This is a genomic window from Spirosoma radiotolerans (assembly GCF_000974425.1).
GTDB classification, from domain to species: Bacteria; Bacteroidota; Bacteroidia; order Cytophagales; family Spirosomataceae; genus Spirosoma; species Spirosoma radiotolerans.
The window spans coordinates 3114260-3229602 of record NZ_CP010429.1 but is presented as its reverse complement, the minus strand read 5'-3'; the positions used below and the strand labels follow the sequence as shown (position 1 = coordinate 3229602).

General features: G+C 48.8%; 95 protein-coding genes, 2 tRNA genes and 1 other RNA gene (1 of these 98 cut by a window edge). 52 read left to right on the top strand and 46 right to left on the bottom strand.

Going from position 1 to position 115343, the window contains the following annotated elements; all coding sequences use genetic code 11:
* Window positions 1-231: 231 nt before the first annotated feature.
* Complete coding sequence (locus SD10_RS13100) at window positions 232-684, top strand: FKBP-type peptidyl-prolyl cis-trans isomerase (RefSeq protein ID WP_046574196.1); 453 nt, start codon at window positions 232-234, stop codon at window positions 682-684.
* Between the two features lie 74 nt (window positions 685-758).
* Here SD10_RS13100 and SD10_RS13095 read toward each other — a convergent pair whose 3' ends face one another.
* Window positions 759-1151 (bottom strand): hypothetical protein, encoded by a 393-nt coding sequence (locus SD10_RS13095; protein WP_046574195.1) that lies wholly within the window; start codon window positions 1149-1151, stop codon window positions 759-761.
* Window positions 1152-1305: 154 nt separating this feature from the next.
* Between SD10_RS13095 and uvsE the strand changes: the two genes are divergently transcribed.
* The gene (uvsE, locus tag SD10_RS13090; protein ID WP_046574194.1) at window positions 1306-2205 is read left to right on the top strand and encodes a UV DNA damage repair endonuclease UvsE; all 900 of its coding nucleotides are present in this window, start codon (window positions 1306-1308) and stop codon (window positions 2203-2205) included.
* An 882-nt stretch (window positions 2206-3087) separates the two neighbouring features.
* Here uvsE and SD10_RS13080 read toward each other — a convergent pair.
* On the bottom strand, window positions 3088-3693 hold the full coding sequence (locus SD10_RS13080) for a DUF3244 domain-containing protein (RefSeq protein WP_046574192.1): 606 nt from the start codon (window positions 3691-3693) through the stop codon (window positions 3088-3090).
* 455 nt (window positions 3694-4148) lie between these two features.
* Between SD10_RS13080 and SD10_RS13075 the strand changes: the two genes are divergently transcribed.
* Together SD10_RS13075 and SD10_RS13070 are read left to right on the top strand one after the other, a co-directional pair.
* Window positions 4149-4958, top strand: coding sequence for an SDR family oxidoreductase (locus tag SD10_RS13075; RefSeq protein WP_046574191.1), 810 nt, complete (start codon window positions 4149-4151; stop codon window positions 4956-4958).
* A 129-nt stretch (window positions 4959-5087) separates the two neighbouring features.
* On the top strand, window positions 5088-7730 hold the full coding sequence (locus SD10_RS13070; protein ID WP_046574190.1) for an MGH1-like glycoside hydrolase domain-containing protein: 2643 nt from the start codon (window positions 5088-5090) through the stop codon (window positions 7728-7730).
* Between the two features lie 75 nt (window positions 7731-7805).
* Here the strand turns inward: SD10_RS13070 and SD10_RS13065 are convergent, their stop codons facing one another.
* Window positions 7806-8363, bottom strand: coding sequence for a DUF6580 family putative transport protein (locus SD10_RS13065; RefSeq protein WP_046574189.1), 558 nt, complete (start codon window positions 8361-8363; stop codon window positions 7806-7808).
* Between the two features lie 186 nt (window positions 8364-8549).
* Between SD10_RS13065 and SD10_RS13060 the strand changes: the two genes are divergently transcribed.
* Window positions 8550-9533, top strand: coding sequence for an alpha/beta hydrolase family protein (locus SD10_RS13060; protein WP_046574188.1), 984 nt, complete (start codon window positions 8550-8552; stop codon window positions 9531-9533).
* A 118-nt stretch (window positions 9534-9651) separates the two neighbouring features.
* Here SD10_RS13060 and SD10_RS13055 read toward each other — a convergent pair whose 3' ends face one another.
* Window positions 9652-10293, bottom strand: a complete 642-nt coding sequence (locus SD10_RS13055; protein ID WP_046574187.1) for a hypothetical protein — start codon at window positions 10291-10293, stop codon at window positions 9652-9654.
* 175 nt (window positions 10294-10468) lie between these two features.
* Here SD10_RS13055 and ssrA point away from each other — a divergent pair.
* Together ssrA and SD10_RS13050 are read left to right on the top strand one after the other, a co-directional pair.
* Window positions 10469-10842, top strand: a transfer-messenger RNA (tmRNA) gene (ssrA, locus tag SD10_RS29120).
* A 141-nt stretch (window positions 10843-10983) separates the two neighbouring features.
* Window positions 10984-13836: an NACHT domain-containing protein gene (locus SD10_RS13050; RefSeq protein WP_148562441.1), complete on the top strand. Its 2853-nt coding sequence runs from the start codon at window positions 10984-10986 to the stop codon at window positions 13834-13836.
* A 100-nt stretch (window positions 13837-13936) separates the two neighbouring features.
* Here SD10_RS13050 and SD10_RS29675 read toward each other — a convergent pair whose 3' ends face one another.
* The 5 genes from SD10_RS29675 to SD10_RS13030 are packed head-to-tail and all read right to left on the bottom strand — an operon-like array spanning window position 13937 to window position 17434.
* Window positions 13937-14095, bottom strand: a complete 159-nt coding sequence (locus tag SD10_RS29675) for a hypothetical protein (protein WP_158500567.1) — start codon at window positions 14093-14095, stop codon at window positions 13937-13939.
* 22 nt (window positions 14096-14117) lie between these two features.
* Window positions 14118-14588 (bottom strand): ATP-grasp domain-containing protein, encoded by a 471-nt coding sequence (locus tag SD10_RS13045; protein WP_082111591.1) that lies wholly within the window; start codon window positions 14586-14588, stop codon window positions 14118-14120.
* Window positions 14579-15796: a hypothetical protein gene (locus SD10_RS13040; RefSeq protein WP_046574184.1), complete on the bottom strand. Its 1218-nt coding sequence runs from the start codon at window positions 15794-15796 to the stop codon at window positions 14579-14581. Before SD10_RS13040 ends, SD10_RS13045 begins: the two co-directional genes overlap by 10 nt.
* Entirely contained in the window at window positions 15777-16352 is a 576-nt protein-coding gene (locus SD10_RS13035) for an RNA polymerase sigma factor (protein ID WP_052731177.1), read from the bottom strand. Before SD10_RS13035 ends, SD10_RS13040 begins: the two co-directional genes overlap by 20 nt.
* Window positions 16353-16360: 8 nt before the next feature.
* Window positions 16361-17434 carry a DUF2963 domain-containing protein gene (locus tag SD10_RS13030; protein WP_046574182.1) on the bottom strand — a complete coding sequence of 358 codons (1074 nt, stop codon included), beginning with the start codon at window positions 17432-17434 and terminating at the stop codon, window positions 16361-16363.
* Between the two features lie 239 nt (window positions 17435-17673).
* On the opposite strand from SD10_RS13030, the gene SD10_RS13025 reads away from it, so the two are divergent.
* The 8 genes from SD10_RS13025 (at window position 17674) to SD10_RS12990 (ending at window position 30322) form a co-directional block, all read left to right on the top strand.
* The gene (locus SD10_RS13025) at window positions 17674-18354 is read left to right on the top strand and encodes an RNA polymerase sigma-70 factor (RefSeq protein WP_046574181.1); all 681 of its coding nucleotides are present in this window, start codon (window positions 17674-17676) and stop codon (window positions 18352-18354) included.
* Window positions 18355-18378: 24 nt separating this feature from the next.
* Entirely contained in the window at window positions 18379-19398 is a 1020-nt protein-coding gene (locus SD10_RS13020; protein ID WP_046574180.1) for a FecR family protein, read from the top strand.
* A complete protein-coding gene (locus tag SD10_RS13015; protein WP_046574179.1) occupies window positions 19395-22880 on the top strand; it encodes a SusC/RagA family TonB-linked outer membrane protein in 3486 nt (1161 codons plus the stop codon). The genes SD10_RS13020 and SD10_RS13015 overlap by 4 nt, the downstream gene beginning before the upstream one ends.
* A gap of 83 nt (window positions 22881-22963) precedes the next feature.
* Complete coding sequence (locus SD10_RS13010) at window positions 22964-24394, top strand: RagB/SusD family nutrient uptake outer membrane protein (RefSeq protein ID WP_046574178.1); 1431 nt, start codon at window positions 22964-22966, stop codon at window positions 24392-24394.
* Window positions 24395-24432: 38 nt separating this feature from the next.
* Window positions 24433-26445 (top strand): FAD-dependent oxidoreductase, encoded by a 2013-nt coding sequence (locus SD10_RS13005; RefSeq protein WP_046574177.1) that lies wholly within the window; start codon window positions 24433-24435, stop codon window positions 26443-26445.
* Window positions 26446-26759: 314 nt separating this feature from the next.
* On the top strand, window positions 26760-27641 hold the full coding sequence (locus SD10_RS13000; RefSeq protein ID WP_046574176.1) for an SDR family NAD(P)-dependent oxidoreductase: 882 nt from the start codon (window positions 26760-26762) through the stop codon (window positions 27639-27641).
* 89 nt (window positions 27642-27730) lie between these two features.
* Window positions 27731-28651 carry a helix-turn-helix domain-containing protein gene (locus SD10_RS12995; RefSeq protein WP_046574175.1) on the top strand — a complete coding sequence of 307 codons (921 nt, stop codon included), beginning with the start codon at window positions 27731-27733 and terminating at the stop codon, window positions 28649-28651.
* 87 nt (window positions 28652-28738) lie between these two features.
* Window positions 28739-30322 (top strand): Na+/H+ antiporter, encoded by a 1584-nt coding sequence (locus tag SD10_RS12990; protein WP_046574174.1) that lies wholly within the window; start codon window positions 28739-28741, stop codon window positions 30320-30322.
* Window positions 30323-30706: 384 nt separating this feature from the next.
* On the opposite strand, the gene SD10_RS29670 is transcribed toward SD10_RS12990, so the two are convergent.
* Both SD10_RS29670 and SD10_RS30265 read right to left on the bottom strand, forming a co-directional pair.
* Complete coding sequence (locus SD10_RS29670) at window positions 30707-30856, bottom strand: hypothetical protein (protein WP_158500566.1); 150 nt, start codon at window positions 30854-30856, stop codon at window positions 30707-30709.
* 38 nt (window positions 30857-30894) lie between these two features.
* Window positions 30895-31020, bottom strand: a complete 126-nt coding sequence (locus SD10_RS30265; protein WP_262507414.1) for a hypothetical protein — start codon at window positions 31018-31020, stop codon at window positions 30895-30897.
* A 251-nt stretch (window positions 31021-31271) separates the two neighbouring features.
* On the opposite strand from SD10_RS30265, the gene rbsK reads away from it, so the two are divergent.
* The 3 genes from rbsK to SD10_RS12970 all read left to right on the top strand — a co-directional run bounded on the left by rbsK (window position 31272) and on the right by SD10_RS12970 (window position 34333).
* Window positions 31272-32207: a ribokinase gene (gene rbsK / locus SD10_RS12980; RefSeq protein WP_046574172.1), complete on the top strand. Its 936-nt coding sequence runs from the start codon at window positions 31272-31274 to the stop codon at window positions 32205-32207.
* 34 nt (window positions 32208-32241) lie between these two features.
* The gene (locus SD10_RS12975; protein WP_046574171.1) at window positions 32242-33798 is read left to right on the top strand and encodes an ADP-ribosylglycohydrolase family protein; all 1557 of its coding nucleotides are present in this window, start codon (window positions 32242-32244) and stop codon (window positions 33796-33798) included.
* A 346-nt stretch (window positions 33799-34144) separates the two neighbouring features.
* Window positions 34145-34333 carry a hypothetical protein gene (locus tag SD10_RS12970; RefSeq protein WP_046574170.1) on the top strand — a complete coding sequence of 63 codons (189 nt, stop codon included), beginning with the start codon at window positions 34145-34147 and terminating at the stop codon, window positions 34331-34333.
* Window positions 34334-34457: 124 nt separating this feature from the next.
* Here the strand turns inward: SD10_RS12970 and SD10_RS12965 are convergent, their stop codons facing one another.
* The 3 genes from SD10_RS12965 to SD10_RS12955 form a co-directional block, all read right to left on the bottom strand.
* Window positions 34458-34724 carry a hypothetical protein gene (locus SD10_RS12965; protein ID WP_046574169.1) on the bottom strand — a complete coding sequence of 89 codons (267 nt, stop codon included), beginning with the start codon at window positions 34722-34724 and terminating at the stop codon, window positions 34458-34460.
* A 189-nt stretch (window positions 34725-34913) separates the two neighbouring features.
* Window positions 34914-35996 (bottom strand): glutaminyl-peptide cyclotransferase, encoded by a 1083-nt coding sequence (locus SD10_RS12960; protein ID WP_046574168.1) that lies wholly within the window; start codon window positions 35994-35996, stop codon window positions 34914-34916.
* 55 nt (window positions 35997-36051) lie between these two features.
* Complete coding sequence (locus tag SD10_RS12955; RefSeq protein WP_046574167.1) at window positions 36052-39423, bottom strand: methylmalonyl-CoA mutase family protein; 3372 nt, start codon at window positions 39421-39423, stop codon at window positions 36052-36054.
* A 251-nt stretch (window positions 39424-39674) separates the two neighbouring features.
* Here SD10_RS12955 and SD10_RS12950 point away from each other — a divergent pair, with 251 nt between their 5' ends.
* A complete protein-coding gene (locus SD10_RS12950) occupies window positions 39675-40550 on the top strand; it encodes a TraB/GumN family protein (protein ID WP_046579473.1) in 876 nt (291 codons plus the stop codon).
* Between the two features lie 147 nt (window positions 40551-40697).
* On the top strand, window positions 40698-42014 hold the full coding sequence (locus tag SD10_RS12945) for a PQQ-dependent sugar dehydrogenase (RefSeq protein WP_046574166.1): 1317 nt from the start codon (window positions 40698-40700) through the stop codon (window positions 42012-42014).
* 283 nt (window positions 42015-42297) lie between these two features.
* Here SD10_RS12945 and SD10_RS12940 read toward each other — a convergent pair whose 3' ends face one another.
* The 3 genes from SD10_RS12940 to SD10_RS12930 all read right to left on the bottom strand — a co-directional run bounded on the left by SD10_RS12940 (window position 42298) and on the right by SD10_RS12930 (window position 46060).
* The gene (locus SD10_RS12940) at window positions 42298-44490 is read right to left on the bottom strand and encodes an alpha-galactosidase (RefSeq protein WP_046574165.1); all 2193 of its coding nucleotides are present in this window, start codon (window positions 44488-44490) and stop codon (window positions 42298-42300) included.
* A 32-nt stretch (window positions 44491-44522) separates the two neighbouring features.
* Window positions 44523-45140: a cysteine hydrolase family protein gene (locus SD10_RS12935; RefSeq protein ID WP_046574164.1), complete on the bottom strand. Its 618-nt coding sequence runs from the start codon at window positions 45138-45140 to the stop codon at window positions 44523-44525.
* A gap of 89 nt (window positions 45141-45229) precedes the next feature.
* Complete coding sequence (locus SD10_RS12930; protein WP_046574163.1) at window positions 45230-46060, bottom strand: hypothetical protein; 831 nt, start codon at window positions 46058-46060, stop codon at window positions 45230-45232.
* 247 nt (window positions 46061-46307) lie between these two features.
* Here SD10_RS12930 and SD10_RS12925 point away from each other — a divergent pair, with 247 nt between their 5' ends.
* The 3 genes from SD10_RS12925 (at window position 46308) to SD10_RS12915 (ending at window position 50316) form a co-directional block, all read left to right on the top strand.
* Window positions 46308-47846, top strand: coding sequence for a TolB family protein (locus tag SD10_RS12925; protein ID WP_046574162.1), 1539 nt, complete (start codon window positions 46308-46310; stop codon window positions 47844-47846).
* 166 nt (window positions 47847-48012) lie between these two features.
* The gene (locus tag SD10_RS12920; protein WP_046579470.1) at window positions 48013-49224 is read left to right on the top strand and encodes a pyridoxal phosphate-dependent aminotransferase; all 1212 of its coding nucleotides are present in this window, start codon (window positions 48013-48015) and stop codon (window positions 49222-49224) included.
* Window positions 49225-49515: 291 nt separating this feature from the next.
* The gene (locus SD10_RS12915; RefSeq protein WP_046574161.1) at window positions 49516-50316 is read left to right on the top strand and encodes an LOG family protein; all 801 of its coding nucleotides are present in this window, start codon (window positions 49516-49518) and stop codon (window positions 50314-50316) included.
* Window positions 50317-50411: 95 nt separating this feature from the next.
* Here SD10_RS12915 and dnaB read toward each other — a convergent pair whose 3' ends face one another.
* Window positions 50412-51998 carry a replicative DNA helicase gene (dnaB, locus tag SD10_RS12910; RefSeq protein WP_046574160.1) on the bottom strand — a complete coding sequence of 529 codons (1587 nt, stop codon included), beginning with the start codon at window positions 51996-51998 and terminating at the stop codon, window positions 50412-50414.
* 360 nt (window positions 51999-52358) lie between these two features.
* Between dnaB and SD10_RS12900 the strand changes: the two genes are divergently transcribed.
* From SD10_RS12900 to SD10_RS12885, 4 genes are all read left to right on the top strand, one after another.
* On the top strand, window positions 52359-53324 hold the full coding sequence (locus SD10_RS12900; RefSeq protein WP_046574158.1) for a PhoH family protein: 966 nt from the start codon (window positions 52359-52361) through the stop codon (window positions 53322-53324).
* Window positions 53305-54669 (top strand): M43 family zinc metalloprotease, encoded by a 1365-nt coding sequence (locus SD10_RS12895; protein WP_046574157.1) that lies wholly within the window; start codon window positions 53305-53307, stop codon window positions 54667-54669. Before SD10_RS12900 ends, SD10_RS12895 begins: the two co-directional genes overlap by 20 nt.
* 128 nt (window positions 54670-54797) lie before the next feature.
* Window positions 54798-55250, top strand: coding sequence for a GNAT family N-acetyltransferase (locus SD10_RS12890; RefSeq protein WP_046574156.1), 453 nt, complete (start codon window positions 54798-54800; stop codon window positions 55248-55250).
* Window positions 55247-57379, top strand: a complete 2133-nt coding sequence (locus tag SD10_RS12885; protein WP_046574155.1) for a ComEC/Rec2 family competence protein — start codon at window positions 55247-55249, stop codon at window positions 57377-57379. The genes SD10_RS12890 and SD10_RS12885 overlap by 4 nt, the downstream gene beginning before the upstream one ends.
* 95 nt (window positions 57380-57474) lie before the next feature.
* On the opposite strand, the gene SD10_RS12880 is transcribed toward SD10_RS12885, so the two are convergent.
* Entirely contained in the window at window positions 57475-58923 is a 1449-nt protein-coding gene (locus tag SD10_RS12880; protein WP_046574154.1) for a tetratricopeptide repeat protein, read from the bottom strand.
* A 121-nt stretch (window positions 58924-59044) separates the two neighbouring features.
* On the bottom strand, window positions 59045-59566 hold the full coding sequence (locus SD10_RS12875; RefSeq protein ID WP_046574153.1) for a hypothetical protein: 522 nt from the start codon (window positions 59564-59566) through the stop codon (window positions 59045-59047).
* A gap of 145 nt (window positions 59567-59711) precedes the next feature.
* Here SD10_RS12875 and SD10_RS12870 point away from each other — a divergent pair, with 145 nt between their 5' ends.
* Together SD10_RS12870 and SD10_RS12865 are read left to right on the top strand one after the other, a co-directional pair.
* Window positions 59712-60368 carry a TetR/AcrR family transcriptional regulator gene (locus tag SD10_RS12870; RefSeq protein WP_046574152.1) on the top strand — a complete coding sequence of 219 codons (657 nt, stop codon included), beginning with the start codon at window positions 59712-59714 and terminating at the stop codon, window positions 60366-60368.
* Window positions 60369-60446: 78 nt separating this feature from the next.
* Window positions 60447-61772 carry an ABC1 kinase family protein gene (locus SD10_RS12865; protein WP_046574151.1) on the top strand — a complete coding sequence of 442 codons (1326 nt, stop codon included), beginning with the start codon at window positions 60447-60449 and terminating at the stop codon, window positions 61770-61772.
* A gap of 232 nt (window positions 61773-62004) precedes the next feature.
* On the opposite strand, the gene SD10_RS12860 is transcribed toward SD10_RS12865, so the two are convergent.
* The gene (locus SD10_RS12860) at window positions 62005-63030 is read right to left on the bottom strand and encodes a Gfo/Idh/MocA family protein (RefSeq protein WP_046579469.1); all 1026 of its coding nucleotides are present in this window, start codon (window positions 63028-63030) and stop codon (window positions 62005-62007) included.
* 144 nt (window positions 63031-63174) lie between these two features.
* Here SD10_RS12860 and SD10_RS12855 point away from each other — a divergent pair, with 144 nt between their 5' ends.
* The 5 genes from SD10_RS12855 (at window position 63175) to SD10_RS12835 (ending at window position 68203) form a co-directional block, all read left to right on the top strand.
* A complete protein-coding gene (locus SD10_RS12855; RefSeq protein ID WP_046574150.1) occupies window positions 63175-65067 on the top strand; it encodes a YgiQ family radical SAM protein in 1893 nt (630 codons plus the stop codon).
* A gap of 228 nt (window positions 65068-65295) precedes the next feature.
* On the top strand, window positions 65296-65772 hold the full coding sequence (locus tag SD10_RS12850) for a deoxycytidylate deaminase (RefSeq protein WP_046579467.1): 477 nt from the start codon (window positions 65296-65298) through the stop codon (window positions 65770-65772).
* A complete protein-coding gene (locus SD10_RS12845; RefSeq protein WP_046574149.1) occupies window positions 65769-66371 on the top strand; it encodes an acyl carrier protein phosphodiesterase in 603 nt (200 codons plus the stop codon). The genes SD10_RS12850 and SD10_RS12845 overlap by 4 nt, the downstream gene beginning before the upstream one ends.
* Window positions 66368-66820: a rhodanese-like domain-containing protein gene (locus tag SD10_RS12840; RefSeq protein ID WP_227699211.1), complete on the top strand. Its 453-nt coding sequence runs from the start codon at window positions 66368-66370 to the stop codon at window positions 66818-66820. The genes SD10_RS12845 and SD10_RS12840 overlap by 4 nt, the downstream gene beginning before the upstream one ends.
* Window positions 66821-66943: 123 nt before the next feature.
* Complete coding sequence (locus SD10_RS12835; protein WP_046574148.1) at window positions 66944-68203, top strand: neutral/alkaline non-lysosomal ceramidase N-terminal domain-containing protein; 1260 nt, start codon at window positions 66944-66946, stop codon at window positions 68201-68203.
* Window positions 68204-68250: 47 nt separating this feature from the next.
* Here SD10_RS12835 and SD10_RS12830 read toward each other — a convergent pair whose 3' ends face one another.
* The 5 genes from SD10_RS12830 to SD10_RS12805 all read right to left on the bottom strand — a co-directional run bounded on the left by SD10_RS12830 (window position 68251) and on the right by SD10_RS12805 (window position 73657).
* Window positions 68251-69528 (bottom strand): acetyl-CoA hydrolase/transferase family protein, encoded by a 1278-nt coding sequence (locus SD10_RS12830; protein WP_046574147.1) that lies wholly within the window; start codon window positions 69526-69528, stop codon window positions 68251-68253.
* 90 nt (window positions 69529-69618) lie between these two features.
* Window positions 69619-70992, bottom strand: coding sequence for a GH1 family beta-glucosidase (locus SD10_RS12825; RefSeq protein ID WP_046574146.1), 1374 nt, complete (start codon window positions 70990-70992; stop codon window positions 69619-69621).
* Window positions 70993-71532: 540 nt separating this feature from the next.
* Window positions 71533-71934: a hypothetical protein gene (locus SD10_RS12815; RefSeq protein ID WP_046574144.1), complete on the bottom strand. Its 402-nt coding sequence runs from the start codon at window positions 71932-71934 to the stop codon at window positions 71533-71535.
* Between the two features lie 119 nt (window positions 71935-72053).
* The gene (locus SD10_RS12810; protein ID WP_046574143.1) at window positions 72054-73070 is read right to left on the bottom strand and encodes a bile acid:sodium symporter family protein; all 1017 of its coding nucleotides are present in this window, start codon (window positions 73068-73070) and stop codon (window positions 72054-72056) included.
* A gap of 47 nt (window positions 73071-73117) precedes the next feature.
* Window positions 73118-73657: a hypothetical protein gene (locus SD10_RS12805; protein ID WP_046574142.1), complete on the bottom strand. Its 540-nt coding sequence runs from the start codon at window positions 73655-73657 to the stop codon at window positions 73118-73120.
* A 968-nt stretch (window positions 73658-74625) separates the two neighbouring features.
* Between SD10_RS12805 and SD10_RS12800 the strand changes: the two genes are divergently transcribed.
* Window positions 74626-77103 (top strand): glycoside hydrolase family 95 protein, encoded by a 2478-nt coding sequence (locus tag SD10_RS12800; protein WP_046574141.1) that lies wholly within the window; start codon window positions 74626-74628, stop codon window positions 77101-77103.
* 117 nt (window positions 77104-77220) lie between these two features.
* Here the strand turns inward: SD10_RS12800 and SD10_RS12795 are convergent, their stop codons facing one another.
* The 4 genes from SD10_RS12795 to SD10_RS12780 all read right to left on the bottom strand — a co-directional run bounded on the left by SD10_RS12795 (window position 77221) and on the right by SD10_RS12780 (window position 81772).
* A complete protein-coding gene (locus tag SD10_RS12795; RefSeq protein ID WP_046574140.1) occupies window positions 77221-78552 on the bottom strand; it encodes a DUF4270 family protein in 1332 nt (443 codons plus the stop codon).
* An 11-nt stretch (window positions 78553-78563) separates the two neighbouring features.
* Window positions 78564-78902 carry a DUF4907 domain-containing protein gene (locus tag SD10_RS12790; protein ID WP_046579463.1) on the bottom strand — a complete coding sequence of 113 codons (339 nt, stop codon included), beginning with the start codon at window positions 78900-78902 and terminating at the stop codon, window positions 78564-78566.
* Between the two features lie 22 nt (window positions 78903-78924).
* A complete protein-coding gene (locus SD10_RS12785) occupies window positions 78925-79995 on the bottom strand; it encodes a Kelch repeat-containing protein (protein ID WP_052731176.1) in 1071 nt (356 codons plus the stop codon).
* A 331-nt stretch (window positions 79996-80326) separates the two neighbouring features.
* Window positions 80327-81772 carry a S41 family peptidase gene (locus SD10_RS12780; protein ID WP_046579458.1) on the bottom strand — a complete coding sequence of 482 codons (1446 nt, stop codon included), beginning with the start codon at window positions 81770-81772 and terminating at the stop codon, window positions 80327-80329.
* Between the two features lie 438 nt (window positions 81773-82210).
* On the opposite strand from SD10_RS12780, the gene SD10_RS12775 reads away from it, so the two are divergent.
* From SD10_RS12775 to SD10_RS12765, 3 genes are all read left to right on the top strand, one after another.
* On the top strand, window positions 82211-82726 hold the full coding sequence (locus tag SD10_RS12775; protein ID WP_046574139.1) for a gluconate 2-dehydrogenase subunit 3 family protein: 516 nt from the start codon (window positions 82211-82213) through the stop codon (window positions 82724-82726).
* 123 nt (window positions 82727-82849) lie between these two features.
* Window positions 82850-84562: a GMC oxidoreductase gene (locus SD10_RS12770; RefSeq protein WP_046574138.1), complete on the top strand. Its 1713-nt coding sequence runs from the start codon at window positions 82850-82852 to the stop codon at window positions 84560-84562.
* Window positions 84563-84723: 161 nt separating this feature from the next.
* The gene (locus SD10_RS12765; protein WP_046574137.1) at window positions 84724-85614 is read left to right on the top strand and encodes a sugar phosphate isomerase/epimerase family protein; all 891 of its coding nucleotides are present in this window, start codon (window positions 84724-84726) and stop codon (window positions 85612-85614) included.
* A gap of 204 nt (window positions 85615-85818) precedes the next feature.
* Here the strand turns inward: SD10_RS12765 and SD10_RS30260 are convergent, their stop codons facing one another.
* A complete protein-coding gene (locus tag SD10_RS30260) occupies window positions 85819-85941 on the bottom strand; it encodes a hypothetical protein (RefSeq protein ID WP_262507413.1) in 123 nt (40 codons plus the stop codon).
* A gap of 587 nt (window positions 85942-86528) precedes the next feature.
* Here SD10_RS30260 and SD10_RS29445 point away from each other — a divergent pair.
* On the top strand, window positions 86529-86741 hold the full coding sequence (locus SD10_RS29445; protein WP_148562440.1) for a hypothetical protein: 213 nt from the start codon (window positions 86529-86531) through the stop codon (window positions 86739-86741).
* Window positions 86742-86956: 215 nt separating this feature from the next.
* A complete protein-coding gene (locus SD10_RS12760; RefSeq protein WP_046574136.1) occupies window positions 86957-87421 on the top strand; it encodes a response regulator in 465 nt (154 codons plus the stop codon).
* Window positions 87422-87644: 223 nt separating this feature from the next.
* On the opposite strand, the gene SD10_RS12755 is transcribed toward SD10_RS12760, so the two are convergent.
* Window positions 87645-88550 carry a LysR family transcriptional regulator gene (locus SD10_RS12755; RefSeq protein WP_046574135.1) on the bottom strand — a complete coding sequence of 302 codons (906 nt, stop codon included), beginning with the start codon at window positions 88548-88550 and terminating at the stop codon, window positions 87645-87647.
* A gap of 106 nt (window positions 88551-88656) precedes the next feature.
* Here SD10_RS12755 and SD10_RS12750 point away from each other — a divergent pair, with 106 nt between their 5' ends.
* On the top strand, window positions 88657-89094 hold the full coding sequence (locus tag SD10_RS12750; RefSeq protein ID WP_046574134.1) for a hypothetical protein: 438 nt from the start codon (window positions 88657-88659) through the stop codon (window positions 89092-89094).
* Window positions 89095-89158: 64 nt separating this feature from the next.
* Here SD10_RS12750 and SD10_RS12745 read toward each other — a convergent pair whose 3' ends face one another.
* The gene (locus SD10_RS12745; protein WP_046574133.1) at window positions 89159-89956 is read right to left on the bottom strand and encodes a DUF5958 family protein; all 798 of its coding nucleotides are present in this window, start codon (window positions 89954-89956) and stop codon (window positions 89159-89161) included.
* Window positions 89957-90031: 75 nt separating this feature from the next.
* Between SD10_RS12745 and SD10_RS12740 the strand changes: the two genes are divergently transcribed.
* The gene (locus tag SD10_RS12740) at window positions 90032-90424 is read left to right on the top strand and encodes a hypothetical protein (protein ID WP_046574132.1); all 393 of its coding nucleotides are present in this window, start codon (window positions 90032-90034) and stop codon (window positions 90422-90424) included.
* Window positions 90425-91027: 603 nt separating this feature from the next.
* Here SD10_RS12740 and SD10_RS12730 read toward each other — a convergent pair.
* Together SD10_RS12730 and SD10_RS12725 are read right to left on the bottom strand one after the other, a co-directional pair.
* Window positions 91028-92617, bottom strand: a complete 1590-nt coding sequence (locus SD10_RS12730) for an ATP-dependent nuclease (RefSeq protein ID WP_046574130.1) — start codon at window positions 92615-92617, stop codon at window positions 91028-91030.
* Between the two features lie 180 nt (window positions 92618-92797).
* Window positions 92798-92882: transfer RNA gene (locus SD10_RS12725), tRNA-Ser, on the bottom strand.
* 178 nt (window positions 92883-93060) lie between these two features.
* On the opposite strand from SD10_RS12725, the gene purL reads away from it, so the two are divergent.
* The 5 genes from purL to SD10_RS12705 all read left to right on the top strand — a co-directional run bounded on the left by purL (window position 93061) and on the right by SD10_RS12705 (window position 98757).
* Complete coding sequence (purL, locus tag SD10_RS12720) at window positions 93061-95325, top strand: phosphoribosylformylglycinamidine synthase subunit PurL (protein WP_046574129.1); 2265 nt, start codon at window positions 93061-93063, stop codon at window positions 95323-95325.
* 109 nt (window positions 95326-95434) lie between these two features.
* Window positions 95435-96235, top strand: coding sequence for an inositol monophosphatase family protein (locus tag SD10_RS12715; protein WP_046574128.1), 801 nt, complete (start codon window positions 95435-95437; stop codon window positions 96233-96235).
* Window positions 96236-96517: 282 nt separating this feature from the next.
* Window positions 96518-97066: a YfiT family bacillithiol transferase gene (locus SD10_RS12710; RefSeq protein WP_046574127.1), complete on the top strand. Its 549-nt coding sequence runs from the start codon at window positions 96518-96520 to the stop codon at window positions 97064-97066.
* Window positions 97067-97155: 89 nt separating this feature from the next.
* Window positions 97156-97311 carry a FeoB-associated Cys-rich membrane protein gene (locus tag SD10_RS29115; protein WP_082111589.1) on the top strand — a complete coding sequence of 52 codons (156 nt, stop codon included), beginning with the start codon at window positions 97156-97158 and terminating at the stop codon, window positions 97309-97311.
* A gap of 51 nt (window positions 97312-97362) precedes the next feature.
* Window positions 97363-98757 carry a DUF4403 family protein gene (locus tag SD10_RS12705; protein WP_046574126.1) on the top strand — a complete coding sequence of 465 codons (1395 nt, stop codon included), beginning with the start codon at window positions 97363-97365 and terminating at the stop codon, window positions 98755-98757.
* Window positions 98758-98762: 5 nt separating this feature from the next.
* Here SD10_RS12705 and SD10_RS12700 read toward each other — a convergent pair whose 3' ends face one another.
* Together SD10_RS12700 and SD10_RS12695 are read right to left on the bottom strand one after the other, a co-directional pair.
* Window positions 98763-99383, bottom strand: coding sequence for a DNA-3-methyladenine glycosylase family protein (locus SD10_RS12700; protein WP_046574125.1), 621 nt, complete (start codon window positions 99381-99383; stop codon window positions 98763-98765).
* 82 nt (window positions 99384-99465) lie between these two features.
* Window positions 99466-100605, bottom strand: coding sequence for a glycoside hydrolase family 18 protein (locus SD10_RS12695; RefSeq protein WP_082111588.1), 1140 nt, complete (start codon window positions 100603-100605; stop codon window positions 99466-99468).
* A 293-nt stretch (window positions 100606-100898) separates the two neighbouring features.
* Here SD10_RS12695 and corA point away from each other — a divergent pair, with 293 nt between their 5' ends.
* Together corA and SD10_RS12685 are read left to right on the top strand one after the other, a co-directional pair.
* Entirely contained in the window at window positions 100899-101981 is a 1083-nt protein-coding gene (corA, locus tag SD10_RS12690) for a magnesium/cobalt transporter CorA (protein WP_046574124.1), read from the top strand.
* 78 nt (window positions 101982-102059) lie between these two features.
* Window positions 102060-104603 carry a bifunctional UDP-N-acetylmuramoyl-tripeptide:D-alanyl-D-alanine ligase/alanine racemase gene (locus SD10_RS12685; protein WP_046574123.1) on the top strand — a complete coding sequence of 848 codons (2544 nt, stop codon included), beginning with the start codon at window positions 102060-102062 and terminating at the stop codon, window positions 104601-104603.
* Window positions 104604-105014: 411 nt separating this feature from the next.
* Here SD10_RS12685 and SD10_RS12675 read toward each other — a convergent pair whose 3' ends face one another.
* The 4 genes from SD10_RS12675 to SD10_RS12660 form a co-directional block, all read right to left on the bottom strand.
* Window positions 105015-105413, bottom strand: a complete 399-nt coding sequence (locus SD10_RS12675; RefSeq protein ID WP_046574121.1) for a hypothetical protein — start codon at window positions 105411-105413, stop codon at window positions 105015-105017.
* 383 nt (window positions 105414-105796) lie between these two features.
* Complete coding sequence (locus tag SD10_RS12670) at window positions 105797-106348, bottom strand: RNA polymerase sigma factor (protein ID WP_046574120.1); 552 nt, start codon at window positions 106346-106348, stop codon at window positions 105797-105799.
* A gap of 439 nt (window positions 106349-106787) precedes the next feature.
* On the bottom strand, window positions 106788-107471 hold the full coding sequence (locus SD10_RS12665) for a hypothetical protein (RefSeq protein WP_046574119.1): 684 nt from the start codon (window positions 107469-107471) through the stop codon (window positions 106788-106790).
* A 48-nt stretch (window positions 107472-107519) separates the two neighbouring features.
* Window positions 107520-108734 (bottom strand): THUMP-like domain-containing protein, encoded by a 1215-nt coding sequence (locus SD10_RS12660; RefSeq protein WP_046574118.1) that lies wholly within the window; start codon window positions 108732-108734, stop codon window positions 107520-107522.
* A 120-nt stretch (window positions 108735-108854) separates the two neighbouring features.
* Here SD10_RS12660 and SD10_RS12655 point away from each other — a divergent pair, with 120 nt between their 5' ends.
* The 3 genes from SD10_RS12655 to SD10_RS12645 all read left to right on the top strand — a co-directional run bounded on the left by SD10_RS12655 (window position 108855) and on the right by SD10_RS12645 (window position 111731).
* Complete coding sequence (locus tag SD10_RS12655; protein ID WP_046574117.1) at window positions 108855-109175, top strand: SulP family inorganic anion transporter; 321 nt, start codon at window positions 108855-108857, stop codon at window positions 109173-109175.
* 120 nt (window positions 109176-109295) lie between these two features.
* The gene (locus SD10_RS12650) at window positions 109296-110759 is read left to right on the top strand and encodes a glycoside hydrolase family 30 protein (protein WP_082111587.1); all 1464 of its coding nucleotides are present in this window, start codon (window positions 109296-109298) and stop codon (window positions 110757-110759) included.
* A gap of 18 nt (window positions 110760-110777) precedes the next feature.
* Window positions 110778-111731: a glycoside hydrolase family protein gene (locus SD10_RS12645; protein WP_227699210.1), complete on the top strand. Its 954-nt coding sequence runs from the start codon at window positions 110778-110780 to the stop codon at window positions 111729-111731.
* 24 nt (window positions 111732-111755) lie between these two features.
* Here the strand turns inward: SD10_RS12645 and SD10_RS12640 are convergent, their stop codons facing one another.
* The 5 genes from SD10_RS12640 to SD10_RS12620 all read right to left on the bottom strand — a co-directional run.
* The gene (locus tag SD10_RS12640; RefSeq protein WP_046574115.1) at window positions 111756-112643 is read right to left on the bottom strand and encodes an oxygenase MpaB family protein; all 888 of its coding nucleotides are present in this window, start codon (window positions 112641-112643) and stop codon (window positions 111756-111758) included.
* A 52-nt stretch (window positions 112644-112695) separates the two neighbouring features.
* Window positions 112696-113040 (bottom strand): hypothetical protein, encoded by a 345-nt coding sequence (locus SD10_RS29440; RefSeq protein WP_148562439.1) that lies wholly within the window; start codon window positions 113038-113040, stop codon window positions 112696-112698.
* Between the two features lie 49 nt (window positions 113041-113089).
* Window positions 113090-113347, bottom strand: a complete 258-nt coding sequence (locus tag SD10_RS12630; protein WP_046574113.1) for a hypothetical protein — start codon at window positions 113345-113347, stop codon at window positions 113090-113092.
* A 540-nt stretch (window positions 113348-113887) separates the two neighbouring features.
* Window positions 113888-113965: transfer RNA gene (locus tag SD10_RS12625), tRNA-Val, on the bottom strand.
* Window positions 113966-114038: 73 nt separating this feature from the next.
* On the bottom strand, window positions 114039-115343 hold the 3' portion of the coding sequence (locus SD10_RS12620) for an MFS transporter (protein ID WP_046574112.1). Its footprint extends 9 nt past the window's final position; 1305 of the gene's 1314 nt are visible here — the last part of the coding sequence; its start codon lies beyond the right edge, outside the window; the stop codon is at window positions 114039-114041.

Genomic DNA, 115343 nt, shown 5'->3' with positions numbered 1-115343 from the left:
CCTGTAACTTCCTGGAAATGGGTCGTATTTCACCAACTATAGAGTCGAAAACAGCGCTACGGGGCATTCGCTAGGTGGTGATTCGAGGGGGCGGACGTTCAGGGCTGATGCATAAAATTTGAACTTTTGCCCTTGGTCGGTAGTTCGTCAAAAGTTAGCGTATAGCCCAACCTTTGCCGGAAGTTCCGGTATTTTTATGGCAACGTCTTTTACCACAAACAACATAACAATATGGCACAAGCAAAATCTGGCGATACCGTTCAAGTCCACTATACCGGAACCCTGAGCGACGGAACCATATTCGATTCATCAGAAGGCCGATCGCCCCTGGAGTTCACTGTTGGCAGTGGTCAGGTTATTAAAGGGTTCGATGATGGCATAACGGGCATGAACCAGGGCGAAAAGAAAACCATCAATATCCCCGTGGAAGATGCCTATGGGCCAGCCAATGAAGATATGATTTTTACTCTGGAACGTTCAGATATTCCAGCCGATATTCCGCTTGAATTGGGCATGACACTCAACATGCACGAAGATGGCAATCCACGACCTATTCCGGTGATTATCCGTTCATTAACCGATACACATGTTACGTTGGATGCCAATCATCCGCTGGCCGGACAGGATCTGACGTTTGCTATTGAATTAGTGGGCGTGAAATCGCCGTCAGGTTTGATTTTGTAGAGCAACAGCGCTTCAATAAAAAAGGCGGGGAAACATAGTTATGTTTCCCCGCCTTTTTTATTGGTAGCCTTTTCTTAGGCCTTGGTTAAATCATCAAGTTCGCGGAGGGCTATTTCAATACCCCGGGCGTTGGCGCGGGCGGCATAGGCAGCAAGCGCCACGGTAATAGCCCCGACGTTGATCGCAACCGGCAGATCGTCCAGCTGTTGCAGGCTCGTTCTGGCTTTGTGGGTTCCTTCCAGAATACGCCCCGTCATCTGATGCGCATTCGTAAACGCGGGGCGAGTCGTTCGCATCTGAATCGCCTGGGCACGGTCCAATAAACTGTTTTGATAGGCATTCAGGTCCAACTGTTGTTCATGCGTTAGTTGTGACCAATGGACAACCTGAAACTCGTTTAACGAACGAGCCATGTCACAATAAGCGGAGGCAAGCTCATTGATTTGTTCAAGGGTAAGGTCTTCCATACGCTCTTCTGACTTTAATCAGCTTTTACTATTGGCACTGTGACTCGACCATTGAAGGTAAGTCACTTCCCGCTATTTTTATTTCGGATAAGCTGACTTTTGAACAAACGGTAAAAAACTAAAACCGGTGGATAGGCATTTCAGTTAAGTCTTCATGGACGAACTACCACTAAACGCCGGATATGCTTGTATTAATCTGAGTCTACAGGCTGAAAAAATTACCAGCAATCGGGGCATGATTAAGAAGACGTTTACCGAGAGAGGGACAGCATATGCGTCGGAACTGGCGTTGAAAAATGTTCAGGATTTGCTAAAAATTGTTGACTGGAATCTGGAAAATGGATTTCGTATATTTCGCATATCTTCCGACTTATTCCCCTGGTCGTCGGAGTATCGATTTACGGATTTACCTGACTATGTCGACATCCGGGAGACGCTGGAGGAAATTGGCAGCCGACCCATTCGGTTAACGGCTCATCCGGGTCCTTTTAATCAGCTGGCCGGGCAAGGGAAGGTGTTGGACAATACGATTAAAGATCTCGAAACTCAATCGGAAGTGTTCGATTTGATGGGTCTCAAACCGTCGCACTGGAATAAAATCAATTTTCACGTGGGCGGAACCTATGGCGACAAACCCGCGACACTGGCACGGTTCGCCAGCAACTTTGCTTTATTATCCGAAAATCTCCGGGCACGTCTGACCATTGAAAACGATGATCGGGTAACTCTGTATGCTGTTGAGGATCTGGTTTATCTGCATGAGACGATTGGTATACCCATCGTTTTTGATTACTTCCATCACGCGCTCAATCCGGGGCAATTGACTGAAGAGGAAGCGTTTATGGTCGCCTACAATACCTGGGATGTCAGACCTGTTTTTCATTTCTCCAATTCTCGTCGGGAGTATGAAGACCCAACAGCCCGCCGGGAAGCGCATGCCGACTGGATTTACACACCCGTGAATACGTACGGTAAAGAGCTGGATATTGTTTTTGAAAGTAAAATGAAGGAACTGGCTGTATTGCGAATGAAAAGCAATAGTCTGGCTGCATAGCCCTGGGTCAGGCATGAGCGGCAAGGCAAAAAAATGCCCCACTCTTTCCAGGTGGGGCATGTATAAAAAGGAATGGCTTTAGTTTGGGAGTCACTGTCCATCGGACTTCACTTGCCTGTTGATGGACGAGTGGGCCTGACGCCCGCGGAGTTGTCGAGCAGTGGAACTGGCCTTGCCGGGGTCTCGTAAAGGAGGTCCTTCTCCCCGTAACAAATACTCCGCAGAAATTCTGGGTTCGGCTTGGCAAAGCCTTTCTAATATCTCTAAACCGGGTTTAGTTCTCCCACCAACTATGTTGTAAATCGTCATTCGATTAAACTGGTGGTCAATTAGAAATTTATGGGGAGTTGTATTTAGTGCAATGAAAATTGCTTTAAGTTTTTCATTTATGGGTATCATGGGTGTTCTGTTTATAGAATTTCTCAAATATACATTCCTACAAGAGGTATGGAATACTTTAGGGCGAAAAAAGTGTATAATATTTGCTTAAGTGTATATATATGTATTATTTAAATCTATAAAGTTTTCGAAAAGGAAAATTTGTAAATAAACTAAGTCCCTACTATGTATATAGATTGATACGTTTAATTATTATTTAATAGATAAGGTGAATCGTTAGACTAAGAACTGTTCAATATGATCGACAGGTAAATAAAGAATAAAGTAATAGAGCGGTACGTGAACATGCTTGAATAGTCGTTTGAGTGGTTCTATGCAATGTGTGTAAAAGCCAATGGCGTACACAAAAAAGCCCGCTGCATTTCCTACGAAAGCAGCGGGCCGGAATGTAGTGGTGACTAGCTTGTCCGAAAAGACTAGTCACGTGTGTTGAGAAAGTGTACTGAACAACCCGAAGGCGAATACCTTTACACCGCAGAACCCTTAGTGTTGAATAGCAACACGAGAGATGAACTTCTTCTCGTTGGGGCCAACAACAAATGTGTAGGCACCATCAGGAAGACCTGACAAATCGAACCGGCGAACCGAGCCTTTGAACGTGTCCGTCTGCACCAGAACATTCTGTGCATCGTAGATCGCTACGTTTGCTTCTTTAATGTTTTTTGCGGGCAGAACTACTTCAATTTTATTTTTTTCGTAAGCCGTCAGGGTTGGTTCGGTCATTTGTTGCAGGCTGCGTTCGTCTACATTAAGCGCGTTTGCTTTGATCGTTAATCCCTGCGACATCCACCAGGCGTTGTTGCTGGCAGTCAGGTAGTACTGACCATCCGGCAGATTGTTCAGGTTGAACGAGGTAGCCCGTTTGGCATTTTTAGAAATCAATCCCCGATAGAGAATGTTGCCGTCTGCGTCCATGATCGCCACGTCAACCGATGCTCCCGGCTGTGTATAAATGCGTACTTTCTTTTGTTCGGACTTCTCAACTTTCACACCACTCATTCCTGATCCTGTGTCAGCTTTAGCATCTCCCATGCCTGCCAGACTGATTGCTGATAAAAGAACAGCTACTGTTAAACGGAATTTTTTCATTGGTTTGAAATTTTTGTTTTACCGGGACAAAGGTGTGGGTCTAACCCTATTTAATGCAATAGGGCCCTAGCTGAAAACCAGTGTTTTACGAAACATTCATTTTTTAATTATATTCCTTCTGAGCAAATTAGGGCGTTTATTGGAAAAGTACAACAAGTCCATATTTTTTACTTATGAATTGTATTTTTCTAATAATTCTAAATTTTAGGACTCTATACGTTTGTGAACCTAGTTTGTCTTCTTAAAATACAATTTGTTCAAAATAGTACAAATTTGAAGTAGAGGATGTCAGGCGTTTTTTCGGGCGTTTAATAGATTAACAGTTGATTAATTTGTTGGACGACCGCTGTCCCTGCTGTACGTTTACAACCTAAATCGTGGAAGCGATGACTTGTTGATTGACCTTAACAAAATCAGGTGAAAGGGGCTTATAGACTAAACCTATAAAGAAATTCATGGAGCAGGTATTAAAAGGGCAGGTCGCCATAATCACCGGAGCAAGTAGTGGCATAGGCGCAGGCGTAGCAAAATCGCTGGCCCTTGCCGGGGCAACGGTAGTTGTCAATTACCCGGGCGAGAGCAGTAAGGATGCGGCCGATGCCGTATTAAGTGAGCTAACAAATGAGGGCGGTACGGGTATCGTTGCTCAGTGCGATGTTACGAAGGAAGATCAGGTGATTAAACTGTTTGCGGATGTTGTCGCCCAGTTTGGAACGGTCGATATTTTGATCAATAACGCGGGTTTACAGCGGGATGCAAAATTTGACGAAATGACCCTGGAACAGTGGAACACTGTAATTAGCGTTAACCTGACAGGGCAGTTCCTATGTGCCCGCGAGGCCATTCGCGAATTTTTGCGTCGTGGGCCGCGCCCCGAGGTGTCCGCAGCAACCGGAAAAATCATTTGCATGAGCTCCGTACACGAACTCATCCCCTGGGGCGGTCACGTCAATTACGCGACGTCGAAGGGTGGCGTTAAAATGCTGATGCAATCGCTGGCGCAGGAATACGGTGATCGTCGGATTCGGGTGAACAGTATTTGTCCAGGTGCGATTCAGACGCCTATCAACAAGTCGGCCTGGGAAACGCCCCAGGCGCTGAATAGCCTGATGACCCTGATTCCATACAATCGGATTGGGCAGCCTGCCGACATCGGTAACCTGGCTGTTTTTCTGGCTTCGGATCAATCGGACTACATTACGGGCGCCAGCATCTTTATCGATGGTGGCATGACCGTTTTTGAAGGCTTCGCATCAAATGGATAGGAGTAAGGGATATAGGGTGTATGATGTAGGATATATGGTGTATGAATTCTGGCAATCATATATCCTACATCCTACATCTTATACCATACATCCTACACCCTACATCACACACTGTACACCGTATCGCACTTGACTACCGAACACCATCGTTTAGAAGATCCAGCCTGGCGGCAGTGGGGCCCTTATGTCTCCGACCGACAATGGGGAACTGTGCGCGAGGATTACAGCGCGAACGGAGATGCCTGGAATTACACAACCCACGACATGGCCCGCAGTTACACCTTCCGGTGGGGCGAGGAGGGCATCGCGGGTATTTCCGACGACATGCAGCAGCTTTGTCTGGGGCTCGTACTTTGGAATGGAAAAGACCCGATTCTGAAAGAGCGCTATTTCGGGCTGACCAATGCCGAAGGAAACCACGGGGAAGATGTAAAAGAGCTTTATTATTACCTGGATAACACCCCGTCGCATTCCTACCAGCGAATGCTTTATAAATACCCGCAGGCGGCTTATCCGTATGAACAGCTGTTAAGCGAAAACCGACGCCGGAGCAGACTGGACCCTGAGTTTGAATTGCTTGACACGGGTATATTTGATGCCGACCGCTATTTCGATGTCTTTGTCGAGTATGCCAAAGCCGGCCCGCAGGATATCCTGATGACCATAACGGTGCATAACCGCGGACCCGAAGCGGCAGCGTTGCATGTGCTGCCAACCCTCTGGTTTCGAAACACCTGGGTATTTGGCGACGATTCGGATGGGGTGCCAAACTACCGGCCGTCGCTCATTCTGCAGCCTGACAAAACCGTCTCCGTTGAAGACTCCGCTTTGGGGCGTTACGTCTTACACGCCGAAGGTAATCCGGAGTGGCTGTTTTGCGAAAACGAAACCAACATGGCCCGGCTGTATGATACGCATACGGGTTCCCGTTATCCCAAAGATGGCATCCACGATCATGTTGTATACGGAACCGATACTGTCAATCCGGCGCACACGGGTACCAAGGCTGCCGCGCATTATCAGGTGACGATAGAGCCCGGCAGCTCGGCGGTTGTTCGCCTTCGGCTCGAAGCAACGGGTCAGACGGGTACGGGCCTGACGGCACCATTTGCCAATTTTGATACAATTTTCAACAAGCGAAAAGAAGAAGCGGACGAATTCTACGCCCAGATTCACCCAGGCGAAGCTACCCCGGATGAGCGACTGGTGCAGCGGCAGGCGTTTGCCGGTATGCTGTGGAGCAAGCAGTATTATTATTATGACGTGTCGCGCTGGCTTGCCGGCGATGAGAATAGCCCACCGCCACCGCCTGAGCGGTTGCACGGCCGCAATCATACCTGGCTTCAACTGATCAATGCCGGGGTTATCTCCATGCCCGATAAGTGGGAATACCCCTGGTATGCGGCCTGGGATTGGGCCTTTCATTGTGTAACCCTCTCGCTAATTGACCCTGGTCTGGCCAAACAGCAATTGATGATGCTCACCAATGAGTGGTTTATGCATCCTAACGGCCAACTACCTGCCTATGAGTGGAATTTTTCGGATGTAAACCCGCCCGTACAGGCCTGGGCGGCCTGGCGTATCTACCACCTGGAGCTGGAACGCAAGCCACCGGGCGACGAGGACTTAACGTTTCTGCGGGGCATTTTTCACAAATTGATGCTCAACTTTACCTGGTGGGTGAATCGGAAAGATGAATCAGGAAACAACATTTTTGAGGGGGGCTTTTTAGGCCTCGACAACATCGGTGTTTTCGACCGGAATACGATCTTTCCCGGTAATAGTCATCTGGAGCAGGCCGACGGCACCAGCTGGATGGCAATGTATGCCCTCAACATGATGCGGATCGCCCTTGAACTGGCCCGCCACGACTCCGTCTACGATGAAATGGCGACCAAGTTCTTTGACCATTTCCTCTATATAGCCGGGGCCATCACGAACATTGGCAACAGCAACGTAGGGCTTTGGGATGAAGAGGACGCCTTCTTTTACGACCAGTTGCGCCTGGACGATGGCAGTGTGCAACGCATGCGGGTTCGAACATTGGTGGGCCTGATTCCGATGTTTGCAGTCGAGGTGCTGGATGATGAACTGTTACAGGCAAACCCGGCCTTTGCCCAGCGAATGGCCTGGTTTCAGGGCCACCGACCTGATTTGTATAATCAGGTGTCGCGTTATACGGAAAAAGGGGTCGACGAAAAACGATTACTTAGCCTGTTGCGTGGATTTCGCCTGAAAGCACTGCTGTCGAAAGCATTGGACGAGCGGGAGTTTCTAAGCCCGCATGGCATTCGGGCTGTATCGAAGGTGTACAAGGATAACCCCTATGAATTTACCCTGAATGGTACGACCTTCCGACTGACGTATACGCCAGCCGAAAGTGACAGTGGTATGTTTGGCGGCAACAGCAACTGGCGAGGTCCGGTCTGGATGCCCGTAAACTACCTGCTGGTCGAGAGTCTGGATCGGTTCTACCACTATTTTGGGGATAGTTTTACGGTTGAATATCCGGTTGGGTCCGGGCAACAGATTACGCTTACCCAGGTTGCTCATGAGTTGAGTAACCGACTCATTAGCCTGTTTACCCTCGATGCCAATGGAAAACGCCCGGTCTTTGGGCAGCATGCCAAATACCAGGACCCCCACTTCCGCGACCATGTTCTGTTCTACGAATATTTCGACGGCGACAACGGGCGTGGGGTAGGTGCCAGCCATCAAACCGGCTGGACGGGTCTGGTAGCTGAGTTGATCAACCGGAAGTATAGAAAATAAACGTGCCACGGTTCCTGAATAAACCGTGGCACTTGTGTAATCTAGGAAAAGCAGTGAACCTGTGGTGTAACAGAACTACCGGCGGGCAGGCCGAAGCACCATAAACCGCTGCTGAAGCAGGTAATAACTGCCGAACAGCAGGCCGCTAAAGAATAAATCGCCAACCAGGCCATTCAGGAAAAAGTTGGAGCCATTGTAAAAGGCCAGCCCAGCGGCATAAGAGGTCATCAGCCCGGCGGCCGTCTGTGGGTAATACGTACTGCCGTACCAGACCGCAAAATTCGTGATCAGAAAAAACAGGATTGACGACGCAATCGAAGCGGCTGCAATGCGCCCGGCCGAGGGCCGCTGCAACGCTGTCCGGCGGACTGCCCACAGGCCCAGGAGCCAGGTCAGGGCAAAACTAAAGTAGACCGCACCCATGCTGCCATGAAAACCAATAAGCGCATCGCTCAGCAGCATGGCTGCCATTGGAACCGCCAACCCCAGCCATTTCCGCTCAAACGTTGCTGCGCCAAATAAGGCCAGAGCCGCAATGGGCGTGAAGTTCGGCCAGTGAGGCACCAGACGAAACAAAGCAGTTGCAAGAACAAGGACGGTCAGTGTGGTTAAGCGAATTTGAAGGGGCTTCATATAAAATCAGCAGTTATTGTATTAACTAGTGTCCAGTATCCAACTCAGAACAAGGTTCGGAAACTTCTGTAAAATCAGGTAAGTTGTTAACCGGTTAACAAAGGTAACGCCATAAATAGACACAGCAAAGCCAAATTTGTGGCCTGTCTGCCAGTCACTGTAATTCAGCTCTTTTTATTCCCCACTATGAAACGTCTTTCCTGTCTCATCTTTCTTCTGGTATCCATCTGTCTACAATCGCTCGCCCAGACGGAAGAACCCATGCATTATCGCGTAACGGTGCCCGCCGGGACCGAATTAACCCTCGATGGCACGCTGACACTGCCCGGTAATCATAAAAAAGCCGTGCCAGTGGTGTTGCTCATTGCCGGGTCCGGGCCAACAGACCGGGATTGTAATAATCCATACGGCCTGAAAACGAATGCGTTCAAGATGCTGGCCGATAGCCTTGCCAGCAGGGGAATTGCCGTAGCCCGTTATGACAAACGGGGCTCCGGTACAAACCTGAAAGCCGCCCAGATGGTCATCAAGCCGGAGGAGTTCGTTTTCGGGCACTATGTATCAGATGCCGTCGGTTTTATCCGGCAGCTACAGGCCGACAAACGATTCTCGAAAGTTGTTGTGGCCGGGCATTCAGAAGGCGCTTTGGTCGGCATGCTCGCTGCCGAGGAAACAAAGGCTAACGGGTTCGTGTCAATAGCCGGGGCGGGGCGTAATATTGTCGATGTGATGAAAGAGCAGGGACGCATGGCAGGCAACCCCAACGAACTTCAGGCTGAGGTGGATGGCGCACTGGATTCGTTGCGGAATGGCCAGATGGTGCATCCTAAAAATCCGATTTTAAAAGCCCAGCTGTCGGCAAAAGCACAGCCCGGACTGATCTCGATGATGAAATACGATCCGGCAGTTGTGATCAAAGCTTACAATGGCCCGGTCCTGATTATTCAGGGCAAAAAAGACTTGCAGGTGGCCGTCACCGATGCCGAATTACTGAAAGCCGCCCGACCCGATGCGACCCTGATGCTGTTCGACGCGATGAATCACATCCTTAAAAACGTGGAAGGAACAGATAAAACAGAGAACGTTAAAACCTACAGCAAGCCCGACCTACCGATCACACCCGGCCTGGCCACAGCCATTGAGCAGTTTGTGATCCGAAAGCGTTCGTGAAGTTGATGTAAATAATGAATAGCTTTATAGTTAATTGATTACAATGAGTATTTGTCATCCCGACGCAGGAGGGATGACAAATCAGGAATCCACTATTTACTGTAAAATAAGCCTCCGGCTAATTGGCGGAATAGTGTTGGAGAAAGGCGATCAACCGTTCGAAGCGAATTTGCTCGTAGGAGTTTTGTGTCTGTTGAACAAAAACATGCCGATACGTATCGACCAGGTCTTTGAAGTGCCGGTTGTGATTCAGGCTGGCCGCGATGAGTCCTTTGTAGCACCGGTGCATCTGATTGGGAACATACGGACAGAGCTGTTCGGGTTGCCCGTTCAGCAGTCGGTCAATGGCGGGCAGTGCACAGGACGCGGTCAGGAAATCAAAGCCGACGGAAACAAAAAACTGCTCGATCTGATCGCAGACAGCGAGAAGCTCTTTCTCCGAGTGAATGCTGAATCGAGCCGACGAGTAATCCGCAAATTGAGTGATGAAAGCGGTAAGCGTATTGGCATCCGGGCGGCTGATGGCCTGACTGGTCTGAAACTGTTGGGCGATTTGCTCTACCTGATCATTCCGACAGCCAAGCTGAACATCCAGTATCGTTTCGTGATCGTAAAACGTTGGAAACAGCATGACGGTCTGAAACCCTGCATCGGTTAGGTTTCGATATTGCCGCTTTTCAGGCAGCAGCACAAACTGGTGCCGTTGGAATAAAGGCGTCAGATGCTGATACAGAAGGGTTTCGAACGAGGTAGACGTCATGAACGTATCGCCATAACGGCATATTGATTACATTCGCTGCCTTAATAACTGTTTTGGCGTGGATATGTTTGTCTGATCGGGTTAAAAAAATGTGTGATTAATGGGCTTAATCGGCGAACCAAAGGTCCATGAAACAAGTTAGGTTAATGCAGAAACGCAAAAGCGCTTCAGTTTTGGGGACGACCGGAATTGACAGCTTGCTGAGGTCGCGTGTAAGCATGCCGGGAGTTGACGGTATTTCCCGCCCAAACAAATCGTCAAAACAATAACTGGCGAATATAACTACGCCATGGCTGCCTAATCCGGAGGATTAAGCAATAGCCATTGTCTCCCCGGCCTACGTGCTGCTGGCTGGATCAGGAGGCATCGACTCGCAGCGCTGGCTCGGTTTATGGTGTTAACGGCCGAGTAAGACACAAGCACCTACGGATGAAGCTTGGTTTGGTACACACCGGGCCGATTCCCGACAATCCTAAGTGTACCTAAGCATGTAGAAGGCACGACGGGTTCCTTGACTGGACGAGAGTTCGAATCTCTCCGTCTCCACAAAAACCGAAAAAACCCCGAAATCAGACTGATTTCGGGGTTTTTTATTGGGTACAAATGGGGGTACAAATATTTTTCGTAGAATTACATCAACTAGACCGTTCATACAAGTTCGAATTTCCACACTTTAATCTATTAATGTATATGCCACTAATTACTTCAAGCGCTTTAACAGGTTTTGGTTCTTGGTTATTAAAAAAAGGAGGAGATACATTTATAAAAGGTTTTTCAAAAGATGAAGTTAATAAAAGATTTGAAAAATGTTTGTTAAAAGCTTCCTCCGAGCTAAATAAAAAATATCCAAATGCTTTTGGCGAAGATATTAAAAATTATTTACAAAATGATGATATTAAGAATGAATTATTTAAGATGCTATTTACTGAATCTAATATCGAAATAGACGTACTCAAACAATATATTGATTTTGATACCCTACCCGATGGATTTCTAATTGATTTGATTGCCAATATCAAATCAAGTTTAAGTACTGATACGAAAATTAATTTAATAATTTCGAATAAAAAAATATATGATATTGTAAAGGATTCTAGCGATAGTATGAGCCAATTAATAAATGAGTCTAAAAGAGTTAATGAGGGAGTAGTAGATATAAGAGAGAAGCTTAATACATTATTTAAAAATAAGTTTTCTTACGATAATTTTTTGATAAACTATTTTGGTAGTCTCAAAACATCAATAATTGATGTTAATTTTTTTGGCTTAGGTATAGAACAAACTTATAAAAAACCAAGAGTTAATTTAAAAGAGATTTTTGTAAAGCCGCTTTTTAAATATAAAAAACAAGGAAACAGTGATGATGCAGTGATAGTTGAAAACTCTGTAAAGATAACTAAAGATTCATTTTGTATAATTGAAGCTGATTTCTTAACAAGAATACCGAATAACATTGTTGTGTTGGGCAATCCTGGAGCAGGAAAATCTCTGTTAATAAGAGCTATAATATATGCCATCATTAATAAAGATGATAGCGTTATTTCGGCAGAAAATATTTTCAGTTATTTGCCGATAAGAATTGAATTAAGAAAGTATCTTATTTACAAGAAAACAAATAGTAAAAATTTGCTCAATTATATACCCCACTTGTTTGAGCTAGAGTATGGGCTAAATTTTATAAATACTGACGATTTGAAAGAAATTTTATTGAACGAAAAAGTTATAGTATTTTTTGATGGATTAGATGAAATATTTGATTTGAATGAAAAATATAACGTTAAAAATGATATAGTAAATTTCACAAATACCTATAAAAATAAAGCCATAGTTACATCTAGAATTGTCGGATACGAGGATGCAAAACTTGATAATAGTTATTTGGAGTTTGAAATGGAAGATTTTAATGATGACCAAATAACTGAGTATGTTGATAAGTGGTATAAATTTGAAGAAACTGATGAAGATAAGAGAAATATAGAGATAAAGGAGTTTTCTCAAGTGAAAGATGAATTGTCTAATCTGATAAAAAACCCTTTGTTGTTATCGTTGATAGTAATCTTGTATAGAAATAATTTAAAAATTCCAGAATCTAAGTTGGAGATTTACCAAAGTTGCACTAAAACACTTGTTCATAAATGGGATTCAATAAAGCAGTTAGACTTCTCAGTAAATAAAGAAATATTAGATAGTAAAGAAGTATTATTGGCTGATTTAGCGTTTTGGCAGTATAAAATTCAGAGTGAAACTCCTGATAAATTGACAAACGCCACCGCCTTAGCAACTGTTACAAATTCTATTATGCTAAGGCTTAAGATAAGTGAATGGGCAACCGCAAGGACAATAGCGGAGTCTTTTCTTACATACGCAGAAAAAAGATCAATATATTTTGATAATAATTTTACTCATAAAACATTTCTAGAATACTATACAGCTTTCTGGATATATTCTAATTGTGATAAAAAATACGCAGTTCAAAAAAGAGATATGATTGTTGATCAGTATATCTCTAATCCTTACTGGTATATCGTATTTGAGCTTTTACTCAATATGATCGACAATGAACAATCAGACGACGAAATTATAGATGGAATTTACCAAAGGCAAATTGATAGGGATTGGAGAAGCCTCCAATTCTTAATAGGAGCATTGCCTTCTATTAAGAACATATCTCAGGAGCAAACAGTGCAACTTTTTGCCAATACATTTTCTTTTCTTTTAACTTCTGAGTCGAACGAAATTAACTCAAGTAGAAGTAAGGAAACTAATAAATCAGAAGCGTCTGTAATGGGAACTTATGACGCATTAGATTCAATTGCAAATAGCAAAGACTATAGAAGTTTGTTTATAGATACTGTTGTGAAATTGTATGATAAAGGAGGAGATAATAAACCAAAGATTTTCTCTTTGGTTTATGAAATAATTGCTCTTCGAGATGTTGATATATTCGGTGTTTTTAGAGATCACGATATTGAATTTATAAATACCATTAAAACTGACCCTAATACTTATATGTTATATTTTTATAATATAAAAGACATTGATGAACTATTTTCTGAGTTAATAGTATATATAAAAAAGTTTGGGAAAGATGACTTTTTTACTTCTCCTTACACTAAGTTTGCTGGCTGGACACACATATCATTAGCGCAAAACTTTTTTACCGTTTGGCTAAGCAAGCCTATAACAGATATTAATTATTATTTAGATGAATTATCAAAATGTGGGATAGATAGACAGACGATACTTAGTAACTCAGAAAGTATTGAAATTGTATTTTATAGTAATACAAGCAGGATGAAAGAAGTTTTACTTGCTTTGGACAATGAAAAAGATTTTTTTACAAAATCAATTTTATTGTCAATGTTTTTTTCAATGTATAGTTTTAGGAATAGTTACGATAATGTAGGTGTAAGTTTAGATAGTATATTAGATATTGATATATCTACATCACTAAAAAAAGCAGTAAAAAGTGTAATGAGTAAAAAGTTCAGTCACGCAAAAACTATGGTTGATTACGTTATGAATAAAATTTCAATAAATTGAAGTCATCAACTAATAGAGCTCTAAACAATGTAAGCTTTAGAGTTCTATTAGTTGATGACTTCAATTTCGTCAGTAAGAGCTGTGAAAGATCAAAATTAATTTATTTACTTGTGCTTGCTCTCGCTCTTAATTCTAGTTTTTTGCTTTTCTTTAAAGTTTCATCAAAGAATGCACGTTCATCTGACGTCATTGAGCCTCCTTCTTTTTTAACTCGATTAAGTCGCTTCATTGTACTCATTAAATCTTGCTCTTGTTTCATTGTTAGTTAATATTTGAATTAGTTAAATATTCCCAAATTTCTTTTTGAAAAAAGATAGTAAAGCAGATTCATTATAATCTAATCTACTTTTCTCCTGTTTAACCGATAACTCTTTGTATCTCTTTAGTGATGCTTCTTCTTCATTCTCTTGGTGTTGCTTATCGTCTTTGTCAGCGTCTGGCAAAGGCACTGGAGCCGGAATATTTTCTTTCTTCTTGGACTTAGTTTCGATGAACTTAATTAAGTCAGCGAAGTGATTCTTTTTGGTGATGTCGATGATGCCCGTGCCTGGATTTCCATTGACTTCTGTGACGTAGGTTTTGCCCATCTTCTCCCGAATTAGATCTACCCCTGAAAACTCAAGCCCAACTGCTTTAGATGCTTTGATACACATGGCAGTTTCCTCGTCACTCAATGTGATGGAACGACCGCTGCCACCTTTAGATAGATTGGCTCTAAAATCGCCCTGGCTAGCTGTTCGCTCTAAAGCCAGACAAACTTTAAAAACCGTCTAGGGCGATGGTCGTAGGGGGTGAGTTTGAATTGCTTTCGGCGAGGACTGTATCGATAATAGCGGGTACCTACGCGTACCGTTTGGGTCGGGGAAACGGTGGCCGGATTCAGATCGTCTTCCAGCGTATGGATACTACCGTGCGTCTGCTCGGCAAGCTGGTAGTAGTCGGGTTGGTACGCCCGCGCCGTATCGCTGCCGGTCGTGCCGCAAAGCACCACATGAACCGGCTTGGTTAGCCGATTCAGTAAGGGCATGTCTTTAACCTGGCTCAGGTTGTCGGCCACCAGAATGAGATGCCGGGCCTGTGGGAATTCAGTCTGCGCCCGGATCAGGGCTTCCACCGTATTTTCTGCGTCATCCTTATTGTTGACCGTATTGCGGGCCGCTTCCAGCAAGAGGGGTAAGGTGTTGGCCGGGCGAACATCCCGACTAACGTACATCCGGCCGGGCAACCCACCGGGGCGGGTTTGTTGCCCCAGACTATCGCAGTCGGTGAAAAAGACGAATCCCTGTGGAGCAATGGCGGCCGTGTTTTTCCTGAACCAGGTAAGCAGTTGCGTGGTGTAGGGATACATGCTCGTGGTCATATCGCAGACGATCACAGCGGCTGGCCACTGGCGTAGGTTTCGGTCTAAAACCCGGTACGCCGTGGAATCGCTGCCAAAGTCGCCGGTTTTTACCTGGCGAATGATGGCCGTTTCTTCGGGGCTGATGGCCACAGGTTGCCCCTGGTGAATTCGCTCGGTCAACGCGGTTGGCAATGCGGTGGGTATCCGTAGCGCCGGTATCGATTCGGTCGGGTATCGGAGCAGGAACGGGTCGACCTGTGGCGAAGGAAGTACAGCCGCTCGGGAGCGGCTAACCCTGCTCACTGCTGCAGTAGGTGCGGGTGTTTTCGGGCGGATCGTTGGGCGAGGCTCGGGACTTTCTGTTGGCGGCAGCTCCGTTGGCTGAACCGTTGTCAGTGCAGAGGGCACCCGCCGACCGGTGCGGGTTTGCCTCCATAACCAGCCCAGCATACCGATCAGCACTATTCCCACACTGATCCACAGCGCCCCCCGCCACCTGCGCCGACGTTGGCGCTGGCGTTTCAGGCGTTCCCAATCAGCGGGGATGTAGGCGGGCTGATGGGCTGCCAGCGACTGGCGTACCCAATCGTGGAGACGCTTATCGTTTTGTTCGCTCATGGGTGGGAATGGTTTGGGCGCTCAAGGCCTGGCGTAACCGCCGGTTGGCTTCACTTAGGTGAGATCGCGATGTGCTTTCGGCAATGGCCAGCCGCTGGGCAATTTCGCCATGGCTGTACCCCTCCAGCACATAGAGGCTAAACACAAGCCGATACGGGACGGGCAATTGATGCAGAACCGTCAGAATGTGCTCGGCCGAAAGCTGGGCAAAAATAGCGTCTTCGTTGAGATAAGGCTCTACTAACTCATAATCAACTCCTTGCAGTGGAATATCGGCGGCCCGCTGGCGGTTTTTTCGGTAATAATCCAAGGCGGTATTGACCAGTATCCGTCGGAGCCAGGGCAGCAGTGCGTCCTCCTGCTTGAGTGAACCCAAATGCCTGAAGGCTTTTAAAAAGCTGTCATTCAGGATTTCACGAGCATCTTCGGGGTTACTGGCATAGGCTAGGCAAACCGACAGGGCATAGCTATAGTAACGTTCGTAAAACGCTTGCTGGGCGGGTTCCTCACCCCGACGACAGCCTTGCAGCAAGGCCTGAAGTGACTGGTCGATCAAGCCGTCAATTAGTTACAGTTCGTATAGGTGAACACCGTTTTTAAGGTATCGGATTGAGGTGGCGCGTCGGGATACGTGCTGGTGCCGATAGCGGTTGTCTGCGTAACGAATCCCTGGCTATTCAACTGATTGACGTACGTATGTTTCGTTAATTGAACGACACCATGGCCGGGATAGTCGGCAAAATAGGTATAACTTTTCGGAACAGTTGGAGCACCGAAGCCCAGAAACCCAATGGCGACATCCAGGTTCGTTTCCAGACCTGTAACGGACTTGATTGTAGGAAAGCCTTTAAACGCCGGCACCGTTTCGCGCCAGGCTTTCCCCTGATCGTATTCGGTAATGGCGTACGAATTCAGGTTGTCCTGCTGGTAAACGATGGCTTTCACCAAACGGCCCTGGCTATCGTATTCATAGGCGGGTTTAGCATTGATTTGCGTAATCCGCCCGTCGACAATTGTATAGGGATGCGTCATGGCTCCCGATTCACTTGGTCGATACGTGTAATCAACCAACTGATTCTGGCGGTACGTCCAGGTTTGTTGACTTCCGTCAATCAATCCATTATTCTCGGGAGATAACTTTGGGTCGGATGTGTAACGGAACGTAGCTGTTTCGGACAGCAGTTGCCCATTCGGGTCGTAGTCGAAGGTGCCGGTAATTTTATTGCCGGGCGACGAACCGGGACTACTTTCACTGACGTAGCCCGTTAAGCGGCCATTGCTGTAGCTATAGGTTCGCGTGGTGGTCATTTGCCGGGCTGGCTGACCACTTTTGACATACCACCGGTCCGTGCGGACCAGCGTCGATGCCGTTAGATAGCCATTCTGATCATAGGTGTACGTGCTTTTCAGCGTCTGATCGCCATTGGTCAGGTTAAATTCCCAGTCGAGGAGCTTTCCCTCGGGATCATAGGCGTAGGTCGTCCGATCTGCTGGGGTTGAGTAGGTCTGAATGCGGCAGTTGGCCTGTGGCGTTGTTGTATCCTGGGCATCGGGTCGACAACTCGTGTCAACCCCAGCCAACAGGGCTGCTGTCACGATTATCCGCCACTGGCGCGTCAGAAAAGGTCGATTTGTCATGGGTGGTCGCTCTGGTTTAGTCCTGTAACCCAGACGAAGCCTAGAGCGAAAACGCTGGTAAGACAACTAAAAAAATTTGATCAAAGACTGGAATCTGTATGCTTGATAAAAATGGTCAGGCTGGCAGGTGGCTGCAAACAGCTCGAAAAGCCTTTTTTGGATTTTATAGATAAAAAATAAAAATTGATTGGGGGATTTTTCACGCTGGCTTGTCTTATGGCTACTAGCCCCCGCGATTAATGGCCACCAACTCGTTTCTTTTTCGGCGCTCCACCAATTCCATACCCCTCGGGCCATCACCTGTGTTGCGGAGCGATGCCGAAGCCTTGCCTTCGGCATCGGTTGATGGCGAGTTGTTCATTCGCAATGCGTTTGCTACCGACCCAAAACTTGGGTGCGAACTCCTGTTCAGGCAGTATTTCGCCCCGTTATGCAGCCATGCCATTCGCTTTATGTATGACCGGCAGGCGGCCGAAGACGTTGTAGCGGACTTGTTCTACACCTTCTATCAGAAGGAGTTATACAAGCAAATCCGGGGGTCATACCGGGCTTACCTCTATCAGGCCGTCCGGAACAGGGCCTACAATAGCCTGCGCTGGGAATTAAGTCGGCAGGAATCCTTGCCGGATGATCTGGATCGGGCCGACCTCGATGCGACCCAACCCGACCGGCTTCTCCAGCAGGATGAGCTCTACCGGGCGCTGGAGCAGGCTGTTCAGCAATTATCGCCCCAGCGGCAACGGGTATTTCTGTTGAGCCGATTTGAAGGAAAGTCCTACAAAGAGATTGCCGCTGAGATGAACCTGTCGCCCAAAACCGTCGAAAATCACCTGCTGCGGTCTATTTCTACCGTTCGCCAATTTCTTCGGCAACAAAAGCTGATTAGCTGGACGCTGCTTGTACTGGTCACTTTTTCCTGACGCTCAACGACACACGATCTCCTCATGAAACCTACCAAAGAACTGTTGTTTACCTACTTTGCCGGACAGGCCACGTCTGTTCAGCAAAAAGTGATTGGTGAATGGCTGACCGATGCCGGGAGCCGGGAAACGTATTTTCAGTGGCTCGATGAATGGGAACGCAGTTTTCCCCAATATGTGCCCGATGTAGCCCGCCATCTCGACGAGTTTCGTCAACGACTCGATACACCCCTGCATGAACAGGTACCTCTGGTTCGGCAACTGCCCGCCGAACCCCGCCCATTCCTGACTAGCGGAGGCTGGCTAGTGGCCGCTTCGGTGGCCCTGTTACTCCTGGCCGGTGGCTGGCTGTTCCGGGAGCCACTGTTGTACAAAACCGTCACGACGGGCGCTCGTCAGCTTCGTTCGCTGAGGTTGCCCGATGGCTCAACGGTTGCCCTCAACAGTAACTCGTCTTTCCGGATGCCGCGGCTTGGTTACGGCTGGCTTTCCCGACGGGTAACGCTAACGGGCGATGCTGTTTTTGACATCAAACACCTCACCAACAACCAACCCTTTGTGGTGCAGACCGCCGATGGCTTAGCGGTGGAAGTCCTCGGGACCGAGTTCTCGGTGCGCAGCCGGTCGGCACGGGCCGAGGTGGTTCTGAAACGGGGAAAGGTCAACCTGCAGTATACCCCGGCCAACCAACCCACCCAAAATGTACTCATGAAGCCCGGCGACCGGGTGACGCTCGATGGTAAAGGCGCGTTGCGCTTGCAGGCCCGAGCCGATACCACCCAATTTGCCCACTGGCGATATCGCCTGTTCAGCTTCAACGACACATCGCTGCGGGAGGTGGCCTCTCAAATCCAGTCTGTGTTTGGCGTAACGGTTCAGCTCTCCGACCCGGCACTGGCCCGGCGAACGCTGACGGGTACCATCCGGGCCGGATCATCCGATGAACTCGCCGACGCGCTGGCTGAGCTGCTCAATCTCCGGGTTAGCCACCGTGATCAATACATTATGTTGTCAACTCCTTCCGAAACCCAGATTAATCAATGAAAAAATCGCTACCCTTATTGCTCACAACCAGCTGGTTGATTAGCGTGGGTTATGGCCATACTGTAGCCCAAACGCTGGCCTTTGCCCGTCCGACACAGCAAACCGATACCAGACAACCCGGCAAAGGAACGGCCGGTGTGGGCGTTGGTCAGCCGCTCAGGCAAACGCTCCTGCAATTGAAAGAACACTATGGTGTCGATATCCTGTTTGAAGAGTCGGTTATTTCGCGGCACCTGAGCCCGCTCGAACCCCTCAATCTGAATGCCCGGCTGGAAACAAACCTCGAGGTACTCCTGAAACCGTATGGACTTCGATTCAAGAAACTGCGCTCGGGGGCCTATTTAATTTTACCGCCCAAAAATAGCAGCCGTACGAGTATCAGTTCGCCCCCGCCAATACCCCTGACGACTGCCGGGACAGGCCCCCTCTCGCTGGCGGGCCTGGCGAATCTGGCAACGGTCCAGCCCATGGAAACAACACCCACCGATGTTCGGATAATCGGGCGGGTAACGGGCGAAGCGGGGGAGGAGTTGCCCGGTGTGAGTGTCGTGGTGAAAGGATCGTCGCGCGGCACAACGACGGATGCACAGGGCCGTTATCAGTTGAGTATCCCGACCGATGCATCGGGCGTTACGCTGGTGTTCAGCTTTGTCGGGTATATTAGTCAGGAGCGTGCCGTGCGCAACCAAACAATTATGGATGTTCAGTTAGTACCCGACACCAAGTCGCTGAACGAAGTGGTGGTTGTAGGTTATGGTCAAGTGAAGAAAAGTGACCTGACGGGTGCCGTAGCCACCGTGCCCGTCGAGGAGATTCGCAAGGTAGCCGTCACCTCCCTCGATCAGGCGTTGCAGGGCCGGGCGGCCGGCGTACAGATTACCCAGAACTCGGGCGCACCGGGTGGCACCACAAGCATCCGGATTCGGGGAGGCAATTCCATCCAGGGCGATAATGAGCCATTGTACGTTGTTGACGGCATCCCATTTAAAAATGATGGGGCGGGCAGCGGCTCAAGTTTTAACGTGTTGAGCACTCTCAATCCCAGCGACATCGAGTCGATTTCGGTCCTGAAGGATGCTTCGTCGACGGCCATTTATGGGTCGCGGGGATCGAATGGCGTGGTGATCATTACGACCAAACGCGGAAAAGCGGGCAAATCGACCATCAATCTGGATACCTATTACGGCATTCAGACGGTGCGCCGGAAATACCCCGTACTGAACGGACGGGAATATGCCCAGTTTGTGAACGATGCCAATACCAATGAAGGGCGTCCGGCGGTATATACCCCAGAGCAGGTCAACGCCTATGGCGAAGGCACCGACTGGCAGAATGAGATCTTCCGGCAGGCTCCCATGGCCAACTACCAGCTTTCGATGAGTGGTGGCGACGAGAAAACGCAGTACGCCATTGCCGGAGGCTACTTCAAACAGGGTGGTATCATCGTCAATTCTGATTTTGACCGGTATTCCTTCCGAATCAATCTGGACCGCAAGCTGACCAACAAGCTGAAAATCGGCAATAGCCTGACGGTCAACCGGACGATCACCAATCAGGCACGTTCAGATGGGGATTTAGGGAGCGCGGGCCTGGTGACCATTGCCGCGCTACAATTTCCGCCCATTCTGCCGGTGACCAATGCCGATGGCTCCTACTTACTGACCAGCCCGGCCCTGGCCTTCACCGCCGATAACCCGGTGGCCCTGGCCCGTGAAAATAAGAACCAGAATACGGCCTACCGCATCTTTGGCAATGTCTTCGGCGACTACCAGATTATCGACGGGCTCAGCCTGCGGGTGTTGATGGGCATCGATGGTGTTTTACAGAAGCAGGATTCATACCTGCCCCGCTCCGTTTCCAGCGGACTGGCCCAGGGCGGAGCCGCTTCTATTTATAATAGCCAATCCATAACCTGGCTGAACGAAAACCTGCTGACGTACACGCGTACGTTCAATACGGTGCATAACATAACGGCTTTGCTTGGGTACACCCAGCAGGCCAACCGTACCGAAACCAGTCAGGCACAGGCCCGTAACTTCGTAAACGACAACCTGGGGTCGAGCAACCTGGGGTCCGGGTCGGTGCCCCTGACGCCCTCGTCGGGCATAGGTACCTGGGGCTTGCAATCCTATCTGGCCCGGATCAATTATGGCTACAAAGACAAGTACCTGCTGACGGCCTCCTTCCGAAGTGATGGCTCCTCGCGCTTCGGGACCAATAAGCAGTACGGCTATTTCCCCTCGGCCGCTATCGCCTGGCGGATTTCGGAAGAAGCCTTCCTGAAAAATAACCAGGTGATCAATGACCTCAAATTCCGGTTGACGTATGGCGCAACGGGTAATCAGGATGGCGTGGGCAACTACCCGGCGTACTCGCTGCTGGGTACGCAGAACTATGTCTTCGGCAACACGGTGTCGACGGGACTAGGGCCCAACCAGATCGCCAACCCGGATCTGTCGTGGGAAACGACCACTCAGGCTGATATGGGTGTAGATGTCGGTTTCCTGAATAACCGCATCACCCTGACAGCCGACCTGTACCTGAAACGAACAAAGGATTTGCTGCTGAACGTAACCGTGCCCAGCACATCCGGCTTTTCCAGCGCCTTCAAAAACCTTGGTAAAGTAGAGAACAAAGGGCTTGAACTCAGTATTTCCTCGCGAAACATAGACGGGGCTTTCAAGTGGAGCACCGACCTGAATTTTGCCCTCAACCGAAACAAGGTACTCGATATTGGCGGCACCCCGCAGATATTTGCCGGTAGCGTTGCCAACATTGGGCAGGGGCTGAACTCGGGCATCATCCGGGTTGGTGAGCCGCTGGGGTCATTCTTTGGGTACGTCACCAACGGCCTCTATCAGACCACTGATGAACTAGCCGCTTTAGCCGACCCGCAGGCCCGCAAACCCGGTGACCGGAAGTACCTGGACCTCAATGGGGATAAGAAAATCGACGATAACGACCGGACCATCATTGGTCGGGCGCAACCCAAATTTCTGGGAGGACTAAGCAACACCTTCTCCTATAAGGGTGTTGAACTGACCGCTTTCCTGCAGGGTGTGTACGGGAATAACATCCTGAACGCCAATCGGTATGAGCTGGAATACCTCAACGCAACGACCAACCAGGACCGTGACGTGTTAAACCGCTGGACGCCCACCAATACCAATACGGACATCCCGCGCGCGTCAACGACTCGTCCGGCCAACCGGGTATCGACCCGTCAAATCGAAGACGGTTCGTACCTGCGGCTGAAGACGATTCAGCTGGCCTATAACCTGCCTGGATCCGTACTCAAAACCCTGAAGATCCAGTCACTTCGTGTGTACGCGACGGCCCAGAACTACCTGACCTGGACGAGTTATTCGGGCTATGATCCGGAGGTAAACCGGTTCGGGCAGGATAGCCGGAGCCAGGGCTTCGATTATGCCAGCTACCCAGCAGCCAAAACCATCCTGTTCGGTCTAAACGTAGGATTTTGATAAGATATATGATGTACTACTTTATCGGGTCTCCAGATACATCCTACATCCTACATCTTGTATCCTTTACTAATCTCTGAGCCATGAAAAAAAATATAGTTCTTCTTTGCCTGATTGGGGTGCTGACATCCTGCGATGTGCTGGATCAGAAACCCGAATCCAGTTTCACCCCGACTAACTTTTACAAAAATGCCGACGATGCCAAAGCTGCCGTCAGCGCGGTTTATGATCCGCTAAATAACGCCAACCTATATGGGCAGGTCATGTGGATTTTGCAGGACCAGGCGACCGACGACGCCGAATGGGGGAACGGCCGCTCGACCGCTAACCAGCCTAAAAATGACCTCGACAAGTACACGTTTACCCCCGCCACCAACACTTTTCAGTCCATCTGGTCGACGGTCTATTCGGCCATCAACCGGGCCAATGCGGTTATTGCCCGGGTGCCCGGTATCCCAATGGATGGCGACCTGAAAGCCCGGTACATTGCCGAAGCGAAATTTATGCGTGGATTTTATTACTTCACCCTCGTCCGCCTGTTTGGTGGTGTGCCGATCATCACCGTTGAAACCACATCGTTGAATGACCTTTCTGTGGCGAGGGCATCGGCCGATGATGTGTATAAACTCGTTATTCAGGATTTTACCGAAGCCGAAGCCGTACTGCCAACAACATACTCGACCGCCGACAAAGGTCGGGCGACGAAAGGTGCTGCAAAAGCGTTTCTGGCAAAGGTGTATCTGACTCGACAGGACTGGCCGAAGGCATCGGCGAAAGCGAAAGAAGTTATTGACCTGGCCACGTATGATTTATGGGCCAACTTCGCTGATGCGTTTCTGATTGCCAACAAGAACGGGAAAGAAGCCGTCTTTGAGATGCAGGCCCTGAGTGGCGGGTTTAATGAGGGAAGCCTGATGCAGGGCTACATGCGGCCGAACTTCGACCGAGTCAATGGCGTGGCCGGGTTTGGAGATGATCCCGCTACCGAAAACCTGTACAGAGCCTACCGCGCCGACGACAAACGCCGGAACGTCACGCTGAAACTCTATAGCGCCACCAGTACCCCAGCTGCCCCGGCCAGCGTGTTGTTCCCCTGCTACGTGAACAAATACCTGGACCCAACGGCTACGGGCAACGGCGATGGCGGCAATAACTACCCCATTATACGCTATCCCGATGTGCTGCTGATGTACGCCGAAGCCCTCAACGAGCAATCAGCCAACAGTGCTGATGCTTACACAACCATCAATCGGGTTCGTAACCGGGCGGGGTTACCGAACCTGACCGCTAACCTGAGTCAGGCGCAGTTTCGGGATAGCCTGCTGCTGGAGCGTCGGCTGGAACTGGCGTTCGAGGGACATCGCTGGTATGATCTGGTTCGGACTAAACGGCTTGTTAGCGCCTTAAAAGCGCAGAACCCAACCATACCCGTCGATGACCACCATTACCTCTTCCCAATTCCCCAGACCGAACGCGATGTAAACCCTAAACTGGACCAGAATCCGGGGTATTAAGCCAATAGGAAGGGAAAGTCACAACTTGATAATCAATCATGCATAACTCCATTCGTTTACTGTTTCTAAGCTTTTTTCTAACGAATCAATCAATCGCTCAGCCTGCCCCCGTCACGGTCGATATATGCGTGTATGGTGGTTCGTCGGCGGGGGTGATGGCGGCTTATACCGCTAAAAAGATGGGTAAGTCCGTTATCCTGATCGAGCCGGGGCGCCACCTCGGCGGACTCACGACGGGCGGACTGGGGTATACCGACATCGGCAACAAATACGCCATCTCTGGTATCGCCCGCGATTACTACCGCCAGATTGGCAAGCATTACGGGAAGTTTGAACAGTGGATTTTTGAGCCCCACGTAGCGGAAGACCTCTTTAAGTCGTATGTCAAACGGGCCAATGTCAATGTTCTCTATGCCTACCGGCTCCGGTCGGTGAAGAAGCAGGGCACGTCTATTCAGAGCATCACGCTGGAGCCATCGTCGGCTGGAAATGCCACTCGGACGGTTAATGCCAAGGTCTTTTTGGATTGCACCTACGAAGGTGATCTGATGGCTAAAGCAGGTGTCAGCTATACCGTTGGCCGTGAAGACAACAAGACCTACGGCGAAACGTATAACGGCTTTCAACTACTGGACAAACATCAGTTTGCCGATGGCGTTGACCCGTACAAAGTGCCCGGCAAGCCCGAAAGCGGTCTTTTGTGGGGCATCAGCACGGCGAGTGCGCTGCCTGTCGGTACGGGAAATAAAGACGTGCAGGCTTATAACTTTCGGATTTGCCTGAGCAGCGACCCGGCCAACAGTATACCCATCACTCGCCCCGAAGGCTATGACTCAACCCGGTATGAACTGCTGTTGCGGGCCATCGAAAAGAATCCCAAGCTGGCGTTCAACACCATTCTCAAACCCGACCGGATGCCAAACCAGAAAACAGATATCAACAACAACGGCCCGTTTTCGACCGATATGATTGGCATGAACTACGACTTCCCCGAAGCCAGTTACGAGCGTCGGGCTGCTATTCAGCGCGAGCACGAACTGTACAACAAAGGGTTGCTCTACTTCATCGGGCATGACCCGCGGATGCGCAAAGACATACAGACCGAGATGCTCAAGTTCGGTTATCCGAAAGACGAATACACCGATTCGGGCAACTGGTCGACACAAATGTATGTTCGGGAGGCCCGGCGCATGGTGGGTGCTCATGTGATGACGCAGGCAAACTGCCAGGGTCGCGAAGTGGTGCCGGATGGCGTAGGCATGGCCGCGTATACCATGGATTCACACAATTGCCAGCGGCTGGTGGTCGAGAAGAATGGCGTAAAAATGGTCAAGAATGAAGGCGACGTACAGGTTGGCGGTTTCCCGCCGTACCCGATTTCGTACCGCTGCCTGACTCCTAAAGCGACTGAGTGTACCAACCTGATGATGCCCGTTTGCCTGTCGGCGAGCCACATCGCCTACGGGTCTATCCGTATGGAGCCGGTCTTTATGGTACTGGCACAGTCGTCGGCGGTGGCTGCCAGTATGGCCATCGACGGGAAAACATCGGTACAGACCATTGATGTAAAAAAACTACAGAACCTACTGAAGACCAATCCACTGGCTGATGGCCGCGCCCCCGAAATTCTGGTCGATAACGATGATCCTACGCAGGTAACTCGCACGGGTGAGTGGACACGGGATAATAACCCGAAAGGAGCGTATGGACCCAGTTATTTCACTGCATCAGGTTCGGGTTCGGAGGTGAAGAGCGTACGGTTCAGTCCATCCATTACCAAAGCGGGTAATTACCAGGTGTACATCTACATCCCGAAACTTACAGGGGCGTCTCACACGCTGAATTTGGCTGTATCGGATGGAAGTCAGACCAAAGCCGTTCCCGTTCGGGAGTCCGATATTCGGGTGGAAGGGCAGACTTCCGGCGAATGGGTGTCCTTGGGATCGTATGCTTTGTCTCCGGGAAAAAAATGCTTTGTGGACGTATCGACAAAAGACGCCGATGGGGTTGTGGTAGCCGATGCCGTTTTGTTCGTACCCGGGTCCAAGTAGGTTATCAGGTAAGTATTGGCCATAGTCTATGACTATGCCGAGCATCACAGTCCCGGTTTGCTGACGGCTGATGAAGTGAATTGGGACTGCTGGTTGAACAACAGAGACAGCGGTTCATGGTAATCAGCGACGCCCTTGATGATTATAGTATCCATACGATGCGGGGAACGACTAGAACAGTGTCGTTACCCAGGTGGCAACGACACTGGAACTGGGTTTTTCTCATTTTGACTACAAATCTCCTTAATTAGACTACAGGCACCGAATCCTACAGCCTGACCTTTGATGTATCATTAATCTTTAAGGTATACATCATGGTACATCAGAATGAAAAGGCAAGCAGTCAACCGGCGTCAACGCCTGTAACGTCAACTAAAATTTGGTTCATCACGGGCGCTTCCCGCGGTTTTGGCCGCGTTTGGGCCGATGCCGCGCTTAAGCGGGGTGACAAAGTAGCGGCTACCGCCCGCAAGCTGGAAAGTATTGCCGACCTAAAAGAAAAATACGGCGAAAACGTACTCCTGCTGGAGCTGGACGTTACCCGGCCCGAGCAAGTAAAAGCCGCCCTGGAGCAAGCACACGCTCATTTCGGCCGACTGGATATTGTCTTTAATAATGCCGGTTATTCATTGGTTGGCACCATTGAGGAAGCCAGCGCGGATGATATTCGTGCTCTTTACGAAACGAATATTATTGGTCCCGTTTCTGTTATTCAGGCAGCTTTGCCGTTATTGAGAAAGCAGGGTGGCGGTCATATCCTCGGTACATCCAGCAATCTTGGTCATGTAACCTTACCCGTGATCGGCTACTATTGTTCGTCAAAATGGGCATTTGAAGCCATCCACGAAAGCCTGGCCGCGGAGGTTAAACCCTTTGGCATCAACGTGACCATTATTGAACCAGGGGCCTATGCTACCGAGTTTGGAAGTCAGGAATCCCTGAAGTTTGCACAAGGCCTCGATATTTACACCAATTTTAAGGCGCAGTTTGTCGATGGTTTAAAAACGATGGAAAGAGGTGATCCGGAAGCAACGCCTGAGGCACTCTTTACAATTGTGGATGCAGAAAATCCACCACTTCGGTTCTTTTTAGGCAGCCATTGTCTACCTTGGGTGCGCGCAGCCTATGCTGAACGCCTGGCAACCTGGGAAGCCTGGGAAGATGTATCCAACTCCGCTCAAGGTCAAGCTATGTAAGGAACCCACAAACAGGAAACTTTTTGATAAAGCATCCGTGATAACCGATCCTATTTTTAAGGATCGGTTATCACTTTATCTACTGAAGGATGAAAAAAGAAGAAAATCACCCGTACAAAATTGAATCGCTAACCGATGCGCATCGGGCCTTTGGTTTGCCTAAGCCTCGACATCCGTTGGTTAGTCTGATCAACGGTGCACACGTACAGGCTGACATGACCGGACTTCCCCAATATCATGTGCTGGGCTTTTATAAACTATCGTACAAACCAAAACTGAACGGCAAATTAAAGTACGGCCAGAGTTACTATGATTTTGATGAAGGTGGTTTGTTATTCGCTTCGCCAGGCCAGCTTATTGGCAGCAATGACAACGATGCTAGCGTGTGCTCCGAGTATACGTTGCTCATTCATCCAGATTTTCTTTTAGGATATCCCCTGGCCAAAACCATTAAACAGTATGGCTTTTTCTCGTATTCAACCAACGAAACGTTGCATCTTTCGGAAGATGAAAAAGAAACAATTTTTGAGATTTTTAAAATGATCGAAAAGGAATTGTCCAGCCGGATTGATGATTTCAGTCAGGACGTTGTTATTTCACAACTTGATTTGTTGCTCAATTACGCGAACCGGTTTTACAAACGTCAGTTTCTTACCCGCAAAGCCGTTAACAATGACCTGTTACAACGGTTGGAAGACCTGTTAGACAATTATTTTAACGATGAACTGTCCTTAAACCAGGGTTTACCGACCGTCGGCTATCTGGCCGAACACGTGAATCTGTCGCCAAGTTATTTAAGTGATATGTTGCGGTCCCTGATCGGACAAAATGCACAACACTATATACATGACAAACTGATTGAAAAAGCAAAAGAAAAATTGTCCACCACCACGTTATCGGTCAGTGAAGTGGCTTACGTGTTGGGATTTGAACATTCTCAATCGTTTAGTAAACTCTTTAAAACAAAAACGAATCTTTCGCCATTAGCCTTCAGACGATCGTTCAATTAATTAGAAATCCAATAAGTATTTTCGTCCGGTGAGCTAATTGTATTGAGTAACTATTTCGTAAAGAAACATCCATACATCCTTAGATTAATGCACGCCCTATTACCTTTTCTGCTCGCCATGATTGTGGCCATCGTGTTGCTAAACATGTGGGCAAATCAACTAAAAATTGCGTATCCGATTTTGCTGGTCGTGGCCGGGCTGTTCATTAGTTTTATTCCGGGGCTGCCAAGGGTACGAATCAATCCTGATCTTATTTTCTTTATTTTTTTGCCGCCACTTTTATTTGAGGCTTCCTGGTCGATCTCATTTAAAGAAATGAAAAAATGGTGGCGCATTATTGGCAGTTTTGCGTTTCTGGTTGTGTTTTTTACCGCCTTATCTGTAGCGGTGGCAGCTAACCATTTCATCCCAGGATTTACGATTGCTTTAGGTTTTTTATTGGGCGGAATCACATCGCCACCGGATGCGGTCAGCACCGGAGCCATTACCAAATTTGTTAAAATTCCTAAATCCACTTCGGCTATTCTGGAAGGGGAAAGCCTGCTCAACGATGCGTCGTCGCTGATTATTTTTCAGTTCGCTTTAGTCGCTATTGGTACAGGGCAGTTTATCTGGCAGCAGGCAGCGCTGAGTTTTTTATGGACCGTACTAGGGGGCGTGGGTGTCGGTTTGTTACTGGCCTGGGTTTTTATTCAGGTCCATAAACGACTTCCGCTCGATCCTTCATCAAACATAGCGCTGACGCTGATTGAACCTTATTTTATGTATTGGGTGGCGGAGCAGTTTCATTGCTCGGGTGTGCTGGCTGTCGTAAGCGGTGGCTTGTTTATGTCGGCCCGGCGACTTGTTTTTCTCAACAGCGCCAGCCGTATTCAAAGCTTTAGTGTGTGGGAAAGTTTTGTGTTTATTCTAAACGGTATTGTTTTTCTGATCATCGGTCTGGAACTTCCCGAAATTATCGAAGGTCTACGTGAAAAAGGTATTCCCTTACAGACCGCCATTGGTTCAGGCATGTTGGTAACCGGCGTGTTAATTGTTGCCAGAGTCATTAGTTCGTATGCGGCCTTGCTGGCAACATTTATTTTTCGTCCTAACGTAATGCCTCGTTCCGGATTTACCAGAAGGCGCTGGCTGATGCCTTTACTGCTGGGCTGGACGGGTATGCGGGGTGTAGTGTCGCTGGCTGCGGCTTTAGCTATCCCCATCACGCTGGATAATGGCACGGCTTTTCCTCAAAGGAACCTCATTTTATTTATCACCTTTGTTGTCATTCTACTCACTCTCCTGGTGCAGGGACTTACGCTGCCTTATTTGATAAAACGGTCACGATTGTTTGACAGTATAATCGAGGAGGAACCGGAAGAATTGACCAGGCAGAGAATGAAACAGGGCCTGAAACAACATGTCTATGAGTTTCTGAAAAATAAATATGAAACAGAACCGAATGGGTATGCCGGCATGGAGAAATTCCTGAAGCAGTGGGAAGAGCGGGCAAAAGCCACCGATGATAGCTGGATGACTGAAAGAACAAAGGTAATTTTTGTGGAATTGCTCGAGTGCCAGCGGCAGTATTTAACCGAACTCAATAAAGATCCGAAAATTGATGAAGTAATTATCCGTCGGCAGCTATATCAAATCGATCTGGAAGAAGAACGGTTGAAGATTATTTAATTTTAACGGCGGATTATGCCTTTTTTTTGCTGAGCTGCGGGCTAAAACTTGTAAAAAAAATTATAATTCGCGTTGATTTTATTCTTTAAGTCGATGATTATTGGGTTTGTGGAGAATGGGAACAATAGGAAAGAAATTGGCTTCATTCACTTATTTGTTTTAAAATTAAGCCTGGTCGTATAGTCACTAATTTTCGTTTCGATTAACGGAAGAATTTGATCGATAGTCAGTAAAAAGCTGCCAGCATATGGTAAGCATAAGCGAATGTGGAGCCGATTACAGGCGAACTACAAGCCACATCCGCAAATCCAGATTGCGGAGCAGTTGATGGCCGGCGAGGCTACCGCTAAACGAATCTAAGGTATGCAAAACACTAGCCTTTAATCAGCCATTGAGCCACTGACGGAAAACAGTCAGCGAGAAGCGTTCTCCTGCCGACGATCGTTCGGCGACTTCAAACTTCCGTTCAGCCGGGCGTAGAGCGTAACTGAGGTAGTCTACATTACCCAAACGGGCATGTAACAGTAGATTCATGAGCCCAGGCGCAAATCGGCTAAAATTCCGTCGGGCAACTAAACGTAATAAAGCGGTTGCTCCGCCCATAATGTCGGGTTGTTTTCAAACAGATCCTTTAGTTTGCGGTAGACCCGCTGGCTCCCGGTACCATCGCCGATCATGCGAAAGTGAGTCGATTGCACAGGCAGGTTTTGCTGCTGCCTAGCAAATGATGCGTCCGATACCGCAGAAACAGAGTTTTATAGAGCGTGGCAGGGTGTACATCGACTGTCATGTATGAATAGCCAGGAATTTTTAAAAATAGAAGGGTATTGAGTTCAATTGTATGACTTTTTAGCCTTATTGGGTTACCGGAAATAGCTAAAGTCATGAAAAAATGGCTTTGATGGGTACAATTATTACATAGGTTTGTTCAAAAATTTGATCTCTGGTTATGTCTTCTGTTGTTTGTGTTATTGGCAGTTCGAACACCGATATGGTGATCAAGGGAGACAAGCTCCCGGCCCCTGGAGAAACCGTCCTTGGCGGTACGTTTCTCATGAATCCCGGCGGGAAAGGCGCCAACCAGGCGGTAGCCGCTGCCCGGCTCGGAGCTGGTAGCCAGCCTACCAGGGTATCTTTTGTAGCCAATGTGGGCAATGATATATTTGGTCGGCAGGCGCTCCAGCAGTTTGAACGGGAGGGAATTCAAACCGACTATGTTACGACAGACGCTGATGAACCATCGGGTGTGGCCCTGATCGGGGTGGATAGCCGGGGCGAGAACTGCATCATGGTGGCGTCGGGCGCCAATGCCAGGCTAGGGCAGGCGCAGGTGGCACAAGCCCTAAAGGCCCAAACCAACCCTGCTGCCACGGTCGTGCTGCTGCAATTGGAAACCCCCATTCCAACCGTGGCCTACGCTATTCAGCAGAGCTACGAGCGCGGGATGCGGGTGATGCTGAATCCGGCCCCGGCGCAGGTTCTCGACTCGGCGGTGCTGGCTTGTCTGCACGTTATTACGCCCAACGAAAGCGAAGCCGAATGGCTCACGGGTGTCCGGGTAACCGACGAAGCTTCTGCTCAGCAAGCTGCTCAGCGCCTTCACGAAGCGGGGGTGCCGAATGTAGTGATCACCCTTGGCGCACGGGGAGCCTACCTGTCAACGTCGGACGGAGCTTCCCTGATTGCTGCTCCGCCCGTCACGGCGGTTGATACAACAGCGGCTGGCGACTGTTTCAACGGGGCGCTGGCGGTAGCCATCGCCGAAGGGCACGACCTACCCAAAGCGGTGGCGTTTGCCTGTAAAGCTGCATCGATCTCGGTTACCCGCATGGGCGCACAGGCCTCGTTGCCTCACCGTCACGAAGTCGATGCACTCCCTTACTGACTGGTTGATTCTCCTTAAATCCTGACTATTCCTCATGAGAAAAATGTGTTTGCTCCTGATTGTATTGGCTTTGGCGGCTTTTGGCCCTGCACCATCCCCTAAAAAACGAACGCCTGGCTCTGTAACGATGTCGAAAGCGACGTTGCAGGATAAGATCAAAGGTGGCTGGGCTGGTCAGGTGATTGGCTGCACCTTCGGTGGGCCAACGGAATTTAAATTCAATGGGACCATGATGAATGAATACCAGCCTATTCCGTGGTACGATGGTTACATTAAGAAAACAATGATCGAAAATGTGGGTCTGTACGATGACCTGTATATGGACCTGACGTTTGTGGATGTATTCGAGAAGAAAGGGCTCGATGCCCCTGTCAGCGAACACGCCAAGGCTTTTGCCAATGCCGGATACATGCTCTGGCACGCCAACCAGGCGGGACGATACAATGTTCTTAATGGCCTGAAAGCACCAGCCTCGGGTCATTGGCTCAATAACCCCCATGCCGACGATATTGATTTTCAGATCGAGGCCGATTTTTCGGGACTCATGTCGCCGGGTATGCCCAACACCGCCGTGCAGATCGGTGATTCCATCGGGCATATCATGAACTATGGGGATGGCTGGTATGGGGGTGTATATGTAGGAGCCATGTATGCGCTGGCATTTGTTAATAACGATGTAAACTACGTAGTCCGGGAGGGGCTCAAAGCCGTTCCGGCCCAGAGCACCTTTTACCAGTGCATTGCCGATGTCATCAAATGGCACGACCAGTACCCGAATGACTGGAAACGGACCTGGCTGGAAATTCAGCGCAAGTGGGCCGACGAGGTCGGTTGTCCCGATGGGATATTTGCCCCCTTCGATATCGACGCCAAAGTAAACTCCGCCTACATCGTGCTCGGGTTACTGTATGGGCAGGGCGACTACACCAAAACCATGCAGATCAGCACCCGCGCCGGGCAGGATTCGGATTGTAATCCATCGTCGGCCGGGGGCATTCTGGGAACGATACTGGGGTATAATAAAATACCCGCTTATTGGAAACAGGGCCTTAAAGAAGCTGAAGACATCGACTTTAAATACACTACCAGGTCGCTCAATGATGTGTACACCATTGGCATGAAGCACGCGCTTCAGGTCATTGAACGCAATGGTGGTAAAGTAGCAGGCGACCAGGTGACAATGGCCGTCCAGACGCCCAAAGCGGTACGGTTGGAGCAGAGTTTTCCGGGCCATTTCCCCACCGAAAAACGGGCGATAAATAAAGACCTGACCAGCGAGTATACGGCTAACTTTGAGGGGAACGGTTTCATCGTTGTTGGCGATACCCGGCCAAAAGCGCAAATGGGAAGCTATGAGTATGAAAGTAATTATGTCGGTAAGCTGGAAGTGTATGTGGATGAAAAACTAGTAGAAACGGCCAGCCAACCGGCTAGCTTCACCCGCCGTCGCTACGACCTGACCTGGTCGTATAAACTGCCTTCCGGCAAGCACACGGTGCGACTGAAGCTTCTCAACCCTGACAGCGAGCATACTGTCCGCCTGCGAAATTTGATTGTTTTTGGCGATAAGCCTATTCTGGCTCGTTATTAACTGGCTCGTTAGCAAATAGCCTCTCGTACTATCGAATTCTAAGCTCCACCCACGTTTGCCATTGAATTATTTAGTGCCGGATGCGGATGCTTACCCGTTACGTGTTTAGTCACTCACAGCCCTCATTTACAGAAGGATCTCTGCGCATAGTCAATTTAGCTACAGGCCGTTAAACGGCCTTTGCTTCATGAATTGTCTTCTTGAGCATACGGTCTGTAGCTGCCCTGCTGTCAGGCTGGTCCTATTGCCAAATTCATGTTCGCGCATTGACCAAATTCTATCTTTTTTAAACCTCCTCCTTTTTTATGGGTTTTCTGGACAATACTTTGCAAAAAACGAAACAGCTATGAAGACGGTTAGATGGTATTCGCCAGGGGGCGATGGAGATCAGGGAGGAAACAGTGCAAATGACCGCGAGTCAATTCTGCGTCAGGAAGGCCCCCACGAGCCTGGGGATACACCTTTAGAGGATCAGGAAGAATTACCCGGCGGGTTTATTCATGGGCACGTCGACCAGGGTGAGGACGACGAATAAGCCTGTACGTTTGGCCAAAAGCCATTCGTAAAGTCCATTTCTAGAGATTTAAACATACAGCCTGGTCTGCTTCAGTAGGCCGGGCTGTATGTTTAGATACGGTATTTTGCTGATTGTCTGCCGATCAGGCTATGTGTCGTTTCTGCAACTGGAGGTTAATGGCTTTACGCTTTTTGGTATAATCGTCTACAGCGGGAATCAGGCCCCACCCCGCAACCGCTACCAAATAGGATTCGAGCACGAAGGCCATGCCTACCGTTAACACAATTAGCATCAGTATAAAAAAACCAACTTGTTGATTTCTGGCTCGCCTGGCCAGTAGCTTCTGATCAGATAGTTGCTCCAACGAAAGTTGATCGTAGGGACAGGAAGTGAGTAAAGTTGGCATCATTTCAGTTGTTTATGCCCAAAATTATTTCTTTTAAAGGGAGCCAAAAGAGTAAAAGGATAAAAGGGACTAAACATGGTTAATTGGTCAGATCCAGTCAATATGGCTAAACATCCAGGGCGTACTTGAAACATTACTGAGTAAAATAGAGTCGTGTCCAGGATATAAACTTTCGCGAGCCCAAAAACTACATTATCGGAAAGCAATTACGTCTTTGGCCCTTTCTTTTTCGGCGGGTTTTATACGAAGTTTAAAGAGGGTAGGCCACTTTTTCCCGGTAATATAAAATGCGTTTTCGGTTGGTTGAAAGGCAATCCCATTTAATACGTTTTCTTTGGTGTCGATGGACGTCGGTAAAATGGATTCCATGTTCAGGTTTCCGACCACTTTTCCCGTTTTGAGGTCAATCTGTACAATGCGATTCGTTTGCCAGACATTGGCGAAAACATAGCCATTTACATACTCCAGCTCATTCAAATTCATAATGGGCCCTTTGTTGTCATACACGTTCACCTCACCCAGAGATTGAAAATCGGGCGACAGAAAAAAGAGTTTGTTGGAGCCGTCACTTAAAATGAGGGTTGTGTCACGGTGGGTTAGCCCCCAGCCCTGGGTATGGTATGTAAACGTCTTGTCCAGGCTGAAATCCAGGTTGTACCGGAAGCATATGCCCGATGTCCAGGTTAGCTGGTAAATTTTGTTGTTGACAATCGTTATGCCTTCCCCGAAATACTGGTTTGCCAGCGGTACGGATTTACGAACAGAGCCGGTCTGCACATCAATCTGCATGACATTGGACTGTCCGTTCAGGCCCGTGCTCTCATACAAAACACCTTTATAAAACTCCAGCCCCTGCGTAAAACTGGTTTCGCGGTGCGGATACGTTTTAAGGACTGTATAGGCAACGTTCACCGGCACTACATCCGACCACATCTCCACGTTGAGCGTATCGGAAAATGATGCACTGCCAGAGGTAAGGCCACTCACCACAAGTTGATGCAGCCCCGTTTTTCCATCCGAATACCCAACGGCTAATGACTTTTCTGATTGCTGGAAAATAGGAGAATCCGCTCCATCGACCGTAACCTTCGGCCGTGTGATTGACCGACTAAGTTGGACTAAAATGGTGTCGCCCAGATTGTATGTCGTTTTGGCCAGCGAAGCAACGGGCGTAGGCTGGTCGGCAGTGGATTGGGCGGGCTTCTTTTCCTGACAGGCCATGTGCATAAGACCTGTCAGAACGAGCAAAAGAATTGAGCAAAAGCGGATGTTCATGTATACGAAAGCAGTAACTAGTATTGCGCTGGTTTTTAGTAAATAAGTATTGGATTTACATATTTCGCCGGTAACGACCGCCCACGGCATAGAGCGCATTGGAGAGTTGCCCCAGTGAACAGACTTTGGTAGCTTCCATCAACTGCTCGAAAATATTTTCGTTGGCCAGGGCCGCAGCTTGTAGATTAGCCAGCGCCCGTTCGGCTTCGAAGCGGTGTTGCTCCTGAAACTGCTGGCACGAGTCAACGGCATACCGCTTTTCGTCGTCGGTGGAGCGAATCACTTCTGTGGGAACAATGGTTGGCGAACCGGCTGGGTCCAGAAACGTATTGACGCCCACGATAGGCAGGTCGCCGTTGTGCTTTACCGTTTCGTAATACATCGACTCTTCCTGGATTTTGCTGCGCTGGTACATGCGTTCCATGGCCCCCAGTACACCCCCGCGCTCGTTGAGCGACAGAAACTCCTGATAGACAGCCTCTTCGACCAGATCAGTCAGTTCCTCAACAACAAAGGCGCCCTGGAGCGGATTCTCGTTTTTTGTCAGCCCAAACTCGCGGTTGATAATCAGCTGAATCGCCATGGCCCGCCGAACGGATTCTTCGGTGGGGGTTGTAATGGCTTCGTCGTAGGCATTGGTATGCAGCGAATTGCAGTTATCGTAAACCGCCAGCAGGGCCTGTAAGGTGGTGCGAATGTCGTTGAAGCCGATTTCCTGGGCGTGTAAACTGCGCCCGGATGTCTGGATATGGTATTTTAGCTTCTGGGACCGGTCGTTGGCCTTGTATTTATGGCGCATCGCCTTGGCCCAGATCCGGCGGGCCACCCGCCCCAGCACCGTATATTCGGGGTCCATGCCGTTTGAGAAAAAGAACGACAGGTTAGGGGCAAAGTCATCAATTGCCATACCCCGGCTCAGGTAATATTCGACAAACGTAAAGCCGTTGGACAGCGTAAACGCCAGCTGCGTAATCGGATTGGCCCCGGCTTCGGCAATATGATAGCCCGAAATCGACACTGAGTAAAAATTCTGAACGCGGTGATCGGTAAAATACTGCTGAATATCCCCCATCATTTTCAGGGCAAATTCGGTCGAAAAAATGCAGGTATTTTGCGCCTGATCTTCTTTCAGAATATCCGCCTGCACCGTTCCGCGCACCTTTCGCAGCGTATCGGCTTTTATTTGCTCGTATACCTCGCGGGGCAATACTTTGTCACCCGTAGTGCCAAGCAGCATCAGGCCAAGTCCGTTGTTGCCATCGGGAAGGGGACCGTTGTAGCTCAGTTGGAAACCTGCCTGCTCGATCTTTGGCTGTGTGCCGACCCGGGCCAGGTATTTCTCACACTGCTGGTCGATGGCTGCGTTGAGGAAGAAGCCGAGTAACATCGGAGCCGGGCCATTGATCGTCATAGAAACGGACGTTGCCGGATCGCAGAGGTCAAAGCCGGAGTAGAGTTTCTTGGCATCGTCGAGAGTGCAGATGCTTACGCCCGAATTACCAACTTTCCCAAAAATATCGGGGCGCATGGCCGGGTCTTCGCCGTATAACGTTACGGAATCGAAGGCCGTCGATAGTCGTTTGGCCGGGAGCCCATTCGAGACATAATGGAACCGGCGGTTGGTTCGCTCGGGGCCACCCTCACCCGCAAACATCCGCGTGGGGTCTTCGCCTTCGCGCTTGAGGGGAAACACGCCCGCTGCGTATGGAAACTCACCGGGTACGTTTTCGGTCAGCAGCCAATGCAAAACGTCGCCCCAGTCGTGGTATTTTGGTAGGCTGACTTTCGGTATTTTCAGGTGGGAAAGGGTTTCGGAATACAACGGCTGCCGAATGACTTTGTCGCGCACGGTGAATTCATACAATTCGGCGGTGTAGCGTTGCTGCATCGCGGGCCATTGCTGCAACAGAGCCCGGCAATCGGGATGCAGGCGGGCTTCGAGTTCGGTGTAAATCGTCTGTAACGCATCCTGCAAAGGCCCATCGTCAATCAGCTTACGCGTTCCATCCAGTTGATATAGTTTGCGGGCTAGGGTCGTCTGGTCCTGCACAAAAGCATCGTACCGGCGGCTTTCTTCGACAATTTCGGCCAGATACCGCACACGATCCGGCGGGATAATAGTTTGTGTGGTTTCTGGTTTCAGGTTACCCGATTCCTCTCTGGAAGAAAAAGAATCGGGCGCAGCTGTTGCCGCGAACGGAACCTCAAGAGCAGCCATAAGTTTATCGAACAGCCTGTTCATGCCAGCGTCATTGAACTGCGAGGCCATGGTGCCCAGAATCGGTAGTTCCTCGTCTGGGACGTCCCACAAGTTATGGTTGCGCCGATACTGTTTCCGGACGTCGCGCAGGGCATCCAGCGAGCCCCGTTTATCAAACTTATTGATGGCAATCATGTTTGCGAAATCGAGCATGTCGATTTTTTCCAGTTGCGTGGCGGCCCCATACTCGGCTGTCATCACATACAGGGTCTTATCGGCATGTTCCGTAATTTCGGTATCGGATTGTCCAATGCCGGAGGTTTCAACAATAATCAGGTCAAATGGAACCGCTTTGCACACATCGATGGCGTCCTGCACGTGGCGACTCAACGCTAAGTTCGACTGTCGGGTTGCCAGCGACCGCATGTAAACTCTGGGTGAATGAATCGCGTTCATCCGGATTCGGTCGCCGAGAAGCGCACCGCCCGTTTTTCGTTTCGACGGATCGACCGAAATAATGGCCAGTGTTTTATCGGGATACGTCCGCAAGAAACGAAGCACCAGTTCATCGATCAACGACGATTTTCCGGCGCCCCCCGTACCGGTAATGCCAAGAACGGGGGTTGAAAGAGCGATCGAGCGAGAGAGGGAAAGAGCGGTTTGCCGGTAGTGGTCGGGCAGGTTTTCGGCGGTGGTAATGAGCCGGGCAACTGCGTTGGTGTTTTCATGCAGCGATGCCGAAATCTGGGTTTCAGTCGCTGGCGGCAGCGCAAAATCACACTGCCGTAGCAAGTCGTCGATCATCCCTTGTAGCCCCATGGATCGGCCATCGTCGGGCGAGTAAATACGGGCGATCCCATAGGCGTGTAATTCGGCAATTTCGGTGGGAAGAATCGTGCCGCCCCCGCCCCCGAAGAGTTTGATGTGACCCGCCCCCCGTTCGTGAAGCAGGTCATACATGTACTTGAAAAACTCCAGATGGCCGCCCTGGTAGCTGGTCACGGCTATGCCCTGCACATCTTCCTGAATAGCGCAGTCAACGATTTCAGCCACTGAGCGGTTGTGCCCCAGGTGAATCACTTCGGCCCCCGACGCCTGCATGAGCCGACGCATCAGGTTAATGGCCGCGTCGTGCCCATCGAACAGCGAAGCCGCCGTCACAATGCGAATCTTATGCCTGAACGCTGGCGTGTCCGATGGATCGAGTTTACTTTTCTGTGCAGTCATGGGGTAAGGCGTAAAGGGAGTTAGACGAAAGGAACCTGACCGATCAATACCAACACAAGTGTTGGTAAGGCCGAACTGTCGACAACGTTTTGTCCGTTTTCTCAAAGATACGAACGAAGCGTAAATGCCGTTTCATTCGGGCCGGGCAACCGTTCATCCAGCTCAATGGTACAGTCAACTTATTTTCAGCAGCTGGATTGGCTAAACGAATAGCTTTGCTTGATCAACCGTTTGACATGACTAAAATCAGTATGAAAACTAAACTACTTGCCCGGTTGTCTGTAGCGGGCGTTTTACTGGCCGGTTCGCTGATTCATACCGCCAAGGCGCAGGATAAGGCGCTTCTCTACGAAGTAACCGGTCCCGGACTGGCCAAGCCGTCGTACCTCTACGGGACGTTTCACCTCGTTTGCCCAAATGATCTGACCATCACGGATGCTATGAAAAAGGCCGTTGGTGCCGCCAGTCAGGTTTATCTGGAGCTTGATCTGGATGATCCGAACATGATGGGAAGTATGCAGAAAGCCATGATCATGACCGGCGGCAAAACTATAAAAGACCTGCTTTTGCCCGACGATTACACCTTGCTGGATACGTACCTGAAGCAGAAAATGAACATGGGCCTGGCGCAGGTGGGTATGTTAAAACCCATCGGGCTGATGTCGCTAATGTACATGACGCTGCTACCTTGCCAGCCAGCCTCTTACGACATGACATTTGCCGAGATGGCTTCGAAGGAAAAGAAAGAGGTGTTGGGCCTGGAAAGCGTCGATGCCCAGTTGGCGGCACTGGACAAGATTCCGATGCAGGAGCAGTTGAAAGGGCTGGTCGACATGGCGAAGAAGCCCGATGAAGCGAAAAAAGAGTTTGCCGATTTGCTGGCCGCTTACAAAGCCAACGACATGGCCAAACTAACGGCCTTGATGAAAAACAGCAAGTTTGGCGACATGGCCGAATATGAAGATAGCCTGCTTGGTGAGCGTAACGCCAACTGGATTCCCGTCATTGAAAAAGCTGCGAAAGAAAAGCCTACCTTTTTCGCTTTTGGTGCCGGTCATCTGGGCAATGAAAAGGGGGTAGTGAACCTGCTCCGCAAGAAAGGGTATTCGGTCAAACCGATTCAGTAGGGGTGTATTCCCTTTTACGCCTGGTCTTTCCTGAATCATTATTTTTAATCAGACGGTTAGACCGGCCGCGCTTCCTGCTTTGCTTGACGTACAGGTTTCACGAACCGCAAATGTCCAGATAAGTAGTAAGAACGATTACCTTAATCCATGAACAAACCTTTTTTTTCGATTACCTGCCTCGTTACTTCCCTGTTTGTGATGAATACCGTGTGGGGAAATACCAAAACTATTCCGCCCACCAAACCGGCTCGCGCTGCTCAGGCAAGCATTACTGCAGCGGAGGTTAAACTACCAACGGGCTTTTCGGCCAGCATCGTTGCGGAGGATTTGGGCTCCGCCCGCCATATCGTCGTCAGCAAAACGGGCGACATTTACGTGAAACTGGCCAAACTGAAAGATGGGAAAGGCATTTATCGGTTACGCGACACGAATAAAGATGGCGTGGTCGATGAGCGGGTTGGTTTCGGAGACTATCCCGGCACGGGGATCTTCATCCGCGACGGGTATTTGTACACCTCGTCGAACAACAGCATCTATCGGTACAAGCTGAACGAGAACCAGGAGGTTGTCAATCCAGATCAACCCGAAAAGCTGGTGTCTGGCTTACGGGAAAAAGACCGGGATAAATCGAAGTCGATTGCCGTTGATAACCAGGGTAATGTCTATGTCAATATAGCTTCCGATAACGACGCCTGCCGGGTAGCAGGTACGGGTAAAGGCATGATGCCCTGCCCACTGTTGGATTCGGCTGCGGGCATCTGGAAGTTTAAAGCGAATGTTCCCGATCAAATGTTCTCCAGTGGTGTTCGCTATGCGACCGGACTGAAAAACGTTGTCGGGCTGGACTGGAACAGTAAGACCAATTCCCTGTTTGTCGCGCAGCACGGCCGGGGCAAGTTCGATGACTTCTATCCTCAGTACTACACGCCGAAACAAAGCGCTGAGTTACCCGCCGAAACCATGTTTGAGGTTCATCAGGGCGATGATGCGGGTTGGCCTTACGTGTATTATGACCATTTTCAGAAAAAGAAAATCCTGGCGCCCGAGTATGGGGGCGATGGGAAGAAGACCGGTACGGCTAAAACCATCAATCCCGTAGCGGCCTTCCCGGCGCACATGGGGCCCAATGCGCTTTTGTTTTATACGGGCACTGCTTTCCCGGAACGGTACCGAAATGGCGCCTTTATTGCCTTTCATGCCCAGTCGCAGGAGATTCATAAAGGCTACCTGATTGGGTTTGTGCCCTTCAAGAACGGAAAGCCGTCGGGGCCGTGGGAGATCTTCGCAGATAATTTCGCCGGAACGGACCTGGTTAAACCCACAGGCCCGGTTCAGCACCGGCCATGTGGTCTGGCACAAGGCCCCGACGGGTCGTTGTACGTTAGTGACGACCTGAACGGAACCCTCTTCAAAATCAGTTATCAGGCCTCGGCTAAAAAAGCGACGGCTTCGTCATCGAAGTAAAATTACTGTTCCCACGGTCCGTGAGGACACGGACCGTGGGAACAGAGACTTACTTGGGTGTTGTCAGTTTCTTAAAACTGACACGATAGGTTTCTTAAAACCTATCGGATAGGCTAAAGGCTATTAACTTTTAGGGAGTTTTGAGAAACCTCGCTTGTCAGTTTTAAGAAACTGACAACACGGTACAAAGTACGCTTACCTGAAGGCTACATTTTCTTGATAATCACGTTTTACACAAGCAGGCCAGCATCGCCCGATGCTGGCCTGCTTGTGTAAAATCTTCTTACTTCGCTTCTGCCAGCTCCAGCACAACACTGGTTCGGCGGGTATCTACCTGAGGATTGAAGCCGATTGTCATCAGGTAATTGCCGGAATAGGTTACAGTGTCTTTGCTAATGGTCGAGTTGGTACCCGGATATACATTCAGTTCCTGAATCCGGTACGATTTGGCCGGATCGAGGCCGCTCAGTTTGATTGGGGCCATACTGCCCGCTTTGTAGCGATTCTTTACCAGATACGTAAACCACACAGACCGATCCTTTGCCTCATTGACATACATGGCCGAGGCCACATCGTTGGTGTAAGGCGACGCCAGCCGGAACAGATCGCCTTTCCAGATGACATCTTTGACGCGGTCGTAGGTTTTAAGGGCCTCCTGGCTAAATGTCAATTCGGGCTCCGTTAATTTGCTGACCACAATGTCGTAGCCGATTTTGCCCATCATAGCCACGTCTGTCCGAAATTTGATGGGCTGTTTTCCCCAGTCGGTGATGTGGTTGCAACTGGCAATGGACGGGAAGAAATACGAGTAGTTCCACTGAATAAAGATCCGTTCGAGAGCGTCGGTATTGTCGCTGGGCCAGTATTCGGTGAAGTAGTTCAGGGCGCCATAATCCACCCGGCCACCGCCCCCCGAGCAAAGCATCATGGGCAGGGTAGGGTACTTGGCCCGCACCCGTTCCAGCACGTTGTAGAGCCCCTGCACATAATCGACGTAGAGGTTCGATTGGTTTTGAATCGTTGCCGAATAGGCATTGTAAATGACCGCGTTACAGTCCCATTTGATGAAGCCCAGGGTTGGGTTTTTGGTCATCAGATCGTTGACCACGTTGTAGACGAAATCCTGAACTTTGCGGTTCGATAAATCCAGCACCAACTGATTCCGAAAGTAATACTCCGACCGGTTGGGCAGCTTAATGACCCAATCCGGGTGTTTCTCGTACAGTTCGCTCTTGGGACTCACCATTTCGGGTTCCAGCCAGATACCAAATTTGATTCCGGAGCTCTCGGCCTCTTTCACTAAATAGCCCAGGCCGTGGGGGAGCTTCTTCACGTTTTCCTGCCAGTCGCCCAGGCCCGTCTTATCATTGTTACGCGGGTATTTGTTGCCAAACCAACCATCATCCAGCAAAAACAGATCAACACCAAGCTTCTTGCCGTCTTTAAAAAGAGCCGATAGCTTTTCTTCGTTGAAATCGAAGTAGGTAGCCTCCCAGTTATTCAGGAGAGTCAGGCGGTTGCCTTCGCCTTGCGGAATCCGGTGTTTGCGCGCCCAGCGGTGCAGACTGCGGCTAGCCCCACCTTTGCCCTGATTGGAATAGGTAAACAGAAAAGCAGGTGTTTTGAACTCGGTGTTGGGGGCTAAGGAATACGCCGATGCATATGGGTTGATGCCAGGAATGATGCGCAGGTTGTGCAGCGGATCGACTTCAAAAGCCAGCTGGAAATTGCCCGACCACGAAAGCGTACCGGCAATGACTTCGCCCTGATTTTCATCGGCGGGCTGGTTGATCGCGACCAGAAAGGAGGGAGGCTGAAATAAATCGGCCCGCGTACCGAGCTTGGAATCCAGAATTTTTATGCCTTCAGTGAGCGGTATTTCGCTGGGATTCATTTCATTGGCCCAGTCGCCGTGGAAGTGCGTCAGGTAATAATTCTGCGCCGGAATGTAGAGGTTGGCCGAGGCATATTTGTGGAGGGTAACGGACTTCTTTTCCGTGTGCCGAATCGAACTCCATTGCTCGATAACATCTTCCTTCTGGTACGCTTTATAATACAGCGTCACCTCAAAAGGGTACTGAGGATCTTTCAGATATACTTTAGTTAACACAATGCCATCGGCAACCGCTTGGGTTTCGTGCCGAACATACTTAAGGTCGAGGGAAGGGTTCCCGTCGGCGTGGGTCACCTGAATTGCGGGTTCCAGCAAGTTTCGGCTGCCAGCGGGGGTATAAACCGAATTGTAGATATTCGTATAATCTTCACCGCGTTTTCCGTTGCCGGGAATAGCTGCATACTCAGCTATATTTCGGAGCTTGGGTCCCAGGTGAACCAGGGTAGGCGTCTGGTCTTTATCGATGCGAATAACCAGCGCCGTTTGTTGAGTTTCGATCGTGATATGGGTGTCGCCCGATGCTCCGTTGGCAGTAAACGACAGCAGGAAACAAAGAAATAATGACAGACAAAGCTGTTTCATCAGGAGGTAATTATGTAGTGAAAAAGGTGAAATTAATGCGCATCAGACAACTCCTGGCACATGGCTGCCAGATCGAGTTGGGTGGATGGCGTCGTATCGGCCCGCAGCACCCGCTTCATGTAGGCCAGGGCGTCGTGCGTGTGGGTTGCTTTGATGGCAGCTACACAGTCGATCGGAATGGAAAGTTTTAAGTCGCGCATAAATGCGTCATTCGCCGAAAAAAGCACACAAGAATCGGTACTAAGGCCCGTCAGAATCAGGTGTTTGACATCCAGGTAGGTCAGCAGCATATCGAGCGTAGTCTCGTAAAATGCTGAATTCTTGGGTTTAAGCACAAAATAATCATCCGGATCAGGTTTAAGTACGTCTGCCAGATATTGTCCCCGAACCCCGTCGGCCAGGACATGCTCGACAACGTCATTGAAATTGGACCGCCAGCGGCCAAAATTATCGTTGGCATAAATAACCGGAATGTGTTCGGCCTGGGCCCTTTTCTTTAAGTCGGCAATGGCCTCGGCAACGCGGCTGGCGGGTTCCAGTAGTTCGTCTCCACCCGGAAATTCCAAATCATTGATCATGTCGATAATCAACAGGGCCACGGGCGACGAATCAGGCGCATTCCCGTGTAAATCTTCATTTTTAGTTTCCATTTGATGCGTTGAGGAGATAATGGTCATAGTAAAACAAGTGACACCTAAACAATTTCTCCTCCTGTACTTCCCGCTTTTCCGGCTACTTATTAGTTGCTGGGCTTTGTCGTAAACTCCATAAACCGGTACACCTCCTGCCGGGTGATATCGAATACTTGCGCCGTCTGGCTGCGAAGTTGCTTGTAAGCCTGCGCGGAGAGAATGGGCGTCGGTGTATCCGCCAGAATCGGGTTCCCAATGGCGCCCAAACTTGTAACATAGTGGGCAATACTGAATTCATAGCCCTTTTCACTGCCATTCGGAATCACTAAAGTTGAGAAATCCCAGCCGAGCAAATTCCCCCGTTTGATGCGCTCTTCGCTCAGCTTCTTCAACTGACCAACAAGATTGTCATAATCGGCCCCTGGGTTTCGGCGACGAATCCGATCGACAACCATGAATTGCGTGCCGTCGGGCGCAAATTTTGGCGCAAACGTGCCGTCGGTGATTTCCCATATTTCGATTTTTACAACCGGTGCCGTCGCCCGATCCCGTCGTTGCAGGTCGGCCATTTTCGCTTGTACGCTGTCACCATAAATTCGGGCCATGGCTTCGGGCGATGCCCCTTTAATGGCCATCTCGTGCGTAACGATTCGGGTGACGTAGTCGTACTCGGTTTGGTTTGGGTTTGACGTAAATTGTTTGACGGTCATGTACCAGCCTTCCAGCTTTCCTTCATCGACTGCCGCCTGGTTTATCTTTCGCCATTCGCGCTCAACGGGAAGGGCATCCTGAATGGTGAGGCCAGGCGACAACTTATGGTAAATCAGGTACATGTATGTTTTTTGGGGCGCTTTGGCCTGTGCATGAACATTGGTCAGGGTGGTAAAGAAAATGCTTATAAACAGGGTAAGGCGACTCAGAAAAGTAAGCGGGCTCATGGAATAGGGCTGGTTATGGTAGGAAGTTCAGGCGTTAGGAAATGTAGGGTGCTTGCCATTTTCGAGGGGCAAGCTAGCAAAAATCGGATTTTCGGACCAGCAGTTGGCGCATACACTTTGTAAAAAAATACCATATAGACTCCTTTTATAGCTACGCAATCGGTAGAATGTCAATATCTGATCTTTCGTAGGTAGTAGCCAGTCTTTCGTAGCTACTAACTTGATTGTAAGTAGATTAATAACCTTGATGAAAAACCTAAAACAAACTCTGCTGGCCTGCCTGACCAGTTTATCTCTGACAACCAGTCTGCCGGTGATGGCCCAAAAAGCCAATTTGGGCCTATTCGAAGGCCATGGCGATATTGGCGCCGTGCTTAAACCTGGTTCAGCAGCCTACAATCCCCAGACGCGTACGTACGATCTTTCCGGATCAGGTTACAATGTCTGGTTTGATCATGACGAATTCCATTTTATGTGGAAGCGCATGAAAGGCGATTTTATACTCTATACGCGCGCTGCTCTGGTCGGGAAGGGCGTCGATCCGCACCGAAAAGTGGGCTGGATGGTTCGAACCAGCCTCGACGGTAAATCGCCCCACATCAACGCTGTTGAACACGGCGATGGCCTGACGTCTTTGCAGTTCCGGCGAACCGAAGGCGCAAATACCGAAGAAGTTAAGGCTAAACTAACCGGGGCCGATGTGATTCAGCTCGAACGAAAAGGGAATACCTATACCATGCGTGTCGCTAAGTTTGGCGAGCCGTTTGTCACCGAACAGGTTACCGACCTGCCGCTTGGTGATGAGGTATATGTCGGGTTGTTTATTGGGTCGCACAATAAAGATGTGCTGGAACGGGGTGTTTTTCGGGACGTGCGCATCAGCGTCCCTGCCTTCGAGGGGCTGGTGCCGTACAAAGATTATCTGGGTAGTAACCTCGAAATCCTGGATATAGCAAGTGGAAACCGTCAGGTGATCTTTAATTCACCTAAGTCGTTGCAAGCCCCGAACTGGACGCCAGATGGTAAAACGTTGTTGTATAACAGCGATGGCCTGATGTATACCTTTAACCTGGCCAGCCGCAAGCCTTCCATCCTGAACACCGGCGATGTGAAAAATAATAACAACGACCATGTGCTGTCGTTCGATGGGAAAATGCTGGGCCTGAGCAGTGGCGTGAAAGAACTGGGGGGGTCCATTATTTACACCGTTCCAGCAAAGGGTGGATCGCCCAAACAGATTACGCCCCAAGGACCATCGTATCTGCATGGCTGGTCGCCGGATAAGAAGACGCTTGTATTCACGGCCTCGCGCAATAATGAGTACGATATTTACACCGTGCCCGCTGCCGGTGGCCCTGAGCTGCGGATAACTGATGCGAAAGGCCTTGACGATGGCCCTGAATATACGCCCGACGGGAAGTACATTTACTTTAACTCTGCCCGTACCGGAACCATGCAGATTTACCGAATGAAGGCTGATGGCTCTGAGCAGCAGGCGATTACGAATGGTGAATTTAACGATTGGTTTCCGCACATCTCGCCGGATGGCAAATGGTTGCTGTTCATTTCGTTCCTGAAAGAAGAAGTGAAGGCCGATGATCACCCGTTTTATAAACACGTTTATCTGCGTATGCTGCCCATATCGGGCACTGGGCAACCCAAGGTGCTGGCCTACATTTACGGTGGCCAGGGCACAATCAACACGCCTTCCTGGTCGCCGGATAGCAAACGGGTCGCTTTCATCAGTAATTCGGCCGAGACGGCACTCAGCCCGGTCGAGAAATAGAGCATTGACGTTTATTGGAAAGGATTGGGGTTTGTAGTGTGTGGTTTGTCGTTTGTTATTCGTGAGTGAGCACTAAGCGCGCCAGCCAACCACAAACGACAAACAACACACCGTAAACCTCAAACCCCATTCTTTTCCGTACTTTTGCGGGATGGAATTACCGGGTATGGAAATACTGAAAAGCGATCGGCTTACACATCTTAAATATGACATTCGGGGGCCGATCTATGAGAAGTCTCTTGAATTGGAAAGTCAGGGATACAAAATTATCAGCCTGAATATTGGGAATCCAGCTACATTTGGCTTCGACGCTCCCGACGAAATTGTTCATGATATTATTCTGAATATTCGCAATGCGCAGGGGTATTCAGACTCTCGCGGGTTGTTTGCGGCCCGCAAAGCGGTGATGCACCATACTCAGAACATTGGCTTGCCGGGCATTGCCATCAACGACATTTACATCGGTAACGGGGTGAGCGAGCTAATTATGCTTTCCATGCAGGCATTGCTCAACGAAGGCGATGAAGTGCTGGTGCCCTCACCCGATTACCCACTCTGGACGGCTTCTGTTGCCTTTTGTGGCGGCAAGCCTGTGCATTATATCTGCGATGAAGCGGCCGACTGGAATCCTGACCTGGCGGATCTGGAACGTAAAATCACGCCCCGCACACGGGCCATTGTCGTTATTAACCCCAACAACCCAACCGGTGCTGTGTATGACAAAGCGGTGTTGGAAGGTCTGGCCCGGATTGCTGAACGACATAAGCTCATTGTTTTTGCCGATGAAATTTATGACCGGATTCTGTATGATGGTAGTGTTCATAATCCGATCGCTAAGCTGATCAACGACACCCTGTGTATCACCATGGGCGGCTTATCGAAAAACTACCGGGCGGCTGGCTTTCGGGGCGGGTGGATGATTCTGAGCGGTGCCCGACAACGGGCCAAATCGTATATAGAGGGCCTGACACTACTGGCTAGTATGCGGCTTTGTGCCAACGTACCCACCCAATACGCAATTCAAACGGCGCTGGGCGGTTATCAGAGTATCAATGACTTGGTGATGCCTATGGGAAGGCTGTATAAGCAAATGATGCTGGCTTACGAACGCATGGTTGCCATTCCGGGTATCACCTGCGTGAAACCGAAAGGGGCACTCTATATCTTCCCAAAAATTGATTTGACGCAGTTTCGCCTGGCGAATGATGATGATTTTGTGCTTAATCTGCTTATTGAGCAGAAAGTGCTGGTGGTGGCGGGCAATGGGTTCAACTACATTCATAACGACCATTTCCGAATCGTTTGCCTGCCAACGGTTGATGAGTTAACCGTTGCGCTGGATCGGATCGAAAACTTTTTGGAGAGCCGACGGTTATAGAAAACTGGAAACTATGCTACACACCTAAAATGGCCCGAAATTCCGGGCCATTTTGTTTAAAAATACTTTCATCGGGATGAAGCATTCAAGGCGTATAAGGAGGTTCGTAATCGCTAAAACATGCATCAAATGATATGAAACGTTTCCCGGAAATTGATTGTTAATAGATTCCCCCATCCGTAATAGATTTTGTCGGTATGGCTGCCAGCAAAATTTTTAAGAAGTTTAATGGAGTTTAATTCAAGTATATAGTGAGTACGTTTCGCGCCCACTGCCTTTTTTAGTACGTAAATGGAAGAAACAAAAGAAAATGTTCATCGCTCTGAAACGCAGAGCACCGAACGCATTGCCAATGACTTACCCAAGCGCGACGAGTTACTGCTGACGCCCGACGAACAACGCATCAAAGAAGCTTTTCAGGATCATGACTGGAACGAAATAAAAACAGCCGATTCATGGGTCATTTTTAAGGTGATGGCTGAGTTCGTGGAGGGCTTCGACAAACTGGCCAAAATAGGGCCGTGTGTATCCATCTTTGGTTCGGCCCGTACCAAGCCGGACAACCCCTATTACAAGATGACCGAAGAAATAGCGGCCAAATTAGTCCGGCATGGCTATGGCGTCATCACTGGCGGAGGTCCCGGCATTATGGAAGCTGGGAATAAAGGTGCGTTTGAGCAGGGCGGTAAATCTGTTGGCCTGAATATAAAGTTGCCGTTTGAGCAGCACAGCAATATTTACATCGACCCCGACAAGAGCATCAACTTCGACTTCTTCTTTGTCCGGAAAGTAATGTTCGTTAAGTACGCTCAGGGCTTTGTCGTGATGCCTGGTGGTATGGGAACCCTTGACGAATTGTTTGAAGCCTTGACCCTTATTCAGACCCGTAAAATTGCCCGTTTCCCGATTGTGCTCGTGGGCAAAACCTACTGGCAGGGGCTAATTGACTGGATAACCGATGTCATGCTGGGTGAACAACAGAACATCAACGCAGAAGACATGAAGCTCATCAGTATCGTTGACACACCGACCGAGGCTGTCAAAGTGATCGACGAGTTCTATAACAAATATTTGCTGAAGCCTAACTTTTAAGTGAAGCAGACCGCCCTGATCCTGCTCGTTACGCCAAAGACTAACCTTGTTTAGCTTAACGCGATACGGGCAGGGGCGGAGCGGTCCGCGCTAGGTTAAAAGGGTGTCTCCTGACTTGGATCGGCGTTACCGAAATTCGACATCGTATTCGCCTTACTCTTGAAGACGCTACCCGCCGATGGGGGCGTTTCGAAGCTACTCAATCCATTGACCTCCGGTGCAAAACCCTGCGCCTGTACGGGCTCAAAATACGAATCAAGATCACAGAACTTGGTAAACTTACCAATAAATTTAAGCTGCACCGTATCCAGGGAACCACTCCGATTTTTGGCAATGATTACCTCTCCAATACCAACAGTCGAGTTCCCGTTTTCGTCGGCTGTTATGTTATAATATTCAGGACGATACAGGAAGCAGACCATGTCGGCATCCTGCTCGATGGATCCCGATTCACGAAGGTCAGAAAGCTGTGGTTTTTTGTCGCCCCCACGGGTTTCCACCGCCCGGCTCAACTGCGAAAGGGCAATGACCGGCACATTCAGTTCTTTCGCCAGGTTCTTGAGCGCCCGCGAAATCGACGCGATTTCCTGTTCGCGGTTACCGCCCCGGCCACCGGATGTATCACCCGACATCAGTTGGAGGTAGTCAATGACGACCATCTGAATATCGTGCTGGGCTTTCAACCGTCGGCACTTGGCCCGGAGTTCGAGAATGGATAGGGCAGGGGTATCGTCGATGAAAATAGGCGCTTCGGTCAGCCGCTGAATTTTGTGGTGCAATTGCGTCCATTCGTGCGGAGCCAGCGTTCCTTTTCTAATTTTCTCCGAATCAATTTCCGCTTCGGCCGAGATCAGACGATTCACTAGCTGTACGGACGACATCTCAAGGGAGAAAATCGCGACGGGTTTTCCGTGATCGACGGCCGCGTTCCGCAGGGCGCTAACGACAAATGCAGTTTTCCCCATGGCTGGCCTGGCCGCCAGAATAATTAGTTCGGTGGGTTGCCAACCCGAGGTAACCCGGTCGAGGTTGGTAAAGCCGGATGGCACACCGGTTAAGCCTTCCTGGTTTTTCTTGGTCTCGAGTTCATTGAGGGCCATCCGGACGATGGTACTCATGTCGGCGTAATTCTTCTTGATGTTCGATTCCGAAATCTTGAAGAGCGACTGCTCCGTTCGGTCGAGGAGTTCAAAAACGTCCGTCGTGTCCTCGTAGGCATCGCGCAGAATCGTAGATGACATGGCGATGAGCGCCCGTTTGAGAGCCTGCTCCGACACGATACGGGCGTGGTACTCGATGTTGGCCGCCGAGTTGACCCGAAAGGTAAGTTCGGAAACGTAACCACCACCACCGACCAATTCGATCTCACCAGTCTTCCGCAATTGCTGCGTAACCGTCAACAGATCGATGGGGTCTGAATTACCAAACAGCGTCAGGATGGCCTGATAAATCCGCTGATGAGCTTCCTTGTAAAATGTCTCTGGCTTGAGAATATCAACAACCGACGACAGGGCGTCTTTTTCAATCATCAACGCACCCAGCACGGCTTCTTCGAGGTCAAGGGCCTGCGGGGGCAGTTTGCCAAGGCCCGTGTCGAGCCAATGGTTTCCGGCTTGTTGACGCCCTCCGGCAAAGGCCGAAGGCTTACGAAGGTGTTGGTTGGGGCGTGCGTTATTCTCCATCTGTTAGTGCAAGTTTACGCAATCTATCACCCTCAAGGCAAGCCCGGACTGTTCAACGTATAGACACGGCCATCGCCAAATTGGCCGTAACATTCTGGTAATGTTGACACTACCCTGCTGAAAAAAAAACTGATTATTTGAGCAACGGTAGCCGTATAGCTTTGCGTACATAATACAGAAGTGGAGTAGTGGTCTGTACATCAGCAAGATAGCCATTATTTAGTGCAAAATACTTGTTTTGTGCAAAAAAATAACGGAAAATAAGAAATGTATCCAGATGAATAATTTTTCGATAAAACGCGTTGTACACGTAAAGAAATCGCTTACTTTTCGGAATCACACTTTAACGTAATTCATCGTTTGGTCGAAAAAGTCATCACCCTCGACAATGTATCGCTCATCGACTTTCTGGGCGTGGAAAACCACAATATCAAAGAAGTGGCCGCTGCCTTTCCCATGAGCAAAATTATCTCGCGTGGCAACGAGATTCGTATTAAGGGCACAACGCCCGAGATTAGCCGCATCAGTGATATTCTGGACTCACTGTTGGAACATTATCAGAGGTATGGGAAAATTACCCACGAAAATGTCCAGAGCTACCTGAGTCATAGTGGGCTGCCCACGAACGGTGCCGGAATGGCGCCACCTGTGCCGCCTGATGATGACGAAGTACTGGTCTATGGAACACGCGGTGTCGTCGTCCGCGCGAAGACAGATAACCAGAAAAGGCTCGTCGAAGCCGCCGAAAAATACGACCTGGTATTTGCCATTGGACCGGCGGGTACCGGAAAAACCTACACGGCTGTTGCAATTGCCGTGAGGGCGTTGAAAAATAAAGAAGTTAAGAAGATCATTATAACCCGACCGGCGGTAGAAGCAGGGGAAAACCTGGGCTTTCTGCCGGGCGATTTGAAAGAGAAGATCGATCCTTATTTGCGCCCGATTTACGACGCGCTTGATGATATGATTCCGGCCGAAAAGCTGAAATTTTATACCGAGAATCGAATCATTGAGATTGCGCCCCTGGCGTACATGCGGGGGCGGACGCTGAACAATGCGTTTATTCTACTCGATGAAGCGCAGAACACGACCCCGATGCAGATGAAAATGTTTCTGACGCGAATGGGGCCAACATCGAAGGCAATTATTACCGGTGACCGTTCCCAAATTGACCTACCCAACCGGCAAAAATCAGGGTTGATCGAGTCGGTCGATATTCTGAAAAACATCAAGGGAATTTCGTTCGTAGAACTGGATGGCCGCGATGTTGTCCGCCACCGGCTCGTTCGCGAAATTATTACAGCGTATGAAAAAGCAGGTCAATAACAACCTGATCAAGAAAAAACAAACCGGCTGGCGTTGGCTGGCCGGTTTGTTTTTGTATGTAACAGCCTCGGCAGGCTGGGCACAGACGACTCAAGAGGAACTGATTAACCGCTGTGGTGTGGTTGACCATGAGCGTATTCTACAACAACGCGACCCTAACCGTCTGGGTCAGCTCAACCAACTAAACCACCTGGTTCAGCAGGCTGAAGCCAAAACGCAATCACTCAGGCAAGCGGATGATGAAACCGTTTATCGGATACCGGTTGTGGTTCATGTCGTGCATAGTAATGCAACGAATACCATTGGTGGTGCCAACAATGTCAATATTTCGGACGAACAGATTTTGTCCCAAATTCAGGTGCTGAACGAGGATTATCGCCGAAAGGAGGGGACAAACGGGTATAATACAAGCCCGATAGGGGCCGATGCTCGTATAGAGTTTTATCTGGCCACTACGGATCCTGAAGGGAAAGCAACCAATGGCATTACCCGGCATTACTACGCGCAAAAATCATCGTTTAATGTATTCAATGACGATGTGTTACTCTCGCAAATTGCGTACTGGCCCAGTAACCGGTATCTGAATATCTGGGTTACTAAAATTGATTCTTACATTGGCTATACGCAATTTCCAACGGCAGCGGATACGCTGAAAGGGCTACCGACTTCAGCTAACGAATTTACGGATGGTACGATAATCGACTACCGGTATTTTGGTAAGCGAATTGGGACGGTCAGTACAGCCTCCTTATATGCGTTGGGGCGCACAGCCACGCATGAAATTGGCCATTGGCTGGGCCTGATTCACACCTGGGGGGATGGAAATGGATGTGCCGAAGATTATGTAGCGGATACGCCACCAACCGAAGACCGATCAGACGTGTCCAAATTGCTCACCTGTAATCAGACTTATTCCACCTGCTTCAATGGCCAGCAAACCCGTGATCTGGTAGAAGATTATATGAACTACTGGCCCGATGCCTGTATGAATCTGTTTACGGCCGGTCAGGTGGCCCGCATGCGTCTGGTCATGACATTGAGCCCTCGGCGGGCGCAGTTGTTGAAGGCCGTATCGTCGCCCCTGACAGAAACGGAAGCACTGACGGTCAACTTATATCCCAACCCAACAACAAGCGATCCATCAGTTGACGTACAGCTAAAGGGTTTTCAAACATTTAGTGTCGATCTTTTCGATGCCACCGGGCGTCAGCTACGATCGTATTCGTACGCCAACTCGCCTAGTACACGGGTCAATCTTTCGGTGCAGGGATTGGCTTCGGGTATGTATATTGTCCGGGTCAAAACCGGCAGCGAAATGGCCAGCAAGCGCTTGCTGGTGCAATGATTTTGGTTTAGGGTTTGTGGATTACGAATTACGGTTGGCTGACACCTGCTTTCATTCGCGTCAGCCAACCGTAATCCGTAATCCGTAATCCATAAACCCTAAACCCCAACCCTTATACCACCTATTCTATGATTGACGTTTTACCCATTTCAAATCCATCTGACCTCCAAGCAGCTTTTGCCATCCGTCGTCAAGTGTTTGTTGAGGAACAGCATGTCGATGCACGGGAAGAATACGATGAATTTGAGGAAAGTAGCACTCATTTTCTGGCTCGTGTCGATGGTACACCATGCGGAACGGCCCGCTGGCGCCGTACCTCGAACGGCGTGAAGCTGGAACGATTTGCCGTACTGGCCGATTTTCGGGGGATGGGCGTCGGGAAGGCCCTGGTGAAGGCAGTTCTGGACGATGTATTTAGCCAGCAACCCGAACCCATTGAACGAATTTATCTTCACGCGCAGGTAACCGCCATGCCTCTCTACGCTGGTTTCGGTTTCGTGTCGGTTGGACCTATGTTCGAAGAGGCTGGTATACAGCATTATAAAATGGTCTTGCCAGGGTCTGCCTACGCCAAAGAATGAAAGGAAATCCTTTTGTGCGCTACGTAGGCGCGCTGATTGCAGGGATCGTACTGTATGGGCAATTGCCAGACTGGCCGCAACTTCCGTTAATGGCCTTGTTTGTGGGCGTTTGCCTGCTGGGCTGGGGTTTTTACCAGCAGGTGAATGAACGCGTCAAACCCATTCAGACGGCATCTGGCATGGGCGGATTGTTGATTCTTTTGGCGCTTGGCTGGGGCATCACTTACCAACATACGGCGAGCAATGAGTCGACGAATATCATTCATCTGACCGATACGCTTACGGCCTATGAAGGTGTCGTCGCTGCGCAACCCGAAGAACGAGCCAAAACTTTCCGCGTCGAGTTAGCCATCCGCCGGGGAAACTGGCGCGATCAATGGCAACCGCTTAGTGGTCGGGTGATAGTCTATTTGGACAAGGTAAATGGAGCGTCGATCCGGCAAGCCATGCCCCGATATGGAGAAGTCTGGTTGGTATCGGGAGCGCCCCGCCCCATTGATCCGCCCTTGAATCCGGGTGAGTTTGACTATAAACGGTACCTCAGCTACCGAAATATATACCACCAGCAATACCTGCGCACCTTCGAGCGAGCAATTTTGGGTCTTGAACCACCCAGCCAAATCACGAAGCTGGCAACCATCGTGAATCGATGGGCCGACAGCGTTTTTACCCATCAGGTGGGTAGCCGGTCCGAATACGGCATCGTGAACGCCATGATCCTGGGTGTGCGCGACGATCTGGACACTGAGTTGTACCGTGCGTACTCGGCGGCTGGGGCCGTGCATATTTTGTCTGTATCGGGGCTTCATGTGGGCATCCTGTTCGCCGTGTTGACGTACCTGTTAAGCTTCCTGATCAAGCGGCCACGGGGTAAACTGATGATGGCTTTTCTGCAGCTAACCATTTTGTGGTTTTATGCTCTGGTTACTGGCTTCTCACCACCGGTACTTCGATCCGCAGCCATGTTTTCGCTTCTCATTGTCGCCAATGCAATGGGGCGTCAACAGCAGTTGGCCAATACGCTGGGCGCATCCGCTTTTTTCATTCTTTGTTTCGACCCATACGCCGTGTTCTCGGCAGGGTTTCAATTGTCTTACCTGGCAGTGGGCGGCATAAGTGGGTGGCAGTCGCCCCTTTATCAGTCCATAACCTTTCGCTACACCTGGGCGAACCGACTTTGGGAGTTAACGGCGGTAGCTCTGGTGGCTCAATTAATTACTTTTCCGCTGGGCGTATTCTATTTCCATCAGTTTCCTACGTATTTCCTCCTGGCCAATCCACTTGTGATTGTGCTGTCAGAAATTCTGTTGCCACTAGCCATGGCTATGCTGGCTTTTAGCTGGGTACCCTATCTGAATGACGTGCTGGGCTGGTTGTTGCATAAAGTTGCCTGGATTCTGAATTACGCCGTGACGCAAACGGGCCAGTTACCTGGAGCGGCCTGGGATGGGCTCTGGCTTTCACAAACGGCTATGGGGCTGATCTATGCCGTTATTTTTGCCGGAGCGGCTCTGATCCTCACCCGAAACCGAGCATATCTGTGGGTTACCTGCGTTGCCGCTTTATTGCTGGCAGGCGTCACGATCTGGGGTGATTATCAGCAGGCTCATCAACAACGGCTGGCCGTCCATTTTCTTCCGCACCGGACGGCGGTAAGTCTGACGGCTGGACACCGAAGTCAGTTGGTAACCGATCTGGATCGTACCGATACGCGTTCATTCGATTTTTACCTCAAAAATACCTTTGGGCAATGGGGCGTTTCGGCCCTGACCATTGTCAATACCAGCCGAAAGGAAACGGACCGGCACTCACTCGGCAATATCCCCGGCTATTACCAAGCCCGCGAGTATGGTTTGTGGGTCTGGCAGGGAAAAACGCTCTTGCTGGTCAACAAATTGACGGGTAGAAACCGGTGGCGGTTACCCGCAGCAGTCGATTACCTGATTATTCGCCGAAATGCGTTACAGGACTGGAATCAGCTCACCGGGCGCGTGGTGGCGGAACATATTATCTTCGATGATTCGAACAAAACACCGCTGACGGACAGGCTTTTATCCGAAGCGAAAGTTCGTAACATTGCCTGTTATTCGGTGCGACAGATGGGCGCGTACGTCGCTGATTTGAGGTGACGCGTAGCCATTGGCAAAAAATAACTGGAAAAAGAATGAGGCCATCAGTTAAAGATTTAACTGATGGCCTCATTCTTTTTCCAGTTAGACACGATCTACCGGGTATACAAAGCCCCTTTAGCGATGGTTGACTCGTATTCGAAATTGATCGTTTCCAGAAATTTGCCGGTTACCCAGCCTACATCGGCATTGCGAACGAAGACGAAACGCTTTGGTTCGCCATTCATAGCTGAGTACGATTTCATGATGGATTCCAGCCACAAAGCACCGGCAATGAGTTGTTTTTCATCGAGTTGGTTTTGAATAGTATTCACGTTGCTTTCCGCCTGGGCTCTGATTTCCGGATCAACAATTCCATTCAGGTTCGGTTTTGTCAACTCCTTATAGTCGTTTAGTGCCAGTCGTTTAAAGCGTTCGACATCGTCCAGCGTGACGGCCACGGCGGTCACGCCCGCAGTTTCCGGATGTAAATACGTAATAAGTGCCCAAACGATGTCGCCGCCAACCCCCACTGTTTTCCGATTTTGTAATCCTTGATTACTGGCATTCAGACGGGGTGCCAGTTCCCTGTCTGCGATGGATTTGACAACCCGTTGCGCTTCCTTTTTATAGGCGTCCATGTTCATCGACCGTTTTGTATCGATTTGGCTAACGAGTGAGTTGATGCCGACGGGGACATTGATGCCATGAAACGTTTTGTTGTTGGGCCCGGCCGCCTGCTCGAAGTAGCCCCCCAAAGTACTGTTGCTGCCTATATCCAGCGCGGAGGTAGTTGGCCATACTTTGCGGGGAATGGCGCCGGTCGTAAATAATTCGGCCTCCCGACTGGCTGTGAGTGAGGTGTCTATTTTCAGGCTGCTGTTGGGCAGCACCCGCGACAGTTGCTCGTAAAGTTTCGTTCGAGTTCGGGGGTTCCGGACTAGTTCTTCCCGGACATCGTTACTCAGAACGATGAACACCCGTTCGTTGGGAATATTGTAGTGTTGAATCGAATCCAGACACACTTTCAGGGCATCCTGCGTCGGGCGGTAGCTGCCGGAGGCATCGGCAAAAAGCGTAACCGATGGATTGGGTATATCGATGGTCGATTTGATTTCCTTTTCGTAGAAATCAGTCTCGTACTTCGTTTTGAGAATCGCCAGCTTAATCGTCGACGTGCCAATCTGAATACCAGCGTACAGGTTCTTGTTTGATAGATTTCGGACCACCTCATTTACGCCCCAGGCACTGGCTACATATTTGAGTTTCAGGTACTGGGCGCGCGCTTTCTCCAGGTAGCGGATAGCGGTGGTACTATCCCGCAAATCCATATACGACAAACCCAGTAGCTCGTTGGCAACGGCTTCCCAGTAAAAATTGGTTTTCTGAACGGCTGGTATTGCTCGTTTGATCAGGCTGATGGCTTCGTCCGATTTTTCGACCGCACGGAGGGTATTGGCTAACTTAATGTATCGAATAGCCTGGGTAGTACTTTGGGCTGGCTGAGTTAGTCCAGCCGTATACCAAAAACAGAATAAAAAGAGTAACGTGGAGAAGCGTTTCATAAGTCGGGCGAATTAAAAGGGTATATCGCCACACTTACGTAATAACGTACTCCTTAGACTTACGGATTGGTCGGGAAAATGCCTTCTTTTTTGTAAAACAATTAACCGGTCTGCGTTAGTCCTATCCTTGATTGGCCGCCCGGCTCGTCGAGTCTTTCTTAGGAGCCGCCGGCCGCCAGCCACCAATTTCCTTTTGCATGGCCTCTTTCTTGGATTGATAGAGCGTCCATTGCTCCGGCGTCAGAATTGGCTTTAGCTTTTCTTCCTTTTCTTCATTGAACATCAGCATCACATCTTTCACCTGCTTGATTGTTTCCGGCGAAGGACGACCGCCACCCGTGCCAATGATGTCTTTGATGGCATCCTGTTGTTGGCTGGCGTATTCATTATTGAGTTGTTTGACAGATTTGGCCTGCTCTTTAGTCAACTCAAGGTTTTCTTTCAACCATTTAGTTTCCTTCTGAGCCATATCGCCGGCAATGTTCGGGACAGAAGCTCTGGGTGGGCTGCTGGGCATACTTTGCCCCATGCCTCCGCCATAACCCCCTCGGCCGTACCCCCCGCCGTATCCACCATACTGACCAAAGCTATGCAGGCTGATGAACAGCGCCAGGCAACACAACCACATTGTTACTTTATTCATGACAGTTATAGGAAATTGATTCGTTAGCGTCAGTTTATCGATTTGATTTGTTCGGTAAAGCAGGACAAAAATACAGGAAGTTATTGGGCTTTCAGATGCAGAAAACCACTAAACTTTTTTTGTAAACGGGCCGTTGTCCTGTTGTATGGAAATGCTAGAAAAAATCCGCAAAGCGTACACGGAGTACGTACTCGAAAATGGCAAGCAACCTACCTCCGTTTTTCAGTTTGCCAAGAAACTAAAAATAGCTGAGGCTGATTTTTACAACCACTACACCTCCTTCGATGCCATTGAAGCCGACATCTGGCTGGCCTTTTTTACCGATGCCAAGACAACCGTAGAAGCCGATGAAACGTATCAGGGCTATTCGGTTCGCGAAAAGCTGCTGGCTTTCTATTACACCTGGATCGAGTTACTGAAAGCGCAGCGCAGCTTTGTTGTGTATAGCTTTGGTCGGTTAAAGGACCAGAGCAAAGGCAAAGGAATCCGGAGCCTGACGCCTAAAGTGCCTATTTTAAATCCATTTAAAGACGAGTTTTTCGACTATGCCCGCGATCTGTTGGCCGAAGGCCGGGAAAGCAAGGAGGTTGAACCACGTCCGTTTGTGACTGACCGTTACCCGGATGCCCTTTGGGGACAAACACTTTACCTGCTTGATTTCTGGATACGCGACGTAAGTAAGAATTTCGAGAAGACCGACTCCGCTATTGAAAAGTCAGTCAATACCGCCTTCGATCTCATTGGCCGTTCGCCGTTAGATACCCTGTTCGATTTTGCTAAGTTCATGTACCAGAATAAATGAGTGAAAGATAGAAAGAGCGAGAACGCTAATGCCAGCCATTTTCACTCTTTCCATCTTTCGCTCTTTCACTCATAAAAAATGAAAATCCAGACATCCGTTCCAACGAGTAAGGTTGCGCGTGCCAGCCAGTTCATGAAAGCTGGTGTAAAGGTTGGCGGTAACTATATAAAGCATTATAGTAAGAAACTGCTTGATCCCGATTTGTCGAAAGATGAATTGCACAAGGATAATGCGGCCGACATCTATGATGCCCTGAGTGAATTGAAGGGTTCGGCCCTGAAAATGGCCCAGATGCTGAGCATGGACCGGGGATTGCTGCCGGTGGCCTACTCCGACAAGTTCACGATGGCTCAGTATTCGGCACCACCCCTGTCGGGTCCGCTGGTTGTCAAGACGTTTAAAACGTATTTTGGCAAAACGCCCGCGCAACTGTTCGACAAGTTCAGCATTGAGGCCGTCAATGCGGCCAGCATTGGGCAGGTGCATCAGGCCTGGAAGGATGGAAAAAAACTAGCCGTTAAAGTCCAGTATCCGGGGGTAGCCGATGCCGTCAGTTCAGACCTGAAAATTGCTAAACCGCTCGCTGTTCGACTCCTGAACCTAAATGAGCGGGATATCGACCGGTACATGGGCGAAGTGGAATCGAAACTGCTGGAAGAGACAGACTACGAGCTTGAGTTGAAGCGGTCTATTGAGATTTCAGAAGCCTGTGCTCACATTCCGGGTCTGGTATTCCCCAAATACTACCCCGAATTATCATCGAAACGTATTCTGACTATGGACTGGCTCGAAGGAATGCACCTGAAAGAGTTCATGAAAACGAATCCGTCGCAGGAGGTTCGGGACAGGATTGGGCAGGCGCTCTGGGATTTTTATGATTTTCAGATTCATACCCTGCGTCAGGTTCATGCCGACCCGCATCCGGGCAATTTCCTGATGCGGGCCGATGGGACCATGGGCGTCATTGATTTCGGTTGTGTGAAAGTTATCCCTGATTTTTATTACGATAATTATTTCCGGTTGGTTAATCCGGATACCATCGATGACGCTCAGTTAACGGAAGAGATTTTTGAAAATCTGGAGTTCCTCACATCTGAAGATTCACCTAAAGAGCGGGCTTTTTTCTCCGATTTATTTAAGCAGATGACCCGCATGCTGGCTGAACCCTTTGCGGTTGAGTCCTTTGATTTTGGGGATGATGCTTACTTTAATCGGGTTTATGCGTTTGCCGAAGGATTGGCTAATGTAGACGAATTGAAAAACTCGAAAGTGGCCCGCGGATCGCAGGATGGCTTGTATGTGAACCGTACCTACTACGGTCTCTACGCCATGTTGAATGAACTAAAAGCCCGTGTAACAACTACGAAGCCCGAGTGGCTGCGTTCGACCAAGGCGTTGGTCTGATTATACAACATTAGCACATATATAGACGCACAAAGAGGGGGGATTTCTCAACGCTTTATGCGTCTGTTTTTATACTACTAAAGCTGTTTGAATTTTCGTTTCTGAATTTGTCATTCCGCCGAAGGAGGAATCTTCAGTAGGAGTAGACATTTAGGCATTTTACCGAAGATTCTTCCTTCGGCGGAATGACAAAAAACTTATTGTTAACGCTTTTCTGGACGTCAAAACAGCTTCACTTTTTCTCCGCGGAGTGATAGATGCGCTCGACAATCTCTTGTAAAATGACTCCCTGCTCAGCCGTGCAAACCGTTGAGGGTTTACCTTCACAGGCATCCAGAAACGCGATGGTATTTTTGAGTTGAATGTCCGTTTCGTCCAAGTACGGAAACTGGATATCGGCCAACTCACCGGCTACTTCGGTATAGAGCGAAAAGGGGAAGAGCTTTACGCCACCTTTACTGCCGAAGATTTCCAGGTTTCGATCTTTATCGGTCTGGGTGTTCAGAGCAAAAGACGCCGACAGCATGATTGATACGTTGTTGGGAAACGAAAGATAGGCCATGGCAGCATCTTCAACCTCAAACGCGTTTGGATTCCAGTCGCCCATCAACCCTTTGCCGCCCGCTTTACCGATCAAATCATAAGTGTTGCCGAGCACCTGATCGGGCGTTGGATGGCCCAGTGCAAAGAGAGCTAAGTCGAGGACGTGCACCCCAAGATCCATCAACGCACCTCCGCCCTGCATCGCTTTGTTGGTAAAATGCCCCCAGCCTGGAATACCCCGTCGCCGTAGAAAATGGGCTTTAATGTGGTAAATGTCGCCGAGCAGTCCATTGGCCCGGCAACGCATCAGTAACGCACATTCACTCGTTTGCCTGAGTTGAAAGTTATACGCCAGTGTTAGGCCTTTCTGAACCGCGAGATTGGCCATGTCCCTGGCTTGCTGGGCCGAAGTGGCGGGTGGTTTCTCGCAGAAAACATGGCAATTACGCGCCAGCGCTTCCATCGTTTGCGGATGATGCAGGTTATTCGGTGTGCAAATGACGACCAGATCGGGCGCACACTGATCATACAGTGAGCCCGTGTTATCGAAGGCGTGGGCAATGTTGTGTTTATCAGCCAGGGCGCGGGCTTTTCCGAGGTCACGACCGCACACAGCAACAAGCTCTACCCGGTCGGCCAGTTGCTTAAGGGCCGGAATATGGTTGTTGTCGGCAATATTGCCACCGCCAATAATGGCTGCTTTCAGTAAGGGCATAAGAAAACTAGGTTTGGCCTGGGCGAAATTGAGCAAAATAGCGGAACATACAGCCGCCGATCCCTTCAGAACGAATGATTCATGGCCATTCAATGAATTATTTCGTAATTTCGATGTTTTTCAGGTAGATAATTACACGTACTCATGATTGAAAGACCCATTACAGATTGGCTGCCTCTAACAATGAAAGAGGTCGAAAAGAGAGGTTGGGACGAGGTCGACATTGTTCTGGTTTCAGGCGATGCGTACGTAGACCACCCCGCTTTCGGGACCGCTGTGATTGGCCGTATCATGGAAAGCGAGGGTTTTCGGGTAGCGATTGTGGCGCAGCCCAACTGGAAAGACGATCTACGTGATTTCAAGAAATTTGGCAAGCCTAAATATTTCTTTGGGGTAACGGCAGGTTGCATGGATTCCATGGTCAATCACTACACCGCCAACAAACGGCTGCGCTCCAACGACTCCTACACCCCCGGCGGTGAAGCGGGCTTTCGGCCTGACTACGCGACGACGGTGTACTCCAAAATTTTAAAAGAATTGTATCCTGATGTTCCGGTGCTCCTCGGTGGTATCGAGGCCTCGCTGCGCCGGGTAACCCATTACGATTACTGGCAGGATAAACTAATGCCGTCCATTCTGGTCGATGCCGGGGCCGATATGCTGGTGTATGGCATGGGCGAGCAACCCCTCCGCGAAATCCTGAAACTGGCGCGGCAGGGCGTACCGTTTTCATCGATGCGGAATATCAACCAGGTGGCGTTCATGCACGATGCCCGCACGCCGTTGGCTGACTATAACGACTGGAGTACGGTTGAGCTAGCGAGCCATGAGACCTGCCTGAAAGACAAGATCAAGTATGCGGCCAACTTTAAAATTGTTGAGGTTGAGTCCAATAAGTGGCAGGCCAACCGGATAACCCAGCAGGTGGGCAATCAGGTATTGGTCATCAATCCCCCCTTCAAAACGATGGAGGAGGCTGAAATTGACAAGTCATTTGATTTGCCTTATACTCGCCTTCCTCACCCTAAATACAAGAAGCGGGGTCCGATTCCAGCCTATGACATGATCAAATTCTCGGTAAACATGCACCGGGGTTGTTTTGGCGGTTGTAGCTTCTGTACCATTTCGGCCCACCAGGGTAAATTTATCGCTTCGCGCAGTGAGAAGTCCGTACTGAAAGAGGTAGACGAAATCACGAAGCACCCGGAGTTCAAAGGGTATATTTCAGACCTGGGTGGCCCGTCGGCCAACATGTATAAGATGAAGGGCAAAGACGAGTCGATCTGCGCCCGTTGCCAGAGCCCGAGCTGTATTCACCCGGTTATCTGCTCCAATCTGGACACCTCGCACAAGCCGTTGACGGAACTGTACCGCAAAGTCGATGCAAACCCGGCCATTAAAAAAGCGTTTGTTGGCTCCGGGGTGCGGTACGATTTGCTGGTCGATGATTTTAACAAAAATAATAACGATGGAAACCACGACGAGTACATGGAGCAGCTTGTTACGCGCCATGTGTCGGGTCGACTGAAAGTGGCCCCCGAGCACACCGCCGATGATACATTGCGGATCATGCGGAAGCCGTCGTTTAAGTATTTTAAGTTATTCAAGAAGAAATACGACCAGATTCAGGAGAAGCACAACTTAAAGCAACCCCTGATTCCGTACTTCATCTCGTCGCACCCCGGCTGTGAGGAGCAGGATATGGCCAATCTGGCCGCCGAGACTAAAGACCTAGGCTTCCAGCTTGAGCAGGTGCAGGATTTTACACCCACGCCCATGACGGTGGCCGAAGTGATCTATTATTCGGGTGTTCATCCATATACATTAAAGCCCGTCAAAACGGCTAAAACACGGGACGAAAAACAGGCGCAGAATCGGTATTTCTTCTGGTATAAGCCCGAATACAAGGACTGGATTCGCAACCGCTTGAATAAGCTTAACCGGCCGGATCTGGTCGAACGATTATTGGGTAGTAAAACAGGAAATTCGGGTAAGACCACCTCATCGGGCAATTATTCGGGTAGAAAAAAGCGATAGGAGAGGCTACCTGTTTTCTATTATTCCTAACTCGTTCACTGGGAAGTCTGGCGCCTTAAAAACACAGCTTTCATCGTGAACGAATTTTTTTAGACTGATCTTTGCCACATGGTACCTTCCACCAACACATCCACTTCTCCTGACAATTTGGCCGTCATTCAGTCGAACACATCTACCAAAAAAAACCAGGGCGGACCCGTTCCTAAGCCCCGGTTTGATGATATTTTTATGGATCTGGCCGTTAATCTGGCCAAGCGTTCACATTGCATCAAAGCGCAGGTTGGGGCCGTCCTGACCCGCGACACACGAATCATTTCGATCGGGTATAACGGCCCACCCGCGGGTACGCACAACTGCGACGAGGAGTTTTCGGATGTGGGATGCCCCCGGGATTCGAAAGGGTCGTGTTCCCTGGCGCTCCATGCCGAGCAAAATGCCATTCTGTATGCGGCAAAAAACGGCTCCGAAATTGAAGGCTCCACCATTTACGTGACGCTGTCGCCCTGCATTGCCTGCGCCCGAATTATTTACAGCATGAAAATTGCCCGCGTCGTATTCCTGCATTCGTACGCCGAATACAAAGGCATTGGATCCGATGAAGGCGTAGATTTTCTTCGTCGGTTTGGTGTCGCTGTTGAGCGGTATGCGCCGGGCGAGGGGGGTTTGTTGGTATCGGAGCCACCTATAGCCAAAAAGACGGTATGAACATACTGGCGCATGGCTATCTGTCGAATCGAAATACAGGCTTACTCATCGGGAATTTTATCGGCGATTTCATAAAAGGAGATCCGGCCAACCCTCGCCATCACCTGTCGCCAGAAGAGGTAATAGGCGTTCGCGTACACCGGGCCATTGATTTCTTCACAGATGCCCACCCCGATGTGGCCGCTGTGCGTGATCTACTGCATCCACGTTGTCATAAGTATGCCGGGGCTGCCGTCGATATTTTTTTCGACCATTTCCTGGCGCTCAATTTCAAACAGCTAACGGGTGAAGCCCTGCCCGATTTTATCCGCTATTTTTACCAGACCCTGCTCGATAATCAGGCTCGTTTACCAAGTGATGCGTCCCGAATGGCCGATTATATGATTCGGCAGGATTGGCTAACGAATTACCAATTTATCGAAGGGGTTGACCGGTCACTCAAAGGCGTTTCCCGACGAACGGCTTTCCCTTCGGGATTGGAAACGGCCATTCTGGATTTGGAGCGATATTATGAGCTAATTGCCCGCCATTTCACGTATTTTTGGCCTACCTTAGTTGAACACGTACAACAGACGCGCACCGCGTTGACACACTCATGATGAAAGCAAAAACAAATTTCGTTCCACTCGCCTTGGTAGCCATTCTGCTATCTATTTTAATTGGTCAGGCTGGCTGGAAAAAAGCCGAACCCTGGAGCCCCGAACAACTGCTGGAACCCGCTGACTTAGCCCAGACAATTAATGACGCAAAGGCAGAGAAACCCCTCATTATCAGTATCGGACCAGCGGCTACCATCAAAGGATCAGTTGGCGTTGGACCGGGCAGTGAAGCCGATAATCTGGCGAAACTGGAGAAACTGCTTAGCAAAGAACCTAAAGACCGGGCCATTGTGATTTACTGCGGCTGTTGCCCTTTCAAAAACTGTCCGAATGTGCGCCCAGCGTTCACAAAACTAAATGAGCTGGGTTTCAAGAACCACAAGTTGTTGAATCTGGCCAAAAACCTCAAGACCGACTGGCTCGATAAAGGATATCCGGTTGCGGAGTAGAGTGCCAATGATGTCCTTTTGGCACGACAGGTATGCTCAATGGCCAGCGCAGGCCTGATCACTCACTAATTTTATCAGCCCACCCTTTTTAAGCGAATGCGCTGGAGAATCGGGCTATAGTCAATGAAGCCCAAATACCGTCTTGTCGCCTTTGTGCTGGCGCTTATTATTATTAACGGTTTAGCGTTCAGCATCGCTTTGGTCGATAAAACCAGCTACAAAAACGCGCTGTATTACCGATTTACGCGGCAACGATTTGCCTGGATCGTATCGAGTCCACCGCCACAACATGCGATCCATGCGGGATGGGCCAAGGTTAGTTTAAACTCTGCTTTTTCGACGACGAACGCTACTACCGGAAGGTCGTTACCTGCCGATTCAATTTTTACGCGGGCCATTGTGTTCGATAATGGAACGACCAAAGCCGTTGTCGTGAGCATTGACCTGCTTATGATGCCACCGCTGGTAGCCGCTGAACTACAAAAGCGATTACCTAAACTTGGCCTCGACTGGAAAAACGTGTACCTGGGTGCCACGAATTCGCATCCGAATCTGGGCGGATGGGCAAATGATTACGTGAGCAGGAAGAGCCTGGGCGACTATGACGAAAAGCTGGTTGATAACCTCACGAATGCGGTTCTGCAAGCTGTGTCGAGCGCTCAAAAAAATAGCGCTCCTGTTCAAACGGGATATGCGCAGCTTGAGGATGCTCATTTCCTGAAACTGCAAAAACGATCTGGCGAATCGGCTGTTATCTACTCGGCCAATGCGCCACAACTGGTGGCCGATCTGGCTACTTCATCTTCGGCCGGTAGCGTTGGAAGTTTAATGACAACCCAACTGGAGAAAGATACGGGAAGCTTTTTACTATATATGGCTGGTGCGGTTGATCGTCCTACCGAAAACGTAGAGGCCGCTGCCGGGCAGGCCAATGGCCTTGTAGCACGTGTTGTACTGATTCTTAAAGGCCTGCCGCTGCACACAGACAGTACACTGGTTGCCCAAACGGTGCCGCTCATTCAAAGTGACCCACAGGTTCGGATTAGTAAAAGCTGGCGGATCAAACCCTGGCTTGTGAAGGCGATTTACGGCGATTATGGCGCGGACATGAAAGCGTTACGGATTGGTAGAACCGTTTTTGTCGGCAATCCAGGTGCCTTCTCCGCGGAGCTGGCGTCGGCCATACAGGCAACGCCTACCGGGGAGAGGAACAACCTGGTGATCACCAGTTACAATGGCGGTAACATTGGCCAGATCGTCCCGGACAGCTACTACTACGACCCAAAAAGTCCGTACGACATGCGTGACATGAACCGTTTTGGGCCGCATACCAGCGCCTTTATCACCGAAATGGTCCAGAATCTGGTCAGTAGCCTCAAGTAAAGCATAGCATAAGCTACGTTATAATCACGAAAAAGGCCTCTACTACATCAAATTGGACCAAATCGGGCAAAGGCCTGCCGGTCCAGCTCTTCCCGATGATCGGGATGGGCAATGTTGATGAGCGCCCGTGCCCGCTGCCGGAGATTCTGTCCATACAGGTCGGCGATGCCAAATTCAGTGACGATGTAGTGAACATGAGCTCGGGTAGTGGTCACACCGGCACCTTCTTTTAAGAATGGCACAATTTTACTTAACCCTTTGCTGGTCGTTGAGGGCAGGGCAATAATGGGTTTGCCACCTTCTGATAAAGACGCTCCCCGGACAAAGTCCATTTGGCCACCCACTCCTGAATACTGGTACGTGCCGATGGTATCGGCGCAAACCTGGCCTGTCATATCAATTTCGATGGCTGAATTGATGGCGGTTACCTTTGGGTTTCGGCGGATAACGGTTGTATCGTTGGTAAAACTGGCCTGTTTCATGGCGACGCCGGGGTTATCGTCGATAAAATCATAGACCCGCTGGCTGCCCATGACAAACGCCGACACAACACGGTAGGGTAATACCGTTTTATGTTCGCCAGTAATGACCCCCCGCTCGACCAAATCAATGACCCCGTCAGAAAACATTTCGGTGTGGATGCCCAGTCCTTTGTGGTGAATCAACTCCGCCAGTGTGGCATTAGGAATTCCACCAATACCCAGTTGAAGGGTAGCGCCATCCTCTACCAGGCTGGCCACATATTGCCCGATTTTACGGTCTTCAGCACTGATTTCGCCGGGCAGCACTTCGTATACCGGTTCGTCGACCTCAACGGCGGCATGAAGCATCGACGCTGGAATCAGGCCATCGCCGAGCGTCCGGGGGACACGCGGGTTGATTTGAGCAATGATGTATTTCGCCGAATGAATAGCCGCCAGTGAAATATCGACCGACGGTCCCAGCGAGCAATAGCCGTGCGCATCGGGTGGTGATACCTGAATAAGCGCCACATCGATCGGGAGGATATTTCGGCGGAATAAGAGGTGGATTTCACTCAAAAAAATGGGAACGTAATCGCCAATGCCCTGATTGAGTTGCTTTCGCATATTGGCCCCGATAAAAAATGAGTTGGGCCGAAACGAATCCTGGTACTTTTTGTCAAGGTAGGGAAGGGGCCCCTCCGTGTGCATGTGGCAGATTTCCACATTTTTTAACTCATCGGCCCGCGCAACCATAGCATTGATGAGCACATGCGGAGTCTGGGCAACACTATGAATAAATACACGGTTACCGGATTGAATGGCCGTAACGGCTTGTGCAGGAGTCGTAATTGGAAGAGGCATAGTTAAAACGAACAGGGTATCGGTTGAAGCGTTAAGATGATGTTTAGTAATGATTTGTCGACTAGTGGAACAATTACACGCTACCAGGTATTAACGCGCAACCACAGGTTGAGGACGTGTGTTTGATAATAGCTGCTGGAACCAGCGTCCGGACGCCTTGACGATTCGCTGCTGCGTCCGGAAATTTACATAGACCAGCCCGAATCGGGGGCGATACCCTTCGGCCCATTCAAAATTATCCAGGAATGTCCAGGCGAAATAGCCTTCAACCGGTATGCCGTTTTGCTTTGCCCGCAACACTTCACGTATGTAATTCTGATGGTATTCGACCCGGGCCGTATCGAAGACCTGGCCCTTTTCCACGGTGTCGTAGAAGGCTGCTCCACTTTCCGTAATGTATATTTTTCGAACCCCTTCATACTGGCTGAACTGGTTGATAATCCGATACATACTTTCTGGATACACCTCCCAGCCCATTTCGGTAATCGTCTGAACGTTTCGCCGTAAGGGCGATACATCTTTAGCCCACAGATAAGGCATAAAATAGGATTGTTCAACAACCGCCCGGAAGTAGTGCTGCAAACCGATGAAGTCAAAATCGAAGGCCAGCCGGTCCATGTCACCTGGTTTCGCCACTTTTTTGGCAATACCACCCAGAAAGGGAAGTTCCTGAACGGGGTAGCCCAGGCCCAGGGCTGGTTCGATATAAAGCCGGTTCAGGAGTGCATCCACGCGGGTAGCCGCAGCCTGATCGCGGGGGGTAAACGGGTCGATGGGTGAGCAGGAAAACGTCGTGCCCACCTGGGCGTCGGGGACGTTTTGCCGGACAATGCGCCCCCCTTCGGCCTGTGCCAGCGCGGTGTGGTGAATGGCGGGCAGGAGGTTTCGAAAACTACGTCGACCGGGTGCGTGCTGCCCCGTAAAGTACCCCAGAATGGACGAAGCCAGGGGCTCATTCAGGATAATCCAGTGCTTAACCTTATGCCCGAATGCTTTCGTGGCGACATCCACAAAATCGCCGAACCAATCCACGATCTGGCGGTTAGGCCAGCCGCCTTTGTTCTCAAGCGCCTGCGGTAAGTCCCAGTGATACAGCGTAATCCAGGGAGTAATGCCAAGGGCGAGGCAGTGGTCAATAAGCTGATTGTAGAAGGCGATTCCGGCCTGATTGATGCGCCCGCCCTGGCGTGGACCCGTGCCTTCGGGCAGAATACGTGACCAGGATAACGAAAACCGAAACGCATCGAATCCCAGTTCTTTATGAAGTTTCAGGTCAGATGCATAGCGGTCGTAAAATTCGCAGGCAATATCGCCATGTTCACCGGTTTTGATTTTACCTTTCTGATGGCTAAACGTATCCCAAATGGATGGCCCTCGTCCGTCACGGTCAACCGCCCCTTCAATCTGGTAAGCTGCCGTGGCCGTTCCCCAAATAAAATTGGGGCCAAAATCGTGTTTAGTCATGCGGAAAAATTTGGCTTCTGAACGCGAAGCAATTGCCAAATTACGTCATCATCAGGAATAGCCTGTCCGGCTAAGCCTGTCTGAAGCATGGGTAGGACATCGCGGCTGAGATGGGTCAGTTTGATGAAATGCTCATAGGTCAAATATACTCTTTTATGTGTTTCGCAGGCGCGTGCCGTTTCCGACGAAACACTGTTGGTTGCATCTACATCAAGAATGCGGATGCAGCACGCGTATACAGACTGGAACCAGACCATATTCTATCGCCCAATCGGATTGGGTAACTAACCAGTGAAAGTGCCCTATTTGAGGAACACGTTGCGGAATTTCGGTCGATATGTTCTTCGAGTAGCCGAGGCTGGACCCCGATCGAAGCCCGGTTCGGCTCTGTAAAGAATTTGTTAAGTTTAATAAGCGCTGCTTTTTCTGGCTTCTGAGCGATAGACTCTCCAGTAGTTTAGTTGCCTCCGCATGCTCACCCTCGGTTGAATATACCAACCGAGGGAAGCCCGTTAAGTGCAGTGAATGAGTGAGGTATGCTTAGCCTCTACGGCCGTAAGGAGTAGGGCGGTTGTAGTTACGGTTCGGTTGCTGAGCGGCAAACAAACGGTCGCGTTGGGCGGAGGTTAATACCGCCAGCACATCCTGACGTTTGCGGAGTTGGAGCTGGCGATAGCCATCGGGCGTCATGCGGCTGCGGGCCATTAGTTGATCGTAATTGTTTTCGATCTTGCGAAGCTGCTTTTCCTGACGACGGCTTAAGCCGACAATGGCGTCGATACGGTCAATTTTTAACTCGTCCTGATATTGGTCGTTGTTATATTGAGGACCTTGCGCGGGTACTGGACGATTGTCGAAAGGCCTTGAATAAACGCCCTGAGCGAAGGTGGCACCAGAAGCGAGGGCAACTAAAGTAAGGGCGGCTGCGATTGTCTTTTTCATGATCAAGTGGTTGTTTTATGTGTTACTTGATCGTTAGAAGTAAATTGCAGGGCTGCGTTTAACGGGGAGGTAGGGGGAAGTGGCTGAGTGCCCGATTTGGCTTTCCGAACAGGCTCAATCTACTCCCGAAGGGCCTTTTCTTTTTCCAACTGCCGATGCGCCATGGACTGTGCCAGAATACTGGCCACAATAAGTTGAAGTGCGTGATACATCATTATGGGCAGCAGAACGACCCCCGCCACCGACCCTGGAAATAGAACATTCGCCATGACGCTGCCCTGAACCAGTGATTTCTTGGACCCGCAAAACAGGGCTGTAATCCGATCTTCGCGGCTGAATTTTAGCAGACGGCTAAGGACATGCACAAGCCCGTAAATAAAGAAAAACAAGGCCAGCATCATACCGGCCAGTTCGACCAGATCGGCCGCCGTATAGCGGGAAAATAAGTTGAGTGAAAATGACTCACAAAAGGCGGTATAGACAATAAGCAGAATAGTGAATTGATCAAAATAGCGGAGATACGCCTTGTACCGTTCCGCGAACCAGCCCAGCTTCCGATTCAGCAACAGTCCCAGCACCACGGGCATAATGACCTGTAGCGTTAGTTTGCCGATCACACTGGACAAGTCATAGTGCCCGTTTGAACTGGACAGTAGAAAACTCATCCAGAGGGGTGTAATGAATACGCCGATCAGGCTGGAAATGCTGGCGTTGAAAATAGCTGCCGGGATGTTTCCGTTCGCAATGGAGACCATCACTACCGACGACGACACGGTAGATGGCAGGGCGGCCACGTAAAAAATGCCCAGCCAGAGTAAGTCCGTATCGGGAGTGAAGAGCAACGAGCGGGCAGCCAGCACCACTGCTGGAAAAATAATGAACGTAGTAATATGGATAACCAGGTGCAACCGGTAATTCCGCAACCCAGCCCTTAACTGGTCGAAATTCAGGCGCAGACCGTAGAAAAAGAAGATGAACGATACCCCGTAGTTTGCCAGAGCCGAAAGCGACAACGGTCCCTCCTGAATGCCGGGTCCGGGCCATAGCTTGGCGAATCCAATCATACCCAGCAAGGCCAGAATAAACCAATCGAGACCGACACGGGCCAGTAGAGAGCCTAACGACGATTTTGCCATAGAAAGAATAACCGCGCTGGGCTCAATTCCGTTTTAGTTTAGATTGCTTACCTGACTTTAATGACTTCCCCAAAATAATTCATCGTCACCAGGTAATCTGACGTCTTTTTGCTCTCGGGCGCAACGAGTCGCATCGAAACGGTGATGTACCGCTGGCTGTTGAACGTTGGCTTGTAGGTAACACGCTGGAGAATGGCCTGTTCAATAGGCGTATCATTTTTGGTAAAATACAGCAGGTCATCTTTCAGGAGTGTCCGCTTGAATACCTGACTCCCTGTTTTTTTTGCCGCGCGGATCGTTACCGTATTATTGAAGTAGCATCCATTTGCCACCTGCATCGAGCTGGTGTCCTGATCAACCGTTATCGAAACGGTTAACGCTTTCGCCGACTCCTGGTAAACATCGGCTTTGCCCAGTTTATCCGCCGTCACGACTGCCTGACAATTCTTAGTTTTAGGCGGTGGTGAGGTCGCCGATGAGTCAGCAGAACCTTGGGCTGTTTGCGTTGTATTTTCCTGTTTTTTTTCTGTTTGCCCACAGGCCTGTAACAAACAAACGCCAAGTAGTGCTATAGCTAAGTCTTTCATGCCGCAAATTTCTTATTTATCCCCTAACAAAATAGCATCGGGGCTGCATCATTTTAGCGGTCAATAGTCAAAACAGGCAAGTGAACTACTCAGTTGATGACTTCAGAAAAGCTAAGTAGCCTATTTGAGTGAGTCATGGGAGTAGTTAATGAGTCATTCGACCTATAGGTTAAACACAAGTCGGTCTAAAATTTACAGACCTTAGTTACTTTACACTTTACTATTAGTCAAAACTCCTGACTTGAGTGTAAGGACTATTTGTAAGTCGTTGGATTAAATAATTTATACACTCAAAACAAAAATTATTCATTTGAGAGAAATCTAAATGCCTTTGGATTTCGTTTATTGAACAATATTGATTTTAATTTGCACTGCTATGAAACGGTTCCGCTCAATTTCGCTTGATCCTGTTAATACCATTGCCTGGGTAGGTATTCTAGTATTATCAGTCTTATTTGCTTTTGGCCTTGCTGCAATCTTATTCTAGGTCACAGACAACTAGTTTTCCTTACGAACATGCCTTAATGACTGATTCAACAATTAGTCGTGTACCTTATTGCCAAAACCAGCTTCATTCAACACTAAATCAGACCAGTTTTTTAGATAGGTAAAGGTCCAGATAGCGGCCTGTTGCATAATATACGTAAAGGAGAAAAGTTTATCTCTTATGAGTCAGTGCCCATGTTTCATGGGTTAAAAGGTTACGTAGAGTTTTTACAGCGTGCCAATTCGGTTGGGAATACTGACGTTTGCCTTAGACAATTGCCTTGCTCTGTAAGGTATCCCCCAGGTAACGCGCAAATGCAATCAGGTATATATAGTTGTTGTCGGGTCGTACGGAGTTCAGCCCTTGTTTTTTTACAAAAACGGTAATGTCTATCAGGATAAAATCGTGGGTGTCTGCTTTCTGGATAAACTAATCTTATTTTTAGGTTAGTTTATTTCTGTTTGACATTTCTTATCCTGACATGAAGCAAAACCGCTGGCTTTTTCTATCACTACTTTTTTCATCACCCTTATTTGCCCAATCGAATCTTAAACTTTGGTATAACCAACCGGCCGCCGTCTGGACCGAAGCACTGCCTGTTGGCAACGGACGTATAGGGGGGATGGTGTTTGGCAATGTTGACAATGAACTCATTCAACTTAACGAGAGCACGCTTTGGTCGGGTGGCCCGGTAAAAGGGAATATTAACCCAGAATCACCCTCGTATTTGCCAAAAGTTCGTGAAGCCCTGGCACAGGAGAATTACAAGCAGGCCGTTGATCTGGTAAAACACATGCAGGGACTTTACACCCAGTCGTACATGCCACTAGGGGATTTGTCGCTTAAACAGAATATTAACGGGGCTAAGCCGACTAACTACTATCGGGATCTGGATATTCAGAAGGCCGTGGCGACAACCCGATTTACGGTGAATGGGGTAGTGTACAAGCGAGAGATTTTTGCTTCGGCTCCCGATGGTATACTAGTTGTTCGACTGACTGCCAGCAAGCCAGGTCAACTTACGTTCGATGCATCGACCAAAAGCCCATTGCGGTTTCAAAATACCGTCAGCGCAAATGGCGAATTGGTGATGAAGGGGAAAGCACCGGCTCAGGTCGATCCTAATTATTATAATCCAAAAGACCGGCAGCACATTATTTATGAGGAATCGGAGGGCTGTAAAGGCATGCGGTTTCAGCTACGCCTGAAAGCCCTTAATAAAGGGGGCAGTGTTCAAACGGATTCCGCAGGGATACACGTTCGAAAGGCAACTGAAGTCGTACTGCTCGTGGCTGCAACGACCAGTTTCAACGGGTATGACAAGTGCCCTGATAAAGACGGGAAAGATGAGAACAAGCTCGCGGAGGAGTTAATCCGGCAGGCTAACGGCCGTGATTATCAAGCGTTGCTTGCCCGGCATACGGCTGATTACCAATCCTATTTCAATCGGTTTTCCTTTCAGGTGACCGATACAACGGCCACGAATGCCAATGCCGCCTTACCCTCCGACCAGCGTTTGCAGAAGTACAGTGAGGGAGCCTATGATCCCGGTGTCGAAACGCTTTATTGCCAGTATGGGCGTTATTTGTTGATTTCTAGCTCGCGTTTACCGAACGTGCCGGCCAACCTTCAGGGAATCTGGAACAACGAGTTACGGGCTCCCTGGAGTTCTAACTATACCATAAATATCAATACCCAAATGAATTACTGGCCCGTTGAGGTCACGAATCTTTCTGAGTTACACCAGCCTTTAATAAGCTTTATTGGGCAACTGGCAAAGACGGGAGCCGTTACCGCCAGGGAGTTTTATAACATGAAAGGGTGGGTAGCGCATCACAACACCGACATCTGGGCAATCTCCAACCCTGTAGGCGACCAGGGGCAGGGTGATCCAAAGTGGGCAAACTGGAACCAGGGGGCAGGCTGGTTGAGTCAGCACCTCTGGGAGCATTATCGGTTTACGGAGGATAAAAAGTTTCTGCGTGAAACGGCCTATCCCCTGATGAAAGGGGCGGCCCAGTTCTATCTGGATTGGCTTGTTGAAGATAAAGACGGGTATCTGGTCGTGTCTCCGTCCGTATCCCCGGAAAATGATTTCATTGACTCCCATGGTCAGCCAGCCTCTATTTCAATAGCGACCACGATGGACATGTCGATTATGTGGGACCTGTTTACTAACCTGATTGATGCGTCAACTGTCCTGAATACAGATGCCGAGTTTAGAACGTTGCTTATGGAGAAGCGGAAAAAGTTTTACCCGTTGCACATTGGTCATAAAGGGAATCTTCAGGAGTGGAATAAAGATTGGGAAGACGTCGACCCCCAACATAGACATGTGTCTCATTTATTTGGGCTGCACCCTGGCCGACAAATTTCGCCCATCAAAACGCCTGATTTTTCGGCCGCGGCCAAAAAAACGCTGGAACTACGGGGCGATGCCGGAACGGGTTGGAGCCGGGCCTGGAAAATCAATTTCTGGGCAAGGCTGCTCGATGGAAACCATGCGTATAAACTACTGCGGGAGTTATTGCAGTTTACCAGCCAAACCCAGACTAGTTATGTAAGTAAGGGCGGAGGGGGCACCTACCCCAATTTTTTTGATGCTCACCCGCCGTTTCAGATCGACGGCAATTTTGGTGGGACCGCTGGTATGGCCGAGATGTTGATTCAGAGCCATTTAGACGACATTCATTTGCTGGCCGCGTTGCCTGATGCCTGGAAAGACGGACGCGTAAACGGCTTGAAAGCGCGAGGTGGATTTGAGCTGGGTATGGAGTGGAAGAACCACCAGTTAGCCAATGCTACCGTTAAGTCGCTGTCTGGCGAGCCCTGTAAGCTAAGGACCAGCCGCCCGATACGAGTACAAGGGGCTAAAGCAACGTCGACTAAAACCGATATGGGGTATGTGACCTCGTTTACTACACAAAAAGGGTCTGTTTATCTGCTTACTGGTTTGTAAAAGGCTAAGTACCAAACAGCCAGAGGCTGTTTTAGTTAATGACTGTATAGGCTAAAAACAGCATGGGCCCTGATTTATGAATCAGGGCCCATGCTGTTTTTAGCCTATACAGTCCTACTAGGAGCCAGAACCAGACGTCATGAACAGTTGCAACTTCATCTGGTCATTCTGGCGGAACTGGTCGCCAAGTGTCACCCGTTGTATAAGTGTTTTCAGCGTATATATGCCGCCAGACGGCGCTGGAATACTTAATAAAAGCGGTTGGCTTAAGGATTTTTTCTTTATGATCTGACCAATGTAATAGGTCAAATCAATGGTGTAGTTATCCGTTAACAAAGGAGTTATTGGATCGGGGGCAATAGAGTAACCCGCTCCGGCAACATCAGCGCCTGTTGATCCACCCGGTATGGTTGCAATAAACTCATTCTGGGAGTTGGTCTGGTAAAGTTGCAGACTTGTCGGTGGGGAAGTGTTATCACGGGAATCACGCCGAACGGGGCTGATGACCAGAAGCGCTCTGTTTAAATCCGCAAAGTTACCTGGCCGGAAAAAATCATTTAAGTAGGGAAACTCAATGCGCGTCTGAAGCCCGGCACCTAGGGCAACAAATGTGGTATGGTTGGTCAGGTTACTGCTCACAACGTCGGAGCGATTTTTCAGCGCACTCAATGGAGTACCCGTCCGATCGTTCTTAAACGACGTGAAGTGTAGCGACGTTATCGGGAATAACAACGTTGAGGCTGTTCTATTGACATCCGTATCGTGGTAATAAAGGCGCAGGCCACTTACCGATGGATTCGTCGTAAAACCTAGAAATGTATTCGTGGTCGACTTACTCAAAAACGCAAAACCGGGCAAAAAGTCATTCAGAGTGATGTTGTCCGTAATATCTCCACTGATGAGTTTGTCGTATAAGCCTTGTGCCAGCTCGTCCGGAATTCGAATCTGAAGCAACCGGTTTCCGCTAAATTGTTGAGGAACGAATGTTCGTTCTATTACAGGCTTTGCCGAATACCCAACGGTGCTGGTGTTAAAGTAATTCTGTGCGGGCAGGGGTCTACTCAAAGGATAAAGCCCAAGAGTAAAGGCCGAGGTTGTATCGCCATACGTGAACGAATAGCCTAGTTCCAGCACGAGCGAATCGAGCCGCAGATTCGTTTGGGAGACCAACGAATTGGATGGGTAGTCAATTGCCGCAAAAGCTTGTGTGCTTTGTTGCCCGGTTTGCGCGTCTTTCCATTGACCGACAACCATATCCACATCGCCCGAAGTCAGAAACGAATCAGAGCGCATAACCGTAGCGGTATTGATCGACACCGAATCGACGGATTGGATCTGTAACTGCTGTGGATTGATCACCGACTGTCCCACATTGAGATCGCCCGATTGGCAAGCAAATAGCACTATACCGGCCAGCCAAAGCAAACCGGCGTACCAGAGAGTACGCATAAGCAAATAATTCAGGGAATTTTTACGCCTAACTGGCGTAGTTCGTCATTCGTCAGGGTAGGCAGGGCCTTGTCCTGTTGTATTTTCTCAACCACCCGCTCACCAACCCGCTGGGCTTGTGCTGCGCTGGAAAAGCCTACTATACCAGGCTGGCCCGGTATAGTAGGCTGATGAATGAATGGCTTTCCGTGGTTCAGAATGGCATACCCCCAACCGCCCGATGTTGAAAAAACCTCAACCGTATAGGGGTTTTGCCGCTGATAAATAGTATAGGCTGTCAGAATCGCCAGCACCAGCAACACCAGAAGCAACCCCTTTCGAACTACATTCGTCTGTGCTGGTTGGTTCATGTTTGTTGAGGCATTCTGCACCTTACAATACCTGTTCTATGGTTGGATCGAAATCCCACAAATCGTCGAAGCGGTTTGTGCCGTTACTACCCGTCGTTACATAGCCTTTGTTGCCAATGGCAAAACCAACGGCGTTGATCCGGTTAGCACCTTCAAACGAACCCAGGGTAGTCCATGTGTCCGCTGTTGGATCATACTGCCAAACGGTTGTGTTGTCGCCGAGCGTAACGTAGCCTTTTCCATTGATGGCAAAGCCAACGCCATTGCTGCGCTGTACCGCCTGATCTGTCAGGAAGTCAAGTTTCTGCGTCCATACATCTGTTGCAGGGTCATACACATACCAGTCCCGCTGAGCAGTACCGTTATTGTTGCCTGTACCAGCGTAAGCCATGTTGTTGATGACGAAAGCAACGGCACCAACCCGTTTTGCCCCCCCGTAACTGGCTACTTTCGTCCAGGCGTTGGCGGTTGGGTCATAGGCCCACATATCTTTCAGGTAGTTACCGTCGTTGCCGGTTCCAACATACCCTTTGTTGCCAATCGAGAAAGCCATCGTACCATAACGGGCTGTGCCGCCAAAGTCCGCTACTTTCGTCCAGGTGTTGGCGGTTGGGTCATAGGCCCAGAAATCTTTCAGCTTGTCGCTATTGATGTTGATACCTGTACCGATGTAGCCTTTGTTGCCAACTGCGAAACCGATACCTGAATAACGGGCAACGCCCCCGTAATTGGCCTTTTGCGACCAGGCATTTTTGGCTGGATCGTACGCCCAGAAGTCCTGGAGACGTTCGTTGCTGGCATTGCGGCCAGTACCCATGTAAGCAATGTTATTGATCACGAAGCTAGCCGCTTCAGAACGGGCTACTCCTTCAAATTCGGATTTAACTGTCCAGTCGCCCAGAACAGATACCGTAGAATTACTATTACAGCCAACCAGTAAACCAGCCCAGCCGATGGCAACAACACCCAGTGCCCAGTTGATGCGCTGCTGTTTTTTGGATTTCTTAGTTGCAGAGGAGAGCGAGGTCTCAGAAGCTACGGATTGCGGCTCGGAACTAGATGCCGAGAATAATCGGAATGGTAAATGAATCATGAAAAAGAGCGTAAACGAACGAACTAAAACGTAAAGTTATACCAATTTGCGTTAAAAACGACGATTTTACCATCCCGACTGGGATGAGTCAACCCATAAAGAAGTCTTTGGGAGTCACCTGTAAGTCGGCTTCGAGCGAACTCGGGTGATTAAGTGGTCAAATTCGTCCCACAAAATTACGTCAAACCAGTCTTACATACCAACGTACCCATCTCATAAAAATTCTTAATTATTGCCATAGGGAAGAAAAGGTTAGTGGTTTACAAAAACGACTACAGCACAAAGACCCTCTTTGTGCTGTAGTCGTTGGAATGGTAATCAAAAAAGGGAATTATAACTTCACGTTCTTCAAGGTCCGGATCATGGATTGACCGCCTGCCTTTTTCTGAATAGACGACCCCATTTGCAAAAGTGGGTTTCGGACAGCCGCTGCCCGACGACCATTAGCGCTATTACCCGAGATTTCCGACAGCGCTTCGTTCAAGAGTGGCTCATTGACGTCGCCCAGGGGTAACAGATTAATCGGCTCCTCGACCTCAACGGTAGGAGTAAAGCCTGTTGAATAATCCGATTGCCCCGCGCTGTTATACGACCGGAAAACAATGGGCTGCATACCCCACTTAATCTTGCCTGTGTCGTCGGTGATGGTGATCGATCCCACGTTTTTACCATACGTAGTCGTACCTATCGTTGTTACGGGCATGTATGGACGAAGGCCATTGATGATAAGTTCGCTGGCCGAAGCTGTATGGTCAGTTGTTAAGACGAATACCCGAGAAAGATTGTTACCGATGTTCTGCGACTTGTCGAGAAAGTTTTGCACGAAGAAACTGCTGCCGTATTCCTGCTGCAACAGGGGCGTAATTGTCGCATTCCACTCTTCACGGAAGTACAACTTACTGGAATTGACGCCTTTTCCTATCAAACTGGCCAAGTTTGCCGATGAGGACGTGTATCCGCCCGGATTGTAGCGCAGGTCGAGCACGAGTTCATTTACGCCCTGCGCTTTGAACTTGCTGAAAACAGCATCCATCTGAGCATCGTATTCATTGGCTTTGCTACCGTTAGCACCCGGCACAAACTGGTTGTACACAAAATAACCGATTTTTTTGCTGCCGATGGTATAGACCGAGTCCAGAAACACCGGGTTCTCCTGAAACACCGTAGCCGTCACGCTCCTCGTCTGATCGGAATCGACCAGTGTCGAACCACTGATTGTTGCCAGGCCAAAGGTATACGTCGGACCCGTCGATAACAGGTCTGAATAATTTGTTGTGTTGAGCAATTGGCCATTCACTTTAGAGATGACGTCACCCCGCTTTAAACCGGCTTTCTCTGCCGGAGAGCCAGGGAGTACATACAACACCTGAGCGATGACACCTGTTGATCCTGTAGCACGCAGATAGAGGTTATAGTCCATCCCCGTCGTTACCGACTGGCCGCTCAATTCGGCTGTCAGGGTATTCGCATCATTTTCGATCCACGAAAAACGGTCGCCTGTTGGGTTTTTGGTGGCGTCGTATTTATAGAGGATCGAGTCGAAAAATAAGTCAGGTGCCAACGTCGTATCCGGATTGGCCGGAATCTTGTCGTTCCAGTAATACACTTCCCGCATATTACTCAAAATCCAGCTGTCGACCGTTGTATTTTCGCTGGTTGTCGTTGTCGTCTGAGGAGTAACATCATCCGTCGTTTTTTTGCAGCCGGACAGAGATAAAATAAATCCAGCCATCAATAGCCATTGTATCGACGATTTTTGGGTAAATAACTGATTCATAGAAGCCGTTTTGGCCTTGTTCACAACGTGTTGTATCATAGATCTGTTGGATAAGCGGAAAAAGTCTTACCTGTATAGTTTACGATCCCCAAACGCTAAATGTTGCAGGAAATCATTAGAAAGTGAGGATTTAATCAGCATTTAATCCTCTTTTCCTATAGAGTAAATTAGTATAAAGGAAAACGGCCTGATTTCCTGAAAAGTATGGGGATAAGCGGGGAGATAGTATAAATCGTCAGGGTTTATTTTGTATCTTTGACATAATAAACCTGGCGACTCAGTCCATTCGGATTCCGAAGATTCTTTAAATGCTACCGGCTTGTTAGTCTTTGGAAAAGTCTCCGAAATTTTAGCAGTCGATACCTTTAGTCGCCAGTCATCATTTCATAAACTTAGTTGACGTAACTTCCAGTGGAAAGACGTAACGCGTTAAAAACAATGGCTGGGGCCCTTGGCGGGCTAATCAGCCTGCCGGCCTGGGCCAATGGCTGGTCAACCGAAACGGTCCAGTCTACCCAACACTTTCTTTCGATCAATCAGGCCGACCAATTAGCCGAGCTCGTTGAAACCATTATTCCGGTTACCGATACGCCCGGCGCTAAAGCGCTGAATGTGCACCAGTTTGTTCAGAAAATGGTAGCTGACTGTTACGATAAAACTACCCAGGAAAATCTGCAGAAAGGCCTCGATTCGCTCGATGACCTGGCCAAGGCATCGTTCAACAAGACTTTTGCCGAAGGAGATACCGCGCAACGCACCGCCCTGCTTACACAATTGTCAAAATCGACCGATACAGCGCAAAAAGACTTTTATTCGCTGGTGAAGAACCTGACCATTCGGGGCTACATGACATCGGAATATGTGATGACCAACCTGACGCATTACCAGTTTATTCCCGGTCATTATTATGGCTGTGTTCCCGTTAAAGCCAAGACCGCTTCTCAACCCAAATAGGTCGTCGGTTTACGGTTTGATGTTCACGGTTAGCTGACGCATGAGTGCCACTTTCGCAGGTACATGAGCGCGTCAGCCAACCGTAAACCACAAACCCAAACCACAACCGTAACCACTCTATACATGTCATACCTGAATATAGACGCTCAGGCGCTTAACACATACGACGCCATTGTTATTGGATCGGGCATCAGCGGGGGCTGGGCTGCTAAAGAATTGACGGGGAAAGGGCTTCGGACACTCGTTTTGGAGCGGGGACGCGATGTTCGGCACGTAACCGATTACCCGACCACCAACATGCAGCCGTGGGAGTTTGAACACCGCAACCAGCTTAAGCGAGAGGTGCGGGAAGCGAACCCTATTATTAGTAAATGTTATGCCTTTTATGAAGGCACCGAGCAGTTTTTCGTAAAAGATGCGGAGCACCCTTACATCCAGGAGAAACCATTCGACTGGATTCGGGGCTATCAGGTGGGTGGTAAATCCCTGATGTGGGCGCGGCAAACCCAGCGGTGGAGTGATTTCGATTTCGAAGGGCCTGCCCGCGACGGCTTTGCGGTCGACTGGCCGATCCGGTACGCCGATATTGCTCCCTGGTATAGTTATGTTGAAAAGTTTGCGGGCATTTCGGGTAATAAAGATGGGCTGGCTACCTTGCCCGACGGCGAGTTTTTACCTCCCCACGAGTGGAACTGTGTCGAAAAACATTTTCAGCAGAAAGTAGCGGGTAAATACAAAGACCGCCACGTGATCATGGGGCGGGCAGCCCACATTAGTCAAGCCAAACCGATCCATTTCCAGCAGGGACGGGCGCAGTGCCAGCACCGCACAATTTGCGAGCGGGGCTGCCCCTTTGGCGGCTACTTCAGCAGTAATGCATCTACGATTCCCTGGGCGGCCAAAACGGGTAAAATGACGCTTCGGCCAAACTCTGTCGTCCATTCCATCATTTACGATGAAAAGAAAGGCCGGGCTACGGGCGTGCGGGTAGTCGATGCCAACACGAAGCAAATGACGGAATATTACGCGCGTGTTATCTTCCTGAATGCAGCCGCGCTGAACTCGAACTTGGTCTTGTTAAATTCAACCTCCCATCGCTTCCCGAACGGGCTGGGTAATGACAGTGGTGTACTGGGCAAATACGCGGCTTTCCACAATTATCGGGCGGGTATATCGGCTGAGTACGATGGCAACCTCGATTCAACCACCGACGGACGTCGCCCCAACAGTCCGTATATTCCCCGCTTCCGAAATGTACACAAGCAGGAAATGGGCTTTCTGCGAGGGTATGCGGCTGGTTTTTCAGCCGGACGCGGTTCGCGGTCTGACCAGAGTGGGGTCGGGGCCGACTTGAAAGAAAGCCTGCTCAATCCGAAATTAGGCGGCTGGTATGTGGGGTCGCACATGATGGGCGAAACCATTCCTAAAGAAAGCAATTACCTGGCCCTCGATGCCTCGCAGAAAGATCCGTTTGGGATTCCGCAACTGAAAATCTCCATTGCCTACGATGACAATGATGACAAGATGGTGAAGGATTATCAGGAGCAGCTTACTGAGATGTTTACCGAAGCGGGCTTTAAAAATATTCGCGTCCGGGATAGCCACGCCAGCCCTGGCCTCGATATTCACGAAATGGGTGGTGTTCGGATGGGCAAAGACCCTAAAACCTCAATGCTCAACAAATGGAACCAGCTTCATGCCGTTAAAAACGTGTTTGTGACCGATGGTGCCTGCATGACCTCCACATCGACACAAAACCCCTCACTGACCTACATGGCCCTAACAGCCCGTGCCGCCGATTATGCCGTCAAAGCTATGAAACAAGGGTTGGTTTAAACGGTGTTGGTAATAAGCCGACTAGTAGCCTGTGCAGCCTGTTCCGGCTTAGAATCGCACAGGTTACGGGTTAGCTTATTACTTCTTAAGTTGCTTTTTTACCTTTAAAAACTAAATGCACGGGTACGAGGCCCGATGCCCTTAACTAGTTTCCTTATCTCATGAATCAATTTCCTAAAATTACCCGCCAGCAGTTCCTCAAATTAAGTGCCTTGGCCACGTCGGCTGCTTTATTGCCTCAACTGAATGCGTTTGCCGCATCACCTAAAAAGGTGGGTTTGCAGCTCTACACTCTGCGCGATTTGATGGGAAAAGATCCCGAAGGTACGTTGAGAAAAGTGGCTGCTATTGGCTACAAAGAAATAGAATCCTTTGGCTACTCAGATGGCAAATTTTTCGGCAAAACACCTAAAGAATTCGCTGCGTTGATAAAAGAGTTAGGCATGACGGTGCCAAGTGGCCATTACACGACCGGCAAAACGATGCCGAAAATGAAAGGTACACTGACAAACGATTGGAAGCGGGCGGTCGATGACGCAGCTGCGATTGGTCAGAAGTACATGGTTTGTGCTTACCTGTTCCCCGACGAACGAACGAAACTGGATGATTACAAACAATTCGCCGACTTGTTTAATAAATCGGCAGAAGTATGCAAATCGGCTGGTATTCAGTTTTGTTACCACAACCACGACTTTGAGTTCAAAGAAATGGATGGTAAAATGCCTTATGACGTATTGCTCAGCGGCACCGACAAGAACCTGGTGAAGCTCGAACTGGATCTGTATTGGGCAACCATGGCGAATCAGGACCCCGTTGCTCTATTCAAAAAGCATCCCGGCCGGTTCCCCCTCTGGCACGTGAAAGACATGGAGAAAACCGCCGAACGGGCGTTTGCCCCCGTTGGCACAGGTTCGATTGACTTCCAACGAATTTTCGATGCGAAGAAAACAGCGGGTATGACCCATTACTTTGTAGAGCAGGATGTATGCAAGCTTCCACCTTTAGAGTCTATTGCAATCAGTTATAAAAATATTCAGAAGTTAACCGTATAGTACGAGTCAGGCATACGGACTTTTTTAAGTTGTCAACAAAAATGCCCGTTTGGAACCTACTAGGTTTCAAACGGGCATTTTTGTTGATGTTAACTATTGGTTACCTATATAATTGAATAAGGAATTAGATGAAATCGTGACAAAGCTGAGACCCAGACTTGCTTGACTAACAGAGTATTTATCTTTAGTCTGGTCAGGCACATACTACAGGAATTTAACAACGCCATACCAGAAAAGGGCGGATGTCGATAGTAGAATAGACCAGGCTGCTATGTTCTGAAGGTCGGTCGTCGTTAAGCTAGTTGTAACTATAATACGGATTTTCATGGGTAGAAAAGCTTGGTTAATATGTATTGCTAGTTTGTAGCAAACACTGTACCAAAAGGCGAACACAAATCAACTTTCATTTTTTTTATGCATTTTGATATCTGCTAGTTACTATATAGTCTGAGTATAAATACCTATATAATTTGTAAAGAATTAAGTAGGAGAGCCAATTTTAGGGAAAGGTCTTATTTTCTGATTATCAACAAGTTATATGTCCATTATTGCCTATAATAATTGGTATTTTTCTATCTTAACATAAAATAATTCAAATATTTCCTAATATTGCGTAAGAGTAAACCATGAGTATTCATATCATTAATTTTAGTATGTTATTATATACTGTATGGTTGTCTGTAAATGAATTTGCTGATGAACCTGTACCAAAATTTAACAAATCAACTTCTGTTGTTAAATGAAATCTCTAAAATCCATGAAATGGTAACCTTGGTACTGACAGATAGGTGAGTAGTTTATTACTAATTCATTCTGTAGACTTGTACAATTACTATTTATCCACCAGACACTATCGGTCTTAACAGCAGCAATTTTTTTGCGCCACGAACAGGTGTGTCGATTCTTGATACCATATGAAACATCCATCTAATTTGGTCCTGCGTTTGCCATCTCCCGACCAGATGCATGATGAGAAAACGTCGGTTGACCAAGCTACTCAACTGCTCGAAGTCGCTCCTCACGCTTCCCATTCTCTGCAGGATTTTGCTCAACTTCTAGCTCGGTATAAGCGGGCAGGTTACGAAGCTATTGAACACTTGAATTCGGCTCACCATGAGGCCCAATAAGCTGCTAAACAGCCTATTAGCTTAGAGTACACTATTGATAGTTTCGGGTTTGTTTTTATGAAATTTTCGTAGCATCGGGTTTGACGGCAGTGGCCGCCTGCTCGGTGTTGACGATATAATGAATGCATTGGACGATCGGCCGCTGCTGTTTACATCTGATGCTACGAAGTCAATTACTTTATCTCCACTTAAATGTTAACTAAAACTACTTGTACATGGCTATTACATATGCTCCCAAACTCCGCAAAGTTCGTCGGACACCCATTTTGGTTGTCGAGAATAACCCGGACCAGTGGCTTATCATTCGTGCAGCCTTAGCTCAATCCTTTCCGGAAGTTGAACCAATCTGGAAAAATCATCCGCTTCAAGTTTTGTCGTTTCTGGATGAGTGTGCATCGGATAGTCGGTCTATCCCCCGACTAATTTTGATGGAACCGTACTTGCCCAACCGAAAAGATGGCTGGGCTTTACTGGAAAAAATAAAAGCTCATCCCCGCTATCAACTCATCCCCGTGGTTGTTATGAGCCATTCCGAGATAGTTGAAGACATTACCGAGGCTTATTCGATGAATATTGCCTCGTATATTACCAAACCAACAACCTATCATAAGTGGGTGTCGTGTTTTCAAACGCTCCGTCGCTATTGGTGGGAGGTAGTAAGCTTCCCTACATCCGCTTAACACTATAGCCAAAAATTTGTGGCTGTATCACCCTAACCTAAATAACGTAATTAAACGGAATTTATAGCCGTTTTGTGATCCCGGCCCGTCCGAACCGGCGGACGGGCCGGGATCACAAAACGGCTGTTATTATTTATAGTGAATAAATGACAGTCATGTGTTTATGTAAAAAGAATGTACTCCCGATGCATTGAGTGTTTGTTTACAAACGGTCAGAGATGAATTAGACAACGCAGGCATAGCCCTCTAATTGGTTCATGTAAGCCGCTAATTTGTCAATAAAAACGGTTGTGTAGGGGGCTTGCTGTTTCGTTTTCAGGGTAGCCGCATACCATGTCCGCAATACCCGCTGTTCCGTTATTGGAACGGCCACCAATTGGCCCGACTGCAAATAGGGTTTTACTACCCAGGTAGGCAGGACAGCAACGCCCAGTCCGGCTTTTACCATCTCCAGAATAGCCTCAGTCAGCGTGATTTTATAGACCTTAAGCGGACGTCGATGCTTGAATAGCATCATGAAATTTGAGCTTTCTTCCTCCGGAATATTGTACATGATGTAATTCTGACTGGAAAACTCCTCCAGTTCTACCCAGCAGCGACCCGCCCAGGCATGATCAGGGGCAACGATGGCCACAAACTCATCCTGGAAAAGCGGTGTATACGAAAATTTGGGATTTTGCTCGCCTTCGGTAATAGCTACGTCAATCTTATTCGCCAGTAGATGAAAGTCAGCGTCGTGTGTACCAGCTTCCAGCTCAACATTGACGTCAACTTTGGGATAATGTAGCTGGAACTCCCGCAGAAAACCGGCCAACCAATGATAAGATGTATAGCATTGGGTACAAAGCCGGACCTCACCCACTTCAATATCGGTCAGCTTTCGAACTTTAGCTCGTGTATCCGCTACCTCCGCCAGAATCCTTTCAGCAGCCTGCAGCACAACTTCGCCCGCCTGGGTCAGTATCATCTGTTTTTTATCGCGAATGAAAAGCTGCGTATTGAAAGAGCTTTCCAGCTCTTTTAGTTGATGACTTAACGCTGATTGGGTCAGAAAAAGCTGATCGGCGGCCTTGGTCAGGTTACCGCAGGTCGCTACTTCTCTCACCATCTGTAGGTGCCGGATTTCCATGATGAATTAAATTCATGATTTTGACAAAAATAATTCGCTTTACTAATAGGTCAAAACCCCGCACCTTTGATTCAGCCAATTAAGGCGAATAAATCAAAGGAATACAATGAAAACGTCTGCACAACATGTTGTAAACGCATTGATCTTGAGCATGCTGTTTCTGGCAGCCGCACCGATCAACGCACAAGCCGGGATGACGAACCCTGTTGATTCAGGGAGGGGCGGGAAGTCGTTCGAAGTAGGTATGTATATGGAGTCGAACTGGACGATCAACCTGATGATGGCTGTCTATCTGCCGAAGCGCGTGGTTGTTACGTTGCGGAATGAAAAAGGGGCCGTCCTGTTTCGGCAGTACTTGAACAAATCATCTGTTAAATACAGATTGAAATTCAGATTTGATGAAGCCGAATCTGGGGTGTATGACTTCGAAATTACTGACGACCGCGAAACCGTCGTTCGGCAGGTAACGATTGTCCGGATGCCCGCCGTCGAATCACAGCGGGTTATTACCTTCGGGCCACCGCGTAGTCTGTCAGTTGAGTAAACGGAATGAGCTTGTTTAAAAGGTCACCAGTCGAAAATTCTCTTTCTTATTGTTGAAACGTATTCTAGTAGCCTATGTACTCATCAATCCCGCTGGAATACGTTTCATGCATGTGCCGGTTAATGACGTCCAGGGTCAATCGCCTGATCTCATCGATATCCTGGCCATATTGTTTAAACAATGCTTTTTCGACGGAACTGCGTAATAAGGCGCATGCCCGCATCCGATCATTTGCTGCTGTCCAGGTGGGATCGTGCTCTATTTGGTCGTACCGAATAAAATCAAAGCGCGTCTTAGGCTCCGCAGGAGGTTCCTGACGCAAAGTTTGCATCATGTCATAGTACGTGTGCCATAATTTGGCCATGGTCATAAACTCCGTTCGAAAGCTGGCATTGGCGTAGATTTCCTCGGCCAATCTGCGATGGGTGTCCAGTAGGTCCTGTGCGGTTTTGCTTTTAGAAAAATCCTGATACCACCACATTGTCGAGTTGTCCTTTTCTACAGCATATCGCCGTTGGTAATTGGCTTTGAACACATACAACAGCACCTTATAGGGCTTTACCAGATCGCCTTCGGGGGGCTCTTCCGTATATGGAGTGTAAATTATTCCCTTGGAACCAACCTTGAAATACGCAAGATTCAGGTACTTATTGACAGGGTCCTCGGTAGTCAGTGAACAATTGGAAAGCGCCTGGTCAACATCGGAAGCCGCCAGCTTCTGGCTGGCTACATGAAGGTAAAGCTGAATAAACCGTTTGCGTTGTTGGGGCGCATCCAGTTGAGCAAAGGCGTTCAGCATGTCTGCCTCCGACAAAGCACCCTGACCAAATTGGTTAATGGCTATTTCCTCTTCCAGGCTCATAATCCGATAGGTATAGACGGCGATGTTTACTAACTAGCACCTTATTACGTTATCCTCCCAGACTGAGATAAGATTATGAAAAAAAGTATCCTTATCATCCTGGTGCTGGCGCTGGGTTGCCAGTCAACATCAACGGTTGATCCAGCCCCAGTACTGGAAGAAGACAAACCCATTATTCTACCTGCAAGCACCTGTGCCAGTTCATTAACGCTGGACGCACAGGTAACCCAGCGGGAAGGGCGGGTTGGGTATCGCGACGACCTGAACCTGTATTATATCAATGTATATCTGGGCGGCATCGACACCAGCTTAACCGGGCTGGTGTGTAACATGCCCGACGAATTGAAAACGGTCAATCAAAGCGTTATTTTCGACGGAGCCTACTATACGGACGTGAAAATGCCATCACCACGTCTGGGTGGAGAATCCATACGCTATCTGGTGCTTACGTCCGTTAAGAAAAAATGAGGAGCGTATCTATCTGCTTACAGATCTTCCTGAAATTCATCAAGTTCTTTTTTACCGGTAAATAATAGATGGTACATAGATGAGCATAAATACGCTACGTAGTAAACGACTCTCTTCATTGCTTAACAGTATAGTATAGCTGTAAAGATAAAACTAAAAACGGCATAAATAGCTGTTAAACAATAAAATAAGTAGAATGTACATTAATGTTAATTTAATGGGGATGCCTTGGGAGATTGAGTATTATTGCTTAAGCACGAAGGCGATTCAGTTCATTTTTGACGCAATAGATACTGGAACGCCATCAAGCAAGGTATAAGCAGGTAACGGTTGCAATGCATAATAAATGATTTTAGGGGATTGGAATTGGTGTTTTCTAGGATATGCTAAAAGACTATTTAGCTATCAAATTCCAATGTTAATAGAAGTTGAACCAGAGAGAATAGGAGATACTATCATAAGGTTTGCCTACACTGCAATGAAAAATATGAGAGCGAAAGGATGGATTCAGCTTTCTGTTGTTATGTATGTGTAAAAGCTTTGAGAAGAAAACTTAGAAATGATCTTTAATCGTCAATATTTTTGCATTAAGCTTCATAAATATTATTTAAGTATTTCTTGTATTTGTTTAAGAATATTAATGACCTCACTTGCAGATTTCTCAAATGCTGATTTTGCTTCGTTTGGTTCTTTTGAATACCACTCTTTTACTTCATTTAAAAGCTGTTTCTTTAATTTTTTCTTTAAAGATACCTTTTCATCTTTACTAAGTGTTAATGTATCTATATTTTCGATCTCTGATATTTGCTCTGAAAACTTATCAGGGTAATATTCTTCAAAATTATGTTTGCTGAGCTGTCTAAATTGATTATTAATTTTACCTTCTGGAAAGTATTTTTTTAATTTTTCAATTTCTGAATTTTCTTTTTCTCCTGCATCTATGATTACCCAAGCGCGATCTTTATAAAGTGAATCTAAATGAGAGTAAATGAAAAGGCTACTGAAGCTTTTATACTTTTCGCTAATACCATCAAATCCATTACTGGAAAACGTCCTTAACTTATTTCTGAGATCATCACAGAAATTTGGAATAAGAATTTCATTTATGATAGTTTCTGCTGAGGATTCTTCCAAGAACAACCAGCCTTTCCACAAAGCATAATCATATACATCGTAACCTAAATCTTCAAGTAGTTTAAGCCTATCTCTAGAATCGTTAGAAATTTCTAAAATTTTTGAATGTGGAATTTTAACAAAGGTTGAAAAATCGTTTGCAGTCGTAATCTGAAAGATTTTTGTTGAATTATTTGCACCAAGGGTTCTAACTACAATATTAGAGTGGGTAGAAATGAAAAATTGATTTGTTGTACTTTTTTCTAAAATAAGCTTTAAAAGAGCTTTTAGAGCTTTAGGGTGAATGTCGTTTTCCGGCTCCTCAATCAAGAAAATTTTGTCATCTGCTAGGCAAAGATCAGTAATTAGACCTAGAATATTGGGGACGCCATCTCCCATTGATGTTAGAGGAATACTTCTATAATCATCTATCGCAAATGCAGCATGCTTGCCTTCTTCATCTTGTTCAGTACCAATATAAAATCCTAATATATTTTCACAAGCTTCACGGTAAAGATTAGAAATATTTCTATTGGATGTAGATAAGAAGTCAATTTTGGCAAATAAATTACTTAAATCTTCTACTTTTTCTCTTTCACTTCGCAGGATAGATTTGCTGTAGCTTTTAAATCTTCTATTAGAGAAATACGGGTAAATTAAGTTTTTGTTTGAAATGCGTAAATATGGGTCAAAGGTCACATTTAGAGCGCTAGCCCCATCCCCTTTGTTAAACATTTCTATCCCTGAAGTTATTGCGAATGTATCACGTATCTTAGAAAAATTAAATTTTACTTTTACATCTTCTACCAGTTCAACTGTGTATGGATTATTAGGAAAGTTGTTGAAGTCATAAAAATTTTTATTAGTCTCTAAATTAATTGTAATTGAGCTTCTGTTCGTGTCAATAGTTCTATCTGCATCAGAAAAATTATATCCTTGCAAATGATAAATAGATTTTAAAATGGTAGATTTTCCCGAATTATTATGGCCAACAATTAAATTTATATTTTTTGACGAATCTATTGTGTGATTTCCGCCAAAGCACCTAATGTTTTCTAGGATAAATTTACTTATATACATAAAGCTTACCGTAATCTTTTTCTAAAAAGCTCACCAAATTTCCAAGTATGCTAAGGAGAAGGTAAGTTCATTACTTGAAACAATTCTTGTATCCAGTCAAAACTATTATTATTTTAGATACAAACCATACAAAAAAAAGCACTCAAATCGCTGATTATGAGTGCTTTTAATTATTCTATGCAGAGAGAGAGGGATTCGAACCCCCGGACCTGTTACAGTCAGTGGTTTTCAAGACCACCGCAATCGACCACTCTGCCATCTCTCTTTCTTGGGTGCAAATATAAGAACGTTTCGAGATTTGTCAACCCACTACGGGCCATTTTCAGCTAAAAAGCCTAATTTTGAGCATTGTTTTAAAGAATGTAAACGTAAACAGGTGAATCAGCCAATCGAAACGCCTTCACTGTCAGTACGTTCGCTCTTTCACGCTTTCGCTCGTTAAAATGGATACCCTGGAATCGCTTCCCTCGCTTGAGACCGCCCGCAAACTGGGCCTGCTACCCGAAGAATTTGATCGAATCGCCGAAATTTTAGGGCGTCGGCCAAATTTTACTGAACTGAGTATCTTCTCGGTTATGTGGTCGGAACACTGCTCCTATAAAAACTCCATCGTCTGGCTGAAAACGCTGCCCCGCGATTCGGATCGGATGCTGGCCAAAGCTGGTGATGAAAACGCCGGTCTGGTCGACATTGGCGATGGACTGGCCTGTTCATTCAAGATCGAATCGCACAACCACCCGTCGGCGCTGGAACCGTATCAGGGAGCCGCAACGGGTGTTGGCGGTATCAACCGCGATATTTTTACCATGGGTGCCCGGCCCATTGCGCAGTTGAACTCCCTGCGGTTTGGCGACCTGAACCTTCCCAAAACCAAGCGGTTGCTGCGTGGTGTTGTCAAAGGCATTGGCGATTACGGCAACGCGTTCGGGATTCCGACCGTAGGTGGCGAACTCTTCTTTGATGATTGCTACAACACCAATCCGCTGGTAAATGCATTCTCAGCGGGCATTGTGGAAGTCGGCAAATCGGCGAAAGCAACCAGCTTCGGCGTTGGTAATCCGGTGTTTATTGTTGGCTCGGCAACGGGTAAAGACGGTATTCACGGGGCCACCTTTGCCTCGGAAGACATCTCGGCTGCCTCCACAGACAAGCTACCGGCGGTGCAGGTGGGTGATCCCTTCATGGAGAAACTGTTGCTCGAAGCCACACTCGAAATCATTGCCACGGGCTATGTGATTGGTATTCAGGATATGGGTGCCGCGGGCATCATTTGTTCAACGTCGGAGATGAGTGCTAAAGGGGAACATGGTATGATCATCGACCTCGACAAAGTGCCAACCCGTCAGCCAAACATGGCCCCGTTCGAGATTCTGCTGTCCGAATCGCAGGAGCGTATGCTGGTCGTGATCGAGAAGGGAAAAGAGCACATTATTCAGGGTATTTTCGATAAGTGGGATCTGAACTGCGCCCAAATCGGGGAAGTAACGGCACGGGGCGAAAATGACCTCGGCCGTCTGCATTTCTACCGCTATGGCGAACTCGTTGCCGATGTTCCTGCTTTCGATCTGGTGTTGGGTGGGGGAGCCCCGCAATACCACCGGGAGTATAAAGAACCGGCCTATATAAAGGAATACGCCAAGTTTGATATTTCGGATGTGGATGATATCGAGAAGGAAGACATCCGCGAAATTGCCGAACACCTGCTGGCACACCCAAATATCTGCTCGCGGAAGTGGGTATACGAACAATATGATTCGATGGTGGGCACCGGAAACCGCAGCACCAATGCGCCTTCCGACGCGGCCGTTGTGCGGGTGAAAGGACCCGGTATTCCGGCAACCGATAAATCCATTGTTATCACCGTCGATTGCAACAGCCGCTACGTGAATGCGAACCCTCGTCAGGGTGCTATGATTGCCGTGGCCGAAGCCTGCCGCAACATCGTTTGCACCGGGGGCGAACCGCTGGCGGTCACCAACAACCTGAACTTCGGTAATCCCTATGTACCAGAAGTTTACTGGCATTTTGTGGAAGCGGTTCAGGGCATGGGCGAAGCCTGTCGCCGGTTCAGCACACCCGTTACGGGCGGTAACGTTAGTTTCTACAACCAAAGCTCCGACGATGGCCCGGTATTCCCGACGCCAACCATCGGTATGCTTGGCCTGATGGAAGATCCGGCCCACCGCATGACGCTGGACTTCAAGAACGAAGGCGACCTGATCTATCTGATCGGACAGTCGACGAACGACATTGCGTCGTCGGAGTACCTCTATTCATTCCTGGACATCAAAGCGTCGCCCGCGCCCTATTTCGAATTTGACGATGAGTGGCACGTGCAGGAGGGCATCAAAACCATGATTCGCAAAGGCTGGCTTCAGTCGGCCCACGACGTGTCGGACGGTGGTTTGTTTGTTACGCTGGCCGAGTCAGCGATGGCGGGGAACAAAGGCTTTGAGATTGTTTCGGACGACCGTCACCGGCTGGATTCATTCCTCTTTGGGGAGAGCCAGAGCCGCGTGGTCGTCACCATTTCACCCGAACAGCAGAAGCATCTGGAAGGCTACCTGCATGATACGGTTATGCCGTTTATGCTCCTGGGCACCGTGACGGATTCAGCGCCCGCGTTCGTGATCGACGGCACTCCGATTATGACTCTGGCTGAAGCAAAGGATCTGTACGACAATGCATTGGGTAAGATTATGGCTTAGACAAGGCGTATTTTCAACAAGTAAAAAACGATTAAAAAAACGGCCGATGATGCGCCCGGTAAGTTGCTTGCTGGCGCGTCACCGGCCATTTTACATCCTAACTAATTCTATGGCACTTGACCTAGCCGCGATTACCCAGGAAATCTGTACCATTGCTACGGATGCGGGCGCTTTTTTACTTCAGGAACGGAGTCGCTTTCAGCGCGAAGCCATCGAATACAAAGGGTTGAATAACCTGGTGTCTTACGTAGACAAAGAAACCGAAAAGCAGTTGGTCGAAAAACTGCGGCAGTTACTGCCCGAAGCGGGTTTTATTACCGAAGAGGGCACTACGGGGCAGGAAGCGGATCAATCGGCGCTGAACTGGATCATTGACCCTCTGGATGGGACGGCCAATTTTATTCATGACCTGCCCGTCTTCTCGGTGAGCATTGGGTTGGCGCAGGGGAAAACGCCCATTGCTGGTGTTATCTACGATCCTAACCGGAATGAATGTTTTTCGGCCTGGCAAGGAGGAGGGGCCTTTTGTAATGGCAGGCCAATCTCCGTTTCGCCCGCCACCCAGTTGGGTGAGAGCCTGATTGCCACCGGTTTCCCATATTACGCGTTTGACAAAATGCAGGCATATCTGCGCATTCTGGAATCGCTGATGCAACAAACGCACGGCTTACGCCGAATGGGGTCGGCGGCTATTGACCTGGCTTACGTTGCTGCGGGTCGGTTCGAAGCGTTTTACGAATACAACCTAAATTCCTGGGACATGGCCGCTGGGGTACTACTCGTTCGGGAAGCCGGTGGCGTTGTCAGCGACTTCGAAGGTGGAGATGACTTCCTGTTCCGGGGCGATGTGGTGGCCGCCTGTGGTATCCACCCGGAGTTGATGAAGGTGATGCGTGAGTTCTGGCGGTAACGTACAAGACAGCCTCTGGCCGTCTGAGTGAAGCTAATTTGTGACTTATGTCTGGGTCAAGCTCTGGCTTGGCCCTTGTAGTCTCTATAGCCAAGCCAGAGACTGGCCCAGACAATACGGTCACTCAGACAGCTTCCAACTGTCTGGGACACACATCAGCTGGACTAGTCATTTTTTGAAAACCGGACGAATTTGACTGGGCAGCAAAAAACTATATTTGTGTGGTAAGTCTGGAAAAGCAGGCTTCTGTATACAACCATACTTTCGAATTCGACTCGTCCTATGCAAGATCTGGAGGCACTCAAATACCCTATTGGCGACTTCGTTTACGGCCAATCCTTTTCGGCTGACGATACCCGGCAGCACATTTCGGCAATTGATGAACTGCCCATCAAACTGACTGAGCTGGTTGGTAAGTGGGGTGATGACCGGCTGGACACACCATATCGGCCGGAGGGCTGGACAATTCGGCAACTGGTCCATCACATCGCTGATAGCCATATCAATGCGTATGTCCGTACGAAGCTGGCGCTGACGGAATCTAACCCAACCATTTCACCCTATGAAGAAGGTGAATGGGCAAAACTGCCGGATTCTACCCTCGACATTGCACCCTCGCTGGTTATTCTGCGTAATCTGCATCAGCGGTGGGTAACGGTGCTGGCTGCTCTAACCGATGTCGAACTTAGCCGTACGTATTTTCACCCCGGTAGCCAGCGAACGTTTACCCTTCGGGAAGTGATTGCTCTGTATGCCTGGCACGGCGAACACCACTACCAGCACGCGTTTAGACTCGCCCAGCGGAACGGTTGGAGCGAAAAAAATGTATGATGTAGTAGGTATGATGTATGGCTATGCATTGTAATTGGGATACATACATTCTATAGCCTACATCGTACCTACTACATCATATACGCCTTATGCAGGAACTCCTCATTTTTCTGATTTTTGCCGTGGCTTTAGGCTATTTGGGTTATCGGGCTTACCAGAATTTTTCAGCGAAAAAGGCGGGTTGTGGCAAAGGATGTGGCTGTGCCACAGATACTAAGCTGTCGGCACGGCCTACCGCAAAATGAATATACGTTTGGGCCTATAACATTTTAATAGGCCTGTAGTTAGTTGTAGCAATGAATGCTCAGCGAATTACCGGATTAATTCTTCTACTCGTTTTTATTCTAGGTCTGGACGGGTGCCATCGCGTTCGCCCGGACGCGCCGGTTCAGGAGGAATTTGAACCGGCTGTTACCGACCCGGTTTCGTACATGGCCGGGAATTTAACCTTTAATATCAGCGACTTAGAAACGAAAATTAACCGGTCGCTTTCCACTACCCTGGTTCCTGAAGAGACCTTTGAAGGCCGTAAAGGAGAAGCCTGGAAACTACGTGTAGAGCGTACCGGCCCGGTGCGTATCCGGTACGCGAATCGAAAAGTATATTTCTCCGCCCCCCTGCAAGTTTGGTATACAAATCCGATTGGTCTTCGTAAAGCCAATAAACGCAAAAGTCGGCCACTCTGCGCGCTCTCCGTAACGTTTAACAGCCCCGTGGGCGTTAGCTCGTCCTGGCGGCTGGCAACAAAATCCAATTTTGAAAACTACCAGTGGACACAGGAACCGCAGGTGCAGATGCTGGGCATAAAGTTCAATGTAAAGAAAATTGCCGAAAAAATTCTGGATAAGCGACGGGCTGATATTGAAGCCGCTATTGATAAAGCGGTCTTTAACGGGCTCCGGCTTGATCGGGAAGTGAAGAAAGTCTGGCGGGATATGCAAAATCCGCTGCGGATTGCCAAAGTGCCCGAAAATTTCTGGCTGCTTCCCAAGCCGTTTAGCATCGCTGTAGCGCCTGTTTACGGCAATGCAAAACAAATCACGGTGCCCATTCAGATTGCGTTTCGGGTAAAAACGCGTTTGGGCCCCAAGCCATTGGTTGATTCGCTGGAGCGGTTGCCCCGGTTGCTGCGCCGAAACAGCCTGCCCGACTCAGCCCGCATCGAAGTGCTGGCCTTCATTCCCTATACCGATGTAAATACGGTATTGGCGCACAGACTGATCAAACAAAAACTTAATCTCGCGGGTGGTAATGTGACCGTAAACAAGGCGATGGTCTATGGCAGTGGCCGCAAGCTGATCTTGAAAGCGGATGTAGGAGGCCGCGTGAAAGGAACGTTGTTTTTCCACGGGAACCCGCATTACGACACCCTGACGAACACACTTCAAATGCTGGACGTTGATTTTGACGTAGATACGAAAGAACGGCTGTTTGCAACGGCTGACTGGCTGCTGCACGATCACCTTCGCGACACGATTCAGGCGGCCATGATTATACCGCTTCGTCAACAGATCGCCACCATTCCCGACAAAATAGAAACAGCCTTTGCCAATGCCAAAGTTGGTCAGAAAACGGCCCTCAATCTGGATACATTCCGGCTCATTCCGCAGCGCATCGTTATCCGGCCTGATGGGGTTCAGGTGTTGATCAAGGTAAAATCTAAGGTAGCCGTAAAAGTAAAAAAGCTATAACGGAGTTAGCTTGGTTGCCACCGCCAGAGGTACCGGCTGGCGGTTGTGCGATAGGGCCGCCAAGGTTCGGCAAGGTCAAGCAAAACCTTGTAAAGCGGTTTACCCGTTAGGCCGTTGGTTTGTTCCGGATACGCCCGCATCATCCGTTGCCGAATCACCAGATCATCAATGGGGAAAATATCGGGGCGGTTCAAGACAAACATGAGCAGCATTTCTACTGTCCAGCGACCAACGCCTTTGATGGGCAACAGATACTGCACAATTTCTTCATCGGTCATCGCATCCACATGGGCCCGATCCATTGGCTTTTCGAGTGAGAACGTGGCTACACTTTGGAGATACTTGATCTTCTGAAAAGACAGGCCTGCACTGCGGAGCTCATCCGTCGTTTTAAGCAGCAGCGCCTTCGCATCCGGGTAATTATCGGGGAAGAGCGCCCGGAAACGGCCAAAAATAGCATCGGCCGCTTTTACGGAAATTTGCTGAGACACAATACTTTCCAACAGAGCCATGTATAGATCGTCAGCATAGTCGTTGAAAATCTTGGGCGATGGTGTTTCGGCAATAATACGGGCCATGACCGGATCAAGGGCAAGGTGCCTGAGGGCTGGGGAGTCGGGAGACATGTCGATAACGTTCAGGAAGAAAGAGAATTGAGTCTGCTGTCCGGGACTGGCCGAAGCGAAGTCTGGACATTGAGAACAGTAGTTATTTGTCAAGTCCCTCCACCAGCGTATTGAGCAGGACGCTTTTCTGTTTGAGATCGTAGATATACTCCCAGAACATAACACCCGCCAGCTTCTTTGATTTTACATAGGCTAGTTTGTACGTAAACGATTCCGGATCAGCGTAGGAAATAAACGTGTGCGACGCTGGATTCCAGAGGTAGGGGGCTTTGGCATCGGCATCCCAATAGCGAGTAAACCCATTCTTGTTAATGTATTTATCGACCAGTTCGTCGTAACTAATAAACGAGTGTTTACCTGTTGCGGGTTGAAACAGGCCGTTATCCTGATCGCGGGTGTCGGCCCAGCCACGGCCATAGAATGGTAAACCCAGCACAATCTTACTAGCTGGCACGCCCGCCCGGATATGGCCATCGACGGCATCGGCGCTGCTGTTGCGGGCATGGTCACCTTTGGCTGATTGGGTCAGGGGACTGTGATGCCCAGTCACTTTGTCGTTGCCGTGGTACAGGTCGTAGGTCATGATGTTGACGTAATCCAGATAAACCTGCGCTTTTCCCAATTCGGTATGATTAACGAAGGCCGTATCGCCCCCAGTAGCGGCCGTGAGCAGGTAGTGATTGGTGCCCATGCGCTTGTCCAGCTTGCCCTGCGCATCCAGACCATCCCGCAGTGCTTTTAGGAAAAGTGTGAAATTCTGCTTGTCTTCTGGCCGAAAAATATTGCCAGCGCCAATCTGGTCCGGGTATTCCCAGTCAATGTCGATGCCATCGAGACGGTGTTTCTTTAAAATGTCGACTGCGCTCTGGGTGAATTTACGGCGTGACACATCCGTCAGAGCTGCATCGGAAAAGTATTTGCAGCCACCCCAGCCCCCAATGGAAAGCAGCACTTTCAGGTCTTTGTTCGTCGACTTCAGAGACGTCAGCGCGGCCAGATTATCCGCGTCTTTCTGGCTCAGTGGGGCAATCTGGCCCTGCTGGTCTGGAATACCAAAGGCGTAATTGATGTGGGTTAATTTTTTTGCCTCAATCTGGTCTTTGGTCCAGCCATTACCCGTCACATAGCCAATGATAACGTAGGGTTTTGATGTCGACTGAGCCAATGCAGTTTGTCCGAAAAAAAGAAGGAGTGACGAAGCAATGAAGAGAATGGTTTTCATGGGAAGGAGTAAGCGGGTAAATCAGACCGTCGAAACGGAGCGTAACAGGACCGTGGCTGAAAAGTCAGTACAGGACACTGAGCCACAAATATACATACGGGAAGTTGTTCAATAGCGGTTATTTAGGGCTGTAGGCGTCATTTTTCACTAGTTCAAAAGAATAGGTCGCTTCGGCGAGTGCACTGGCAAAGGCAGATAAAACTCATTTTCTGAACATTCGGTTACGTGCGGAGTAGTTGATTTATCTTTGCCTTGAAACCAAAGCCACTACTGGCGAATTCATTCAGGAACGTATGTCGAAACGCCGACGCAACCGATCCGCTGAGAAACTGCTCGGCACCTCACCCGGAACCCTCACCTATGTGGGGCAGGAAATCGAACACGCTATAAAAATTAAACGCATCGATTACAATGCCACCGATTACCACATTGATGACCGCAGTCGGCTAAGTGCGTGCAAGCTGCCGAACACCGAATCACCCTATGTTAGCTGGGTTGATGTGGATGGAATTCATGAGCCAAAGGTAGTGGCTGCCCTTGGTCAGCAATACCACCTGCATCCCCTGTTGCTGGAGGATGTGCTGAATACGGAACAGAAACCAAAAATCGACTTGTACGACGATACGGTGGTGTTCGTTACACTCAAAATGCTGCACCATAGTCATCAATTGCAGGAAATTGATATTGAGCACGTTAGTCTGGTGCTGGGCAAAAATTATCTGATCTCGTTTCAGGAGGAACGGACAAAGGATATTTTTCAACCCGTCATCGACCGCATCAAGGCCTCGTCGGGAAAAACCCGCCGAAATGGAGCCGATTACCTGCTGTATGCTCTGATGGACGTTATTGTAGACCATTACTTCGTAATAACAGAGCGTATTGGCGACAAGATGGACGAACTGGAAGAGCAAATTGTGCAGGAGCAGGCCACCCAGCAAACCCTGGCCACGCTCTATAAACTCAAGCGCGAACTGGCGTTTATTCGCCGGACAGTCAACCCCCTACGCGACATGATTGGTTTGTTGCTGCGGGGTGAATCCGAACTCATTCAGCACAGTACGATGCCGTTTTTGAGCGACTTGTCCGACCACATCAATCAGGTCATCGAAACGCTCGAATCGTACCGGGAACTCATTGCCGGGCTGATGGACGTCTATTACTCGATTGTCAACAACCGCATGAACTCGGTTATGAAGACGCTGACCATTGTGTCGGCTATTTTCATTCCATTGACCTTTATTGCCGGTATCTACGGGATGAATTTCAGCAATATGCCTGAATTACGATCGCCAACGGGCTATTTTTGGACCCTGTTCGTCATGGCATTCATCGCGTTGGGCGAAATCATTTATTTTAAACGACGGGGTTGGATGTGATCGTTTTTGATTAGTCATCAAGTCTATCCGCGCAAACCAACTGTCTGATACAATCATGAAGGCAGTTTGCTACATACTATGCTTACAAAAGAGTTCCAATTGATTAACCGACAGTGGTTTACCGACTCACGACAGGTGACGGGTCCTGTCACGGATGCGCGGTCGGCTGAGGCTGTTTTTTTTGCTATACAGGGCGAACACCACGACGGGCATGCATTCATCGGCGACTTGTACCGGAAAGGTATACGCCAGTTTGTCGTCGAACGGTCGGCCTTGACACCAGAGCGCCAGCATGAACTGGCCACTTATCCCGACGCCCAGTTTATGGAAGTGGAAAGTAGCCTGCACATGCTGCAAACCTTGGCCGCTGAACACCGCCGACAGTTTCGGATTCCGATTATTGGGATCACGGGCAGCAATGGTAAAACCATCGTGAAGGAATGGCTGGCTCAATTGCTCGAGGGAAGTTCCTCGTCGGACGGGTTTGTCGTAGCCAAAAGCCCTAAAAGTTATAACTCGCAGTTAGGAGTCCCGTTGTCCGTGCACACCCTGACCGAGAGCGACACTCTAGGGATCTTTGAGGCCGGTATTTCCAAAGCCCAGGAGATGCAGGCCCTCGAAGCCGTAATCCGGCCTACGATTGGCATTTTTACGAACATTGGTACGGCGCATGATGAGGGATTTCGAACCCGGAAACAAAAAATAGCAGAGAAACTTCGGCTGTTTATCCATGCCAACACCCTGATTTACTCCGTCGATTACACTGATATTGACGAAGAAGTCAATATGTTGCTGAAAGCCATTAATCCGGATATGCGACTCATAACCTGGTCGTTAACGGGTCAACCGGCTACGTATCAAGGTTCATTGCAGGGAAACCGGCTAAGCCTGCAGGAAAAACAACGGGACAACAGGTTAGTGCTGTCTCTCCCGTTCACCGACCCAGCCTCGCTGGAAAACCTGATGCACTGCATTGTAACGATGCTGGCACTCCGCGCCTGGGATACGGCTGAACTGCAAAGTCGACTGAACCGGTTGCGGCCGGTTTCCATGCGGCTGGAGCAGAAAGAAGGCATTAACAATTGTGTGCTCATCGACGATTCGTATAACAACGATGTAGTTGGTTTACAGCTCGCTCTGCGTTTCCTGAACCAGCAACGTACCCGGAGTAGACGGGTCGTTATTTTGTCGGATGTGCTTCAGTCCGGGCAACCCGAAGCAGACCTGTATCAGCAGGTCGGGGAGATAATTCGTGCCCATGATGTGGAGCAGTTCATTGGCGTTGGGCCTGTCGTTAGCCAGAACGCCCATTTTTTTGCGGCTAACAGCCAGTTTTATGCAACGACCGATGAATTTCTGACCCGCTTCCTATTCAGCGATCTGCGCGATAGTACGGTTCTGGTAAAGGGAGCCCGGCCCTTTTCCTTCGAACGGATTGTGCATCGGCTGGAGCGTAAAGTTCATGGCACAGTGCTGGAAATAAACCTGGATGCTTTAACCCATAACTTAAACTATTACCGTGAACGGATTGCCCGGAGCGAGGATGCGGCATCCCGGCCATCGGATACCAAACTGATGGTCATGGTGAAGGCATTTGCCTACGGAAGTGGGAGTGCCGAGGTAGCTCAATTGCTCCAGTATCATCGGGTCGACTACCTGGCGGTTGCATATGCTGACGAGGGCGTATCGCTCCGGCAGAATGGCGTCGACCTGCCCATAATGGTGATGAATCCCGCCCCCGAAACCTTTGCTACTCTCCTGGAATACAAGCTTGAACCTGAATTGTATAGCCTGCGGATGCTGCGGGAATGGGGAAGCTATATTCGGGAACAATCGAGATCAGTAGCGGGTGAATCGGCTGCAGGAGCTACCGGCTACCCAGTTCATTTGAAAATTGATACGGGCATGCACCGGCTTGGGTTTGTCGAAAGTGAAATTCCGACCGTTGCCGATTACCTGATTCATAACCCGGCTTTACGGGTCGCGACGGTATTCAGCCATTTAGTTGGGGCCGATGATGCGCAGTTTAACACCTTTACCGAAACCCAATACGCGTGTTTCATCCGAAACACGACGGTTCTCGAATCAGCCCTTGGCTATCGGCCAACCCGGCATTTACTTAATTCGGCCGGTATTGTCCGTTTCCCCGAGTACAAACTCGATATGGTTCGGTTAGGGATTGGGCTGTATGGAGTGGAGGCTGCCCAGATCGATCAGGCCGCTTTGCAACCGGTAGGTACGTTACGCACCGTAATCAGCCAGATCAAAACCGTTCAGGCAGGGGAGTCGGTGGGTTACAGTCGCCGGGGCGTACTTGACCACGACGCCCGGATTGCTACGCTCGCCATTGGGTATGCCGACGGCTACGACCGCCGGTTGGGAAATGGCATTGGCGAGGTGTGGGTAAATGGAACCCGCTGTCCAACCGTTGGGAACGTCTGCATGGACATGACCATGATCGACGTGACAGCTGCATCGGCCAGCGAAGGGGATGAGGTAATCATTTTCGGCCCTGAACTTCCAATCACGGGGCTTGCTCAACGCATCGGGACTATTCCCTACGAGATTCTAACCGGTGTCAGCGAACGCGTCAAACGGGTGTTTTTTAAGGAAGGAAACTAATGACAAAGTTTAGGCTTTTGCCAAAAATGACAGTTAAACAATGCAAAAGACTTTAAAAATCTGCCAGGCTTATAGGATGCGCCCTTTCCATATAAAACGCATATAGGTTCGGCCCGGTATGCTGTAATATAGTTTGCCTAAAGGGGTTTGGGGTAATTTCTCGTTAGGCTGTATTGGGTAGATTTTTTGTTTAAACGCATCAAGGCTATGTTTTTGAATAACGCCATGATAACTACTAACCGATTCGTTTGAGGACCGTTGCTTCTTTCCTGGTCTGTCGAAGAAATACCAAAGCAAGGTTGTGGCCAGGGCGATGAGAAAGGCTATCATATTCATTCAACCTATAAGTAAAAGCTTCGATTAGTACCTGATCTTCTATTGGATAATGGGATGCTGGTGCGGGTAACTCACTTAAACTTTCGCTTCCGGAAAGACTTTCTTGTGATTGGCAACCAGTATCGTGTACTGTTCGGGGGTCAAGAGCGGTTTGTAGGCATGTACTTTATCGGTTTCAACAGCGACAGCCAGCGCGCGCAACTTTTTACTGGTCATGCCACTGGCTTTTAGCTTCTTTACACCCTCATTAAAACTGACAGTGGCATTGGTAATGATTTCTTTGGCTTTAGGCAGTTGCTGATCGGTCAGTTTCAAGCGTTGTTTATCAGCTTTTATGACTGATTTAACGATCATGCCGATCGTTGCGCCATTGTTAAGAAAAACGAATTTTTCGTTTTCTACCGATTTAGTTTGGGCGAAACCCAAAGATGACAAACTCAGCCAAAGGACAAGGGCCAGACTTACAAATTTCATGTCGAGTGATGTTTAGCTACATAAGACTTGTTGCATTCCACGTAGCGAATATACTGAGAAATGCGATAGAAATAGCAGTTTAAAGTGACGCCTTTTCCGTAGAAAAGTCTAAATAAGTATGGCTAAAACAAAAAAGCCTAGCCACAAAGTAGCCAGGCTTTCCGCTTTCTATCCACACCTAGGAGTTAGTTAATCATAATTAAAAAACCCCTACAAAGGCAGTAAACTGCCTTCTAACTTAGCCCAACGAGCCGTTGAGGCATATTGTTATAAGGAGGAATAAAAAAGCTAAGCGTTTTTAGGTTCACTCCTCATCTATCTTCATTGACAATGAACGCTTAAGCTACTCCAACACTAGACTATTAAAAAGCGATTATTTTTTACTAGACATCTCCGTGCTGGGTATATAGTCGGTGAATTTTTTCCCGACAGCGCTTCAGTCTCATTTTAACCGCGCTGGTTTTGATCCCATAAAGTTGAGCAATCTGCTCAATGGTCATTCCGTCCTCATATTTTAGCTGCAACAGGTCTTGCTCACTGGTGGTCAGGCTTTTCATCGCCCGCCGAACTAACAAAAGCGATTCTTCATGCAACTGGCTGTCTTGCGAATCTGCAACATCCAGCTTGGACGTTTCATCAATAGGCACAACATTAACTCGTTTGGCTAGTCGTAATTGATCGGAGCAATGATTAAACGCAATAGAATAAAGCCAGGTGGAAAAAGTGGATCGTTCCTGAAACGCGTCGAGTTTACCGAATGCTTTTATAAAAATGTCGTGGGTAAAATCTTCCGCTTTTTCACTGTCTTTCGTCATGGATAAACACCGGCGATAGACTTTACTTACATATCGCTTATAGAGTGTTTCAAAACAGTGGTTCGGTTGACTAGATAAAAACTGGCGAATGGTTTCTTCGTCTGTTAATGAAGGTTGCATGAATGGTTTGTAATAAAATGAAATGGGTTAGCAAAGACGGTATATAGCTTTTTGTCCTATATACGCTCTGATAACACATCCCAGATGTTAAAGAGTCGATTAAAAAACTTTAATATATTAAACGGTGTAATAACAATAGTTGTCTAAACATTGAATTATTTGTGTACCAAATAGATTAAATCAAAAGCTTATTAATTAAATACAATTTAATAATGTTTAGATTGTTTGATATTAGTATGAATGAGCTTCGGTTGATACTCAATGTAAAAAACGAATGGAATTGTATTTTACTTTTATTTAGTAGTAGACTATATAGTTTGATGATTTTATAAAAATTTGGAAACAAATGAATACTCCTTTTATTTTGCTTTTACTAATGCCTGTTTTACCATAATAAAGGCTGAACAAAAAGAGTATTCATTTACCCAAAAAAGCAAGTTTAATTGTTCTTCTTTGCCTTTACCGCTTCCATATTTTTCTTCCGACTGTCCAGTTCAGTAAGGGCTGTTTCCTGGTCAGTTTTATTGGTTGCCTGATCCTTGATTAACTGTTCCAGTTCCTTAGCATTGTCGTCAATTCGTTTCAACAGTTTTTCTTTTTCTTTAGCGTTCTGTTCAATATCCCGTTGAAGCTTTTCGCCGGTACGAACCATTTTCTGGTGATTTTTCTGGGCGTCATCGAAACTGGTTTGCGCCACCCGAACTTCCTGCTCGTACAGAGTCTTGCTGGCAAAGTTTTTTAAAATGTCTTCCGCTGCTGCATAGCCGGTGCCGCCGGGTGTTACGAAGGTGCCGCTTCCCAGATCATAAGCTGTAAAAATAGTGGCTGACGTGCGTGATGACTTTACGGTGCTTATCAGATTGATCGGTTCGGACGATATGGCCGAAATACTTGCATTCGGGACGCGGTACGTACCTCGCGAAGACGTAGCTCGCCCATACGTTTGAAGTTGGGCTTCCCAATCTTTTTCAATCTGTTTACCATCGCCCTGAATGGTTAAATAAAGGCCAGACAATTTGACTTTATCAACGGTGCTTTCGCCTGCATAAACAGTTTGAGCAATGGTTGAGGTTATGGGTGCCAACAGGCAATAAATCAGGATGTACTGCAGTAACGTTTTCATGGTGGTCTTAACATTTTTCGGCTGTTTGGCCGCTATATAGTGAATTTGCTACGGTTGAATTCTACTAACTTTTTGGGTGATCAATAGCCGTTTGTCGCCATTGAGAAGGGTAGTGGCCATTATGTACTTATCCCCGCCTTCACGTAGAGATAATTTTTTCCGCAACTCCGCTACGGTCTGCGGGAAATTACGAACGGTTAAGTTCGCTTTTAAATCTGGAATACGTGCTTTGACCGATTTTGCATCTGCTTTGAGTATATCTATTAGCGAAAAGATCCTGCCTGGGAAATCCCAGCATACCTCATCACTGGTATACAAATGGCTGTTCTGGGCAATCTTCGTCAGGCCATACCGGGCGGCCACTAATCGAAAGGCACCCGCCTTTAAAACAGCCGCGTTTGGTTCGTATAGATATGTGCGTGGATTGCCCAGGGTAACGTTAGTGGTGCGCTCTTCGTGCCAGCGAAAGCTCAGGGTTTTTGTCTCATTTGTCAATAGGTTAACAGCGTTAACTAACATGTTATCCTGCGCAACTGGTTGATTACTAATAGTAAATAAAATTTCTTTAACCTCACCCGAAACCGCGACGACGTGTATAGATTCTACGCGTCCCATGAACTGTTGGACGGTCGAATTCAAGTCAAGTAACGGGGAGGCTTTCAGTAAAATTCGTTTTGCCTTCGCTAACAAGAACGCCTGCATACTGGGTTGCGACATATCCGGCTCACAGTCTTGCAGTTGAACAACTTTTCCGCCGGTCGCATCCCGTCGATGGGGGTCCAGATAGATCCAGTCGGTTTCCTCCAGGGTGTGCGGATACGTAGCTAAAAAAGCCAGTCCATCCCCGGTCTGTACCGAAATGTTGATCGCGCCAAGCAAGGGCAGATTATGAGCCGCCAGTTGTGCCAACTCGTCGTTTCGCTCGATGTAAATAACCTGCTCCATTTGTTGGGCAAACGCCAGGCTATCAACACCCATGCCGCCCGTCAGATCGAGCAATCGTTTTCCGTTTACCAGGGCTGCTTTATAGCGAGCCGTTTGTTCGGATGATGCCTGTTCGACCGACAGAGCTGGCGGAAAAATGAGCGCATCATTGGCATACCAGGCGGGCAGCTTTTCACGGGCTTTCTGCCGGGCGGCAATCTGAGCCACCAGTTTGCGCAGATCCAGACCCTGCGGAGGTGTACGCAGCGACAACGCCCGAACATCGTCGGCTAGGTGAGCCCGGATAAATTCTTGTTCAGCTAAACTAAGCGTAAGCAATGGATAGGTATGTATACGTTTTAAACTCTTTTTTTACCAATAGACTACGTTTAATCGGGGTCAGCGTTGGGACAGGGTAGGCATCGCAATTACCATAGTTTATAAAACGAGTTAGTCCAAATGGTTTTGTTTTCTGGCTCGGAAAGACCAGTTGCTGGACTGGCTGCTATCGTTTCGGATTCGGTTGCAAAAGTAGGCTCTTACGAGGTATTTCTGATGGCCGTCATGCTCGCTGGGCTGATTCAGCTCGGTTTAAGCCTGGTGAAAGCTAGTCGATTCAGTAGTTTCTTTCCCGGAAGTGTGGTTAAAGGAGTGCTTGTTACCTTCGGTATCGCTATAATTCTGAAACAAAATCCGTATGCTCTGGACCGTGACAATGATCATGCAGGCATGTTGGAGTTTCAGCAACCAACCAGAACCGAATCGACAATAATTCCCTGATCAATAAACACGGCTGACAAATTCTGTAAGTAAAATCATTACTTTGTCTGATCGATGAACCAGCCTGCACATTCAGGGGAATGTTTGTAGACTGAGACTCGCCCCTTGATTTGTACAAAAATGATGAAACGAATCCGACAAGTGTGTATACTGGTCGCTATATGTCTAACTTCCCCGCTGGCTCGTGTGTATAACCAGCGAGAGGCCCTTCCAAAAAATATACGCCAGACAGGGCTCAATCTGGATCGGTCTGGTCAGGTAGCTTTTTGGTTGACTGATCCTGGCCGGTCGGTTTTGTTTGTTCAGCAGCCCTCAATCCCATTTGCCACTACCGACAAACCTGCCGACACCCCAACAATTCATGTCGATGCGGCACAAACCTACCAACCTATCGACGGATTTGGCTATACGCTAACTGGCGGCAGTGCCATGCTTATTAGCCGAATGAATGAAGCATCGCGGGCGGCCTTGCTAAATGAACTATTTTCCACAGAAGGAAAGGGGATAGGGGTGAGCTATCTGCGACTGAGTATTGGTGCATCGGACCTCGACGAGCGCGTATTCTCCTACGATGACCTTCCGACAGGTGAAACAGACCCTAAACTCACTAAATTTAACCTGGCACCCGACAGGGAGTACCTGATTCCGGTACTTAAACAGATATTGACCATTAATCCGGCCCTTAAAATTTTGGGCTCTCCCTGGTCGCCCCCGGCCTGGATGAAGTCAAATGGGAACACAAAAGGTGGGAGTCTGAAACTCGAATTTTACGATGCCTACGCTCGCTATTTCGTTAAGTACATTCAGGAGATGCAGGCGGCTGGTATCCGAATCGATGCCGTTACGATTCAGAATGAACCGCTGCATCCGGGAAATAATCCCAGTTTGTTGATGTTGCCCGCTGAACAGGCCCTGTTCATTAAACAGAATCTGGGACCGGCTTTTAAAAAAGCGGGAATCAAAACAAAAATTATTCTGTACGACCATAATGCGGATCGCCCCGACTACCCAATTACGGTGTTAAATGATCCTGACGCTCGTAAGTACGTCGACGGGTCGGCGTTTCACCTCTATGCTGGGCCCATTGGCGCGCTTTCGGAAGTGCACAAGGCCTATCCCGATAAAAACTTGTACTTTACCGAACAGTGGATTGGCGCCCCCGGCAATCTGAAGGGCGATCTGGTCTGGCACGTTCGGGAACTCATCATTGGGGCTACCCGAAACTGGAGCCGTACGGTGTTGCAATGGAACCTGGCTGCCGATCCGGAGCAGAAACCGCATACACCGGGTGGTTGCGATCAATGCCTGGGAGCAATAACGATCAATGGGAACACGGTAAAACGGAATCCTGCCTATTACAACATTGCGGTTGTCTCTAAATTTGTACAGCCCGGATCCATTCGTATTGACTCCGACTTGCCAAAATCGCTGCCTAATGTTGCGTTTAAAACACCTGAGGGCCGTATTGTCCTCATTGTACTAAACGACAGCCCGTCAACCCAACGGTTCAACATCGAGAAAAGTGGAAAAAGAGCCGTGGCCGTCCTGTCGGGTGGCGCTGTTGGAACCTATTTATTCGAGTAACCTTCCGTTTGCTAATCCATGCTGACCCTCATCCGTAGTGCGTTTGTTGTTAGTTTTCTTGTCGCCGGGCTAGGTTTTGCTCAATGGACAGGATTGGATACACCCCATCTGGCCGGGCAGGATGTTCCAGCCTTCCCGGCAGAACTAACAACGTTTACCCCGAATTCGACTAATCCAGTGTTTGCCGGAACTGGCACGGATACCTGGGATCAGAAAATCCGTGAACGCGGCTATATCCTTCGGGAAGGCAATACCTACCATCTCTGGTATACCGGCTACCGGGATGGGACCGACCAAAACCGGTCACTGGGATATGCTACGTCGGCGGATGGAGTAACCTGGACTCGTTACAAAGACAATCCCATTCACGCGTCGACCTGGGTGGAAGACATGTGCGTGGTTAAATCCGGGAATACCTATTACATGGTTGCCGAAGGCCGAAACGATGTGGCGCATTTACTTACGTCACCGAATCGAATCCACTGGACGGAACAGGGGCCCCTCGACATCCGGTACACAACCCATCAGCCGCTTAGCCAAGGGCCGTATGGCACTCCGACCCTCTGGAAGGAAAAGGATACGTGGTATCTTTTCTATGAGCGGAAGGACCAGGCGGTCTGGCTGGCAACCTCCAAAGACCTGAAGGTCTGGACGAATGTACAAGACGAACCGGTACTGGAAAAAGGCCCAGCGGGCTATGACCGCTATGCCGTGGCCATGAATCAGATTATTCACTACAAAGGAGCCTACTATGCCTATTACCACGCATCGGCCTTTGCCGACTGGCACGAATGGTCAACCAACATTGCAGTCTCGACGGACCTGGTACATTGGACAAAATACAGCGCCAATCCCATTACTAGTGGGAATAAGTCGAGCGGTATTGTCGTAAACGATGGCAAGCAGTACCGGCTTTATACGATGCACCCGGCTGTCAATCTGTTTCTACCAACGAAAGGTGATGGAAAATGACATGACGTGAACAGGCGGCTGAGGCTAGTGTTTCAGCAACTCCGGCGGGCCAACGGTTTCTATATCGGGTGGCCCTTCCGGATACGAACGATAAGTTGCCTTCTCGACGGTAGACGGGTAATTTTCAAAGGTGATCCAGCGCAGTGGCCATTTTCGCAGCCACAACGCACCTCTTGTCATGGCTGTAAACCAGGCCGGTGGTTGCTGGTAGCCAAAGGCTAACCGAAGCTTGTCGTTTATCAGCGCGGCAAACGTAGGCTGCACGAGCGGGTGCAGAAACCGGGGAAACCATCCCTGTACAATCCGGACGGTGGCATCGGCAATTTTGCGGTTACTTTCCGTGTAGCGAAAGTGCTTGTCTTCATAAGCGGCCATGAACGAACGCATGTCGGCCAGGCTATCTGGCAAGTCCTGCAGGTTCATCCGTCGCCCCACTTCCCGGAAAAAATAAAATAGGGCCATTTCTTCCGAAACGCTCAGTTGTCGCCAGCCGTACTGCCTGATCCAGTCAATGGGATAAAACACAAACGTGGACAGAACAAACAAAAAATCAGCGTTGTCGATGCGGTAGTGGCCATGAATGTGGTTCATGTGCTCAATGGCCCGCTGCCCGTTGGCACTGTCGTAGCCCGATTCCATAAACTCCGAAATCAGGCGGCTCGTATCATCGTACCGTTTCTGGCCGTGGCGTTCAAACTCGCCTGTTCGCGCCAGCAGTCCCGATACCCGTGGACTGGCGTAAGTATGAAACAGGGCCAGCTCCAGCGCACGCGTGATATCGAACGGAAATTCGTAGGCCGTCAGCAGGTGAACCATGCGCTGGTGATCACGAATAGGGTCCAGCAATTGCAGTTCATGCCGAACCGCCGGGTTCCGAAACAGACCGAAGCGTTTGCGGTAAGGAATAGGCATCGGGAACGTAAAAAAAGAATTGTTTTCCAGATTAAACGGATAAATGAACGAGCTACGGAACAACTACCCAATAGCGGAAATCCCAATCGGGAGACACCTCCCCGTTGATATGGGAATCACCATCCTTAAAGTTACGATAGAAACGGTATCCATGATCACTGAGGGCTTCTGTTTGTGTGACAGACACAATCGTGATAAACAGAGCGCTCCAAGTGCTCTCCGAAAAAAGTTTATCGCCAACAGAAAGTCGTTTCGGGTCTTCATGCTGATTCTCCAGCACAACAGCTCTATTGGGACCGCTGTATACGCTGTCTGTTGTACTGGGTTGGGCGGCTTTCAAACTACCAAAAAGCGGAGATTGAAGGTCCGAAATGAGCTTTTGTTCTGAACGATTCATTTATTTTCGGCTTATGGATGTCTGTCGAAACGTGGCATTGCGAAGCCAATTAACGAAGAGTATCCCTGTGGATTATTTCCGCTCGAATACTCTTTAGGTTTTTTGAATAGCTGGAGCCAACGAATAAAGCAAAAATTAGTAAGCCAACAGTAAGGATAAAGCCGCCTATATGTGTAGCAGACCAAATAGCAACGCCAACTAAAAATCCGATCAGCACAGCGATCAGAATTTTTTGAGATTTCAATTTTTTCTCTTCTGACACTAATTCGTCAAGCGTCATTTTAGGGTAGTCCTTACTCGAAAACATACTAATGTGTAGGTTGAAAAGATGCTGAAACGGTGAATACATTCTTGATACGCAAGGTAGGCTTAGCAGGTGCACATGCCGAGAAGTGTCTTTCTTAAAAAGAACAGATAAATATAGACAGCAGCGCCAAAATTAGTGTACGTTGTCGACATTAATCTGTACCCTTGTGATGCCTATTCGTCAAGCTTTGCCTTAATTTCTCTTTTTACTTCTTCATTATGTGTTCGGACCTATTTAAACGTGTCTACACCAGCCTGTTACTAAAAGGTCAGCGTATTGTGCTGGAACAGGTGAAGGGCGTAGGGGAAGCAGTCAGCTATCCCAGGCATCAACATCATTCACAGCTCTGAGTCTGTTCAACCAATCCAAGGCAAACACATACACGGTTGATGACGTAAAAGCCTAGGCGACAGGCTTAAGTTTTAACTTAAGCCACATATGGAAGTAGTTCCGATTCGTACTCAGATCGCGTGATACTAATTGCCAAAACGCAAAAACGCCCCGAATTCAATGAATTTGGGGCGTTTAGACAACCTGTCCTGGTAGGAAGTAGCGGGCTCGAACCGCTGACCTCTGCTCTGTCAAAGCAGCGCTCTGAACCAACTGAGCTAACCTCCTTTGTTCCCGGGAAGGCCTCAAGGGCGGAGCTTCCGACGAAACGGCGTCATCAACGCCTTCCGGAGCTGCAAACTTACAAAACTTCCTCTGTTTCCAAATGGGTACGGTAAACTTTTTGTGAAGGAATTCGCCACAAAAGCACAAATCCAACTACAAATAGCCCTAACAGAGCCAGTATCGAATTGCGCATGCTCCCCGTTAATTGTTCAATCAGCCCGTACACCAGGGTGCCAAAGACGATAGATGTTTTTTCGGTGACGTCGTAAAAACTAAAATAGGAGGCCGTGTCGGTCGTGGTTGGAATTAATTTGGAGTAGGTGGAGCGGGACAGGGATTGAATGCCGCCCATAACCAACCCAACAACGGCTGCCAGCACAAAAAACTGGGTTTGGGTTTGTACATAATAGGCCCCGGCGCAGACCACAATCCAGACCAGTACCGCCGTCATGAGTCCGTACGTATTGCCCAACCGCTCCGACAGGCGCGAGAAGCCGTAGGCCCCCGGAATCGCCACGAGCTGAATCAGCAACACCGTGATAATCAAGCTCTGGCCGGGTAATTTCAACTCATCGCTGCCAAAGATCGTGGCCACATACATTACCGTCTGTACGGCCATATTGTACACAAAAAATGCGATCAGAAACCGCTTGGCCAACGGTTGAGTCTGTAACTCCGCCCAAACATGCTTTAACTCTTTAAAGCCATTGAGCAGATAGTTACCTGTTTGCCGACCCGTTTTCCGGATGCCATCGGGCAGGCGGCTAAACGGAATCTGGGCGAAACCAACCCACCAGACACCTACGGTCAAGAAGGCAATCCGGGAAGCCATGCCTTCCGATATATTGCCGAACCACTCGCGTTTCAGAATCACCAGCAGATTGAAAATCATCAGCAGTACGCTGCCCAGATACCCCATTGAAAACCCACGGGCGCTAACCCGATCATACTGATCTTCGGTTGCAATATCGGGGAGGTACGAGTTGTAAAAGACGATGCTGCCGCTCCAGCCGATCAGACTTAGCCAGAAACAAATGACCGCCAGGGTCGTGGTTTCTCTGGTAAAAAAATACAACAGGCTGCAACTGATCGCTCCGGTATAGCAAAAGGCTTTCATGAATGTTTTCTTCTGGCCGCTGTAGTCGGCTATGGCGGAGAAAATAGGGGACAGAAGGGCCGTCAGAAGGAAAGCTGCCGAGATTGTATAAGAAAATAAAACGGAATTCTTGATCGACATGCCCATGAAGTCAATGATGGGACCGCCGTTTTCGTTAAGCGCGGTAGCGGAAAAGTAAACGGGGAAAATGCTCGATACAATAACCAGCGAGTGAACCGAGTTGGCCCAGTCGTAAAATGTCCAGGCAGTCAGGATACGAGGAGA

What these genes read in the sequence shown, in the direction of transcription:
- SD10_RS13100 (WP_046574196.1), top strand. Translation starts at nt 232, where the DNA reads ATGGCACAAGCAAAATCTGGCGATACCGTTCAAGTCCACTATACCGGA.
- SD10_RS13095 (WP_046574195.1), bottom strand. Translation starts at nt 1,151, where the DNA reads ATGGAAGACCTTACCCTTGAACAAATCAATGAGCTTGCCTCCGCTTAT.
- uvsE (WP_046574194.1), top strand. Translation starts at nt 1,306, where the DNA reads ATGGACGAACTACCACTAAACGCCGGATATGCTTGTATTAATCTGAGT.
- SD10_RS13080 (WP_046574192.1), bottom strand. Translation starts at nt 3,693, where the DNA reads ATGAAAAAATTCCGTTTAACAGTAGCTGTTCTTTTATCAGCAATCAGT.
- SD10_RS13075 (WP_046574191.1), top strand. Translation starts at nt 4,149, where the DNA reads ATGGAGCAGGTATTAAAAGGGCAGGTCGCCATAATCACCGGAGCAAGT.
- SD10_RS13065 (WP_046574189.1), bottom strand. Translation starts at nt 8,363, where the DNA reads ATGAAGCCCCTTCAAATTCGCTTAACCACACTGACCGTCCTTGTTCTT.
- SD10_RS13060 (WP_046574188.1), top strand. Translation starts at nt 8,550, where the DNA reads ATGAAACGTCTTTCCTGTCTCATCTTTCTTCTGGTATCCATCTGTCTA.
- SD10_RS13055 (WP_046574187.1), bottom strand. Translation starts at nt 10,293, where the DNA reads ATGACGTCTACCTCGTTCGAAACCCTTCTGTATCAGCATCTGACGCCT.
- SD10_RS13050 (WP_148562441.1), top strand. Translation starts at nt 10,984, where the DNA reads ATGCCACTAATTACTTCAAGCGCTTTAACAGGTTTTGGTTCTTGGTTA.
- SD10_RS29675 (WP_158500567.1), bottom strand. Translation starts at nt 14,095, where the DNA reads ATGAAACAAGAGCAAGATTTAATGAGTACAATGAAGCGACTTAATCGA.
- SD10_RS13040 (WP_046574184.1), bottom strand. Translation starts at nt 15,796, where the DNA reads ATGAGCGAACAAAACGATAAGCGTCTCCACGATTGGGTACGCCAGTCG.
- SD10_RS13030 (WP_046574182.1), bottom strand. Translation starts at nt 17,434, where the DNA reads ATGACAAATCGACCTTTTCTGACGCGCCAGTGGCGGATAATCGTGACA.
- SD10_RS13025 (WP_046574181.1), top strand. Translation starts at nt 17,674, where the DNA reads ATGGCCACCAACTCGTTTCTTTTTCGGCGCTCCACCAATTCCATACCC.
- SD10_RS13020 (WP_046574180.1), top strand. Translation starts at nt 18,379, where the DNA reads ATGAAACCTACCAAAGAACTGTTGTTTACCTACTTTGCCGGACAGGCC.
- SD10_RS13015 (WP_046574179.1), top strand. Translation starts at nt 19,395, where the DNA reads ATGAAAAAATCGCTACCCTTATTGCTCACAACCAGCTGGTTGATTAGC.
- SD10_RS13010 (WP_046574178.1), top strand. Translation starts at nt 22,964, where the DNA reads ATGAAAAAAAATATAGTTCTTCTTTGCCTGATTGGGGTGCTGACATCC.
- SD10_RS13005 (WP_046574177.1), top strand. Translation starts at nt 24,433, where the DNA reads ATGCATAACTCCATTCGTTTACTGTTTCTAAGCTTTTTTCTAACGAAT.
- SD10_RS13000 (WP_046574176.1), top strand. Translation starts at nt 26,760, where the DNA reads ATGGTACATCAGAATGAAAAGGCAAGCAGTCAACCGGCGTCAACGCCT.
- SD10_RS12995 (WP_046574175.1), top strand. Translation starts at nt 27,731, where the DNA reads ATGAAAAAAGAAGAAAATCACCCGTACAAAATTGAATCGCTAACCGAT.
- SD10_RS12990 (WP_046574174.1), top strand. Translation starts at nt 28,739, where the DNA reads ATGCACGCCCTATTACCTTTTCTGCTCGCCATGATTGTGGCCATCGTG.
- SD10_RS29670 (WP_158500566.1), bottom strand. Translation starts at nt 30,856, where the DNA reads ATGAATCTACTGTTACATGCCCGTTTGGGTAATGTAGACTACCTCAGT.
- rbsK (WP_046574172.1), top strand. Translation starts at nt 31,272, where the DNA reads ATGTCTTCTGTTGTTTGTGTTATTGGCAGTTCGAACACCGATATGGTG.
- SD10_RS12975 (WP_046574171.1), top strand. Translation starts at nt 32,242, where the DNA reads ATGAGAAAAATGTGTTTGCTCCTGATTGTATTGGCTTTGGCGGCTTTT.
- SD10_RS12970 (WP_046574170.1), top strand. Translation starts at nt 34,145, where the DNA reads ATGAAGACGGTTAGATGGTATTCGCCAGGGGGCGATGGAGATCAGGGA.
- SD10_RS12965 (WP_046574169.1), bottom strand. Translation starts at nt 34,724, where the DNA reads ATGATGCCAACTTTACTCACTTCCTGTCCCTACGATCAACTTTCGTTG.
- SD10_RS12960 (WP_046574168.1), bottom strand. Translation starts at nt 35,996, where the DNA reads ATGAACATCCGCTTTTGCTCAATTCTTTTGCTCGTTCTGACAGGTCTT.
- SD10_RS12955 (WP_046574167.1), bottom strand. Translation starts at nt 39,423, where the DNA reads ATGACTGCACAGAAAAGTAAACTCGATCCATCGGACACGCCAGCGTTC.
- SD10_RS12950 (WP_046579473.1), top strand. Translation starts at nt 39,675, where the DNA reads ATGAAAACTAAACTACTTGCCCGGTTGTCTGTAGCGGGCGTTTTACTG.
- SD10_RS12945 (WP_046574166.1), top strand. Translation starts at nt 40,698, where the DNA reads ATGAACAAACCTTTTTTTTCGATTACCTGCCTCGTTACTTCCCTGTTT.
- SD10_RS12940 (WP_046574165.1), bottom strand. Translation starts at nt 44,490, where the DNA reads ATGAAACAGCTTTGTCTGTCATTATTTCTTTGTTTCCTGCTGTCGTTT.
- SD10_RS12935 (WP_046574164.1), bottom strand. Translation starts at nt 45,140, where the DNA reads ATGGAAACTAAAAATGAAGATTTACACGGGAATGCGCCTGATTCGTCG.
- SD10_RS12930 (WP_046574163.1), bottom strand. Translation starts at nt 46,060, where the DNA reads ATGAGCCCGCTTACTTTTCTGAGTCGCCTTACCCTGTTTATAAGCATT.
- SD10_RS12925 (WP_046574162.1), top strand. Translation starts at nt 46,308, where the DNA reads ATGAAAAACCTAAAACAAACTCTGCTGGCCTGCCTGACCAGTTTATCT.
- SD10_RS12920 (WP_046579470.1), top strand. Translation starts at nt 48,013, where the DNA reads ATGGAAATACTGAAAAGCGATCGGCTTACACATCTTAAATATGACATT.
- SD10_RS12915 (WP_046574161.1), top strand. Translation starts at nt 49,516, where the DNA reads ATGGAAGAAACAAAAGAAAATGTTCATCGCTCTGAAACGCAGAGCACC.
- dnaB (WP_046574160.1), bottom strand. Translation starts at nt 51,998, where the DNA reads ATGGAGAATAACGCACGCCCCAACCAACACCTTCGTAAGCCTTCGGCC.
- SD10_RS12895 (WP_046574157.1), top strand. Translation starts at nt 53,305, where the DNA reads ATGAAAAAGCAGGTCAATAACAACCTGATCAAGAAAAAACAAACCGGC.
- SD10_RS12890 (WP_046574156.1), top strand. Translation starts at nt 54,798, where the DNA reads ATGATTGACGTTTTACCCATTTCAAATCCATCTGACCTCCAAGCAGCT.
- SD10_RS12885 (WP_046574155.1), top strand. Translation starts at nt 55,247, where the DNA reads ATGAAAGGAAATCCTTTTGTGCGCTACGTAGGCGCGCTGATTGCAGGG.
- SD10_RS12880 (WP_046574154.1), bottom strand. Translation starts at nt 58,923, where the DNA reads ATGAAACGCTTCTCCACGTTACTCTTTTTATTCTGTTTTTGGTATACG.
- SD10_RS12875 (WP_046574153.1), bottom strand. Translation starts at nt 59,566, where the DNA reads ATGAATAAAGTAACAATGTGGTTGTGTTGCCTGGCGCTGTTCATCAGC.
- SD10_RS12870 (WP_046574152.1), top strand. Translation starts at nt 59,712, where the DNA reads ATGGAAATGCTAGAAAAAATCCGCAAAGCGTACACGGAGTACGTACTC.
- SD10_RS12865 (WP_046574151.1), top strand. Translation starts at nt 60,447, where the DNA reads ATGAAAATCCAGACATCCGTTCCAACGAGTAAGGTTGCGCGTGCCAGC.
- SD10_RS12860 (WP_046579469.1), bottom strand. Translation starts at nt 63,030, where the DNA reads ATGCCCTTACTGAAAGCAGCCATTATTGGCGGTGGCAATATTGCCGAC.
- SD10_RS12855 (WP_046574150.1), top strand. Translation starts at nt 63,175, where the DNA reads ATGATTGAAAGACCCATTACAGATTGGCTGCCTCTAACAATGAAAGAG.
- SD10_RS12850 (WP_046579467.1), top strand. Translation starts at nt 65,296, where the DNA reads ATGGATCTGGCCGTTAATCTGGCCAAGCGTTCACATTGCATCAAAGCG.
- SD10_RS12845 (WP_046574149.1), top strand. Translation starts at nt 65,769, where the DNA reads ATGAACATACTGGCGCATGGCTATCTGTCGAATCGAAATACAGGCTTA.
- SD10_RS12840 (WP_227699211.1), top strand. Translation starts at nt 66,368, where the DNA reads ATGATGAAAGCAAAAACAAATTTCGTTCCACTCGCCTTGGTAGCCATT.
- SD10_RS12835 (WP_046574148.1), top strand. Translation starts at nt 66,944, where the DNA reads ATGAAGCCCAAATACCGTCTTGTCGCCTTTGTGCTGGCGCTTATTATT.
- SD10_RS12830 (WP_046574147.1), bottom strand. Translation starts at nt 69,528, where the DNA reads ATGCCTCTTCCAATTACGACTCCTGCACAAGCCGTTACGGCCATTCAA.
- SD10_RS12825 (WP_046574146.1), bottom strand. Translation starts at nt 70,992, where the DNA reads ATGACTAAACACGATTTTGGCCCCAATTTTATTTGGGGAACGGCCACG.
- SD10_RS12815 (WP_046574144.1), bottom strand. Translation starts at nt 71,934, where the DNA reads ATGAAAAAGACAATCGCAGCCGCCCTTACTTTAGTTGCCCTCGCTTCT.
- SD10_RS12810 (WP_046574143.1), bottom strand. Translation starts at nt 73,070, where the DNA reads ATGGCAAAATCGTCGTTAGGCTCTCTACTGGCCCGTGTCGGTCTCGAT.
- SD10_RS12805 (WP_046574142.1), bottom strand. Translation starts at nt 73,657, where the DNA reads ATGAAAGACTTAGCTATAGCACTACTTGGCGTTTGTTTGTTACAGGCC.
- SD10_RS12800 (WP_046574141.1), top strand. Translation starts at nt 74,626, where the DNA reads ATGAAGCAAAACCGCTGGCTTTTTCTATCACTACTTTTTTCATCACCC.
- SD10_RS12795 (WP_046574140.1), bottom strand. Translation starts at nt 78,552, where the DNA reads ATGCGTACTCTCTGGTACGCCGGTTTGCTTTGGCTGGCCGGTATAGTG.
- SD10_RS12790 (WP_046579463.1), bottom strand. Translation starts at nt 78,902, where the DNA reads ATGAACCAACCAGCACAGACGAATGTAGTTCGAAAGGGGTTGCTTCTG.
- SD10_RS12785 (WP_052731176.1), bottom strand. Translation starts at nt 79,995, where the DNA reads ATGATTCATTTACCATTCCGATTATTCTCGGCATCTAGTTCCGAGCCG.
- SD10_RS12780 (WP_046579458.1), bottom strand. Translation starts at nt 81,772, where the DNA reads ATGAATCAGTTATTTACCCAAAAATCGTCGATACAATGGCTATTGATG.
- SD10_RS12775 (WP_046574139.1), top strand. Translation starts at nt 82,211, where the DNA reads ATGGCTGGGGCCCTTGGCGGGCTAATCAGCCTGCCGGCCTGGGCCAAT.
- SD10_RS12770 (WP_046574138.1), top strand. Translation starts at nt 82,850, where the DNA reads ATGTCATACCTGAATATAGACGCTCAGGCGCTTAACACATACGACGCC.
- SD10_RS12765 (WP_046574137.1), top strand. Translation starts at nt 84,724, where the DNA reads ATGAATCAATTTCCTAAAATTACCCGCCAGCAGTTCCTCAAATTAAGT.
- SD10_RS30260 (WP_262507413.1), bottom strand. Translation starts at nt 85,941, where the DNA reads ATGAAAATCCGTATTATAGTTACAACTAGCTTAACGACGACCGACCTT.
- SD10_RS29445 (WP_148562440.1), top strand. Translation starts at nt 86,529, where the DNA reads ATGAAACATCCATCTAATTTGGTCCTGCGTTTGCCATCTCCCGACCAG.
- SD10_RS12760 (WP_046574136.1), top strand. Translation starts at nt 86,957, where the DNA reads ATGGCTATTACATATGCTCCCAAACTCCGCAAAGTTCGTCGGACACCC.
- SD10_RS12755 (WP_046574135.1), bottom strand. Translation starts at nt 88,550, where the DNA reads ATGGAAATCCGGCACCTACAGATGGTGAGAGAAGTAGCGACCTGCGGT.
- SD10_RS12750 (WP_046574134.1), top strand. Translation starts at nt 88,657, where the DNA reads ATGAAAACGTCTGCACAACATGTTGTAAACGCATTGATCTTGAGCATG.
- SD10_RS12745 (WP_046574133.1), bottom strand. Translation starts at nt 89,956, where the DNA reads ATGAGCCTGGAAGAGGAAATAGCCATTAACCAATTTGGTCAGGGTGCT.
- SD10_RS12740 (WP_046574132.1), top strand. Translation starts at nt 90,032, where the DNA reads ATGAAAAAAAGTATCCTTATCATCCTGGTGCTGGCGCTGGGTTGCCAG.
- SD10_RS12730 (WP_046574130.1), bottom strand. Translation starts at nt 92,617, where the DNA reads ATGTATATAAGTAAATTTATCCTAGAAAACATTAGGTGCTTTGGCGGA.
- purL (WP_046574129.1), top strand. Translation starts at nt 93,061, where the DNA reads ATGGATACCCTGGAATCGCTTCCCTCGCTTGAGACCGCCCGCAAACTG.
- SD10_RS12715 (WP_046574128.1), top strand. Translation starts at nt 95,435, where the DNA reads ATGGCACTTGACCTAGCCGCGATTACCCAGGAAATCTGTACCATTGCT.
- SD10_RS12710 (WP_046574127.1), top strand. Translation starts at nt 96,518, where the DNA reads ATGCAAGATCTGGAGGCACTCAAATACCCTATTGGCGACTTCGTTTAC.
- SD10_RS29115 (WP_082111589.1), top strand. Translation starts at nt 97,156, where the DNA reads ATGCAGGAACTCCTCATTTTTCTGATTTTTGCCGTGGCTTTAGGCTAT.
- SD10_RS12705 (WP_046574126.1), top strand. Translation starts at nt 97,363, where the DNA reads ATGAATGCTCAGCGAATTACCGGATTAATTCTTCTACTCGTTTTTATT.
- SD10_RS12700 (WP_046574125.1), bottom strand. Translation starts at nt 99,383, where the DNA reads ATGTCTCCCGACTCCCCAGCCCTCAGGCACCTTGCCCTTGATCCGGTC.
- SD10_RS12695 (WP_082111588.1), bottom strand. Translation starts at nt 100,605, where the DNA reads ATGAAAACCATTCTCTTCATTGCTTCGTCACTCCTTCTTTTTTTCGGA.
- corA (WP_046574124.1), top strand. Translation starts at nt 100,899, where the DNA reads ATGTCGAAACGCCGACGCAACCGATCCGCTGAGAAACTGCTCGGCACC.
- SD10_RS12685 (WP_046574123.1), top strand. Translation starts at nt 102,060, where the DNA reads ATGCTTACAAAAGAGTTCCAATTGATTAACCGACAGTGGTTTACCGAC.
- SD10_RS12675 (WP_046574121.1), bottom strand. Translation starts at nt 105,413, where the DNA reads ATGAAATTTGTAAGTCTGGCCCTTGTCCTTTGGCTGAGTTTGTCATCT.
- SD10_RS12670 (WP_046574120.1), bottom strand. Translation starts at nt 106,348, where the DNA reads ATGCAACCTTCATTAACAGACGAAGAAACCATTCGCCAGTTTTTATCT.
- SD10_RS12665 (WP_046574119.1), bottom strand. Translation starts at nt 107,471, where the DNA reads ATGAAAACGTTACTGCAGTACATCCTGATTTATTGCCTGTTGGCACCC.
- SD10_RS12655 (WP_046574117.1), top strand. Translation starts at nt 108,855, where the DNA reads ATGGTTTTGTTTTCTGGCTCGGAAAGACCAGTTGCTGGACTGGCTGCT.
- SD10_RS12650 (WP_082111587.1), top strand. Translation starts at nt 109,296, where the DNA reads ATGATGAAACGAATCCGACAAGTGTGTATACTGGTCGCTATATGTCTA.
- SD10_RS12645 (WP_227699210.1), top strand. Translation starts at nt 110,778, where the DNA reads ATGCTGACCCTCATCCGTAGTGCGTTTGTTGTTAGTTTTCTTGTCGCC.
- SD10_RS12640 (WP_046574115.1), bottom strand. Translation starts at nt 112,643, where the DNA reads ATGCCTATTCCTTACCGCAAACGCTTCGGTCTGTTTCGGAACCCGGCG.
- SD10_RS29440 (WP_148562439.1), bottom strand. Translation starts at nt 113,040, where the DNA reads ATGAATCGTTCAGAACAAAAGCTCATTTCGGACCTTCAATCTCCGCTT.
- SD10_RS12630 (WP_046574113.1), bottom strand. Translation starts at nt 113,347, where the DNA reads ATGTTTTCGAGTAAGGACTACCCTAAAATGACGCTTGACGAATTAGTG.